The organism is Devosia sp. SL43 (assembly GCF_021729885.1).
Lineage (GTDB): Bacteria > Pseudomonadota > Alphaproteobacteria > Rhizobiales > Devosiaceae > Devosia.
The window spans coordinates 738410-853752 of the sequence record NZ_CP063401.1; the positions used below are offsets into that span (position 1 = coordinate 738410).

Below are 115343 nucleotides of genomic sequence, written 5' to 3' on the forward strand. Positions count from 1 at the left end.
GAACCCGGTGTGACATTCACGACCGACCGCTTAGGTAGGCGCTGTTTAGAGCCGACTCCCCCATACGTCAAGGATTCTTTCGTGAAAAATCCGCGAGGGAGCCATGCAGGGGCTTGCAATGGTTTTGCGCCGGTGAATGGGAAATCCACAAGTCATTCCCTGCCCTGCTCCACCATCTGCGACACGTTACGGCTTCTCGTCCGCAACGGATTGTGTAGGATCATCTCGTTCGACTGAATCTGGCGGGGGGATGTCCGGCAGATACCAGGATCGGACAAGGGAGAAAGCCATGAAGCTTACAACGATGATTGCTGGCGGCGCCCTTGCGCTCGCCCTGACCGTATCCGCCCAGGCTCAGACGATCACCGGCGCCGACACCGACGAAATCCTCAACGCCGCTCGCGGCTACGGCTCGGCCTCGCTGACCGAGCAGAGCAATGGCGATCCGCAGATTACCGGCAAGATCAACGGCATCACCTATCAGGTCTATTTCCGTAACTGCACCAATGGCAGCGACTGCGAAGACCTCAATTTCTATCTCGGCTTCCTGGACCTCAAGCCGACCCTGGAAGTGATCAACGACTGGAATCTCAATAAGCGCTTCAGCCGCGCCTATCTCGATGGCGACCAGGATGCCTGCGTCGAGATGGATCTTGATCTGGTCAAGGGTGTCAGCTCTGAGTATCTCGATTCCCAGTTCGGCCTCTGGGCCATGGTGGTCGAGCAGTATTCCGAGCATGTCGGCTACAACTGATCGATTGAAAGATCGCTGATATCGAGGGGCCCTTCTGGGCCCCTTTTCTTGATACCGAGTGTTACAGCGCATCAACCTCGGCATCGGCTTTTCCCGAGTTGAAAGCCGCCTTTCCTTGGTTGTGTGTGTAGATCAACCGCCAAAAAGTATCCTCGTAGTTCGCATCAATCGAGAGCTCGATCTCCGCAACGTCAGACTCGAAAATGGAATACCAGAACGTCTCATCCTTGCTGAGCGCGTACGCAAACTTCTCCGCGTCCATGAAATAGTTATCTGTCGACGTCACCTCGTACGTGTCTGTGAGCGAGTAGGATTTCGACAAAGACGCTGAGAGTTGCTCGTACCTTGCCTTAGCCTGCGAACCGTATCGGTCATTCTCAAATTCGCTGCTCAACGCCGCCACACGCCAAAGCGTATTGTCATAGCCAAACGACAGCACAACTGCCTCAATATCTGAGAGGGCCTTTGGTAGATTGGTGGCAATATATGATTGACCGAAAGACTCCAGGTCCATGGGGACAAGAGTGGCGCCCAACGCCACCACATCCTCGCTGCTTGCGAGCCAAGTCAACCCAAATGGACCCGCATCTTCCTGCGCGATGGCTACTGATGAACTTAGCGTAAGGAGGGTGACCGTTAGCCTAAGCAGCAAGCTCACAGTGCATCCTCCTCGTGAGTTACGACCGTTTGCCCGATAGGAACACTTGTCTGCGAGCTAGTCTTCCAATCAAAAACGAATCCGTGGCGCTCTGCCATAATGGCAAGGTTGGCCTGTGATATTGACAGCTCAGATGTAGCAACATTGACCAGTGCTAGGGTCTGAACAAGGCCGCCAGAATACAGGTCCGCCTCTGCCTGATACCGATCTCGATCCGACTTTGCCGCTGCTAGGTCTGCCTCAAGGGCTAGGATAGATGTCTCGTTCGGCTCATGAGCAGTACCATCAATCGTATAATTCAAGTCTACTCGCCGCAGCAGGCTCATGCGCTTTTGCTCGAGCATCGAAACGGTGGTTTGGAGTATCCCCAGGCGAGCATCAAAGATGCTCTCGATGGCGCCGCCGGAAAATCTGCCGCGCTCAATCTCTACTGCCTCTATCTCTGACCTTACCAGCGCGATGTCAGCGTCAAGAATGGCGGTAGAAGGACTCTCGTTCGCAAAATCCAATACAAAAATGACTGTAGCGACAACCAACGCACACGACACAGCCACTGACAAAATCAGTTTCAAAAGAACCTCCCCCAACACTTGGACTTTAGGGGTGGGGCAGGAAGGCGACAATAGCGGAAGTCACGCAGAGAATTCCGCTACGCGGACAAAAAAGAAAGGGGCCTGAAGGCCCCTTCCCCAATCTCTGATGTAACTCGAACTTACTCGGCGGCAGGTGCGGCGATCTGCACGGTCGACGCCTGGCGGCGGCGTTCGTCCAGGATCAGGTCGTCGCGCTTGGACGCGATCAGCTTGGCCGAGGAGATGCCGGCACCGGTACCGGCAGGGATCAGGCGACCGACGATGACGTTTTCCTTGAGGCCTTCGAGCAGATCGGCCTTGCCGGAAATTGCCGCCTCGGTAAGGACGCGGGTGGTTTCCTGGAACGAGGCTGCCGAGATGAACGAACGGGTCTGCAGCGACGCCTTGGTGATGCCGAGCAGCACCGGGTTGGCCGTTGCTGGCTTCTTGCCATCGGCGACCAGAGCGTCATTGAGCTCGTCGAAGTCCAGCTTGTCGAGCTGCTCGTCCTTGAGCATCCCGGTATCACCTGGATCCACGATCTCGACCTTCTGCAGCATCTGGCGAACGATCACCTCGATATGCTTGTCGTTGATCAGCACGCCCTGCAGACGATAGACCTCCTGGATTTCATTGACGAGGTAACGAGCAAGCTCTTCCACGCCCTTGATGGCCAGAATGTCGTGCGGCGCAGGGTTGCCGTCGAGGATGTACTCACCCTTTTCAATGGCATCGCCTTCCTGAAGGTGGAACGGCTTGCCCTTGGGGATCAGATACTCGACCGGCTCGCCACCATCCTCATGCGGCTCGATGATGACGCGACGCTTGTTCTTGTAGTCGCGACCGAACCGGATCGTGCCATCGATCTCGGCGATGATGGCGTGATCCTTGGGACGACGGGCTTCGAACAATTCAGCCACGCGCGGCAGACCGCCCGTGATGTCCTTGGTCTTGGCGCTTTCCAGCGGAATACGCGCCAGCACGTCACCGGGCGAGACCTTCTGGCCCGGCTCGACGTTGAGAACCGCATCGACCGACAGCAGGTAGCGGGCTTCGCCACCACGATCTACCTTCAGGACTGCACCGCCACGCGCGATGGCCAGAGCCGGCTTGAGGCCCTCACCACGCTGGTTGGTGCGCCAGTCGATGACGACGCGCTTGGTGAAGCCCGTTGCCTCGTCGGTGTTTTCCGCCACGGAAGCACCATCGACCAGATCCTCGAACACCACCTCGCCCTCGACTTCGGCGAGGATCGGACGGGTGTAGGGGTCCCATTCAGCCAGACGCTGGCCGCGGCGAACCGCATCGCCTTCCTTGATCAGCAGCTTGGAACCGTACGTCACCTTGTGAGTGGCGCGTTCCTTGCCATCTGCGTCGAGAACTGCGAGCGAGACGTTACGAGCCATGACGACCAGCTTGCCACCCTCGACCTTGACGACGTTCGGATTGCGGATGGCGATCTTGCCCTCTGCACCGGACTCGAGGAACGAGGAGTCAACCACCTGAGCCGTGCCACCGATATGGAACGTGCGCATGGTGAGCTGGGTACCGGGTTCACCGATCGACTGCGCGGCGATGACGCCCACAGCTTCACCCATGTTCACGGGGGTACCGCGAGCAAGGTCACGACCATAGCAGGCCGCGCAGGTGCCCTGGCGCATATCGCAGGTCAGCGGGGAGCGGATACGGATCGACTGGATCCGGGCTTCCTCGATGACGTCGACATGCTTTTCTTCCAGCAGCGTGCCCTTGGCAGCGATCAGGTCGCCGCTGAGCGGATGGAAGATGTCGTCCGCAGCCGTACGGCCCAGAACGCGCTGGCCGATGGAGGCCACGATCTGGCCGGCATCGACGATCGGTTCCATGGTCAGGCCACGCTCGGTGCCGCAATCGACCGACACGATGATCGCGTCCTGCGCCACGTCGACGAGACGACGCGTCAGGTAACCCGAGTTCGCGGTCTTCAGCGCCGTATCCGCGAGACCCTTACGGGCACCGTGGGTGGAGTTGAAGTACTCGAGAACGTTCAGGCCTTCCTTGAAGTTGGCCGTGATCGGGGTCTCGATGATCGAGCCGTCCGGACGAGCCATCAGGCCGCGCATGCCGGCAAGCTGCTTCATCTGGGCCGGTGAACCACGGGCGCCCGAGTGAGACATCATATAGACGGAGTTGATCGGCTTCTGACGGCCGGTCTCCTTATCGATCTGTACCTTGCGGATCGCGTCCATCATCTCTTCGGCGACCTTGTCACCGCACTTGGCCCAGGCGTCGACCACCTTGTTGTACTTTTCGCCCTGAGTGATCAGGCCGTCATTGTACTGCTGCTCGAACTCTTCGACCTGCTTACGGGCGGCTTCCACAATCGTGTACTTGGAAGCCGGGATAACCATGTCGTCCTTGCCGAACGAAATGCCGGCATCGCAGGCGTTCTTGAAGCCAAGCTGCATGACGCGGTCGCAGAAAATGACCGTCTCCTTCTGACCGCAGCCACGGTAAACCGTGTCGATCATCTTGGAGATCATCTTCTTGGTCATCAGCTGGTTGGCGGTCGCATAGGGCACAGCCGGATTCTTCGGCAGGATCTGACCGATCAGCATGCGACCAGGCGTGGTCTCAACGATCTCGGTGATTTCCTTGCCGTTCTCGTCCCAGGCGGTGACGCGGCCCTTGATCTTGGTGTGGAGCGTGACGACCTTGTTGTCGAGCGCGTGTTCCAGTTCCGCATAGGAACCGAACGCCATGCCCTCGCCTGGCTCCTTCTCGTTCATCAACGAGAGATAGTAGAGCCCCAGCACAATGTCCTGGCTCGGCACGATGATCGGCTGGCCGTTCGCAGGGTGCAGGATGTTGTTGGTCGACATCATCAGCACGCGTGCTTCCAGCTGCGCTTCGAGCGACAGCGGGACGTGCACGGCCATCTGGTCACCGTCGAAGTCGGCGTTGAAGGCCGAGCAGACGAGCGGATGCAGACGGATTGCCTTGCCTTCGATCAGGATGGGCTCGAACGCCTGGATGCCAAGACGGTGCAGCGTCGGAGCACGGTTCAGTAGAACCGGATGCTCGCGGATCACTTCGTCCAGGATATCCCAAACCTCGGGCTTTTCCTTCTCGACCAGCTTCTTGGCCTGCTTGACGGTCGAAGAGAAACCCTTCGCTTCAAGACGGCTGTAGATGAACGGCTTGAACAGCTCGAGCGCCATCTTCTTGGGCAGGCCGCACTGATGCAGCTTGAGGTTCGGACCCACGGTGATGACCGAACGGCCCGAATAGTCGACGCGCTTGCCGAGCAGATTCTGGCGGAAGCGGCCCTGCTTGCCCTTGAGCATGTCGGACAGCGACTTCAACGGACGCTTGTTGGCACCGGTGATGGTACGACCGCGACGGCCGTTGTCGAACAGCGCGTCCACAGCTTCCTGCAGCATGCGCTTTTCGTTGCGGATGATGATGTCAGGAGCACGGAGCTCGATCAGGCGCTTCAGGCGATTGTTGCGGTTGATCACGCGACGGTAGAGGTCGTTGAGATCGGACGTGGCAAAGCGGCCACCATCCAGCGGCACCAGCGGACGAAGCTCGGGCGGAATGACCGGAATGACGGTCATGATCATCCATTCGGGCTTGTTGCCCGACACGATGAACTGCTCGACGATCTTCAAGCGCTTGGCGAGCTTCTTGGGCTTAAGTTCCGTCGTGGACTCAGCAATTTCCACGCGCAGGTCGGCCGCGATCTTCTCGAGATCGAGCGCGAGCAGGATGTCGCGGATGGCCTCGGCGCCGATCTTGGCGGTGAAGCTGTCGGCACCATACTCGTCCTGGGCGTCGAGATACTGCTCTTCGCTCAGCAGTTCGTGCGTGGTGAACGGGGTCAGGCCCGCGTCGAGCACCACGTAGTTTTCGAAGTACAGGATGCGCTCGATGTCCTTGAGCGTCATATCGAGCAGCAGCGCGATACGGGACGGCAGGGACTTCAGGAACCAGATATGGGCAACCGGCGCAGCCAGCTCGATATGGCCCATGCGCTCGCGACGAACGCGGCTCAGGGTGACTTCCACACCGCACTTTTCGCAGATGACGCCCTTGAACTTCATGCGCTTGTACTTGCCGCACAGGCACTCATAGTCCTTCACGGGGCCAAAGATGCGCGCGCAGAACAGGCCGTCACGTTCGGGCTTGAACGTACGATAGTTGATGGTTTCGGGCTTCTTGATCTCGCCGTAGGACCAGGAAAGGATTTTTTCCGGGCTCGCGATGGAGATCTTCATCTGGTCGAAGGTCTGCACCGGAACAGCCGGGTTGAACGGGTCCATGACGTGGGAATGATGATTCATCAATTCTCTCCTCTTTCCATCCGGAGGGGCCACTGGGCCCGCTCCGTCAGGAAGTGAATGGGGGTAGGAAGTGCCGGATTATTCCGCCGCTTCCTGAGGAGGTGCGAGCTCCGCTTCGGCCTTGGACGAACCGTCCTCGAGGTCCCGCATGTCGAGTTCGACATTGAGACCGAGCGAACGGATTTCCTTGACCAGAACGTTGAAGCTCTCTGGGATGCCCGGCTCGAACGTATCGTCGCCGCGCACGATGGACTCGTAGACCTTGGTACGGCCAGCCACGTCGTCCGACTTGATGGTAAGCATTTCCTGGAGCGTATAAGCAGCGCCATAGGCTTCCAGAGCCCACACTTCCATCTCGCCGAAGCGCTGACCGCCGAACTGGGCCTTGCCGCCCAGCGGCTGCTGGGTGACCAGCGAGTACGGGCCGATCGAGCGGGCGTGGATCTTGTTGTCCACAAGGTGGTCGAGCTTGAGCATATAGATATACCCAACCGTCACCTGACGATCGAACTGCTCGCCCGAACGGCCGTCATAGACGGTCGACTGGCCAGAAGCCTTGAGGCCCGCGCGTTCCAGCATGACGACAATGTCGGCTTCCTTGGCGCCGTCGAACACCGGGGTCGCGATCGACACGCCCTTGGACAGGTGTTCGCCGAGGCGGACAAGGCCGTCATCGTCGAGATCGGTAACCGACTCGTCACCAGCAAACAGCTCGCCAATTTCCTTGCGGAGCGGCTTGAGGTTGCCATCGCGCTGGTAGATGCGGACCATCTCGTCGATCTTCTTGCCCATGCCGGCGCAAGCCCAGCCCAGGTGAGTCTCGAGAATCTGGCCCACATTCATGCGGGACGGCACGCCCAGCGGGTTCAGCACGATGTCGACCGACGTACCGTCTTCCAGGTACGGCATGTCTTCCACGGGAACGATGCGCGAAACCACGCCCTTGTTACCGTGACGGCCGGCCATCTTGTCGCCCGGCTGGATCTTGCGCTTGGTAGCGATGAAGACCTTGACCATCTTCATCACGCCCGGCGGAAGTTCGTCACCGCGCTGCAGCTTGTCCACCTTGTCGATGAAGCGCTGCTCGAGCAGACGACGGCTCTCTTCATACTGAGCATGAAGCGCTTCCATCTCGGTCATGACCTTGTCGTCATCGACCGCGAACTGCCACCACTTCGAACGGGGCTGAGCCTCGAACATCTGGTCGTTGAGCTTGGTGCCCACGACATAGCCCTTCGGGCCAGCCGTAGCGGCCTTGCCGAACAGCATCTCTTTGAGACGCGCATAGACGTTACGGTCGAGGATCGACTGTTCGTCATCACGGTCCTTGGCCAGACGCTCGATTTCCTCGCGCTCGATAGCCATGGCGCGCTCGTCCTTGTCGATGCCGTGGCGATTGAACACGCGCACTTCAACGACAGTACCAGCATCGCCCGGCGGCACGCGCAGGGAGGTGTCACGAACGTCAGAGGCCTTCTCGCCGAAGATGGCGCGGAGGAGCTTTTCTTCCGGCGTCATCGGCGATTCACCCTTAGGGGTGATCTTGCCGACTAGGATATCGCCCGGTGCGACTTCGGCACCGATATGAACGATACCGGCTTCGTCGAGGTTCTTCAGCGCTTCTTCCGAAACGTTCGGAATGTCGCGGGTGATTTCCTCAGGACCAAGCTTGGTGTCGCGGGCCATCACTTCATATTCCTCGATATGGATCGAGGTGAAGACGTCGTTCATGGCGATCTTTTCAGACAGCAGGATCGAGTCTTCGAAGTTGTAGCCATTCCAGGGCATGAACGCGACGAGCACGTTGCGGCCCAGAGCCAGGTCACCCAGCTCGGTCGACGGACCGTCGGCGATGATGTCGCCCTGGTTGACGTGATCGCCAACCACAACCAGCGGACGCTGGTTGATGCAGGTCGACTGGTTCGACCGCTGGAACTTCATCAGGTTGTAGATGTCCACGCCCGAACGCGACGCATCCGTTTCTTCCGTTGCGCGGATAACGATACGGGTGGCGTCCACCTGGTCGACGATGCCCTTGCGCTTGGCCACGATAGCGGCGCCCGAGTCACGAGCCACAACAGCTTCCATGCCGGTACCGACAAACGGCGCATGAGCGCGCAGCAGCGGCACAGCCTGACGCTGCATGTTCGAGCCCATCAGAGCACGGTTGGCGTCGTCGTTCTCAAGGAACGGGATCAGCGAAGCGGCAACCGACACCATCTGCTTGGGCGAAACGTCCATCAGATCGACGTTTTCCTTGGGCGTCAGGCCGTTGTCGCCGGCATGGCGAGCCACAACCAGGTCGTGCATCAGCGTGCCGTCCTTGTTGAACTCCACGTTGGCCTGGGCGACGTAGTGCTTGGCCTCTTCCATGGCGGAGAGGTAGACCACATCGGTGGTCAGCACGCCGTCCACGATCTTGCGGTACGGGGTCTCGATGAAACCGTACTTGTTGACACGAGCAAAGGTCGACAGCGAGTTGATCAGACCGATATTCGGGCCTTCCGGCGTCTCGATCGGGCAGATACGGCCGTAGTGCGTAGGATGCACGTCGCGGACTTCGAAGCCCGCACGCTCGCGCGTAAGACCACCCGGCCCAAGCGCAGACAGACGACGCTTGTGGGTGATTTCCGAGAGCGGATTGGTCTGATCCATGAACTGGCTGAGCTGCGACGAGCCGAAGAATTCGCGCACAGCGGCAGCAGCCGGCTTGGCGTTGATCAGGTCCTGCGGCATCACGGTGTCGATTTCGACCGACGACATACGCTCCTTGATGGCGCGTTCCATGCGGAGCAGGCCAAGGCGATAGGAGTTTTCCATCAGTTCGCCGACGGAGCGAACACGACGGTTGCCGAGGTTGTCGATGTCGTCGATTTCGCCACGGCCATCGCGGAGGTCGACGAGGGTGCGGACGACCTCGACGATGTCTTCCTTGCGCAGGGTGCGCATGGTGTCCGGCGCATCGAGCTCGAGGCGCATGTTCATCTTGACGCGACCGACCGCAGACAGGTCATAGCGCTCGCTGTCGAAGAACAGCGACTGGAACATGGCTTCGGCGGTATCGACGGTCGGCGGCTCGCCGGGGCGCATGACGCGGTAGATGTCGAACAGCGCGTCTTCACGCGACTCGTTCTTGTCCACAGCCAGCGTGTTGCGGATATAGCCACCGATCGAGATGTGATCGATGTCGAGGATCGGCAGTTCGTCGAAGCCCAGATCCATCATCTTGGTCAGGGTCTTTTCGTCGAGCTCGTCGCCTGCCTCCATATAGACCTCGCCGGTCTTGAGGTTGATCAGGTCCTCGGCGACATACATGCCATAGAGGTCTTCATTGACCGCCAGCAGGTGCGTCAGGCCGTCTTCGGCCAGCTTCTTGGCCTGGCGAGCCGACAGCTTCTTGCCGGCTTCATGCACGACCTTGCCGGTCTTGGCATCGATCAGGTCATGGCTCGGCTTGGCATTCTTCATCTTCTCGGCGTCGTACGGCTTCTGCCAGCCGGTCGCCGTCTTCTCAAAGGTGAGGGTGTTGTAATAGGTCGCGAGGATCTCTTCGGTATCCATGCCGAGGGCCTTGAGCAGGCTCGTGACCGGGATCTTGCGGCGACGGTCGATACGGGCGAACACCACGTCCTTGGCATCGAACTCGATATCGAGCCACGAGCCGCGGTACGGAATGATACGGCCGGCAAACAGCAGCTTGCCCGACGAATGGGTCTTGCCCTTGTCGTGATCGAAGAACACGCCCGGCGAACGATGCATCTGCGAAACGATGACGCGCTCGGTGCCGTTGACGATAAAGGTGCCGTTCGACGTCATGAAGGGCATGTCGCCCATATAGACGTCCTGCTCCTTGATGTCCTTGACGGAGCGGGCGCCGGTTTCTTCGTCCACTTCGAACACGATCAGGCGAAGCGTCACCTTGAGCGGGGCAGCGAACGTGATGTCGCGCGCACGGCACTCTTCGATGTCATACTTGGGCTGCTCGAACTCGTACTTCACGAATTCGAGAGAAGCAGTGTTGGAAAAGTCGGTGATCGGGAAAACCGAACGGAAGACGGACTGAAGCCCTTCATCGGGACGGCCACCCTTGGGCTCGTCAACGAGGAGGAACTGATCATAGGAGGCCTTCTGGACCTCGATCAGGTTGGGCATCTCCGTGACTTCGCGAATGGAACCGAAGGACTTGCGTACCTTGCGGCGGCCGTTGAACGTGGTAGCCATGAAAGCTCCTGTTTCTTTGCGATTTGTCTCGGAGGCAGATATCCAAAAATCCGACTATCAGCCGTCGGGTCTCGGGATATTTGCCCTTTTATAGGCAGTAACAACTCAGGCTCGGCGATGCCTGTGAACCTCCCAGAACCAAGGGAAGGCGGGCCAGAAAACGTCAAACACCCCATGGTCAAACAACCATAGGGCTCAGGAACGTCAGCGTGCCTCAGACATCGAAATCGTCATATATTCCGCAAATTGCCGCCATGGACCCATCCAATCGGTCCGGCGAATCGTCTCGTGAAAACGAAACAGCGAAATGGCACATAAAGCGCCATTTCGCAAAGTTCAAGACCTAAGTCGAAATTACTTGAGTTCGACCTTGGCGCCGGCAGCTTCCAGCTTTGCCTTGATGTCAGCGGATTCGGCCTTGTTGGCACCTTCCTTGACAGCCTTGGGAGCAGCTTCGACCAGTGCCTTGGCTTCGCCGAGGCCCAGACCGGTGATGGCGCGGACTTCCTTGATGACGTTGATCTTGTTTTCGCCGAACGAAACAAGGATCACGTCAAATTCGGTCTTTTCTTCAGCCGGAGCAGCAGCAGCGGCAGCAGGGCCGGCAGCAGCAACAGGAGCAGCGGCGGAAACGCCCCACTTCTCTTCCAGCATCTTCGACAGTTCGGAAGCTTCCAGAACGGTCAGGGCAGACAGGTCGTCTACGATCTTGGCGAGATCAGCCATTTGATAAATCTCTCTCTTAAGGTGTTCAGTTCAAACCGGCTCCAAATGGAGCCATGGGGTTACGCTGCTTCGTTGCTCTTTTCCGCGTGAGCGGCCAACACGCGCGCAATACCACCGGCCGGCGCCACGATGACCGACGCGATACGGGTCGCGGGCTGCTTGAGCATCCCGGCGAGCGTTGCGCGCAGTTCGTTGAGCGAAGGCATGGTCGCCAGCGCCTTGACGTTATTTGCGTCAAGAGCGGTCTTGCCCATGGCGCCACCAAGAACGACGTACTTCGCGTTCTTGTCGGCGAATTTCTGCGCGATCTTGGGCGCAGTCATGGGGTCGGCCGCATAAGCGATGACGATCGGCCCGGTAAACAGGGCCGAAATGTCCGCGTGATCGGTTTCTTTAAGAGCAAGCTTGGCAAGACGGTTCTTTGCGATCTTCACGAAGCCACCGGCACCCTTCACCTCACGGCGAAGCGATTCCAGATTGGCGACGGTCAGACCGGCATTCTGCGCGAGGACGATCGATCCAGCGCCCGAGAGGGCTGACTGAAGCGATGCGACAAGCTCACGCTTTTCCGCTCTTTCCACTGCTAGTCTCCACATTGAGCCCGACAATAGTCAGTCGGGCCATTGCCAATTGCTGCCCCCTACTCTCCGGAGAAAGGAGAGGAGCAACGGTTACATGCCTGTCAACCGTGCTGCCCGAGGGCAACTGGCCTGGTTCGAACCGCGATCACCCTGCCCTTTCGGACAGGAAAATTTCGGTCTTCACCCCATCTATGCTGGCGTCGGTGGACATTAAGCTGAACCAGATCGATCAGCACCGGCAGTCTCGGACAGGACTTTACCCTCCTTGCGGAAGGCAATCCGGGCGGCTTGCGGCCGCCCGAAATTCTTAGAAAGCCGAAGCCGGCTCCACGTGCACGCCCGGGCCCATGGTCGAAGACACGGCAACGCGCTTCACGTAGGTGCCCTTGGCGCCAGCAGGCTTGGACTTCTGCACGGCGTCGGTGAACGCCTTGATGTTCTGCAGCAGGGCTTCTTCCGAGAAGGAAACCTTGCCAACACCAGCATGCAGGATACCGGCCTTCTCGACGCGGTACTCCACGGCGCCGCCCTTGGCAGCCTTGACGGCACCAGCAACGTCGGGGGTAACCGTACCGACCTTGGGGTTCGGCATCAGGTTGCGCGGGCCCAGGATCTTACCGAGACGGCCGACCAGCGGCATCATGTCCGGGGTGGCAATGCAGCGATCAAAATCAATCTTGCCAGCCTGGATCTGTTCCATCAGGTCTTCGGCGCCAACGATATCAGCACCGGCCTTGCGGGCCTCATCAGCCTTGGCATCCTTGGCGAACACCGCAACGCGCACGGTCTTGCCAGTGCCGTTGGGCAGGTTCACCACGCCACGGACCATCTGGTCGGCGTGACGCGGATCGACGCCAAGATTGATGGCGATTTCGATGGTTTCGTCGAACTTGGCCGAGGCGCGCGACTTCACCATCTTGATGGCTTCATCGAGCTTGTACAGCTTGTTGCGGTCGATGCCCTCGCGGGCCTTGGTGATCTTCTTACCGACGTGTGCCATTCAATCAGCCCTCGACCTGAATGCCCATGGAACGGGCAGAGCCGGCGATCATCGACACAGCAGCGTCGATATTGTCGGCGTTGAGATCCTTCATCTTCTTCTGCGCGATATCGCGCAGCTGGGCGACCGTGATGGTGCCAGCCGATTCCTTGCCCGGCAGCTTGCTGCCCGACTTGAGGTTGACGGCCTTCTTGATGAAGTAGGTGACCGGCGGCTGCTTCATCTCGAAGGTGAAGCTCTTGTCGGCATAGGCGGTGATCACGACTGGAATGGGCGAACCCTTTTCCATTTCCTGCGTGGCGGCATTGAACGCCTTGCAGAATTCCATGATGTTCAGACCGCGCTGACCCAGTGCTGGGCCGATCGGCGGGGATGGGGTAGCGGAACCGGCCGCCACCTGCAGCTTTACGTAGCCAACGATCTTCTTTGCCAATTTCGTCTCCTATCAATGGCCACTATCGGCCGGTTAGGCGCCAACTAGTTAAAGCTGGCTAGACACCGTGGTCTGAGGTGTAGCTGGCGCTGGCAGTGCACCATCCTCTTCCACAGTCCTTCACTCGGCCGAGACCGAATGTTTTGGTCAGACCTTTTCGACCTGACCGTATTCGAGCTCCACCGGAGTGGGACGCCCGAAAATCGACACTTCCACCTTGAGGCGGGCGCGTTCCTCGTCGACCTCTTCCACCACGCCATTGAAGCTGGCGAAGGGACCGTCCGACACGCGCACATTCTCGCCCACTTCGAACGAGACGGAAGGCTTGGGATGCTCCACGCCTTCCTGCACCTGCTGCAGGATAGCCATGGCTTCCTTTTCCGAGATCGGCATCGGCTTGTTGTCCGAACCGAGGAAACCAGTGACCTTGGGCGTATTCTTGATCAGGTGGAATGCCTCATCGGTCATATCCATCTTGACCAGGACATAGCCCGGGAAAAACTTGCGCTCAGCGTCGACCTTGCGGCCGCGACGGATCTCGACGACCTTTTCGGTCGGCACGATCACGTCTTCAAACAGATGCTCGAGCTTCTTCTGCGCAACCTTCTGGCGAATGTCTTCCGCCACCTTGCGCTCGAAGTTCGAATACGCCTGAACGATATACCAGCGTTTGGCCATGCCGCGTCGCCGCTCCTAATAATCCAGTTCCAGACCGCTTAAGCGCGGATCGACAACATCAACCCGACCAGCCAAGAGATGATCTGGTCCGCCGCCAGAAAGAACAGGCTTGCTGCAACCACCAGCACGAGAACCATGATCGTTGAGATCAGGACTTCGTTCCGGCTTGGCCAGGTAACCTTGGAAACCTCCTGCCGCACTTGCTGCAGGAATGTGATCGGGTTGGTACGGGCCATCAGCGAATCTACTCTTTTGGTGCAAAACCAAAGGCCGCGCAGGAATCCCGCACGGCTGGAATTGGGGTATCTAGAGAAACTCCCGATCAATTGCAACAGCACCTCCAAAATTTGTCGGAGACCCGTTTCGATCACATCTTCGTCTGCGCGTTAACGAAGAGTGCAGAAGACAGTGAATCCCGCTTGATTCGTACTGGACGATGGCATTTGATCCAATTGCGACCAAAAGGTGGCATGGGGAGGCCATTGGCCGTGGGTGGAACGTCATTCGAAGTGAAGGCCTGCGAGGTGCGGTACTACGGTCCGCACGCAACGATCGCGGGGCGCGTCACCGGCATCGTCCGCGTTCACATCGAAGAACGCTTCATGGGTAACCTCACCAAATATCACCTCGACCTCAAGGTGAAGGCCGATGTTGGTCACGTGGCCTCGGCCGAGGTGCGCACCGCCCTGCTCGCGCATGCGGCGCACCAGCTCAACAAGCTCAAGGCGCGTCACCTGGAAAAGCTGCCGGTCGCGGCCGAGTAGCCCCAGGCAAACTTAACCATCGTCAGACCGACTGAATTTGCTAGTCTCTTCCCGTTCTGGGAGGATCACGTGCACGTTCTGGTCACTGGCGCCGCAGGCAATCTTGGTAGCAAGCTCATTTCCCATCTGCAGGACGCCGACTGGTGCTCGGGCATAACCGGCATCGATCCCAAACCGATGGAGAGTGCCGGCAAGCTGCGGGCCATAGTTGGCGACTTGCGCGACCCCACGGACAAGCGATGGACCGCTGTGGTGGGTGAGGCCGACGCCATCGTTCACTTCGCCGCGCAGAACCCCTGGCCCGATTCCAGTTGGCCGGAGGCCGCCCAGAGCATCGACATGACCCTGAACCTGCTCAATCGGGTGGGCGACCGGCCTTGTCGGTTCGTCTTCGCATCGTCCAACCACGTCATGGGCGGTTACAAGGACGTGCCGCTGCCGGCAGGCGAGTTACTCACCGCTGACACCCCGCCTATGCCCGGCACCAGAATGTTCGATGGCAGGCAATATATTACCCCCCAAGCCTATGGCGGCTCCAAACTGATTGGCGAGCGCGCTGTTATGGCCAAAGCCACCGCCAGCAACGGCCAGTTCACCGGCGTCAATATTCGCATTGGCTGGGTGCAGCGCGGCGAAAACCGCCCAGAGACCATCAACGCGAATGGCGGCGGCACCAATCACGGACCGGGCCAGCCGGATGCAGAAGAAGTCGAACGCGCAATGACCTGGTTCCGCGGCATGTGGTTGTCCAACCGCGACTTCGCCCATCTGTTGCAACGGGCACTGCGCGCACCAGCCGACAACTGGCCGAAGCGGGCGATCCTGGTTTCCGGCGTCAGCAACAACAGCGGCACGGCCTGGAGCCACGCAGCAGGGCGCGACTACCTCGACTACCAGCCGATCGACGACGTCACCAAATGATCTTGGAATGCCTGGCAGGGGCTGGGGGACTCGAACCCACGACCCTCGGTTTTGGATGCCTGGCAGGGGCTGGGGGACTCGAACCCACGACCCTCGGTTTTGGAGACCGATGCTCTACCAACTGAGCTAAACCCCTTCAGGCGAGGCCGTGTCTAAAGGCAAAGCCACGGTTTCGCAAGACCCTTCAGCCACTAGCTCCACAGATGGGGCAGCAGCGGGATCGCCATCAACAGATTGCCCACGAGACCGGCGAGAAAGCACAAGGATCGCCAGGGGCTGAACCCGCGCATGTAGCAATAGACGTGGCAAGCCCGGGCCAGAAAGTAGATGGCCGCGCCCGCCAGTGAAAGCCAGCCTTGCTCGCCCAGCACAATGGACAGGATCGCTAGAGTCAGGAAGATCGGCAGCGTTTCCTGCAGGTTCGCCAGGGCACGGCGCGAACGGGCCAGTTCACGGGTCGGCTCGGGCAGGTCGTCGCGCGGCCCCATCTGCGCCTGGGTGCCGACCTGTTCAGTCAGGTAGCGGCCAGGCAATCCGACCTGAATGAGCAGCAGCAGCAAAACAAGAAGTATGATCAGGAGCACGGTGAACGATCCAAAATGAGCGGTGGCGAAGCGCTACCACATTCACAACGCATCGACAGCTCGAATGGATCGCAAGGGTGCGTCGGCATTTACAAATCATCGGCACCGGCCAATAAATGGCGGGCGAGTATGAGAAGCCTCGGCGGACGCCGAACCAACATCGGGGACGGTGCAGTCCCGGAAGGAATATGATGCGTTTCTTGCTGGCCCTGGCCATCCTGCTTGTCGTCCCGACTGCGGCTTTTGCTCATACCGGTGTCGGCCATTCGGCCGGATTTTTCCACGGTTTCGCGCACCCAATCGGCGGCATTGACCACGTTCTGGCGATGGTTGCCGTCGGCGTCTTTGCCTTTGTGCTGGGTGGAAGGGCGCTGTTGCTCGTGCCCCTGAGCTTTGTTGGCATGATGGTCATCGGCTTTGCCCTCGGCATCGCTCAGTTCGAGGTCCCTTTTGTCGAACTCGGTATCGCGCTCTCGAGCGTTGTCATCGGTGCCGCCGCCGCCCTTGGCCGGCCGATGCCGACGGCAGCCGCGATGGGCCTCGTGGGCGTCTTCGCCATCTTTCACGGCCATGCCCATGGCGCTGAAATGCCGGAAGATGCCGGCGGGCTAACTTATGCGCTCGGCTTCATCGCGGCCACCACCCTGCTCCACCTCGCCGGCATCGGCGCAGCACTGGGTGTTTCGCGGATCGTTGGGCGCTACGGCAAGATAGCCGCGCAAGTCGCCGGCGGCGGCTTTGCGCTGGGCGGTGTAGGTATCCTCGCCGGCTGGCTCTAGCCGCTAGAAACAGCGTATTGCCGCTGTACCGCAGCGGCTGACAGATTGATCCAATCTGGGGTTGCAGGCCGAACGCTGCCGGGCTAATGCCTGTGCAGTCGGTCATCGACCGGGCGGGTATAGCTCAGTGGTAGAGCAGCAGCCTTCCAAGCTGAATATGCGGGTTCGATTCCCGCTACCCGCTCCAAAGACTTCCCTTCCCGACAGCAGAGCTTGGAGACGACAATGCAGGTCGGCATCAATCTGCTGTGCCTCAGCGGCTTCATCGAGGCGGACCATCTGCCGATCATCCGCCACCTGAAGGACCTCGGCTACGATGGGGTCGAGATCCCGGTGCTACGCGGTGCTCCGGAACATTACGGCTGGCTGGGTCGCGAACTCGATGCCATCGGCCTGCGGCGCACTTCGACCTCGGTGATTCCATCCAGTCACGCCAATCCGGTCAGCGACGATCCCGACATTCGGGCCGCCGGCCGAAAACATCTCGATTGGGCGCTGGATTGTGCGCTGGCACTGGGCTCGGAAAGCCTGGGCGGTCCGATCCACGCACCGATCGGTCATTTCACTGGGACCGGTCCGACAGCGGACGAGTTGCGCTATGGCGCCGAAGCGCATCACGCCCTGGCGGAACGGGCCAGCGCCAGTGGCGTCTGTCTGAGCATCGAGCCGCTCAACCGCTTCGAAACCTATTTTCTCAACACCATGGCACAGGCACGGGCCTATCTGGACCTGGTGGATCATCCGGCGTGTCGCATTATGTATGATACGTTCCACGCCCATATCGAGGAACAGAGCCAGCCCCGCGCTATAGCGACACTTGGTCCATCTATGGGTGTGCTGCACGTCTCGGAGAACGATCGTGGTATTCCCGGCCGCGGCCAGATCGACTTCGACGCTGTGTTCAGCGCCGTGCGGACAACCGGCTACGACGGCTGGGTGACGCTGGAGGCCTTCGGCGCCGGTTTGCCGGAACTGGCGGCAGCCACCCGTGTCTGGCGACCGCTCTTCCCCGATTTTGAAACACTCTTCGCCGAATCCATCGCCTTTATCCGAGCCAAGTGGGCCGCAGCCAATCCCTGACGGATCGGCGGCGGCATCGGCAAGCAGTTGGCACAACAACCACTTTTGCTAACCTGCCGGGTTTTTTACAGGGCTTTGCCTATGGGGTGTTGACACTCCTGTCACAGACCACCATAAACCGCCCGAACGCGGCGCCCCGGCGCTTCGTGTCCTACCCAAGCGACGTTGTAGTGGAGGGGTGGGAGAGTGGTTAAATCCATCAGACTGTAAATCTGACCGCTTAGCGTACACTGGTTCGAATCCAGTCCCCTCCACCAACGGCCCTTCGGGCACACCCCACATACCAGTGATTGCGGGCTTTTCTCAAAAGCCACGCTACACAGATTTGGCCCCTCGGTCGGGACGATGTGGGCATGCCCCCGCGCCTATCGCGCTTCAGGCTGCGCTGCCCAGAGCCGGCGCGTCAAAGCGCACGCCGGCATAGCGGTCGCGCTTCCAGACTACGGTGCAGGGCTCGATGGAATGACCATAAAGCAGGGTCACCGTGTCCGTGAGTGCCGAGCTGTCAGCCAGCTCCAGCATAGCGCCGCTGCTGGAAAGGTTGATGATGGTCGTCGCAAGCCGCAGCAGCCCGCCACTACCGGCGACGGCCGTGGCATTTAGCTTCGATGTATGACGCCGATGACGGCGTTTTTCCACAAACTGGCTCATGCGTTCAATCTGCCAGACGAATGCATCCGGGCGGTAAAACGCATGTCGACAATTTTAACGAATACCGAGCCTCACGCGCCCTGCCCCCTCGGCCGCTTGCCGCTTTCGTACAAAGGCGCTACGGCTCGCGCATGAGCTTCAACAAATTCCCACCCAAGCCGAAATACGATCCCGATGCCGGGCCGGTCTATCTTTATGGCCTGCACACGGTGCGTGCCGCGCTGGACAACAAGAACCGCATCAAGAAGGTGCTGCTGGCCACGCCGAACGCGCTGATGCGGCTGAAGGAAACCGGCGAGATCGGCAAGGTTCCGGTCAAGGAGATCACACCCAAGGAGCTGGACAAGCTGCTGGGCGATGACGCCGTTCACCAGGGCGCAGCGCTCGAAGTCGATCCAGTAAGCCGGTTTGGACTAGACGATATCAAGCCACTCAGGCTGGTGGTGGTGCTTGACCAGATCACCGATCCGCACAATGTCGGCGCCATCCTGCGCACAGCCTGCGCCTTCGGTGCCGATGCGGTCATCACAACCGCCCGCCACTCGCCGCGCGAGACCGGCGTAATGGCCAAATCGGCCTCCGGCGCACTCGACCTGGTGCCGATGATCGAGGTCCGAAACCTGGGCGATGCGCTGCAGAAGCTCAAGGATCGCGGCATGTTGGTGCTGGGCTTTGACTCCGAATCAGAACATCAGCTCAAGCCGCGCACAGACGATCAACCCCTCGCCATCGTTATGGGCGCCGAGGGCAAGGGCCTGCGCCAGCGCACCCGCGAACTGTGCGACGAGATGGTCAAGCTCGACATGCCGGGTCCGATCAAGTCGCTGAACGTGTCCAATGCCGCCGCCATCGCCCTGTTCGCGGCCACTGCCGGACGGACCGCATGAGCCAGTTCGCGCCCTTCGCCATCGCACTGCGCCTGTCGGGTGTAACCCTCGACCAATATGCCCTCGATGCTGGCCTTAAGCAGCTCTGCAGCCGCTATGAGCCGGAGGATGCCGAGGGCAGCTTCTATGCGCAGGTCGATGTGCCAGTGGCCAACCCCGTGCGGACGCTGCTGGAGCTGGCGGAGCGATCGGGCCCGGCCATCGCGGCGATGCTGGACGACCGCCGCATCGGCAAGGCCGTGCTGGATCTCGCCTTCGACTACCCGGAACACGGCGAAGCCATGTCCGCTCGCCTGCCCGCCCATGTCGCAGCGGCGATTGCAGCCCACGGCATAGACATCGAGATCTCGGTTTATCTCACTGATGTCGAGGACGACGAAGAGTAGCGCCGCGCATTCCTATTCGACCAGGCGATAGCCGACACCCGGCTCGCTCAGCAGGTGCGTAGGAGCCTTGGGATCGCGCTCGAGCTTCCCCCGGAGTTGCCCAACCACCACGCGCAGATATTGCACATCGTCCTGATGCGCCGCACCCCAGATGGCGGTCAGAGCGTGGCGGTGCGTAACGACGCGGTCGGCATTTGCCGCCAACAGGCAAAACAGGTCGAACTCCTTGGGCGTCAGGTGAACTTCCTCGCCACCAACCGTGATCCGCCGATGCTCGATATCGAGCTCGATACTGCCAAAGGCCCGCTTGCCTGCTGTGACCGGCGCTGAATCAGCCTGCCGCAATGCCACGCGGATGCGGGCCAGCAACTCGCCGATACCGAATGGCTTTTCGACATAGTCATTTGCACCCAGGTCGAGCGCGGCGATCTTCTCAACCTCCTGGTCGCGGGCCGACAGAACGATGATCGGCACGGCTGAGAAGGCGCGGACCGTCTCGATCACATCCTTGCCGTCGCCATCAGGCAGACCAAGGTCGAGCACAATGAGTGCCGGTGCGCGGGTCGCAGCAAGCCGCTTCGCCTCGGCCACGGTGGAGGCCGTCTCGACGTCAAAGCCGGCGGCGGTAAGCGCAGGCCGGAGAAAGCGCTGGATCTGTGGCTCGTCGTCGACGACCAGAATACGCGGCTGCATCAGTCCCCCTTGCCGGCCAGTGGCAGGCGCAGGGTGAACCGTGTACCGCGCTTGCGCATAGCGGGGCTGACCGCCTTGATCGAACCGCCCATTGCCGTCATCAGGCCCCGGGCAATCGACAGGCCCAGACCCGTGCCGGCCGGGCGACCATCGCCCTTGGCGCGGCGATAGAACTTGTCGAAGATGCGCTCGATATCGGCCTCCGGAATGCCCCTGCCCTGATCGGTCACCGAAATGCTCATGATGCCGTCATCCTCGCGGGCATAGACCGCCACTGGCTGCCCCACTCCGCCATATTTGCTGGCATTGTCCAGCAAATTGAACAACACCTGCTCAAGCAGTGCGGCGTCACCCAGCGCCCGCGGCAAATCCTGAGCGACGCTTACCTCGATGACCAGATCAGGATGCACCTTGCGGGCTCGAGCAGCGCTGGCATCGATGATCGTGGCAACATCGATCGGATCGCGCCGTGCCTTCATCATGCCCGCTTCGATGCGTGTCATGTCGAACAGGTTGGCCACAAACCGGTTCAGCCGACCGGATTCCTCTTCGATGGACAGCAGCAGGTCGTCCCGGCTTTCCGCCGGCATCTTTTCGCCCAGTTGCCGCAGCGTGGTCACCGCGCCGGTGATCGAGGCTAGTGGCGTGCGCAGGTCATGCGACAACGACGACAGCAAGGCTGCCTGGACCTTCTCGCCTTCGCGCGCCACCGAGGCCAGGGCACTCTCGCGACTAAGCCGGGCGCGATCGAGCGCGATGGCCGCCTGGTCGAGCAACGCTGTCCAGGTGCGGTCGTCATCCGGTGGCAGCGGGGCGTCCCCCGGCCCCATGACCAGCCCAGCCACGCCAAGCAGCCGCTGGGCCGAGACCACTGGACGGAACAGGTAGCGCACCTGCGGCAGCGTACCGGTCAGGAAGCCCGCGGGCTCCCTCTTCTCGAACGCCCAGCGGGCCGCGGTCAGTTCGGTGCTATCAAGCGACTGATCCGGCGGCCAGACGGCGGCAAGATCGAGCTCGCCCGCGTCGTCGGGCACCAGCACCACGGCCGGGCGGCCCAAGCTGGCATGGAGGTGGCTGGCAATGGCGTCAAGCACGCTGTCCTGGCCATGGGCACCGGAGAGCTTGCGCGAAAAGTCGAGTAGGGACTGGCTCTGCCGCGCCTGGCTGCGAGCGAGTTCGACCTGTTCGCGCAGTCGCGCCGCGAGCTGGCCTGCTGCCAATGCCACGGCGATAAAAATGACCAGCGACAGCACCTCCTGTGGCTGCGCCACGGTCAGTTCGCCGGTCGGTTCGATGAAGAAGAAGTTGTAGGCGAGAAAGGACAGGATCGCAGCCAGCAGAGCCGAGAAGCGCCCGGCAATGACGGCGGAAAGCAATACCGCCGCCAGATAGAGCATGGACAGGTTCTGCAACGCGATCAACGCATTGATGCCCAGGCCGAACAGCGTCGTGGCTCCAACCGAGACCAGCGGCAGGCCCAGCGTCAATACCCATTCGGGCAAGGTGACGCGTTTGCGCGGTGACCGCGCTGCCGCCGCCGAACCACCAGGAACGACATGGACCCCAATATCACCCGCCTGCTGCAGGATGGCGTCGGGCAGCGAGCGGCGGAACCAGTGCGTACCGGCCGGACGACCAATGACGATCTGGGTGATGTGCTCGCGCCGGGCGATGCGCTGGATGGCCTCGACAAAATCGCCCGCCGCTTCGCGGCGCGTTTCAGCGCCCAGCCGCTCCGCCAGACGCAGCGTTTCTTCCAACCGTTCAGCCTCTGCAGGCTCTGGCAACGGAGCGCCGGGGCGCGTCAGCGACACGACCAGCCAGCGAGCATTGAGCCCCGAGGCCAAGCGGCTGGCGACGCGCACCACCCTTTCCGACATCTGGTCGGGCCCGACGCAGACCAGCAAGCGCTCGCCGGTGGCCCAGGGGCCCTCCACGGCGCTCTGGCGCAGGAAATCGACCATCTGGTCATCGACCCGGTCGGCGGCGCGGCGCAAGGCCAGCTCACGCAGCGCGGTCAGCGTGGCGGGCTTGAAGAAGCCGTCCAGCGCCCGCTGCGCGTTGTCAGGCATGTAGACCTTTCCGGCATGCAGCCGGGCGATCAGTTCGGCGGGCGGAATATCGACGAGGATCACCTCGTCGGCGGTCTTGAGCACGATATCGGGCACCGTCTCGCGCACCGGGATGCCGGCAATGCGGGCGATCAGGTCTGACAGGCTTTCCAGATGCTGGATGTTGAGCGCAGTCCAGACGTCGATTCCGGCGCCGACCAATTCGGCGATGTCCTGATAGCGCTTGGGATGGCGTGAGCCCGGCGCGTTGGTATGGGCCAGTTCATCCACGATCAGCAGAGCAGGACGGCGCGCCAGAGCGGCATCGAGGTCGAATTCGCCATAAGGCCCGCCATTGTTCTGGCGCGGCAGCTCCTCAATGTCTTCGGCAAGTCGCGCCGTATCGCTGCGACCGTGAGTTTCAACCAAACCGATAACAACGTCAACGCCATTGGCCTTGAGGCCCCTTGCCCGCTCCAGCATGGCATAGGTCTTCCCTACACCGGGTGCAGCGCCCAGAAACACTGTCAGCTTGCCGCGATTTTCCTTCGAGGCAAGCTGCAGCAGGGCGGTTGGGTCCGGCCTCTGTGTTTCGGTCTGGCGGGCCATATCAGTTCCCGTTAGGCGCAGCCTCGTCCAGCGCCACGTTGAGGCGCAGCACGTTGACGCGCGGTTCGCCGAATATACCCAAGGCGGGGCCTTCCGTCACACTTGCCAGCACACCTTCAACAACCGAGGGATCGACAGCCCGAGCCGTAGCAACGCGCGCCACCTGACTGGCCGCATATTGCGGGCTGATATGAGGATCGAGACCTGAGGCAGAAGTGGTCACTCCGTCAGCCGGCACCACTCCACCGCCCAACGCTTCGACCGAGGCGGAGGCGCGCTCAATCAGCCTTGCGTCGGTCGGGCCGTAGTTGGACCCGCTTGAAGCCGCAGCGTTGTAGGGGTCTGGCCCAGTAGCTGATGGACGCGGCCAGAAATAGCCCGGCTGGGCGAAGTTCTGCCCGATCAGGTCGGATCCGATGGTGACGCCGTCGCGTTCGATTCGGCTGCCATTGGCCTGCCCCGGAAATGCCGCTTGCGCAGCACCCGTAATGGCAAGCGGATAGGCCAGGCCGGTCACGGCCGAGAGCAGCACGGTGAGAACGATGGCGGGACGAATTTGGTCGAGCATGGTTGCGACCTCCTAGATGATACCGAGAGCCGTCACCGCCAGATCCACCAGCTTGATGCCGATGAAGGGGGCGATGAGTCCGCCCAGGCCGTAAACGAGCAGGTTGCGGGACAGCAGCGCGGCGGCGCCGACCGGGCGATATTTCACGCCGCGCAGGGCCAGCGGGATCAGCGCCACGATGATCAGGGCGTTGAAGATCACCGCCGACAGGATCGCCGATTGCGGCGAATGGAGCCCCATGATGTTGAGCGCGCCAAGCTCCGGATAGGTGACGAGGAACAATGCCGGGATGATGGCAAAATACTTGGCCACGTCATTGGCGATCGAGAAGGTGGTGAGGGCACCGCGAGTCATCAGGATCTGCTTGCCGATCTCGACGATCTCGATGAGCTTGGTTGGGCTGGAATCCAGGTCGACCATGTTGCCGGCCTCGCGCGCCGCCTGCGTGCCCGACTGCATGGCGACGCCGACATCGGCCTGGGCCAAGGCGGGGGCGTCATTGGTGCCGTCGCCACACATGGCGATCAGGCGGCCGCCGGTTTGTTCCTTGCGGATATAGTCGAGCTTCTGCTCCGGTGTAGCCTCGGCCAGGAAGTCATCGACTCCGGCTTCCGAGGCAATGGCGGCCGCCGTGATGGGGTTGTCGCCTGTGACCATCACCGTGCGGATACCCATGGCGCGGAGGGCCGCGAAGCGCTCCTTGATGCCGGGCTTGACCACATCCTTGAGATGAACCACGCCCAACAGGCGCTCGCCTTCGGCCACGGCCAGCGGCGTACCGCCCGAGCGGGCAATGGCATCGACGGCCTTGTTGAATTCCGGACCTGCCTGCGCCTTGTCGAGGCCAACGAATTTCAGCACCGCATCCACGGCACCCTTGCGGATGCGACGGCCGTCGAGGTCGATGCCCGAAATGCGGGTTTGGGCCGAAAAAGCGATGGTCGTGGCGCCCTTGCCGGCAAGGTTGGGCTCGGTCAGCCCGAAATCCGCCTTGGCCAACGCCACGATGGAGCGGCCCTCGGCGGTTTCGTCGCTGAGGCTGGCCAGTAGCACTGCCTCAGCCAGATTTTTCTCGCTGACCTCGGCCACAGGCAGGAATTCGGAGGCCATGCGGTTGCCGAAGGTGATGGTGCCGGTCTTGTCGAGCAGCAGCGTATCGACGTCGCCGGCCGCTTCCACGGCACGGCCCGAGGTGGCGATGACGTTGAACCGGATCAGCCGGTCCATGCCGGCAATGCCGATGGCCGACAGCAACCCGCCGATCGTGGTGGGGATCAACGTCACCAACAAAGCCGCCAGCACGGCGACGGACAGGTCAGTACCGGAATAGGCGGCGAGGCCATAGAGGGTGACAACGGCGATCAGGAACACCAGCGTCAGGCCGCTCAGCAGGATCGACAGGGCGATCTCGTTAGGCGTCTTCTGCCGCTTGGCGCCTTCGATCAGCGCAATCATGCGATCGACGAAGGTCTCGCCGGGCTTGGTGGTGATGCGCACTTTGAGCCAGTCGGAGATGACCTGCGTGCCACCGGTCACGGCTGAGCGATCGCCACCGGCCTCGCGGATAACCGGCGCGGACTCGCCGGTAATGGCGCTCTCGTTGACAGAAGCAACGCCTTCAATGACTTCGCCATCGCCGGGCATGAGGTCGTTGACCTCGACGAGGACAATATCGCCAACCTTGAGCGTGGTGGCAGAGATGACTTCGCAGGCGTGGTTATCCTTCTGGTCGGGAAACAGCAGCTTCTTGGCAAACAGGTCCGACTTGCCCCGCTTGAGGCTTTCAGCCTGCGCCTTGCCGCGTCCTTCGGCGACGGATTCGGCAAAGGTGGCGAAGAGCACGGTGAACCAGAGCCAGAGCGCGATCTGCCCGGAGAAAGCCGCGTCGATGCCACCCGTCAGGTCCTGCACGAAGATCACAGTGACGAGCACGGCGACGATCTCGGTGACGAAGATCACCGGATTTCGCACCAGCTGACGGGGATCAAGCTTGATGAAGGCGTCGCGCAGGGCCGGCACGAGAATGGCCGGGTCCAGCATGGAGATGGATTTTGTGGTGGACATGGGATGTTCCTAAAAGCTCTGGCCGGCAAGCATGACGAAGTGCTCGACGATGGGTCCGAGAGCCAGGGCGGGGAAGAATTGCAGCCCGCCCAGGATGAGGATGATGCCGATCAGCAGGCCGACAAACAGCGGCCGGTCGGTCGGGAAGGTGCCCGAGGACGCGGCGATGCGGGGCTTCTTCGCCAGCGCCCCGGCAATGGCCAGAACCGGCACGAGATAAGCAAACCGCCCCAGCAGCATAGCGATGCCCAGCGTGGTATTGTACCAGGGCGTATTGGCGGTGAGGCCGCCAAAGGCCGAGCCGTTGTTCCCTGCCGCCGAGGTATAGGCGTAGAGGATTTCGCTGAGGCCATGGGGGCCGGGCGTGAGGATCGAGCTGGTGCCGAATTCGGCCACGGCCGAGACCGCAGTGAAGCCCAGGATGGTCAGCGGCAGGATGAGGATGGCCAGCATGGCCAGCTTCATCTCGCGCGCCTCGATCTTCTTGCCGAGGAATTCGGGCGTCCGCCCGACCATCAGCCCCGCCACGAAAACGGCGAGAATGGCGAAGACGACAAGGCCATAGAGTCCCGACCCAACACCACCCGGCAGCACTTCGCCCAGCTGGATCAGGAACATCGGCACCAGACCACCCAGGGGGGTCAGCGAGGAATGCATGGCATTGACGCCGCCATCCGACAGACCAGTAGTCACCGCCGAATAGAGCGCACTCATCGCCTGGCCGAAGCGGACCTCCTTGCCCTCCATGTTGCCCATGGAAGGATCGACGCCGACTGCGGTCAGCAGTGGATTGCCAAAGGTCTCGGCCCAGTAGATTGCCCCGGTGCCGATGACCAGCATGATGACCGTGACCGAAATCAGCGCCCAGCCCTGCCGGCGGCTGCCCACCATCTGGCCAAAGGCATAGACCAGTGCGGCCGATACCGAGAGCATGGCGATGATATTGAGATAGTTGCTGAAGGCCGTCGGGTTCTCGAACGGATGGGCAGCGTTGACGTTGAAGAAGCCCCCGCCATTGGTCCCGAGCTGCTTGATCGCTTCCTGGCTCGCGACCGGTCCGGTGGCGATGGTCTGCTGCACGCCTTCAAGGGTGGTGGCGACAAAGCTGGCATCCAGACTTTGCGGCAGGCCCATGGCAACAAAGACCAGCGCAACGACGATGGCCAGCGGCAGCAGCACGTAGAGCGTAGCGCGCGTCAGGTCGACCCAGAAATTGCCGAGCTCATTGACGCCCGAGCGCATGAATGCACGGGTCAGGGCAATGGCGACAGCGATGCCGGTTGCCGCCGACACAAAGTTCTGCACCGTCAGGCCAAGCATCTGGCTGAGATGGCTCATGGTGGTCTCGCCGCCATAACTCTGCCAGTTGGTGTTGGTGACGAAGCTCGCCGCCGTGTTGAAGGCCAGATCGGGCGAGAGCGCCGGAAAGCCCTGCGGATTGAGCGGCAACACATTCTGCAAGCGCAGGATGGCATAGAGCCCGATGAAGCCCACGATGCTGAAGATCAGGACACTCAGCGTATAGCCGAGCCATGTCTGCTCCTTGTCAGGCCGAACACCGGCGAGCGCGTAAAATCCGCGCTCGACGGGGCCGAGCACGGGCGAAAGAAAATTGCGTTTGCCGGTAAAGACGCTGGCCATGTAGAGGCCCAGCGGCTTGACCAGCACCAGGACCGCAACCAGCACGAAGCCGATCTGCAGCCAGCCTGATAGAGACATGATGGCTCCGATGTCAGAAGCGCTCGGGCGCCAACAGCGTCACCACGAGGTAGACGGCCAGCGCGAGCGCGATGATGAAGGAAATGATGAGCATGGCCGGGCTCACAACCGGTTGAGCCCGGCGGCATAGGCCGCCAGGGCGAGCAACGTGCCGGCGCCAAGGGCGATGAAAGCGAAATCAAGCATGACGTGCCTCGTGATATGAGGCTCATGCAGTGGACCTGACCGCCGTCAGATTGCCATATGGAAAGCTGAGGGTCGGCATAAGGATTTCGTAAGGGCGTTCGATTCAGGCCCGAATTTCCGCTTGGTTGAATTTTTCACGGCACCGGACTATACGTCGCCACCATGGAAACCATAGCCAGCGCCCAGCAAGCCGTGACGTCACTGTCGCGCCTCCCGATGCATGCCGCTCGACCAGCAGCGCCGTTCCTGCCCATGAGCCGCACCGAGATGGATGCGCTCGGCTGGGACGAATGCGACATCGTGCTGGTAACAGGCGACGCATACGTCGATCATCCCAGCTTCGGCATGGCGATTATCGGCCGGCTGCTCGAATCCCAGGGCTTCCGGGTCGGCATCATCTCGCAGCCCGACTGGCAATCGGCCGAGCCTTTCAAGGCACTTGGCAAGCCCAGGCTGTTCTTCGGCGTGACCGGCGGCAACCTCGATTCCATGGTCAACCGCTATACGTCCGATCGCAAACTGCGCCACGACGACGCCTATACGGCGGGCGGCGAGGGCGGCAAGCGGCCGGACCGCTGCACCATCGTCTACACCCAGCGCTGCCGCGAGGCCTACAAGGACGTGCCGATCGTGCTGGGCGGCATCGAGGCGTCGCTGCGCCGCATCGCCCATTATGACTACTGGTCCGACAAGGTGCGCCGCTCGATCCTGGCCGATGCCAAGGCCGATCTGCTGGTCTATGGCAATGCCGAGCGTGCGGTCGTAGAGGTGGCCAGGCGCATGGCTGACGGCGAAGGCGTGCGCGAGCTCGACGATGTCAGAGGCGTCGCGCTGTTCCGCCGCGTGCCCGAGCATTACACCGAGCTGCATGCCGACGATCTCGACTCCGACGACGAGGGCGCGACCCGCACCCGCGGCGACACCGTGATCCGGCTGCCGGCCTTCGAAGCTGTCGAGAACGACAAGGAGGCCTATGCCCGCGCCTCGCGTGTGCTCCACCGTGAGGCCAATCCCGGCAATGCCCGGCCGCTGGTCCAGCGCCACGGCGACCGCGATCTCTGGCTCAATCCGCCGCCCATTCCGCTGACTTCGGACGAGATGGATGCGGTTTACGACCTGCCCTATGCCCGAGCCCCCCACCCCTCCTACGGCGATGAAAAGATCCCCGCGTGGGACATGATCAAGTTTTCGGTCACCATCATGCGCGGTTGCTTCGGCGGCTGCACCTTCTGCTCGATCACCGAGCATGAAGGCCGCATCATCCAGAATCGCTCCGAGGCATCGATCCTGCGCGAAATCGAGCAGATCCAGGACAAGACGCCAGGCTTTACCGGCGTGATCTCCGATATCGGCGGCCCGACGGCCAACATGTACCGGATGGCTTGCAAGGATCCCAAGATCGAGGCGGCCTGCCGCCTGCCGTCCTGCGTGTTCCCCAATATCTGCCCCAACCTCAACACATCACACGACGATCTCATCCGCCTCTATCGCAAGGTGCGCGAGACCAAGGGCGTCAAGAAGGTGATGGTTGCCTCCGGGGTGCGCTACGACCTCGCGGTGACCAGCCCGGAATATGTCAAGGAACTGGTGACCCACCACGTCGGCGGCTATCTCAAGATCGCCCCCGAGCACACCGAGCGCGGCCCGCTCGACAAGATGATGAAGCCCGGCATCGGCACCTATGACAAGTTCAAGGAGATGTTCGACGCTGCGGCGGCCGAGGCCGGCAAGAAATACTACCTGATCCCGTATTTCATCGCGGCGCATCCGGGCACGACCGACGAGGACATGATGAACCTCGCGCTGTGGCTCAAGAAGAACCGCTATCGCGCTGATCAGGTGCAGACCTTCCTGCCTTCGCCCATGGCCACCGCGACCGCCATGTACCACACCGGCGTCAACACGCTCAAAGGCGTCAAGCGTGGCGGCAGCGACGAAGTCGGTACCGTGCGCGGCACCAAGCAGCGCCGGCTGCACAAGGCCTTCCTGCGCTACCATGATCCGGACAATTGGCCGCTGCTGCGCGATGCGCTCAAGGAAATGGGCCGCGCCGACCTGATCGGCCCGCGTCCCGACCAACTGGTGCCGAACTACCAGCCGCCGGGTACGGGCAAGGCCGCCGGCGTCAAGCGCCCGGTTCGCCCCAATAGCCGGGCGCTGAAATTTACCACCAAGGGCGTGCCGCTGTTCAAGAAGTAAGGTTCTTCTTTCGGTGGTCAGCGATGGTGCAGTCGACACCCTCCCCCTCTGTGGGGAGGGATCAAGGGAGGGGGTTGACCCCAATATCGGGGCGCTCTCACCCCCTCCATCCTCCCACATCAAGGGGAGGTGCCGTCCGGTGCGGTGGCGAGATCGTGCCAGACACGCGAGCCCCCTATTCCGGCAAAGTCTCCCGCACCATGACCGCCGCGAAGAACCCGTCCGTATCGTGCTGTGCGGGCGTCAACGACAGGTAATACGGATCGGCCGAAGGCAGGCCGGGCGCGGCCTCGCGCAGCGGCAGGACCTTGAAGTCGGGATGAGCGGCCAGGAAAGCAGCCACCTGCTCCTCATTCTCCTCGGATAGAAGCGAACACGTGGCGTAGACGAACCGTCCACCAGGCCGCACCAGCCGCGCTGCGCTCGCCAGAATCTTTGCCTGCAGTGCCACCAGATGCCCCACGCCCTGCTCATCCTCGGGACGCCAGCGGGCATCGGGATTGCGCCGCCAGGTGCCGGTGCCACTGCAGGGCGCATCCACCAGCACGCGATCAAAACCGCCCTTGTGGCGTTTCACCCATTTATCCGTTTCGCTGGCCAGCAGCTTGGTCTGGATATTGTGCAACCCCGCCCGCCGGAACCGCTCGGCCCCGCGCTTCAAACGGCCCTCAAGCACGTCACAGGCAATCACATGGCCCTTGTTGGCCATCTGCGCGGCAATGGCCAGCGTCTTGCCACCGGCGCCGGCGCAAAAGTCGACCACCCGGTCGCCCGGCCGCGCATCGACCAGCATGGCGACAAGCTGCGAGCCTTCATCCTGAATCTCGACCTCGCCTTCCTTCAACATCGGCAGTTTGGCCAGCGAGAGCCGTTCGTTGAGGCGGATGCCATGCGGCGCCATGCGTGATGCCTCCGGCTTGAGGCCAAGAGCCCGCAGATCACTGAGCATCGCCTCGCGCGTCGACTTGATCGGGTTGACGCGCAAGTCGAGCGGAGCGGGTGTCTGCATGGCCGCCATCTCCTGCTCGAACGCCTCCTGGAAACGGCGCCGCAGAGGATCCATCGCCCATGAAGGGCATTCGAAGCGCACGGCGTCTGGCATGGAGGCATCGTCGATCGCGCAGCCCTGCAGCTTTGTCAGCAACGCCCGCTCACTCTCCTTCAGCACCGCTGGGCAGAACTTTTCCCCGTTGAACAGGCGTTGCACCTGCTCCGTCGTCTTGCCCTCGCCCAGCACAAGCCAGGCCAGCAGGCGATTGCGGGGTACGTCCTGACGATTGTACTGTGCCAGCCACCAGCCCAGGCGGGCATGGTGCCGGAGCAGCGCATAGAGCAGTTCGAAAATGTGCCCGCGATCCGCGTCGCCGATATGGCGCCGGTACCGAAACCAGGCAGAGACGACAGCGTCCGCCGGGCGCGGGGTGGTGTCGACCTCATGCATCAGGTCGAGCGTAGCTTGCAGACGGGCAGCATGGGTCACGGGACGAAGGTCAGGCTGAGAAAAACGCCGCAACATAGCGAAAGTGCTGCGACTGGCCAATGCGAAAAGAGCAAGGCACAACAGCGCCTTGCTCTCCAAATCATGCCTCTCGAACGGGCGACAGGCGCCCTGCTCTATCTCAGCTTCGCGGCTTGAGATTTTCCGGGTCGTAGAGCGGCTTGTAGCCGACGCTGGCGACCTCAGCCGGATAAGTTTCGCCGAAATATTCCAGCGTCACCTGCCGTCCAACCTGGCAATGGCTCCACGGCAGATAGGCCAGAGCGATGTTCTTACCGATGGTCGGGCCATACGCCACCGAGGTGGTAAACGACCGGCGGCCCAGTTCATCCACCAGCGTCTCACCCGTCGCCGGGTCCATTACCGGCATGATGCCGACCGGGAAGCGCGCCACGCCCTTGCTGTCGACGTTGTCGTTCATGACTAGCGTGCAGAGCATGGCCGGCTGGTGCTCGCGCTCGCGATACTCAACATGCTTGGCCTTGCCGCAGAAGTCGGCCTCCTTGACCTTCGGACGGGCCAGGTCGGCTTCGAGCAGGTTGTATTCGGTCAGCAGGTCCGCATTCTGCAAGCGCAGGCTCTTCTCCATGCGGCGGGTATTGGCGTAGGTCTCGACGCCCACGGCAATGACGCCGGTGGAACGCAACGCATCCCACACCGCCAGGCCGTCTTCGTAGGCCATGTGCAGCTCCCAGCCCTGCTCGCCAACATAGGAAATGCGGAACGCAGTCACCGACTTGTCGGCAATGGTGAGCGGCCTGATGGCAGCAAACGGGAAGTTTTCTGCCAGCAGCACCGATGGATCTTCCACCAGCTTGCTGAGGTTTTCGCGCGCGTTCGGGCCCCAGATGCCGATGGTGATGTTCTTCTCGGTCACGTCGGTGATGGTGACGTCGAGCCCGCGATCCTGCGCCGTGCGGCGCATATACTGCAGGTCGCGCGGCCCGGCATCGGCGCCGTTGACCATGCGAATACGGTCGGCCATGCGGATGACGGTGAAGTCGGCTCGCACCATGCCCTGGTCGTCGAGAAAGTGGGTGTAGATGCCCTTTCCGATATTGGCATCGCCGCCGATCTTGGCCGCGCAGAGCCACTCCATCAGCTCGACATGGTCGGGCCCCTCGATGTCGCAGATGTAGAAATGCGACAGGTTGATGATGCCGCAATTCTCGGTCATTTCGAGATGCTCGGCATTGGACACGCGCCAGAAATGGCGGTTGTCCCATTCGTTCTCACGCACCGGCACGCGGTCCCCGAACTTTTCGAGCAGGTGCTCGTTGGCGGCGTAGCCGTGGGCGCGCTCCCAGCCGCCCAGTTCCATGAAGTAGCCGCCAAGCTCCTTCTCGCGCTCGTGGAAGGGCGAGCGGCGGATGCCGCGGCCGCCAGCGAAGGGCTCGCGCGGGTGGACCGGCGGATTGTAAATCTTCCGCGCGGTCTCGGTGCAACGCTCTTCGATGAACTGCTCGGTCAGCTGGAAAGGCGCAAAGCGAGCATAGTCGATCTTGTTGTGATCGATCGAGGTGCGCCCATCGGTCATCCAGTCGGCAATGAGCTTGCCCATGCCCGGACCATCCTTGACCCAGATGCCGACGGCATACCACAGGCCGCGCACCTTCTGGCTCTCGCCCATCGACGGGCCGCCATCGGTGGTGGTTTGCAGCAAGCCGTTGAATGAGTGACCTTCATTGTAGCCAAGCTCAGCCAGGATCGGCGTCAGCTCCATGGCGCGTTCGAGGGGTTCCATGACCTGTTCGAGATCGAGGTCACGCTGAGATGGGGACAGGCGCGCCTGTTCCTTTTCCAGCAGCTCGCGCGGATGCACGAGGCGCGGATTGTGCTCCTCGTAATAGCCCCATTCGATCTGGCCACCTTCGGCGGTCTTCGGATCGCCCGTGTCGCGCAGATAAGCCGAGTTGCCCTGATCGCGCAGCAGCGGATAGCCGATCTCCTTGCCGGTATCGGCAAAGCCGTCATACGGACCGAAAAACGTCAGCGGATGGTCGACCGGCATGACCGGCAAGTCCTCTCCCGCCATCTCAGCGATGAGGCGCCCCCAAAGGCCGGCGCAGACCACGACGTGGTCAGCCATGATGGTCCCGCGATCGGTGACGACGCCCTTAATGCGGCCGTCTTCGATCACCAGCGACTTGGCGGAGGTATTGGCGAAGGCCTGCAGCTTGCCGGCGGTGACCGCCTGGTCGACCAGCTTGCCGGCGACGGTCTGCGACCGCGGAATGACGAGGCCGGCATCGGGATCCCAAAGACCGCCCTGGATCATGCTCTCCTCGACCAGTGGCATCTTCGCCTTGATCTCGGCCGGGTCCATCAGCCGCGCGCGCGTACCGAAAGCCTTGCCGGACGAAACCTTGCGCTTGATCTCGTCCATGCGGGCGTCATCGCCGACACGGGCAACTTCTATGCCGCCGACGCGGGCGTAGTGGCCCATCTTGTCGAAGAAATCGATGGAATAGAGCGTGGTCCAGCAGCTCAGGAAGTCATGGCTGGTAGTGTAGCAAAAGTCCGACGCATGGGCGGTGGAGCCGATATCGGTGGGGATGCCCGACTTGTCGATACCGACGATATCGTCCCAGCCGCGCTCGACCAGATGGTGGGCGATCGACGCGCCCACGATCCCGCCCAATCCGACGATGACGACCCGCGCCTTTTCGGGAAACGCTGCCATTCTCTATGTACTCCGTATGGGTGGGCGCGATGGACGCAGGATCACTGCGTGAAGACGACAGTCCGATGATGGTTCAGCATGACGCGGCCTTCCAGATGAAACTTCACCGCACGGGCCAAAACACGCGATTCGATATCGCGGCCGGCGGCGACGAAATCCTCGGTCGTCATGGCGTGGCTGACACGCTCGGTTTCCTGCTCGATGATCGGACCCTCATCGAGGTCGGCGGTCACATAGTGGCCCGTCGCGCCGATCAGCTTCACGCCGCGCTCATGCGCCTGGTGATAGGGCTTCGCGCCCTTGAAGCTGGGCAGGAACGAGTGGTGGATATTGATGATCATGCCGAACAGGCGGTTCGACAGGTTGTCGGACAGAACCTGCATATAGCGGGCCAGCACCACCAGTTCCGACCCGGTTTCCCGGACCAGTTCGATGAGTTGCTCTTCGCGCTCGGTCTTATTGTCCTTGTTCACCGGCCAGTAGTAGTAGGGAATACCCTCATGCTCGGCCGTCCCGCGCGAGTCCTCGTGGTTGGATACGACGGCGGCAACCTCGGCATTCAGCCAGCCGACCTTGATCTGGTACAGGATGTGCAACAGGCCATGGTCGAATTTGGAGACCATGATGATGATCTTGGGCCGGCGCGACAGGTCCTCGATCTTGAGCTTCATGTCGAAGCGATCGACCGACGGCTTCAGTGCCAATTCCAGCACATCCCGGGTGATCGCCGCCGGCACCGCGAAGGCGATGCGAAGGAACAGCTGATTGGTCGGGCGGTCGCAGAACTGGTTGGATTCCAGAATATTGGCGCCGCGCGCCGCCAGCGCGGTGGTGATCGCGGCCACAATGCCGGGTTGGTCGAGGCAGCTCAATTTCAGAATGAACTTGGTCTCGGTCATCGTGCTTCCGTTCGGGTTTGGGCTTAGAGCTGGCGCTCGAGTTCCGGGATCAGTTCGAAAAGGTCACCGACCAGGCCATAATCAGCGACCTGGAAGATCGGCGCGTCCTCATCCTTGTTGATGGCGACGATGATCTTGGCTTCCTTCATGCCAGCCAGATGCTGGATGGCACCCGAAATCCCGATGGCGATGTAGAGATCCGGCGCGACGATCTTGCCGGTCTGGCCGACCTGCCAGTCGTTGGGCGCATAGCCCGCATCCACCGCCGCACGAGACGCGCCCACGGCCGCACCGAGCTTGTCGGCCAGCGGCAGGATGATCTCGCGGAACTTCTCCAGCGAACCCAGCGCACGACCGCCCGAGATCACGACACGTGCCGAACCCAGCTCAGGCCGCTCGTTCTTCGCCATACGGTTTTCAAGGAACACCGACAGTCCACGATCCGCCGTAGCGGTGATCGCCTCTACCGACGCCCCTGCCCCTGCAGCAGCTGGCGCGAAGCCAGCGGTACGGACGGTGATGACCTTCTTGGCGTCAGTCGACTGCACCGTCTGGATCGCATTGCCGGCATAGATGGGTCGCTTGAACGTATCGGCCGAAACGACCTCGACGATCTCGGAAATCTGCATCACGTCGAGCAGAGCCGCGACGCGCGGAAACACATTCTTGCCCGTCGTCGTCGCAGCAGCAACGAACACGTCATAGCCCGAAGCGATCGACACGATGAGATCAGCAAGAGGTTCAGCAAGCTGGTTCGCCAGCGCATCGCTTTCGGCGAGCAGCACCTTGCGCACCCCCGCCAGCCCGGCAGCGGCATTGGCAGCGCCCTGCGCGCCCTTGCCGGCAACCAGAATGTCCACGTCGCCACCAATCTTGGCAGCCGCCGTCAGCGCCCGCGCCGTCAGTTCGGAGAGCGTCGCATTGTCGTGTTCGGCGAGAAGAAGAATTGCCATGTGTATGTCCTCGCTCAGATAACGCGGGCTTCGTTGCGCAGCTTGTCGACCAGTTCGGCGACGGTGGCGACCTTGATGCCGGCCTTGCGCGTCCCCGGCTCCTCGGTCCTCAGCACCTTAAGGCGCGGCTCGACCGACACGCCGTAATCGGCAGCAGTCTTCTCCTCGAGCGGCTTCTTCTTGGCCTTCATGATATTGGGCAGCGAGGCGTAACGCGGCTCATTGAGACGCAGATCTGCCGTCACGATGGTGGGCAGCGTGACTTCGATGGACTGCAGGCCGCCATCAACTTCACGCAGCACCACGGCCTTGTCGTCGCCCAGTTCGATCTTGGAGGCGAAGGTCGCCTGCGACCAGCCCAGCAAAGCCGACAGCATCTGCCCGGTCTGGTTGGAATCGTCGTCAATGGCCTGCTTGCCCAGGATAACCAGGCGTGGCGCTTCGGCCTCGACCACACCCTTGAGAAGTTTAGCGACGGTCAGCGGCTCGACCACACCATCCACATTGATCAGGATGCCGCGATCGGCGCCCATGGCCAAAGCCGTGCGCAACGTGTCCTGCGCCTGCGCCGGGCCGATCGATACGACGACGATCTCGGTGACCTTCCCGGCTTCCTTGAGCCGGATGGCCTCCTCGACGGCGATTTCGTCGAAGGGGTTCATCGACATCTTCACATTGGCGAGGTCGACACCCGAGCCATCAGCCTTGACGCGGATCTTCACGTTGAAGTCGACCACGCGCTTTACCGGCACCAGAACTTTCATTTGGTCATTCCCTCGATCATGGACGGAGCATTGCGACACTATCGCCGCTCTGCACAGAACGTTTGCGTCAAATCGGGATTAGCCATACGACATTGATCATGGGATTTTCGGCAAGAGGGCGCGATGGAAGCCAGGGGCGGCAGCAGGACAAATGCGTCATCACGGGCGTACAAGTCGCGCCCCGATGGACTGAGGCTTTCAGTCGGCTTCATCCTGGCCAAGCGCTTCACCCTCTGCGCCTTCGCCAACTTCGTTGATGTCCTGCGCCTCGCCGCCGACGAAGGCGACCGCAGCCGGCCGATCATGTGCGGCTGGACGGTGCTGTCAGACACGATGAATGCCGTTCCCTCCAGCAGCGGCATCACCGTCCAACCCAACGAACGCCTCGGCGATCCGACCAAGTTCGACTACATCGTCGTCATCGGGGGCGTCATGGACGACATGTCCGGCCTTGGCCCCGAATACACCGCCTACTTGGAAAGGGCAGCCGCGGCCGGCGTTCCGCTGGTCGGCGTCTGTACCGGCGGCTTCCTGCTGCACAAGGCAGGCCTGATGAACGGCTATCGCTGCTGCGTCAGCTGGTTCCACCATGCCGACTTTCTCGAGCAGTTCGACGGCCTCGACCCCGTCTCCGACCAGATCTTCATTGATGACGGTGACCGGCTGACCTGCTCTGGCGGCGCCAGCTCGGCCCATCTGGCCGCCTACCTGGTCGAGAAGCATGTTGGCCGCGCCCAAGCCAGCAAGAGCCTCCACATCATGATCATCGATGACGCGATGCGTCCCGAAAAGCCGCAGCCCGGCGTGTCGATGGACATCTCGACGCGCGACCCGATGGTGATGCGGGCGCTGCTGCTGATGCAGCAGAACATCGACAATCCACTGTCGGTCTCGGAGCTGGCGCGCCGCATGGGCCACAGCAAACGTCAGCTCGAGCGCCATTTCAGAACCGCTCTGGGCGCATCCCCGCAAGCAGCGTTCCTGCAGATCAGGTTGACCTTCGCCCGCCATCTGCTTGAAACCACCGACAAATCGGTAGCGGCGGTGGCGGTGGAATGCGGCTTCTGCGACTCATCCCATCTGAGCCGGATGTTCCGGCAACGCTTCGAATACACGCCGCACGAAATCCGCAAACGGGCGTCCATGGCCGGCAGCCTCGCTGAAGCGGCCTGACTGTCGCATTTGTTGGGTTGGCGAGGGCGCAGCCAAAGAGCGTTGCCGCAGGTTTTGGCGTTCTTGTGCGATCCGTTTGACGCAAACGTACTGTGCATCCGCGCACAATGTCGCAATGATACCTCAACGCTATTCGTTCGAGGTAGGCGATGACCCGCTTTTCGTTTCCGTCACTGCTCGGCAATGCCCTGACGGGTCACAAGAACTGGAAGCCGCAATGGCCCGACGCCCAGCCCAAGGCTGAATATGATGTCATCATCGTCGGCGCCGGTGGGCACGGCCTTGGCGCAGCCTACTACCTGGCCAAGGAACACGGCATCACCAACGTCGCCGTCATCGACAAGGGCTGGCTGGGCGGCGGCAATACCGGTCGCAACACCACCATCATCCGATCCAACTACCTCTATGACGAAAGCGCGATGCTCTATGAGCATTCGATGAAGCTGTGGGAGGGCCTGACCCAGGAGCTCAACTACAACGTCATGTTCTCGCAGCGCGGCGTGATGATGCTGGCGCACAACGTGCACGACGTGCAGAGCTTCAAGCGTCACGTGCATTCCAACCGCCTCAACGGCATCGACAACGAATGGATGACAGCTGAGCAGGCCAAGGAATTCTGCCCGCCGCTCGATATCTCGCCCAATGCCCGCTACCCAGTTATGGGAGCGGCTCTGCAGCGCCGCGGCGGCGTGGCCCGCCATGACGCCGTCGCATGGGGTTATGCGCGTGGGGCGGCTGCGCGTGGCGTCGACATCATCCAGAATTGCCCGGTTACCGCGATCCGTCGCGATGCGTCGGGCAAAGTCATCGGCGTCGAGACGGCTCGCGGCTTCATCAAGGCCAAGAAGGTCGCGGTGTCAGCCGCCGGCAATACCTCCGTGGTCATGGACTCAGCCGGCGTCCGCCTGCCGCTTGAAAGCTATCCGCTGCAGGCTCTGGTCTCCGAGCCGGTAAAGCCGATCTTCCCCTGCGTGGTCATGTCCAACACGGTGCACGCTTATATTTCGCAGTCCGACAAGGGCGAGCTGGTGATCGGTTCGGGCACGGACCAGTATGTGTCCTACAGCCAGCGCGGCGGCCTGCCGCTGATCGAGCATACCGTCGCAGCCATCTGCGAAATCTTCCCGATCTTCACGCGCATGCGCATGCTGCGCAAATGGGGCGGCATCGTCGACGTGACCCCCGATCGCTCGCCGATCCTCGGCAAGACTCCGGTCCCGGGTCTCTACGTCAATTGCGGCTGGGGCACGGGCGGCTTCAAGGCCACACCGGGTTCGGCAAACGTGTTCGCCCATACCATCGCGCGCGATGAACCGCACCCGATCAACGCACCATTCACGCTGGAGCGGTTCACCACCGGCCGGCTCATCGACGAAGCTGCCGCCGCAGCCGTCGCGCACTAGGAGGCGAACCATGCTTCTCATCCGCTGCCCCTACTGCAACGCCGAGCGCCCCGAACTCGAATTCACCTATGGCGGCCAGGCCCATATTGCCCGTCCGCAGGACCCGTCGACCTTCACCGACGAGCAATGGCGCGACCACTTGTTCATCAGGTCCAATCCGCGCGGTATTCATGCCGAACGCTGGCGCCATATCCATGGCTGCGGTCGCTTCTTCAACGCCGTCCGCGACACCGTCACCGACAAGTTCGTCGTGACCTACAAGGCCGGCCAGCCGCGCCCCGACCAGAGCGAAGCCGAAGGTACAAGCCCATGAGCCAGTTCCGTATTCCCGGCGCCGGGCGCGTCAACCACAGCAAGCCGGTGCAGTTCACCTTCAACGGCAAGACCATAGCGGGCTTCGAGGGCGACACCGTCGCGTCTGCCCTGCTCGCCAGCGGCCAGCATCTGGTCGGACGCTCGTTCAAGTATCACCGCCCGCGCGGCATCCTCTCCGCTGGCTCGGAAGAGCCCAACGCGCTGCTCGGCATCGATCACGGTCCGGCCCGCGTCGAGCCGAATACCCGCGCGACGGTGATCGAGGTATCGCAGGGCCTCAAGACCATCAGCCAGAACCATTGGCCATCGCTGGAGCGCGACGTCGGCGCCATCAACGACGTGCTCTACATGCTGTTCTCGGCCGGCTTCTACTACAAGACCTTCATGTGGCCGAAGTCGTTCTGGAACAAGGTCTACGAGCCGATCATCCGCAGCACGGCGGGCCTGGGCAAGTCGCCCGTCGAGCCCGATCCGGATACCTATTCCAGCCGCTTTGCCCATTGCGACGTGCTGGTCGTCGGCTCTGGCCCGGCGGGCCTCGCCGCCGCCCTCGCGGCCGGTCGCAGTGGCGCCAAGGTGATGCTTGCCGACGAGCAGGCCGAACTGGGCGGCTCGTTGCTGTCCGAAACCGATGCCGGCATCGACGGCAAGACCGGCTGGGCGTGGCTCAAGGCCAGCGTCGACGAACTGGCCGGCATGGCCAATGTCACCCTCCTGCCCCGCACCACCGCAATCGGCTATTACCACCAGAATTTCGTCGGCCTCTGCCAGCGCATCACAGATCACCTCGCTTCCGCGCCTGAGGGCACGCCGCGCGAGCGCATGTGGAAGGTCCGCGCTAAGCAGGTCGTGCTCGCCCAGGGTTCGATCGAAAAGCCGCTGGTGTTCGACGGCAACGATCGCCCCGGCGTCATGCTGGCCAGTGCCGCCCGCACCTATCTCAACCGCTATGGCGTCAAGGTTGGCAACAAACCGGTGGTCGTGACCTCCCATGACAGCGCCTGGCTGGCCGCCTTTGATCTGGCGCGTGCTGGCGTCAAGGTCGGCGCCATCATCGACATCCGCAAGGATGTTCCTGCGGAACTCAAGGCAACCGCGTCGTCCCTCGGCATCGAAGTGCTGACCGGCTGGACCGTCACCGGCACCAAGGGCCGGCTGCGTGTCTCCTCGGTGCGGGCCAAGCCCATCGACGGCAGTTCGAGCCAGGCGCGCGAGTTTGCCTGCGATGCCCTGCTGATGAGCGGTGGCTGGAACCCCAGCCTGCATCTGTTCTCCCACACGCAGGGCAAGCTCGAATGGCGCGAGGACGGTCAGGTCTTCCTGCCTTCCAAGCATGTCGAGCACAGCCGCTGCGCCGGCGCCGGCAATGGAGACTTCGGCCTAGCCAAGGCGCTGTCCGAAGGCACCGCAGCGGGTCTTGCCGCAGCAGCCGATGCCGGCTTCACCGGGACCGCGGCGACCTACGCCGTCACCGACGAAATCGCCCTCACCGGCACGTCCAGCCGCGAATTGCCGACCGACAAGAACACCTCCACCGCCAAGGCCTTCGTCGATTTCCAGAACGACGTGACCGCCAAGGATATCCGGCTGGCCGTGCGCGAAGGCTTCCGCTCCATCGAGCATGTCAAGCGCTACACCACCAACGGCATGGCGACCGACCAGGGCAAGACGTCCAATATCAACGGCCTCACCATTGCCGCCGATGCCGTGCAAAAGCCTGCCCCGCAGGTTGGTCTCACCACCTTCCGCCCACCCTATACGCCAACCACCTTCGGCGCCTTCGCCGGCTACAACCGTGGCCGCCTGTTCGACGTGACGCGCAAGACGTCCATCGATAGCTGGGCCGAAGAGCATGGTGCAGCGTTCGAGCCGGTCGCGCTCTGGCGCCGCGCCTGGTACTTCCCCAAGCAGGGCGAAGACATGCATGCCGCGGTCGCCCGCGAATGCAAGGCGACCCGCGACTCGCTTGGCATTTTCGACGCGTCCACCCTGGGCAAGATCGAGATCGTTGGCCCCGACGCCGCCGAATTTCTCAATCGCATGTACACCAACCCCTGGAGCAAGCTGCAGCCCGGTCGCACCCGCTATGGCGTGCTGCTCGGCGAAGACGGCTTCATCCGCGATGACGGTGTGATCGGTCGCCTGACGACGGACCGCTTCCACGTGACCACCACCACTGGCGGCGCGGCGCGCGTGCTCAACATGATGGAGGATTACCTCCAGACCGAGTTCCCTGAACTCAAGGTCTGGCTGACCTCCACCACCGAGCAGTGGTCGGTGATCGCCATCAACGGCCCCAATGCCCGCAACCTGCTGGCGCCGCTGATCGAAGGCATCGACCTCTCGGAAGAAGCCTTCCCGCATATGTCGATTGCCGAGGGCAAAATCGCCGGTGTACCGACCCGCCTGTTCCGCATGAGCTTTACCGGCGAGCGCGGCTACGAGGTCAACGTGCCGTCCCGCTACGGCCACGCCATTTGGGAAAAGCTCATTGAAGCCGGCCAGCAATACGGGATCACGCCCTACGGCACCGAGACGATGCACGTGTTGCGCGCGGAAAAGGGCTACATCATTGTCGGCCAGGACACCGACGGCACGCTGACGCCCGATGATGCCGGCCTTGGCTGGGCCATCGGCAAGGCCAAGCCAGATTTCGTCGGCAAGCGCTCGCTCAGCCGCCCCGACATGCTCAAGACCGATCGCAAGCAGCTCGTCGGCCTGCTGACCGAGGACCCAAAGACGGTACTGGAGGAAGGCGCGCAGATCGTGCTCGATCCCAACCAGTCAGTGCCCATGAAGATGGTCGGCCACGTTACCTCGTCCTACTGGAGCGTTGCCCTCAACCGGTCGATCGCCCTGGCGGTGGTCGAAGGCGGCAATGGTCGCATGGGTGAGACGGTACACATCCCGATGCCCTCAGGCACGCTACGCGCCAAGGTCACCGGCACGGTGTTCCTGGACCCTGAAAACAAGCGCTTGAGCGCGTAAGGAGCACCGAAATGATGCAAGAACATCATCCTCTGGTTGGTCGCCAACTGGCCGCCGGGACCGCTCCGGTTACCATCCGCCCGGTCGAAAACGTTGCGCGCTTCAACCTGCGCATTGACCCCGCCAACCTTGCCGCCGCCTCTGCCGTATGGGGCGCCGCCCTGCCCGCAACGATCGGTGGGCTGGTCGCGTCCGGCGGGCGCCTGGCCGCCTGCATCGGTCCGGACGAATGGTTCCTGATCGCACCCCCAGGCGAGCGGGACGCCATCGAAGCCGCCTTTGCCGGCCTCTATGCCACGACCATCCACAGCCTCGTCGATATCGGCCACCGCGAAGTCGGCATTGCCGTGGAAGGGCCCGCCGCTGCCGATGCACTGCAGTCGAGCATCGCGTTCGAGGTGGGTGCAATGGCCGTCGGCGAAGCTCGGCGCACGATTATCGACCGGGTGCAGATCATCCTCTTGCGCGAAGCCGAAGACCGCTTCCGTATCGAGGTCTGGCACTCTTTCTCCGATCACGTCTGGCACCTGCTGGCCGGCATCTGTCGCGAATACGAATTGGGCGTCTGACGCCCCAATGAAAACCAGCCTGGAGGAGGTTGGCTCACCGTCCGAGTCCAAAACGGACCGGACATCAACGATAATGACGAGGAGGCGCAGATGAGTAGCAATCGCGGCGTGGTCTATATCGGCCCCGGTAAAGTCGAAGTGCAGGATATCGAGGATGCCAAGCTGGCCGCGCCAGATGGACGCCGTATCGACCACGGCGTCATCCTCAAGGTAATCTCGACCAATATCTGTGGCTCCGACCAGCACATGGTGCGCGGCCGCACCACGGCGGCCCCGGGTCTTGTGCTGGGCCACGAAATCACTGGGCAGGTGATCGAAAAGGGCCGCGACGTCGAAATGCTCGAGGTGGGCGACATCGTCTCGGTTCCGTTCAACGTCGCCTGCGGCCGGTGCCGGTGCTGCAAGTCGCAGGACACCGGCGTCTGCCTCACGGTCAATCCGTCGCGCGCCGGCGGCGCCTACGGCTATGTCGACATGGGCGGCTGGATCGGCGGCCAGGCTCGCTATGTCACCGTGCCCTATGCCGACTTCAACCTGCTGAAATTCCCCGATCGCGATCGGGCCATGAGCAAGATTCGCGACCTCACCATGCTGTCCGACATTCTGCCGACCGGCTTCCACGGAGCGGTCAAGGCCGGCGTCGGTGTTGGCTCGACCGTATATGTGGCGGGTGCGGGCCCGGTGGGTCTGGCCGCTGCCGCCTCGGCACAGATCCTGGGCGCTGCCGTCGTCATGATCGGCGACTTCAACAAGGATCGCCTGGCCCACGCCAGCAAGATGGGTTTTGCGGCCATCGACCTGTCCAAGCATGATCGCCTGGGCGAGATGATCGCCGAAGTCACCGGGTCGGATGAAGTCGACGCCGCCATCGACGCGGTTGGCTTCGAGGCCCGCGGCCATTCGGGCGGCGAGCAGCCGGCCATCGTGCTGAACCAGATGATGGAAATTACCCGCCCTGCCGGCTCCATCGGCATTCCTGGCCTTTACGTCACGGCAGATCCGGGCGCCGTCGACAGCGTCGCCAAGCAAGGCAGCCTGTCGATCCGCTTCGGTCTGGGCTGGGCCAAGGCCCAGTCCTTCCACACCGGCCAGACCCCGGTCATCAAATACAATCGCCAGTTGATGCAGGCCATCCTGCATGACCGCCTGCCCATCGCCGACATCGTCAATGCCCGCATCATCTCGCTCGATGCCGCGGCGCAGGGTTACGAAACCTTCGACCAGGGCGCGGCCGTAAAGTTCGTTCTCGATCCACATGGCGAACTCGCCGCGTGACACAAATCGCTGCCCTGGCATTGACCGGGGCAGCTCCATACCACCACGGTGACCCATGACTGACGCACGTGCTGCCATCGATACCCTTTTCGCCGAGCTGGCGATCACGCCCATCTCGATCGAGCATCCGCCGGTTCACACAGTCGAGGAGGCACTGCCCTTCTGGAGCGCGCTTGAGGGCGTCCACACAAAGAACTTGCTGCTCAAAGGTGCCAAGGGCGGGCTCTGGCTGGTCTGCGTGCCGACCGATCGTCGTCTCGACCTCAAGTCCCTGGCGGCCCATGTCGGCGCCAAGAAATTCTCGTTTGCCAGCGGCGAAACGCTCTTGGAAGCGCTCGGCGTCGTGCAGGGCTCGGTGAGCCCCCTGGCGCTGATCAACGACAAGGCCAACGCCGTGCAACTGGTTCTGGCCAAGGACATGATGGCCAAACCACGCATTACGGTTCACCCGCTGACCAACACGGCCACGGTGTCGCTCACCAGCGACGAACTCCTGAGGGTTGTCGCGGCCACCGGCCACCGCGCCGACATCGTCGATTTCGATGCGATAGCGGCCGCCTGAGTTCCGTCGAATGCCGGGTTCGCTTTCGCCGCAGAACTTGGTAACAGCATGATGTCTGCCTGAGCGGAGAGAAGAGTGAATGGTTGAGCTGGCGGATCTGCCCGAACGCGAAAGCATGGAGTTCGACGTCGTCATCGTGGGAGCCGGCCCGGCCGGCCTCTCGGCGGCTATCCGCCTCAAACAGCTCAATCCGGACCTGTCGGTTGTCGTCCTGGAAAAGGGTGCCGAGGTTGGCGCCCATATCCTCTCCGGCGCGGTCGTGGACCCTGCAGGCATCGATAGCCTCTTGCCCGGCTGGCGCGACGAGGCCGACCATCCATTCACCGTACCAGTGACGGACGATCAGTTCCTGGTGCTGGGCAAAACCGGCGCGCTGCGCATTCCGAACTTCCTCATGCCGCCGCTGATGAGCAATCACGGCAACTACATCGTCTCGCTGGGCAATGTCTGCCGCTGGCTGGGCCAGAAGGCCGAGGCCTTGGGCGTCGACATCTATCCCGGTTTCGCCGCCGCCGAGGTGCTCTACAACGAGCAGGGCGCGGTAATCGGCGTGGCGACCGGCGACATGGGCATCGAGAAGAACGGTGAGCCTGGCTCCAATTACACACGCGGTATGGCGCTGCTGGGCAAGTACACGCTGATCGCGGAAGGCGTCCGTGGTTCGCTCGCCAAACAGCTGATCGGCCGCTTCAACCTCGACAAGGACCGCGAGCCGGCCAAGTTTGGCATCGGGCTCAAGGAGCTTTGGGAAGTCGCCCCCGAGAACCACAAGAAGGGCCTCGTGCAGCACTCTTTCGGCTGGCCGCTCGACATGAAGACCGGCGGCGGCTCATTCCTCTATCACCTCGACGACAACACCGTCGCGGTGGGCTTCGTGCTGCATCTCAACTACAAGAACCCCTACCTCGCCCCCTTCGAGGAATTCCAGCGCTTCAAGACGCATCCCTCGATCGCCAAGACGTTCAAGGGCGCAAAGCGCTTGTCCTACGGCGCTCGCGCGATAACTGAGGGCGGCTACCAGTCCGTGCCCAAGCTCTCCTTCCCCGGCGGCGCGCTGCTTGGCTGCTCGGCCGGCCTCGTCAACGTGCCGCGCATCAAGGGCAGCCACAATGCCGTCCATTCCGGGATGCTGGCAGCCGAGAAGGTCGCGGCCGCTCTCGCGGAGGGCCGCGCCAATGATGAAGTCGCCGACATCGAAGACAGCTGGCGCGACGGTCCGATCGGCAAGGATCTCCGGCAGGTTCGCAACGTCAAGCCGCTCTGGTCGCGCTTCGGCACGTTGCTGGGCGTTGGCCTTGGCGGGTTCGACATGTGGATGAACCAGCTGTTCGGCTTTTCGCTGTTCGGCACCCTCAAGCACGGCAAATCCGACGCGCAATCGCTGGAGCCCGCCGCCAAGCATAGCAAGATCGACTATCCCAAGCCCGATGGCGTGCTGACTTTCGACAGGCTGTCGTCCGTGTTCCTGTCCAACACCAATCACGACGAGAACCAGCCCGGCCACCTGCAACTGAAGGATCCCGCACTGCAGCGCAGTTCGGAACTGTCTGTGTTCGACGGTCCCTCCACCCGCTATTGCCCGGCTGGCGTCTACGAATGGACCGAACGGGACGGTGTAGCGACCTACGTGATCAACGCGCAGAACTGCGTCCACTGCAAGACTTGCGACATCAAGGATCCCAACCAGAATATCAACTGGGTACCGCCCCAAGGCGGCGAGGGCCCCGTCTACCAGAACATGTAGCCAGCGGGCCGTCAGATCCTTACAGCGTCCCGCGCAAATCCGGCAAATCGGCCGTGATCACGTCACGACCGAACACGCCACTGTCCTTGGGTACGAGACGCACGACCGTGTACCCGCGCTGCTCGAGTTCAGCCAAGAACATCGGCAACATTTCGACGGTCCGCTGGTGGATGTCATGGAAGAGGATGACGCCGCTGCCGCGAGCATCGAGGCGAGCCAGCGTGCGCTGGGCGACGGCCTCAGGCGTGTCCTTGTAGTAGTCCTTGCTGTCGATATCGACATCCAGGATCACGACGCTGCCCTGCATCAGGTTGGTGCGGAGGAACCCGGTCTGCGACAGATAGGGGAAGCGGAAGAAGGGCGATGGCGTCTGCCCTGCCCCCGACAGCGCCTGCGCCACCGCATGTTCGCCCCTGGCTATCTCGTCGAGCGCCCCCTGACGGTCCAGTGTGCCCAGATCCACATGATCGAACGTATGGCTGCCCACGGTGTGCCCGCTCAGCGCCACCTGCTGCGCCAGCCGCGGATGCGCCTGCGCCGCCGACCCCAGCATCAGAAACGTCGCCTTGACGCCGAAGTCGTCGAGTGTCGCGAGAATTTCGTTGGTCTTGCCCGGGCGCGGGCCGTCGTCGAAGGTCAGTACCACCTCGCCGGGACGCAGGATGATGTCGGCAGTAGAGCCCACGGCCAGGGTTCGTCCGCCGAGATGGGCCGACGAGAAAATGCGCTCGGGCATGGGCTGCTGGCTGATCGGCGCAGAAGCCGGAAGAATTGAGTTGGTAATGAACGGCGCGGTCGCCTGCACCGGCTGGCTCACGATGCTGTGCTGGCTGGGCGGCTTGGCGCAACCACCCAGGGCTGCGCCGACAATCACAAGCGAAACAAGAAAACGCGGAAGCGACACAGCTTGAACTCAGCGCACGATTACAACTGCGCCCAGTTTTTGCGATTATGGTTAATATTCCCCTCGCGAAAGCTTAAGAACTACTTACCCGCCAGCGACTTAGCCTTGCGGCCCAGTGTGTCGAGGGCACTCAGAAAGGCCGAGCGATCGGCCGGACGGAAGCCCGGATTGTAGCCCTTGATCTCGCCGGTCTCCCGCAGATGTTGCTTAAGATCACGCATCGCCAGCGCCATGCCGATGGAGGCCGGCGTGAACGGCTTGCCGGTGAAACCGAGCACATGACAGCCTCTGTCGATGGCGCGGCTGGCCAGGGGAATGTCGGCTGTCAGCACGATATCGTTGGCCTGCGCCTGCTCGACGATCCAGTCATCAGCCGCGTCGGCGCCCTGCGCTACAACAATGATCCGAACCATCGGATCACGCGAGGGGCGCACCCCGCCATTGCTGACAAACGTGACGACGAGACCCAGCCGCTCGGCAACGCGCATGGCCTCGTCCTTGACGGGGCATGCATCGGCATCGACGAAAATGGTTGGATCAGGCATGGGCGATGACGTCCTTCACGAAGGCCAGCCGCTCGGCGACGGGCAGTTTGGGCAGTTCGACGATGCGATAGCCGAGTTCGATATAGCCGTCACGCAGCGAAGCATAAACACGTTGGGCATGTTCCCAGCCCTCGACCCGTTCGCTGTCGGTTACAAATATTTCCCGCCATGGCGGCGCCATGAACACCAGCGGATTGTAGCGGTACATCTCTGCGGCCCGCCGGAAATGCTCGTTGTTCGCCACATCCCAGTCCCGGCAGTAGCATACCAGTTCGGGAATGCCACGATCGCACAGCGCCGGGGCGCCGCCGCCCAATGCGAGAAACGTCTGCACATCCCGATCCAACATTAGTTCGGCGAACAGCGCTCGGTTGCCGAAGTGATGCGCCGGGCCATCAATAACTGTCTGCGCCTGGATGATCGCCCGTGCCGCCTCCCTGCCAACACGCATACCGGCTGCGGCAGCAGCGTCCAACAGAGTTGTCTTGCCGGCACCCGGGCTGCCGCTGACGATGAAGAGATTGTCGAAATTATGCGTCATGGCTCGTCGTCCTCTTGCGTGAGCGGTCAATGGAGACAGGAATGCTGGGAAAGGTGATCGACAAAGCGAGCTGGGCTGATACCTCAGTGGGATCAGACAGCTGGCGCGGGGAGTTCGTGGGAGGCACTCATGGCGCGGGCATCAGCGTGATCTTCGTCCGCACCGAGAAAATCGGGGATTGACCACGTCTGCACAAACACCCCTACCCCGAAACCTTCATCATCCGCAACGGGCGCGCACGGTTCACGGTTGGCGACGAGACCGTCGAGGCGGTGGCAGGGCAAATCGTGGTCTGCCCCGCCAATGTACCGCACAAGTTCGAGAATCTGGGTCCGGAGCTATTGGAGCAGATCGATATTCACGAGGCACGTGCGTTCGAGACTGAGTGGCTAGAGTAATTGGCTCCTACTCACCTCTCCCTCCGGGGAGGTGAGTACGTCAGAAAACCACCACGCTTCGGATGCTTTCGCCCGAATGCATCATGTCGAAGCCCTTGTTGATGTCCTCCAGTCGCAGCGTGTGCGTGATCATCGGGTCGATCTCGATCTTGCCGTCGAGATACCAGTCGACGATCTTTGGCACATCGGTGCGGCCCTTGGCGCCGCCGAAGGCCGTGCCCATCCAGGTGCGACCGGTAACTAGTTGGAACGGCCGAGTGGAGATTTCCTTGCCCGCACCGGCCACGCCGATAACCACCGATTTGCCCCAGCCACGATGGCTGCATTCGAGCGCCTGGCGCATCACCGTGGTATTCCCTGTGCAATCAAAGGTGTAGTCGGCGCCGCCGATGAGATCGCCGCGCCGCTTGGTAAGGTTGACCAGGTATGGCACCACGTCACCCTCGATTTCCTTTGGATTGACGAAGTGGGTCATGCCGAAGCGCTCGCCCCAGGCTTTCTTGTCATTGTTGATGTCGACACCGATGATCATGTCGGCTCCGGCCAAGCGCAGGCCCTGGATGACATTGAGCCCGATGCCGCCGAGCCCGAAGACCACAGCGGTGGCGCCGATCTCGACCTTGGCAGTGTTGATAACCGCACCAATGCCTGTCGTGACGCCGCAGCCGACATAGCAAACCTTGTCGAAGGCCGCGGAGGCATCGATCTTGGCGACAGCGATCTCGGGCAGCACGGTGAAATTCGAGAAGGTCGAGCAGCCCATGTAGTGAAACACCGGCTTGCCTTCGAACGAAAAGCGCGAGGTGCCATCTGGCATCAGCCCCTGCCCCTGGGTGGCGCGGATGGCGGTGCAGAGATTGGTCTTGCCCGAGCGGCAGGAATAGCATTCGCGGCATTCGGGCGTGTAGAGCGGGATGACGTGATCGCCAACCTTGAGGCTGGTGACGCCGGGCCCGACATCGACCACGACGCCCGCGCCTTCATGACCGAGAATGGCTGGAAACAGGCCTTCCGGATCGGCACCCGACAGGGTGAAATCGTCGGTATGGCAGATGCCGGTGGCCTTAATCTCGATCAGTACCTCACCAGCCTTGGGACCATCGAGATCGACCTCGACGATTTCGAGCGGCTTGCCGGATTGGAAGGCAACGGCGGCGCGGGTTTTCATCGGGGATTCTCCTTGGCTTTGCTGGCCAAGGTTTGGCACGAAGCCAGACCAGCGACAACCGTCAGACGTTGCCGACAGCCACTGCCACGTTGACCGTCGCAGCGACGATCAACGTGTTGAAGAAATACGAGAATGTCGAGTGCAGCAGCACGATCTTTCGCATCTTGTTGGACGTTACCCGGATGTCTGAAACCGCAAATGCGACGCCGACCACGTAAGCGAAATAGAGGAAGGCGACGCCATCCGGACTGTCCCCCTCAGGGAAATCCAACCCGCCAACCGGCCCGCTGCCCTTGCCGGCGGGATTGGCCGATGGAGACTCGTAGTATTCGTAGGCGTAGTGCATCGCCGCAAGGGTATGGATGACAAACCAGCCCAGCAGCACCGACGCCACGCTGAGGATGACCTCATAGAGCAGCGGTCCATCCTTGCCGTTAAGCGCCATGAACAGCGTCACGCAGGAGGTTCCGACAACCCCCAGGACCACCACAAAAATCAGCGGCGTCGGTGAATCTGTCGTATCGGCGCGCTGCCTCAGGAACTGCGGCGTCAAAAGCGGCAAGGTGATGGACATCAACCCGAGATAGACCAGGAACATAGCGATGGCGCCGAACGGCACTGCGAAGGCCGGTAGCACCAGCAGCGTGACGAGGAAAACGATCACGCCCACACCGATGCCGATATAGAGCGCTCCGTGGCGCGGCAGGTTGAGCGAGGTGAACTTGTGCCCCAGCCGGTGCCGACGAGTGTGCCGGTCCACCCCCGCTGTCGATTTCTTGATCGTCTGTTTGCGTTGCGTCGCCATTAATATCCCCCGCGCGCTCCATTGGCGCACGGCAAAGCACACAACGCAATCAGCCTGCAATGGCTCCCGGACCGGCAGTCGCACCTGATGGCACCTTGCCCAGAATGATCATGCCAAGCACTTCATCCTTGGTGACATCTTCGGTGCGCGCGCTGCCGACAACCTGACCATTCTTCATCACCACCACCCGGTCCGCCAGGTCGAAGACGTCGTGGATGTCGTGGCTGATGAGGAAGATGCCGATCCCATCCGACTTGAGCTGCTTGATCAGATCGCCGACCTGGGCCGTCTCCTGCGGCCCGAGCGCCGCCGTCGGTTCGTCCATGATCAGGATGCGGGCATTGAACAGGATGGCACGTGCGATGGCGACCGACTGGCGCTGGCCGCCAGACAGGGCTTTCACTGGTTCCTTGAAGCGACGGAAGTTCGGATTGAGCCGCCCCATCACCTCACGCGCCTTGGACTCCATCGCCGCATCGTCCAGCGTGCCGATCGGCGTGATGATTTCGCGACCGAGGAACAGATTGGCGGCGGCGTCGACATTGTCGGCGACAGCGAGCTGCTGGTAGATCGTTTCGATGCCATAGCCCTTGGCGTCGCGCGGATTGTTGATGTTCGCATCCTGCCCGTTGATGCGAATCTGCCCCGCATCGCGCTTGTAGGCGCCAGACAGTATCTTGATCAGCGTCGACTTGCCGGCGCCATTGTGTCCAAGCAGGCCCACGACTTCGCCCGGAAACAGGTCGATCGAAGCTCGGTCGACGGCGCGAATACCGCCAAAGGAGATCGAGATGTCGTTCATCTCGACGAGAGGCGTTCTGGTGTCCAGCATGACAAGGACTCCCTAGTGTTTGTTGCGGCGGTAGAGCGTGTCGAGCCACACCGCGAAAACGAGGACGATACCAACCACAATGGACTGGAGCGGACTGTCGAGCCCCATCAGCACCATGCCGGACTGCAGCGACTGCATCACCAGAGCCCCAAGCAACGCCCCGGCGATAGTGCCTACGCCGCCGGCCAACGACGTACCGCCGATCACCGCCGCAGCGATGACGTAGAGCTCGTCCAGGGTTCCGAGCGCGTTGGTGGCCGCGTTGAGGCGGGCCGACGAGATGGCTGCTGCAATGGCGCAGAGGCCGCCCATCAGCATGAAAATCTTGACCGTGACCCAGCGGGTATTGATGCCCGCCAGTTCCGCCGCCTCAGGGTTGCCGCCCATGGCGAACACATAGCGGCCAAAGCGGGTACGGGTGGCGACAAAGGTCATTGCGACGCCGACGCCCAGGGCAATGAGCACTGGAATGGCTATGCCATGGGCGATGAAGAGGCCGCCTTCGGGAACTGCGATGCCATTGGCCTCGGCATATTTCTCGGCGATGCGCACTGGCCAGGGGTAGGAATTGGCGACCCACACCGCGCCGATGGTGAGGCCGCAGCCGATGATGGCCAGCGATGCTTCCGCCCAGATGGGACGCAGCGGAAAACTGAAGCGCAGACGCTGGCGGCGACCGAAATAGAGGCCGACGAGGATGGCAGCGCAGGCGATAACGCCAACGACCCAGCTCCAGAGCGCCCCCACGGCGCCAGAGGGACCGCCGCCCATAAGCTGAAAGGTGGGATCCATTGGCGCGACAGTCCGGCCCATGGTGACCCACCAGGCGGCACCGCGCCAGACGAGATAGCCACCCAGCGTTACGATGAAGGCCGGCACGCGGAGGTAAGCAATGATCGTGCCTTGCAGGGCACCGATACCGACGCCGACAACAAGGCCCGCGAACAGCGACAGCACCCAGATCAGCGGATTGCCGAGCCCCAGGCCAAGCTGCGTCGGCAGTATATCCGTCTGCATCACGCCCATCACCATGCCGACTAGGCCCAGGATCGAGCCAACCGACAGATCGATATTGCGGGTGACGATGATCAGGACCATGCCCGTGACCATCACGGCGACAGAGGCCGTCTGCACCGACAGGTTCCACAAGTTGCGCGGCGTCAGGAACAGCCCACCTGAAAAAACATGAAAGCCGATCCAGATGATGGCCAGCGCGCCGACCATGCCGAGCAGGCGCGTATCGAGCTCAGTCGCGATCAGGAACCGTTGCAGCGGGTTCTGCGCATATTGGCTTGGATGGACGTTGGTCGGAATGGCGTGCTGATCTGCCACGTTTAGTTCTCCCCCACTGGGCTGCGCCGAATTCCGGCGGCGCGGTCCTGTCGCGACAGTGCCGCAGCGCGAACGCCGCGGCACTGTCTTGATGTCAGACTATTACGTCTGCGCCTCAGTTACACGCGGCGACCGAACCGGCGGCGACGCCGGCGCAGACCACGTCCTTGGTCACCCAACCGGCGTCGATGACGACGTTGAGGTTGTCCTTGGTGACAGCAACAGGCGCGATAAAGAATGCATTCATGGCAACGCCCTTCGGCCCGCCATTGAACGGCACCACGCCGGTAACGGCGTCGAGTGCGGTGCCGCCGGCCAGCTCGAGGGCCACTTCAGCGGCCTTCTTGCCCAGTTCGCGAGCGTCCTTCCAGACCGACACCGTCTGGGTGCCGAGCGCGATGCGGTTGAGGGCGGCATGGTCGCCGTCCTGACCGGAAACTGGCACCGAACCGGCCAGACCCTGTGCAGCCAGAGCGGCAATCGCGCCACCGGCAGTGCCGTCGTTCGACGCGACAACGGCGTCGACTTCGTTGTTATTGGCGGTCAGGAACTGTTCCATGTTCGCCTGGGCGACTTCCGGGTTCCAGTTGTCGGTATAGGCTTCACCGACATTCTTGATGGCGCCTGCATCGATACCGGCCTGCAGCACTTCCATCTGGCCGGCAAATAGGAAATCGGCGTTGGGATCGGCCGAGTTGCCCTTGATAAACACGAAGTTGCCTTCTGGCTGGACGGCAGCGACGCCGGCAGCCTGGAGACGACCCACTTCCTTGTTGTCGAACGTCAGGTAGAACGCATCCGGATTTTCGATCAGGCGGTCATAGCCAACCACCGGAATGCCTTCAGCGACGGCAGCGGCCACAGCTGGGCCGACAGCTTCGCTGTCCTGGGCCAGCACGATGATGGCGTCGGCACCTTGCGCAATCAGGCTTTCGATGTCCGTCAGCTGCTTGGACGCGGACGACTGGGCGTCTGCCGAGATATAGGTGGCGCCGGCTGCGTCGAGCACGGCCTTGATTGCCGCCTCGTCGGTCTTCCAGCGCTCTTCCTGGAAATTGTTCCAGCTGACGCCAACGGTAAAGGCGTCCTGCGCATGGGCGATACCGGCCGTGCCGGTGATGACAGTCGTGCAAAGCAAGACTGCTAGAAACTTGTTCATGTCTGTCCTCCCGTGTGGGCCAGTCCTCCTGCCCACGTATGTGCCGGTGGCTTTACCCCAGCGGGCACCCTCCACCGGCGCCCTGAGCATTATTTTCACTGCTCGAAAAAAGATGTGACATACGTACGGCAAATGAGTCAACTTCAATTTCGCGACCCGAAATAAATACCGATTGCGATATCGGGTGAGTGATGATGTGTTGCGTTTCGGAGTGAGGAGTAAACTGCTTGGCGCGGAACGTCAGCGATAGCGACAGCGTCCGGCGACAGAACCGGGGCCTGGTGCTTGGCGCCTTGCGCATGCAGGGCCCGCTCTCGCGCACGGCCCTGGCTGCCGCCACCGGCCTTAGCCACGCCAGCATCACCGCCATCACCCACGACCTCGTCGCCCAACGCATCATTGCGGAACTCGAAGCGGTCGAAAAGCCCGATGCACGCATGCGCGGGCGACCGGCCACCCTCGTTGGGTTCAATCGCGGAATCGGCGCGGCAGCCTTGTTCGAGATCGATGTGAACCGTTGCCGCCTGTCGCTGGTCGACTATGGCGGTGTGCTGGTCGACCGCATCGAAAATCCCATCACGCCCAACACCTTTGCCGATACACCACCCGCGGTTTTTCTCGCCGAACGACTACGGCATTTGCGGACGCGCAACGTGGCCGAGAGCGCAGGACTGCGCCGCGTCGCCATCTCCGTTCAGGGTATTCTCGACCGCGACGGCTTCGGCCTAAAATGGTCCCCCATCGCCCACCTGGCCGGCCGGCAATTCGGGCGCGAGCTGGCAGAGGCGTTCGACATTCCAGTGACCCTGCACAAGCGCGGCCGCTTGCTGGCGGAAGGCGCGCGCTGGCTGGACCCCACCCTGCGCGATGCCAGCGTGGCCACGGTTTTCGTTGGCTCGACCGTCGCCATGGGCATGACGTTTCGCGGGCAGATCATGGGGCGCGGCGACGAAGGCGCCACCGAATTCGGGCACATGAACCACGTGCCCAATGGCGCACTCTGCCGCTGCGGCATGCGCGGCTGCATCGAGGCATACGCCGCCGACTACGCCGTGCTGCGTACCGCCTATTCCGTGCCCGAAACGACCACCCCTGCCCCGGCCGTACCGGCCCATGAGTATGAGGGTCTGATTGCCCGAGCCGAGGCCGGCGAACGGAGCGCTACGCATGCCTTCAATCAGGCCGGACGCGCCATCGGCTACGGCCTAAGTCGGATGATGGCGGTGTTTGACCCATCCCACATCCTGATCGTTGGTCCTGGCGCCCGGGCCTTCGGCGCCATGCAGGTCGAAATCCGCGCCGCACTGGCCAGCGCCTTGGTCTGCCGCATCAACGGCATGCCCGAAATCGTCGCCCATCGCGACGAGAAGGAGCCTATCTTTCAGGGCTTGTTGATGAAGACACTCAACGACATCGACCAAGGCGATTTCGCCGGACTGGCCTAAGCGTCGATATCGCTGCCCAGTTGGCTGGCACTGGCGCCGCGTTTGCTGCGGGTCAGCATCAGCATCGCAGCGTGCGGGCTCGTGGTCAGGTAGCGAAGCATCAGGCGCCGAGGATCGCGGCCCATGCGGTAGACCCACTCGAGTCCGCTGTCCTGCATCCATTGCGGCGCCCGCTGAGCCGACGCAGAGAGAAAATTGAACAATCCCCCACAGGTCTTGATTAGCCCGACATTGGGCATGGCATGGGCGAATCGCATGTAGAATTCCTGCTCCCTCGGCACACCGAGGCCCAGCCACAGGATATCTGGCCGCAAGCGATCAATTTCGCGCACCAGCCGGATTGTCTGGGCGTGGTTGCTGTAGCCGTGATACTGGCCAACGATCCGCAGATGCGGGTAAGCCTGCCGAACGTTCTGCACAGCTCTGGCATTCTCAGCCACCGAACCGCCAAGAAAGTACATGCTGACCGGCCGCCAGCGGGCCGCCTCGGCGATGTCGTGGAACAGATCGGTTGTTGCCACCCGCTCAGGCAACGCCACGCCGGCAAGCCGCCCACTGGCCAGCACCATCGGCTGGCCGTCACAGCTGATCACGTCGGCAAACAGCATCGCCTCGTACAAACTGCGCTTGCGCGCCGCTTCGGACAACACCTGACCGTTGACGCTGGTGCCGATCCACGGTCGATCGCGCCGGCGGTACTCCGTCGCCAGGGCAATCAGCAACGCAGCGGTCTCAGGCCGATCCAGCCTTGCCGCTGGCAGCGCCCCGACCTCGATTGTCTCAAACCGCGGATAGTTGCGAGGCGGCAGCACCGAACGCGTTGGGCGGACCGTCTTGCGGGGGCGCGTGGGCGCTGTAACTCGCCTCATCTTGAGACCCCCGCACAGCAACGAACACACCCAAACACATCGCTCATCACTTCAAACACCCGACACCTGAACTACCCGACCGATGTAGCCGATTTGTCGTCGTACAAGAATGGAAGGCGTCTGTTTACGTTACCTCTGCTGGATAATACCTACGCAAATACAAATACATAGCATCTATCGGGTGACCTCGTTATGCAGCGCATCCACACCCTGCACCAGGAGACGGATATCGAGGCCACAGGCCACGAAGAGATAGCCCCAGTCGAGGTAGCGCCGCGCATCGGCGGCAGTCAGTGCCAGAATGCCCGGCGCCCTGCCCTGCGCCAGAATGGTCTTGACGGCGGCCTGGATTGCCGCCTGCACTTCCGGATGTCCCGGCTGACCGAGATATCCCATCGACGCGGCTAGGTCGGATGGCCCGATGAACACGCCATCGAGGTCCGGCGTCGCCGCTATGGCATCGAGTTGCGCCAAGGCCTCCGCAGTTTCGACCTGCACAAGGGTGCAGACATCGTCGCCGGCGCGGGTCAGATAACCCGTACGACGGCCATAGCCGCCCGCTCGTGTCGCTACCGCGACGCCGCGAACGCCATCAGGTGGGTAGCGCGTGCTGGCGACCGCCGCGGCCGCCTCTGCAGGGTTCTGCACGAACGGCAACAGCACGGTCTGAGCTCCCATATCAAGGACGCGCTTGACCATCACCATGTCGTTCCACGGTGGCCGTACTGCGGCATGCGCCTTGCCGCTGGCGCAAGCCTGCAGCAGCGGATAGAGCCCGGCTAGGTCGACGGGGGAATGCTCTGCATCGAACAATATCCAGTCGAAGGCCGACTGGCCTAGAATTTCTGCAACCATGGGACTGACCAGGCTGCTCCATATACCCAATTGAGATTTGCCCGCCTTGAGTGCGGCCTTGAAGGCGTTATGTGCCAGTTCCATCAAATCCTCCACTTGGCAAACCTTAGCAGCGTCGCCCTGGACCAGCGAGCGCCGATGTTAAACCGCTCTGGTGACGAAAGATTCACCTCTTGTCGAAGCATGGCCTTAAGCTGTTGCGGCTAGAGTACTCGTGTCGTCCAACAGGAATTCGACCAAATGCTCGCCGTATCGTCCGCCATAGTCCTGGTTCTTGTCCTGACCGTTCGGCACGACCTGCGTCGGCATCGCACGAAGATGGTTCGCTCCCGCATTCTCGGCGCCCGGCGCTAGCGCTCCTGCAAACGATAGCCGCAGCTTTTAGATCGCTGACCATCTTTAAGCAAATACTCGCGAATTTCTGTTGAACTCCCATGGCCGCAGCGCGTTTCGCTGCCGTCAAATTGTTGCGAGTTTCCCCATGTCCAAGCTGATCGTCCCCGTCATTCTCGCTGGCGGGCAAGGCACCCGGCTGTGGCCAATGTCGCGGGCTGCCCGCCCCAAGCAATTCCTTCCGCTCACCGGAGCGACAAGCCTGTTCCAGCAGACCTTGCAACGGGTCGCCGATCCCAGCGTCTATGCCCCTGCAATCGTCATCACCAACTCGGAATACCGCTTCATCGTTGCCGAACAAAGCATTGAAGCCGGTATCGCCGTAGCCGGCGTGCTGCTTGAGCCAATTGCTCGCAACACGGCCGTCGCCATCGCCGCTGCGGCTGCCTTTGCCAGCGACAAGTTTGGTCCCGACGCGATCCTCCACATATTGCCGTCCGACCACCAGGTGACGGTCGATGCAGGATATCGCAACGCCATAAGCGAAGCCGCCGCTTCTGCGGAGGCTGGTCGGCTTGTCACCTTCGGCATCATGCCCACCCACGCTGAAACCGGCTTCGGCTACGTCAAGGCCAATGCCACTGTCGGTGGAGGGGTCGTCCCGGTGGAGCGCTTTGTCGAAAAGCCCGACGTGGCACGCGCCGAGCAGATGCTGGCCGAAGGTGGCTACTTCTGGAACAGCGGCATGTTCATGATTGGCGCTGGCGCTTTCCTGCACGAATGCGCCGCCCTCGCGCCGGACACGCTGGCGGCCGCCCGCGCTTCGGTCGCCGCAGCCAAGGTCGACCTCGATTTCATCCGCCTCGACGAGGCGGCCTTTGCCACGGCCCCAAACATCTCGGTGGATTATGCCATCTTTGAAAAGACCGACGCCGCCTCGGTCGTGGCCGTCGACTTCGCCTGGTCCGACCTGGGCAGCTGGGATGCCGTATGGAAGAACGGCACCCACGATGATGCGCACAACGTGGTCCAGGGCCCGGTGACTCTCGACGGCGTCAGCCAGTCGCTGGTGGTCAGCGATCATGCCCATATCGTCGTCAGCGGCCTGGACGACGTCGCCGTCATCGCCACCAATGATGCTGTCTTCGTGGGGAGGCTCAGCCAGGCTCAGAGAATCGGCGCCGTGGTCAAGACATTGCGCGCCGACCCGGTCACCACTGGCCTTACCGAAATCCACAAAACGGCGTACCGCCCATGGGGTGGCTACTCATCGATCCTCGCCGGCGAGCGCTTTCAGGTCAAAAAACTGTTCGTCAAACCCGGCAAGAAGTTGAGCCTGCAAAAGCACCACCATCGAGCCGAGCACTGGGTCGTCGTCCGCGGCACCGCCGAGGTGACGGTCGATGGCACAGTCACGGTTCTCAGCGAGAACCAGTCCATCTACCTGCCGCTTGGCTGCGTCCACCGCCTGGCCAATCCCGGCAAGATCGAGCTGGAACTGATCGAGGTTCAGACCGGTTCCTATCTTGGCGAAGACGACATCATCCGCATTTCCGACGAATTCGGACGCGCATGAGGTCTTCGCGGCAGGCGTATTGCAGCGCCCGCCCTTCAATGCTAGATGGCCGCAGTCGCCGGTATAGCTCAGTTGGTAGAGCACCTGATTTGTAATCAGGGGGTCACGGGTTCGAACCCTGTTGCCGGCACCAGAACTTGAAGGGCTTGGCGGTTTCCTGCCAAGCCCTTTGCTTTTGCGTTTAGCGGACCAGATAGTCGTACAGCTGGTCTGCCAATTCCGGTGGTTCGCGTTCGCCGCCCTTGAGCACGATGTCGGCGTGCTCGGGCACTTCGAACGGGCTGCTGATGCCGGTGAAGTTCTTCAGTTCACCGGCGCGCGCCTTGGCATAGAGACCCTTGGGGTCGCGCTTCTCGGCCACTTCGAGCGGCGTATCGACATAGACCTCGACGAACTCAACATCGCCGGCAATCTCGCGGGCCGTGCGTCGCTCGTTGCGGAACGGCGAGATGAAGGACACCAGGACGACCAGGCCCGCATCGGCCATCAGTCGCGCTACTTCGGCCACGCGGCGGACGTTTTCGATGCGGTCGGTCTCGGTGAAGCCCAGATCCTTGTTGAGGCCATGGCGGACATTGTCGCCATCGAGAATATAGCAATGCTTACCCTCGGCCGTCAGCCGCTTCTCCAGCAGGTTGGCGATAGTGGACTTGCCCGAACCCGAGAGGCCGGTGAACCAGACGATCCGCGGCGTCTGCCCCTTCATCTGGCTGCGTACATCACGGTTCACGTCGAAGGTCTGGTAGGTCAGGTTCTGGCCGCGCCGCAGCCCGAAATCGATCGTGCCGGCGCCTAGCGTCTTGTTGCTGATTCGATCGATCAGGATGAAGCCACCGGTGAGGCCATTCTCGACATACGAATCGAACGCGATCGGCTTGTCCGTCGAAATCGTCACCGTGCCGACTTCGTTGAGCTCCAGCATGCGTGCCGGGCTCTGTTCGAGTGTGTTGACGTTGGTCTTGAACTTCAGATTGGTGATCGAGGCCGGAATGACCTGCGAACCAACCTTGAGCAGATAGGAGCGCCCCGGCTGCGCCGGATCTTCCGCCATCCAGACCACACGGGCCTGAAACTGGTTGGAATATTCGGGCGTCTCCCCGGCATGGCTCAGCACGTCGCCACGCGAAATGTCGACCTCACGATCAAGCGTCAGCGTCACCGCCTCCCCGGCAATTGCCGCCTGCTTGTCGCCATCCAGGGTGACGATACGCGCCACCACGGCCGGCTTGCGCGATGCGGCCACCAGCACTTCATCGCCTACCTTGACGGTACCCGACGCCACGGTGCCGGAGAATCCGCGGAAATCGAGGTTCGGACGGTTCACCCACTGCACCGGGAAGCGCATCTTCTGCCCGGTGCGGTCTTCCGAAATGTCGATCTGTTCCAGATACGGCACCAGCGGCAGGCCGTCGTACCAGGGCGTACGGTCGCTGCTCGCAACGATATTGTCGCCGCGCAAAGCCGAGACCGGAACGGCCGTCAGCGTCTTGAAGCCCAGTGTCTTGGCAAAGTCGGTATATTCGGCGACGATCTTGTCGAAGACCTCCTGGCTATAGTCCACCAGGTCGATCTTGTTGACCACCAGAACCACATGCTTCACCCCAATCAGCGACAGGATGAAGCTATGGCGACGGCTCTGCGTTAGCACGCCCTTGCGGGCATCGATCAGCAACAGCGCCAGGTCGGCATTGGACGCGCCGGTCGCCATGTTGCGGGTATACTGCTCGTGGCCGGGCGTATCGGCGACGATGAACTTGCGCTTGTCGGTCGAAAAGAACCGATAGGCCACGTCGATGGTGATGCCTTGCTCGCGCTCGGCCACCAGGCCATCCACCAGCAGCGAGAAGTCGATGCCCTCGTCGCCAACCATGCGGTTGTGGCTTTCCTTCTTCAGGCTCGCCAACTGGTCATCGAGAATGAGCTGGCTGTCATAGAGCAGTCGTCCGATCAGTGTCGACTTTCCGTCATCAACACTGCCGCAGGTCAAGAAACGCAGGAGCGACTTGTTGGTCTGCTGCTGGAGCCACAGGCCGATATCGGTATCGGGGGTAAGGGGCATGGCCACGGACATCAGAAATAACCTTCCTGCTTCTTCTTTTCCATCGACCCGACGGAGTCGCTGTCGATGAGGCGGCCCTCGCGCTCCGAGGTGCGGCTGGCCTGCATTTCCATGATGATCTCCGGCAGCGTCGCCGCCGTGGATTCGATCGCCCCGGTCAGCGGGTAGCAACCCAGGGTCCGGAAGCGCACCATCATATCCTTGGGCGTCTCGCCTGGGTTGAGCGGCATGCGGTCGTCATCGACCATGATGAGCGTACCGGAGCGCTCGACGACCGGGCGCTTCTTGGCAAAATACAGCGACGGCAGCTCGATATTTTCGGCGTAGATGTAGGTCCACACGTCGAGCTCGGTCCAGTTGGAGATCGGGAACACCCGCATGCTTTCGCCGGGATTGAGCCTGGTGTTGAACACCCGCCAGAGTTCGGGACGCTGGTTCTTCGGATCCCAGGCATGCTGCGCATTGCGGTGCGAAAAGATGCGCTCCTTGGCGCGCGACTTTTCCTCGTCGCGCCGTGCCCCGCCGATAGCCGCGTCGTAGCGGCCGGCATCCAGTGCTTGCCGTAGCGCCTGTGTCTTCATGATGTCGGTATAGCGCGACGAGCCATGGTCGAACGGATTGATATTATTGGCCAATCCCTCGGGATTGGTATGGCTGATAAGGTCGAAGCCGAACTGATCCGCCATCCGGTCGCGGAAGGCGATCATTTCCTTGAACTTCCAGGTCGTATTGACGTGGAGCAGCGGGAACGGAATGCGCGACGGATAGAAGGCCTTGCGCGCCAGATGTAACAGAACGCTCGAATCCTTGCCGATCGAATACATCATGACCGGACGTTCGAAGCTCGCCGCGACCTCGCGCAGGATTTCAATGCTCTCCGATTCGAGCGCCCGCAGGTGGGTCATCCGCTCATTCATGTCGTCAACTCCAGAAACAGGCCGGTCAGGCCAAGGCGGGATCGCCAAACGCCACGAAATGTGGATTGGCAAAATCGGTGTCATGCGCCTGGTTGCGCTTTCCATAACACAACAGGTCGCCAAGCAGTGTTTCCACCCGGCCTCCTGCGGCGCGCAGAATGGCATCGCCCGCGGCGGTATCCCATTCCATGGTTCGGCCCAGGCGTGGATAGAGGTCGGCCTCACCTGACGCAACGAGGCAGAATTTGAGCGATGAGCCTGCAGCTATGAAGCGCGAGACCTGAAAGCGTTGCAGCCAGCCATCGACATCGCTGCCGCCATGTGAGCGGCTGCCGACGACATCCAGTCCTGTCCCTGCGCTACCGCGCACGCGGATCGGCTGGCTGTCGCTGATGGCCCGGCCAAGAACTCGCCCATGGAAAGCGCCGCTCTCACGGGCGCCCCACCAGATGCGCCCAAGCGCTGGCGCATAGACCACGCCCAATACCGGCGCTCCGTCTTCGATCAGCCCGATATTGACTGTAAACTCGCCATTGCGGGTGATGAATTCCTTGCTGCCGTCCAGCGGGTCAACCAGGAAAAAACTCTTGTCCGTCGCTGGAATCTGCCCCGCAGAAGCGGCCTCTTCGGCGACAATGGCAACATCAGGGGCCAGGCGCCCAAGCGCCTCAACGATGATGGCTTCCGCGGCCTCGTCAGCCTCGGTCACGGGCGAGCTGTCGTCCTTAACGCGAACCGCAAAATCCGTGTCGTAGATGCGGAGAATTTCAGCGCCGGCAGCAATGGCCACGGCGAGGAGTTCTTCAATCACCATCGACTTTTCGATCTCTTTCCGCGGCAGCCAGCCAGCCCAAATAATAGCCCTCCGCAATTGGCTTTCCGCCCGTCACAAGTCAAGCGCCACGCCAGAAAGCGCTGCCACATTCAAGGTCGTTCGGAGAAATCTATGCCCCGACTGTAGGAACACCTCCGGCGGGAAAGCGGTCACACACCACTTCCCCTGATGAACTCGCGCCGCAACGTCGTGACGATGATCCGCAGGTCGAGCCACAGGGAGAAGTTCTGGATATAGGCAATATCATGGTCGATGCGCATCTGGGCGAGCGCCGGGTCGGACACGTCGCCACGATAGCCATTGGCCTGCGCCCAACCGGTAATGCCGGGCAGCATGGTGAGCCGATCATCGTAGTAAGGCACGAAATCGCGGTACACGCCGCCTGCAGCCAACATGCCCGGGACATGCGGACGCGGCCCAACCATTGACATGTGCCCGAGCAGCACATTGGCCAGTTGCGGCAGTTCGTCGATGCTGGTCCGGCGCAAGAAAGCCCCTAGCCTCGTTACCCGTTTGTCGCTGGCAACGGTGAAGTTTAGGCCGCTCGCATCGCACTCGCCGGCCCGCATTGAGCGGAACTTGTAGGTCGGAAACAGCCGACCATTCAGCCCTTCCCGCATTTGCCGAAAGAACACCGGTCCGGGCGATTCCAGGACAACTGCCAATGCGACAAGTGCAAAGAGAGGAGAGAGCGTCAGCAGCCCCAGCGCTGCGATGCCGATATCCCCAGATCGCTTCACGACCAAGCGGACCGATCGAGCTACCGTTCTCTGCACGCTTTGCGGTCGTATTCCAGAAAAGCGCAACGGCAGGCCGGACCTGTCGATGGCAAAAGAGACGGGCCCTTCGAGATCAGAAGAGCTTCTGACAAAAGATTCTTCGCCAACGCGCCCTTCGTCAAACAATTTTCTATTAGTAACAACCCTATTTGTATTAATACTCATGCAAAAACGCCAGTTTTTCAATATTCAACAGCGCCGCGTACAAATAGTACGCAAAAATTTACTGTTGATAAATAGCGATATTTTGCATTTATTGGGCCGGGCAGGCACCCTAAAGTCTCGGCCACAAACCCACCGTTACGCAACCTCCCTGCACTCCCGCCGTCGCGTTGAGGCTGCGGCTTTGATGGCGCCCGCCTGCGACCCATGCTAGGCAGTCGCGTCATTTCCGGAGACGACCTTGTCCAGCCAACCCGCTGACCGCATCTGTTTTGTCACCAACGGCACCCCGGAAGCGGACACCGCGGCGGCGCGCCTCAAGGCTCGCTACGGCGACTACACGCTGGAAACTGCCGATGTGGTGGTTGCGCTGGGTGGCGACGGCCTCATGCTCCAAACCTTGCACCGCGCCATGAAAACCGGAATCCCGGTCTATGGCATGAACTTTGGCTCGGTCGGCTTTCTGATGAACGTCTTCTCAGAGGACGATCTGGATACCCGCCTGCGGGCAGTACAGCGCACCCGCATCTACCCGCTCTCGATGGAAGTGGTCGATACCTCCGGCAATGTGCAAACCGCGCTGGCGTTGAATGAGGTCTCGCTGTTCCGCACGACCTACCAGGCGGCCAAGTTGCAGATCGTGGTGGATGGCGAGACGCGGCTGGAGGAACTGATCTGCGACGGCGCCCTGCTCTCGACACCCGCCGGATCGACGGCCTACAATCTCTCCGCACACGGGCCGATCATCCCCATCGAGGCCCCGCTGCTCGCCCTCACGCCGATTTCCCCGTTCCGCCCGCGTCGCTGGCGCGGGGCCATTCTTTCCAACCGAGCGGTGGTCAAGTTCATCACTCGGGAGGCCGCAAAGCGGCCGGTGAGCGCGGTCGCCGACAATGTCGAGTTCCAGAATGTGCTGGAAGTGACCGTACGCGAGGATCGCTCGCGCGGCGTGACGCTGCTCTTCGATCCCGGCACGAGCCTCGAAGAGCGCGTGTTGACCGAACAGTTTCGCTACTAGGCGGCCGGTAGCGCCAGCCGCTCAGGCTCACCGTCATAGGGCAGCGCCATGGGCGACACCGCCTCAAGGGCAAAGGCCGCCATCACGCCCCGGGCTGCTTTGCGGGCCAGCAGAATGTTTTGCTCGCTGAGATAGGCGAAAGCCTCCTCAAGCTCATCCGGAATGACGCCGTCATGTTCGGCGATCAGTTCCTCTGTCAGCGCCGTCACCACATAGTGGCGGGCCGCAGCGTCATCGGCGAGATCGCTGGCACGCGCGTGCATCACCAGGCGCGCCAGCAGATTGCGCACGCCATCACCCAGGCCGCACCGGGTCAGCAAGGCATTGAGAGCCGACCGGCTGCCGCTTTCGAGCAGCGCGAATACCTTGGCGCGGGGCGCCTGGGCAAGTTCGGCAAGGCAGTCGGCGAAAAACATCACATGCCCCGTGACCACTGCGTGCAGCAGCACACGGGTATTGATCCGGTCTGTCAGTACGAGGTCGGACACATAGTCCGGGCTGAATCGGCTGGCTTCGCGCTCACCGATGGCCGACAGCGCCGTATCAGCACTATCCCGCAGGATGCGGCCCAACCGATCGGCAGGCAGCGCACCCTTGACGATGCGCGCTTCACGCAAGGCCTCGGTCACCTTCTGCACCAGCAGTAGCCTCGCCGCAGCGGGCAGATCGCGGCGCCCCAGCAGAGCCCCGCGCATATCCGGATCGCCACCATGTGACTGAGCTAAACCAGCTAGCAGGGCATCGCCCAGAGCCACGTCATGGCGCCGAACCAGACGCAGCGTCAATTGCCTGTCCTGCCGCGCCACCAATGCCGCTGCGAGACGTGGGCTAAGCGTCGTGCGCTGCGCGACCGACAACAGCATGGCGATATCGAGAGTCTTTACTAGGCCGATCAGGTCCGCATCGATCAAGACCGGCGAATATTGCAGCACGGCCCGCGCGATAACCGCGCTGTCATGCAGCAGCGCCAGCATGATCGGGCGGGGTGCAGCGGTGGAGTGCAACAGGCCATAGGCCAAAGCCGCACGCACCTTCACCGAGGGATCGTCGAGAAAACCGATCAGCGCCGCATAGAGCGCCGCCTGTTCATCAGCAGGTCCGACGTGTTTGAGATAGGCGAGAGCCGAGAGATGAGCAGCGCTGCCACGTTCCTCGCTGTCGAGCGATTGGGAAAGTGACACGAACTCCTGATACGCAACCATACTGCCCTCCGCACACCGGCGAAGATCACCCTAAGCAGGAAGATTTAAGGAACGGTTCACCATAAATCGATGATCGGCGCAGATCGTTACTGCGCGTAAAGCTGGGTAAAAAACGCCCCGCCATCGCCGCCATTGGTAATGTCAGGCAGAAGCGGCTCGGGCTCGGTCTTGAAGAGGCCGGTGAACGACATATTCTCCGGCGAGAAGCGCGACGGGACCACAGGTGCCACCGCGATCGGCGCTACGGCTTCCCCCGCAATTTGCTGGGCCGCGAAGGTGGCATTGGTATCGCCTGCCTCGTGCTTTGACACCAACACGCGATAGACTTCCCTGATGGTGCGGGCGTGGCCGTCCGAATAGAAGATCGCCCGGTTTGCCGACGCCTGTTTGGGAAACAGGTCTGCCGCCACCTGGTCGGGATTGGCGAGCCCCGCGGTGAACATCCGTTCGGCCCCCTGCGCCCCCAGGAAATGCGCAATGTAAAGCTCGCCTGCACTCGGCATTCGGCCGAAGCGGGCCTGGAGATAGTCACCGTTGGACTTTGTAAAAGCGGCTGCCAGGTCGGATGCAACCTGTGGATCCTCGCGCAGCTTGAGGATTTGCGCCTTCACCGTTGGATCGGCGATGTAGTAATCGCCCTCCGAGTTCCGCTGGATCTGCTGGGCATACTGCTCGTAGCCGAGCCGCGGCCCCTCTTGCTTCATCACCTGTAGCCAGGTGCTTTCGAGAAACTGGAACAGCCCGGTCGCCGAGGATGTCTGGGCTTTGGCTGCCGGATTGAGGCTGCTTTCGCGGATGGCGGTCTGCAGCAGATAGTCGAAATCGACGCCGTTGCGGTCACCCGCAGCGGTCAGCACATAGGCCAAGCTTTGTGGTACATTGATAGGCGTGACGCCCATGGGTGGGCTCGATCCCCGGCTTTACGTTTTGTTAGCATAAGACTGCATATAGTTAACAGAAGGTTAACCGTTCGGGGCCCAAGTGCTGACGATATCGGACAGTGCCGGACGCGGCCGATCCTCGACCGCAACGGTGGGCGTACCGATATGCACGAAGCCGACAAAACGCTCGCCGCCGCGTGCACCCAGCATTGTTGCGGCAGCCTGGTCGAACGCATACCAACGCGTCACCCACGATGCGGCAAAGCCGAGGGCATGGGCGGCGTGAACGAGGTTGAAGGCAACATTGCCGGCCGATAGCAGCTGTTCAAATTCTGGCACCTTGGGGTGCGGCTGCGGCGACGAGATCACGCCGATGGTCAGCGGCGAGGGCAGGAAGCGCTGGCGCTCGATCTCGAGGCTGGCCTCGTCGAGCCCAGGCGTGTTGCGCGCCGCGATCTCGGCCAAAGCCGCGCCGGCCTTGGCGCGATTGTCGCCGTCGATAACCACCAGCCGCCACGGCGTGATCTTGCCGTGGTCGGGCACCCGCGTTCCGATGGTGAGGATCTGCTCGAGTTCCGCCGCATTCGGCCCGGGCTCCTTAAGGAAGGCTATGCCCACGGAGCGGCGGGTCAACAGGTAATCGCGCAAGGCGGGATTGGCGGGCATAGCGAGTCTCCGTTTGGTGCCAGAGCAATAGCCATATTGCCGTCCCCACGCCAGAACCGACGCGATGCCGCGACAAAATCTGTCGCTCACGAGATTGCGCTGTTTTCATCGCGCTGGCTCTGTGACACAGCTTCTCCCAAATGGCCGGCTAAGCTGGCAATCGATTCAACGGCGTAGCAGCGGACCATAGGGGACCAGATGCGTTTGCGACAGAAACTGGCCCTGCTGATTGTTCTGGCTTTTGCCGGTCTGGCGGCGCCATCGGCCGTGACGCCGGTATCCGCGCAGGAAGCTACGGCGGAAATGCCGCCCATGCCACGCCCCCGCCCTGATCCGGCAATGCTCCCGCCAAGCACCACACCGCCAGTCGCCGGCACCGACACGCCAGCTACCGACGCCATCAATTCCGTAACCTCGGCGCCACAGCCCGTGTCGCTCACGGCGCGTATCACGCCGGAAGGCGCTCCGATCCCCGACGGCCTGGTCTGGCGTATCTTCGACACGACGCCCGATGCCAGCGGCGAGCTTGCACTGGTGGCCAAATCCGACGAAGGCGCAGCCAAGATCGAATTGCCGCCTGGTGAGTATGTCGTGCATGTCGCCTATGGCCGCGCCCAGATCAGCGAGACCATGTCGGTCGTACCCGGTGCCAACGAGAAAAGCTTCGTGCTCGAAGCAGGCGCCCTGCGGCTCAATTCGGCGGTGACCGGTGACGTGCCGATCCCACCATCACTGCTGAGGTTTGATATTTTCACCGGCGGTGACGAAGCCAACCGCACCATGATCGCCGAGGGCCTGCTGGCCAACGACATCATCACGCTCAACGCCGGCACTTACCACATCATCTCGCATTTCGGTGACATCAACGCCGTTGTCCGCGCCGATCTGCGCGTCGAACCCGGCCAGCTGACCGATGCGACCCTCTATCATCACGCCGCGCAGGTATCGTTCAAGCTGGTGTCCGAAGAAGGCGGCGAGGCGATTGCCGACGTTGAATGGACGGTCAAGACCTCGGACGGCGCCACCGTCTTTACCAATCTGGGTGCCTTCCCCTCGACTGTTCTGGCTGAGGGCGACTATCTCGTGCTGGCCAAGCAGGGCGAGCAGGTGTTCAACCGCGAGTTCCAGGTGCAGGCCGGTTCGCCGCGCGAAATCGAAGTGCTGACCAGCGTCTATTAGTTGGAGAGCTTGGTCCAAACCTTGCTTCTCTCAGGCAGCACGATGCGGAAGCTGCCAGCCCAGCTGGCATATGTCCCGCTAACCACCCCGTTGGCAGTCGACGCACCATAGCTCGCCTGGCCCGGCAGGATTTCCACCGTTACCACGCCGGTCTCACCCGGCCGGAGCACGCCAGCATGCACCGCTGCGACGGCCAGTTTTGAATCGTCAGTATAGGGACCATCGCCCCAGAGCGAACCTGTGGTGGAACCGGTGACTTCGAATTTGAGGATCGTGCCGTGCTGGCCCCGATACCCCGATAGGTCACCTGGATCGGGCAGTGCTACGTCGCCAAGCAGCTCGACCCCTGTCAGCTTGTAGGCAACATCCCAGGCGCCATAGGACAGGCTGGTTACCCCATGCCGTTCGCTTCCGGCATATGCCGGCAGGCCGTCGACGATCTCCACTGTCACGATGCCGCTCTGCCCGGGCTCGAGCAAGCCGGCATGGACGGCGGCAACGGCCAACACAGAGTCACTGGTATAGGTGCCATCACCCCAGATGCCACCGCGGGTCGCTCCGACAACCTCGAAACGATGCGTCGTACCAATAGCGGTGGCAAAACTGAACAGGCTGCCTGGATCGGGTGCAGGTGCCGCAATCACCGACGCAGCTGTCGCCGGCGACCCGAGTTTTGCGGAACTCTGCGCCAGGGCGCCCTGCCCCAAAACCAGCGTAACGGCAACGGCCGACAAAAGCTTGGCTAATGGAGCTGACGACACGACATGGCCCGCCGGTTGTTGGACTGTTGGCGCTATATTGCGCGGGCCATGGCGGCTGGCAAGCGAAGTGATGCATGCCGCCGCCGTTTGCCTATTGAAGGTAACGGTCCGATAGCCCAGATTGCGCCCGAACCGATAGCGGGAGAAACCAGAATGCAGACCAGCACGACGTCCCGGCGCCGCCTTGGAGCGCTTGCCGCAGCCTGCCTATTGAGCGTGGCCTTGCCAACGACAGCCGCCTGGGCCCAGAAGTCCAAGACCAAGGCCGAGCCCTCAGTCGAAGCACCGGCGGAAACGCCCGCCGTAGCCACCGCCGCCGAATTTTCCGTCGCTATCCCAACGATCGATGCAGTGGACTCCAACGTCGACGATGAAACGCTGCGCGAAATTTTCGCCGGAAATGTCATCGACAATGCCGAAGACCTTGCCGGCTTGACCGCCACCAGCATCACCATTCCCGAAATCACCATCAACGCCACCAATACAGTCGACGGGGAAACCACGACGGTCGGCTTCGTCATGAGCGACCTGGTATTTGCCGATGTGGCCGATGGCGTAGCCGGCTCTGTCAGCGTCGCCTCGGCAACGTTCGATGTTGGTGAAGCCGGTAGCGGGTCCTACGACGCCTTCACCATGAGCGACTTTAATATCGGAGCATTGCTCGGCGTTCTTGGCCTGGTCGATAATGTCGAACCGGGCGAATTCCAGACCATCTACAGCGATTTCACCATGGAAGGCGGTTCGCTGTCCTATCCGCAGATCGATTGCACTCTCAATCCCGCGACTGCTGGCGAATTCAAGGCAAGGCCGTTCAACTACTCGGTCCCTGAGATGATGCAACTGGTTAGCACGCTGTCGGAAACTGAGACGCCTTCGCCCGAGACGCTTGGCGCCCTGCTCCGGATGTATGCTGACGTACTGACCGCCTTCGAAATGTCGGAAGTGAAGTATTCTGGCGTCGACTGCAGCGGCACGGACGACGAGGGCCGCCCCCTAACCATCGCGGTTGGCAGCTTTACGATGGGCCCCTGGACTCCCGGCGTTTACCCCGCCTTCTCGGTTGAGGGTGTCGAAATCGCCGTCGAGGGCGACGGCGCGGTCAGCCTGGGCAGTGCCACATTCAAGGAAATGGACCTGTCGGGCCCCATCGCAGCCATTGAGGCCGCACCGGAAGCCCTCGACGAAGCCTGGTTTGTAGCGAATGCCCGGTCACTCATTCCGGCCTTCGCCGGCTTCTCCTTTGACGGCCTCGATATCGACGTTCCAGATCCCGAGACCGAAGGCGGTCGCATCACGGCCAGCATCGGCGCGTTCGATCTTTCCCTGGCTGAGTATGTCAACGGCATTCCCAGCGACATCCTGACCACGGGTAGCAACATCGTTGTCGATCTACCCGAGGATTCCGACGACGAGCAGGTCCAGCAACTGCTGGCTTTGGGCATCACCAGTGTCGATGCTGGCTTCACTGTCGATGCATCTTGGAACGAGGCCGAGAACACCATCTCAGTGGACGAAGTCTCGGTCACCGGCGCCGATCTCGCCACGGTCCTCCTCAGCGGCACCATCGCCAACGCGACCGAAGCGCTGTTCGCTACCGACCAGAACGAGATGATGGCCGCGGCAATGGGCATCGCCATCGCCAACCTCAAGGTCGACGTGACCGATGCGGGTCTGTCCGACATCATCCTGGCGCGCGTTGCCGCCGATCAGGGCGGCACAGCGGAACAGATGCGTCCGGTCTTCGCCGGCCTCGCCGAAGGGACAATCGTCGGCATGCTTGCCGGTGCAGCCGAAGCCCAGAAGGTTGGTGGCGCCGTCAGCAGCTTCGTCAGCGGCCAGGCCAAGCAGCTCATCATCGAGCTGACCGCAAAAGAAGCACCCGGCCTCGGGCTAATGGACTTCATGGCGGCAGAGAGCGATCCGACGGTGCTGATCGGCAAGGTCACGATCGACGCGACAGCCAAGTAAGACACAAGGGGCCGCTTTCGAGCGGCCCCGATCGTTTCAGCGGACCTGTTTGGCAGCCGCAGCCATCGCCCAGTTCAGCAGGCTCTGAGCGACTTCAGGCGAACTACCCTCGACATAGCAGCGCAGTTCGGGCGCATTGCCCGAGGCACGGAAATGCACCATGTCGCCCGATTGCGTACGGAATTGCAGCCCATCTATGGTCGACAAGCCGGCAATGCCGTGCGGCGCAAAGAATGCCTCGGCAAACTCGCGATCCGCCTCCAGTCGCTTGAGAAAATCCCCGCTGCGCTCGCCGGGCACATCCTGAAGCCGATCGGCGATGGCATGCTGCAGTGGCAGTTCCGCAACGATCTCATCAACCCGCCTGCACTGCCGCGCCGCTAACCCCAGCGCGCAAAGCAACGGCAGCACCGCATCGCGCGTTGGAAGTGGCGTCAGCGGCTGCCCATCGACGGCGATGCCGTCGCCGACGAAGGTGCCGCCATTGGCTTCGAAACCCACCACGCCATCATGGTGCTGCTCCATCGCCGCCACGACGAAGGGCGAACCGACTTTGGTGCGGATCACATTGGCAAAGAAGCAGGTGCGTTCGATCGCCGAATTGGAGGTGACGGGTGTCACCACGGTCCGGGCGCCGAGGAACCGTGCCGCCAGCAGGCCCAGCACGTCGCCGCGCACGAAGGCGCCATCGCCGTCCATCAACAGCGGCCGATCACCATCGCCATCGGCGGAGACGATCGCGTCCAGCTTTTCGCTGGCGATCCACCCCTGGAGCGGCGCAAACACCGCATCGCCAAATGCTTCGGTATCGACAGCCACAAAAGTGTCGGTACGACCGAGGCTCACCGTCGCGGCCCCCGCCAGCCTGAGGATACGCGTGAGAAGGTCGCGCGCCACGGTGGAATGCTCGAACACACCGATGCGCATGCCCGCAAGGGTGCCCGAAGGCAGCAGGGTGGCAAACCGGTCAACGTAGCGCTCCACGGCGGCGGAGGCCTCGTCGCTCAGCGGACGAGAACTGTCGGGAACTGCTTCATCGGTCAGCGCCGCCAGTATCCCGGCCTCATCGGCTTTGCTGATTTCGCCCGATGGAACATAGAATTTGAGCCCATTCCGGTCCGATGGAATATGGCTGCCGGTGATCATGATCGCCCCGCATCCGGCGGCCATGGCATGGTAGGCCAAAGCTGGCGTCGGAATCGTCCCGCAGTCGACGGCCTCGAGCCCGAACTCGACGATCGCAGCCGCGCAATCCTTGGCTATGGCGGGGCTAGACTGACGAAAATCCCGCCCCAGGAACAGCTTGCCCCCACCCAGTTGGCCGAGCCCCTGCATATGCCGCAGAAACGCCGCGGTGTAGCGCCGCGCCGCCTGCCCTTCGAGCTCCACGGCAAGCCCGCGCAGGCCACTGGTTCCGAATTTGAGACTGGACTGAGACACCGCTATCTCTCTGGTTGTGCTACGTTCTGCCGGTCATAGGCTGTGGTATTGGCGATACCAAGCCACAAAACGTGCAATGCCGGTATCAATTGGCGTATGGGGTAGATCGCCCACGATGCGGCGCAGCAGCCCAACATCGGCCGCGGTCTCTCGGGGATCGCCTGCTTGCAGCGGCAGGAACCGGCTATCGGCCTTTCGCCCCAGCGCCGCCTCAATCGCCGCAACAAAGTCCATTAGCGGCTCTGGGTGCCCGCCCGCCAGGTTGACGCAACGATAGGGCGCAACCGGCGATAGAGAGTCGCCCTCGACACGCTCACCGACGACCGGCCCCTTGGGAATGATGCGCATCACCGCCTCAATGAGGTCGTCGATATAGGTGAAGTCTCGCCGCATCTCACCACCGCCATAGATGTCGATCGGCCGCCCCTCAAGGATCGCCGCCACGAACTTGAACAGCGCCATATCCGGCCGCCCCCAAGGTCCATAGACGGTGAAAAAGCGCAGGCAGGTCGTGGGCATATCGAACAGATGCGCATAGGCATGCGCCATCGCCTCCCCACCCTTCTTGGTCGCCGCATAGAGCGAGATAGGCGTATGCGCCGCATCCAGCTCCGAGAACGGCACCTTAATATTGCCGCCATAGACCGAACTGGACGACGCGAACAGCAGATGCGCCGGCTTGCTGGCGCGCGCGGCCTCCAGCAGGTTGCCGGTGCCCACTAGATTGGCCCCGACATAGCTTTGAGGCTGCTCTATGCTGAACCGCACTCCCGCCTGGGCAGCAAGATGCACGACGACCTCGGCATCGGCGCCTTGCAGCGACGCGGCGAGCAGGTCGGCATCCTCCAGCCAGCCTTCGATACTGGTGAAGCCGGCATATCGCGCCAACTCGGCCAGCCGCCCGCGCTTCAGGGCAACATCGTAATAGTCGGTGACGGCATCAAAGCCTATGACCGTGTGCCCCTCATCGAGCAGACGCCGGGCCAGATGATAGCCAATGAACCCGGCCGTCCCGGTAACGAAAACCCGCATTTATGTTCCCTGCACCGGTCGACCAACGACCACATCGCTTCGACACGTAGCCAAGTCAATGCTGCAAGAGATGGCCATCACTCTACGTCCGGCTTGACGCTGCGATGACGTTTCACCACGCCGCGAATAGCCTTGCCGTCAAGGCGCCGGCGCTTGGAAGCCAGCGTCGGCCTGGTGGCAACACGCGGCTTGGGCACATGCGAGCCGGCCACCAGCAGGCCTACAAGGCGCTCCAGTGCGTCGGCCCGGTTCATCGGCTGGTCGCGGTGTCCATTGGCGATGATGACGATCACGCCATCCTTGGTCAGCCGCTTGCCGGCCAGCACCGCCACGCGCCGCTTCATCGCTTCGGGAATGTTAGGAGAATTGGCCAGGTCAAAGCGCAGCTGCACCGCGCTCGACACCTTGTTGACATTCTGCCCACCGGCGCCGGTACCACGAACGAAACTCTCCTCGATCTCGGATGGATCGATGGAAATGGAGCGGGTGATGACAATGGGATCAGCCATCCCCGCTCCTTACTAGTTCCGGTACCGACCCGCGAAGATGATTTCGCCCTCGTGGATCGTGAGCCCCTTGACGGTTGCCCGATACTTGCCAGGCAGGCCCTCTGCCTCGATCACCCAGCCCTTCTTCAGCATACCGGCGAAGACCTTTTCGCCGATATCCTTGAAGTCGCCTGGTCCCAACGCATTCTCTTCGCCGAGATGCGTCAGGGCCTTGATCTCGCGATTGGACGGGCGCTGCGGCATTAGGATGCCTTCGCTGCCTTAAGATCGGGTGCGGTGGCTTCAGCCATGAGTGCGACCAGAGCATCCATGAACGGCTCCACCTTCTGGCCCTCGCTACCGAGGCGGCGCACCGAAACGGTACCCTCCTCGGCTTCGCGACGGCCCACCACGAACATCAGCGGGGTCTTGCCCACCGAATGCTCGCGCACCTTGTAGTTGATCTTCTCGTTGCGCATGTCGAGATCGGCGCGAATGCCCGCCGCCCGCAACTGGCTCACCAGCTTCTGGGCGTATTCATCCGCCTCCGACACGATGGTCGCGACGACGACCTGGGTCGGGGCCAGCCACATCGGCATCTTGCCGGCATAGCTCTCGATCATCATGCCGATGAAGCGCTCGAGCGAACCCAGGATCGCGCGATGCAGCATCACCACATACTGGCGCGAGCCATCCTCGGCGACATAAGTCGCGTCCAGACGTTCCGGCAGCACGTAGTCGAGCTGCAGCGTCCCCACCTGCCAGGAACGCCCGATGGCGTCCTTGAGGTGGAATTCGAGCTTGGGCGCATAGAACGCGCCTTCGCCCTCGGCGATCTCGAAGTCATAGCCGGTCGCGCGCAGGGCATCGCCCAGCGCCTTCTCGGCCGCATCCCAGCGCTCGATGGTGCCACCGAACTTCTCCGGCCGCGTCGCCAGCTTGATGACGACATTGTCGAAGCCCATGTGCCCATAGACCGAATAGAGCAGGTGCACGAAATGCTCGGTCTCGCTCTGGATCTGGTCCTCGCGGCAGAAGATATGCGCGTCGTCCTGCGTCATCTGGCGAACGCGCATCAGCCCATGCAGGGCACCATGCGCTTCGTTGCGATGACAGCAGCCGAATTCTGCCATTCGCAGAGGCAGATCACGGTAGCTCTTGATGCCCTGGTTGAATATCTGGATATGGGCCGGGCAGTTCATCGGCTTGAGCGCCATCAGGTCGCTCTTGCCCGACAACACCGGACCTTCCTCTTCCGTCCCCGGCACTTCGTCAGGCACCACGAACATGTTTTCGCGGTACTTGCCCCAGTGGCCGGAAGCCTCCCAGAACTTCGAACTCATCAGTTGCGGCGTCTTGACCTCGACATAGCCCGACGTGCTCAGGCGGCGGCGGATATAGGCCTCCATCTGATTGTAGAGCACATAGCCCTTGGGATGCCAGAACACCGACCCCTGCGCTTCCGGCTGGAAGTGGTAGAGATCCATCTCCTGCCCGATCTTGCGATGGTCGCGCTTTTCGGCCTCCTCCATCATGTGGAGATAGGCTTCCAACTCTTCCTTGGTCGCAAAGGCCGTGCCGTAGATGCGGCTCAGCACCGGATTGTTGCTGTCGCCCCGCCAATAGGCGCCCGCCACCTTGGTCAGCTTGAAGGCCATGCCGACATCCTTGACGGTCCGCATATGCGGGCCGCGGCAGAGGTCGATCCACTGGCCTTGCTTGTACATCTTGAGCGACTGGTCAGCCGGAATGGCGTCGACGAGCTCCACCTTGAAGGCCTCTCCCTTGGTGCGGAAGAAGTCCTTAGCCTGGTCGCGGGTCCAGATTTCCTTGCTGAAGGCTGCACCGCGATCGACGATCTCTGCCATCTTCTTCTCGATGGCCGGAAAGTCTTCCTCGCTGAACGGCTCGTCACGCTTGAAGTCGTAGTAGAAGCCGTTCTCGATGACAGGACCGATCGTCACCTGCGTACCGGGCCACAGCTCTTGAACCGCTTCGGCAAGCACGTGCGCGGCATCGTGGCGGATCAGTTCCAGCACGTCCTTGGACCCGCTGTCACGCGTCACGAACTCTATCTTGCCGTCTGCTTCGAGCGAGTCGGACAGGTCCGACAGCACGCCGTTCCAGCGCATGGCAACGGTCTTCTTGGCCAGGCTCTTGGAGATGCCTTCGACCACGGTGGTCCCGGTGGTGCCACGCGCATAGTCGCGAGCTGCACCGTCGGGGAACGTCACCTTGATCGTCATTTTAGGTCTCCAGAAATGGATGATATGCAGCGGAAATCACTACAAGGGCGCCTGTCTAGCACGATTGGCTATTATTTCCAGCGCCCATAAGACCATGGCAGGTACCAACGCGCGGCCGCTGGAATGGCCTCCGGCACCGGGTCGTAGCCATGTGTTCCGCCCGGCCTGCACCTGACATAGCGGGCCAGCCCCATCCAGCCGCCCGGCCAGAAGCCGAATTTCCAGATGGCATCGCTCGTATATTCCGAGCAGGTCGGCAGGTGCCTGCAGGTCCGGCCGGTAAAGGCCGACAAAGTGTATCGGTAGACCGTGATCAGGAAAACCGCGGCAAACTTGAACGGCAGGTCCACCACCTGCCAGACGATGGCAATGAATCGATCCATCAGCCGGCAGCCGCAACCGCTTGGTTCGACTCGATCTTTTCCAGCGCATCCGCAACCGCATCGAACACCAACAGCGTCGATACATGCCGGGCGCGATACTCGCGCACCGGTTCTAGGTAGCGCAAGTCGCCCCACTTGCCCGAAGGCGGCGCGCCATTCTCCTTGAGCATGGCATGCATCTGCTCGCGCACCTGCCGAAACTCGGCGACCGGCGTCCCGACGATTTCCCGCGCGACGACCGCGGCCGAGGTCTGCCCTAGTGCACAGGCCGAAATCTCGTGCCCATAGTCGGCGATCACGCCGTCCCGAACGGTAAGGTCGACCTCGATCACCGAACCGCAAACCCGGCTCACCTTGCGCGAACTGGCGTCGGCTTCGACCAAGCGGCCGGGCTGTTGGGCATTTCCCGCAAGGTCGAGGATTTTTTGGGAATAGAGATCGCTCAGTTCCATGGACCGCACAATTCTGTTTCTTGTGACCGTCGTCACAGGCTCCTATATAGGGCGTCCCAGTCGGACTGTCAGGGTTGTGTCGCAATCTGTGGTCCACAAACGTCATGGTCTCGTAGAATGACCAGACGCAAGGAGCCGACCTAGATGGACGCTTTCACAAAGCCGATCGGCGCCACCGCCACCTCGACCACCCATTTCCCCCGTCCGACCCGCGAAGAAGCCGAAGCGGCAGTCCGCACCCTCATTGCCTGGGCCGGTGATGATCCGACTCGCGAAGGCCTGCTTGAAACACCCGGCCGCGTCGCTCGCGCCTATGGCGAGTTCTTCGCCGGTTACGAGCAGGACGCCAAGCAAACGCTGGCCAAGACCTTCAAGGAAGTCGGCGGCTACGATGACATCGTGCTGGTCAAGGACATCCCGTTCAATTCCCACTGCGAGCACCACATGGTGCCGTTCATCGGCAAAGCCCATATCGCCTACCTGCCGCATGACGGCGTCGTCGGCCTCTCCAAGCTGGCCCGCCTCGTGGAGGTCTTCGCCCGCCGCCTGCAGACGCAGGAAAACCTGACGGCGCAAATCATCGACGCCATCAACGAGCATCTTGGTCCGCGTGGCGCGGCGGTCATGCTTGAGGCCGAGCACATGTGCATGTCCATGCGTGGCGTTCACGCCCACGGCGCATCGACAATCACCCATCGCTTTACGGGCGTCTTCGCCGAAGACCGTATCGAGCAGGATCGCTTCTTTGCCATGCTTCGCAGGTGATTTGCGCAGCAGATGAAAGGCTCCAGTGGAGCCTTTCAAACCAAGAAGGCCATGAGAGCTACGCTCGAATGGCCCGGCGCTGAAACGCAATCGCGATCAAGCAGAGACTGCGCTAGGCTCCTAGGCAAGGCCCGTCACAGCCCGAGCGATTCATGCAGTTCATCGAACGCGCCGTCTGGTTCATAGAAAACCGCTTCGCCGAGGACATCACCCTCGACGACATCGCCGATGTCGGCGGTGTCTCGCGTTTCCACCTGTCGCGCAGCTTCGCCACGCTGACTGGCCATTCCGTGATGGGCTACGTCCGCGCTCGCCGCCTGACCACAGCGGCGGAGAGGTTGGTCGGCGGTGCCCCCGACATTCTCGCTGTCGCACTCGATGCGGGCTACGGTTCCCACGAAGCCTTCACGCGCGCTTTCCGCGACCAGTTCAACCAAACTCCGGAACAGGTGCGGGCACAGGGCGTTGCCGATCCCAGTCGGCTGGTCGAACCCCTGCGCATCGATGAAACCCTGCTGGTCGAACTGCCCGAACCGCGGATCGAGGATTGTCGCCCGATGCGTATAGCCGGGCTGGCGGAGCGCTATACCTTCATGACCAATCACAGCATCCCGTCGTTGTGGCAAAGGTTCGCACCGCATGTCGGCTACATGCCCGGCCAGATCGGGGCTTTCACCTATGGCGTCGTGGCCGATTTCGAGGAGGATTGCTCCTTCGGCTACCTGGCCGGTGTCGAGGTCTCGCCAAATGCGGACCTCGATGAAGGCATGGGCTACATCGACATCCCGGCCCAGCGCTACGCCATCTTCGCCCATGCCGGACACATCTCCACCATGCGCCGCACCGCCTATTCCATCTGGGCGCAGTACTTCCCCGGCAGCCTGCATGTTCCAACCGGCGGACCGAGTTTCGAGCGCTATGGGGCGGAGCATGACGCCGAAACCGGCCATGGGCTCGTCGAGGTCTGGATACCGATCCGGCTGGATTAGCCGGCCACCCGGCGGTATGTAGGGGCATGACCCAGCTCTTTGCCGATCCCGCCGCCCTGACCCACGATCAGTTGGAAGAAGGCACGGCCTTTGCGCCGCGTTTCGATGCCGCGGGCCTCGTCACAGTCGTCACCGTCGAGGCCGGCAGCAACGACGTGCTGATGGTCGCCCATATGAACGCCCAGGCGCTGGCGCTGACCCTGGAGACCGGCAACGCCCACTACTGGTCGCGCTCGCGCGGCAAGATCTGGAAAAAGGGCGAGACCTCAGGCGAACTGCAGGAGGTCGTCGAGCTCCGCACCGATTGCGACCAGGATGCGATGGTGCTGGTAGTCAACCAGACCGGGCGCGGCGCCGGCTGCCATACTGGCCGCAAATCCTGCTTCTATCGCCGGGCTACGCTGGACGGTGGCAAGGCAGTGCTCGCCGATACCGGCCTGCCGATCCTGTTCGATCCCAAGGCTGTTTACGGCGCCTAGCTCTTCCGCTCGAATAGTCCCACCATCAGGATGCCCGCGGCAAAGCCTCCCAGATGCGCCTGCCACGCTACCCCGACCTGCTGCCCCGTGAGCAGCGGCAGCAGTGGTACCGCGGCGTTGAGTGCAACCCAGATGATGGTAAACATCCGCGCCCGGCTGTCGCGCCACAGGTCGCCAAAGCTGGCAAGCTTTCGCCCCACGACAATGCGCTGCCCGGTCTCGGGATGCTGCGCCACGATGACCGGCTGGAAGATGAAGCGGATCGCCGCCCCGGTCAGTCCGGCGACACCGCCGGATGCGCCAATCAGGTAAGCCCCTGAATTGATTGAGGTTGCGGCGAACAATGCTGCGCCTGCCGCCGCCGAGATGAAGAATATGGCCAGCATCGGCCCTGCCCCGTAGCGCCGCGCCACCGGCGTCGCGAAGATGGCGAACCAGGCGCAGTTGATCAGCAGGTGATCCCACCCGCCATGCAGCAATGCGTGGCTGAAAGGCTGCCAGATCAAGGGGATGGCGATGGATGGGTCATCGGAAAAATAGAGGATCCGCGCAGGCTGGAAGGCGAACCAGAACATCAGCTGCAGCAGACCCTCCTGGTTAAGCACCAGGGTTGACGCAAGGTGAATGGCCACCAGGACGCCGATAACGGCCGTCACCGAACCCGGCAGCAAAAACACCGGCTCACGCCCAGCATGCTGGAGGTCTTGCGGCGGACGATCTTGTTCACTCATCACTTCACTCCGACTCGCGAGGTACCCCGCGCCCTTCCGTCTTCTTTTCCACATTGGGACAGCGGCGTTAACCTTAACTATTCTTTAAGAGCGCTTTTGCCGCTCCGTTTTGCCAATGTTGGGTGGCGGCGGAGGCGTTCCTAGGGGGGAGCGCCGACCGTGGGTTGGCGGGTCGAGTACACTATGCAAAAAACGAGCACCAGAACGCTCTATGACTACTGGAATTCCATTCGCGGGTCGCGCAGCGCACCCGAGCGGAAGGATATCGATCCGACGCGCATTCGCGAGGCCCTGGCCAATACCTTTATTCTGGAACTCGACGAGAGCGAGAAATTCTCGTTCCGCCTTGCCGGCTCCCATCTATGCACGAGCTATTGCCGCGAGCTCAAGGGGCGCTCCTTCTCGGCGCTCTGGCATGAGCGCGATGGCGATGCGATGGAAACGCTGATCCGCGCCGTTACCGAGGATCACGCCGTGGCTCTGGTCACGTTCCAGGGCACCACCGCCCTCCACACCAAGGTCAGCTTCGAGACCATCCTGATGCCGCTGCGGCACAATGGATCGACCCATACTCGCCTGCTCGGCGCCATGACGGCGCTGGACGAGCCCTACTGGCTCGGCGTTCAGCCGATCATGGAACAGCGCATCACCGGCCTGCGCCTGATCTGGCCGGACGACGTTGCGCTCGATGACGGCGCTCGCGATGTGGCGACCAAAGTCGTCAACGACGTGGCCTTTGGCGCACAAACCGCGCCGCTGGCCATGCCCGCCGTCGTCTACGGTCGCACCGCTCGCCGCTATGCCCATCTCGCCGTTATCGACGGCGGCAGGCAGTAAGCGAAACGACAAGAAATAGCCTGCAATTTGCGCGGCCTGTGCTGCGCAAAACCCCCTATTCCCTCACCATGCGTTAACCAAGACACGCTAGCTTGCTGTGGAAACACAATAGCTTCAGCGGTGCGGCGAATGCTCAGAGACGAACTTCCCTCACCGCAGTTTATCGCCCCTGTCCGCACCCGCGCCGACAGCAACAAGTTCCAGCGCGTCAAGGTTTCCGTGCTCGGCCGCTATATGCTGGCCGATCGCCGAGAATTCCCCTGCCAGGTGCTTGAAATGTCCCCCGGCGATGCCGTGGTCATTGCGCCAGTTGCCGGCGTAGTGGGCGAAAAGGTCATCGCCTACATCGATCACATCGGCCGTATCGAAGGCACCATCCTCAACCAGATGGATGGCGGCTTCCTGATGGATATCGCCGCCTCCCCGCGCAAGCGTGACAAGATGGCGGCCCAGCTCACCTGGCTGGCCAACAAGGATATCCTCAATCTGCCCGAGGATCGTCGCCACGAACGCGTGGTGCCCGATATCAGGCACTCGACCGTCGTCCTCGACGATGGCCGCCGCTACAACTGCAAGATCATCGATATCTCGCTGTCGGGCGCCGCCATCGAACTCGATGTCCGCCCGGCCATGGGCACGCCCGTCACTCTGGGCCGCATGCGCGCCCGCGTGGTGCGCCACTTCCAGAACGGCGTTGCCGTCGAGTTCGCCTCCGCCCAGGAAATGCTGACCGTGGTTCAGCAGAACCTGCGCATGAACTGACGGGCTGTACGCCCGCAAGCCCCTGACCTGCATGGTTAATCAGCCCCGAATCCAATCGATAAAACACGCATAAAAACTGCGTGGTAGTTTTTCTATCGGGGCAATTGGCCCTCTCTAACGTGGTCTCCATCAGGGAGATCACACAATGTACTTCAACAAAAAGACACTGGGAGCGACACTGTTTGGCGCCGTCATGGCGCTGGCCGCCACGATCACTCCGGGCCTGGCGCTCGATACCACCAACGTCGCCTTCGTCCAGACCGCTTCGGGCACCACGAGCATTCCGGTCGGACATGCCGAATTCTGCCAGCAACGCCCCAGCGAGTGCGGCGCCAACAGCCAGGTTGTTCCGGCGGTCGATCTGACCCAGGGCCTGTGGCAGCAGCTGCTGACCGTCAATGCCAACGTCAACGGCACTGTCGTTCCCGTTACCGACGATCAGCTCTACAACGTCGCCGAATTCTGGACCTATCCGAACGGCTACGGCGATTGCGAAGACTACGCGCTGGCCAAGCGCCGTGACCTGATCAATGCCGGCTGGCCCGCCAGCACGCTGCTGATGGCCGTCGTCAAGCAGGCCAATGGCGAGGGTCATGCCGTACTGATGGTCCGCACCGACCGCGGCGACCTTGTACTCGACAACCAGGTCGGCTCGATCGACCTGTGGAACACCACGCCCTACAAGTTCATCAAGCGCCAGTCGCAGGCCGACTCCGGCAAGTGGGTCGACATGATCGACAGCCGCGAGATCGTCGTGGCAACCGCCGCAGTCAACTGATCGGTTTCCGGACCCCGCCCAAAGCCTATCCCTGATAGGGGTCTGATGAATGAGGCCAGCTTCGGTGACGAAGCTGGCCTCATTGTTTGGCGCCTGGGATGCCGGGTGACGACCGGCAGGGAGCCTAGTAAATAGCGGCGACGTAAGCGCCCGCGATCATGAGTCCGGTGACGAAGGCCCAGCTGAAGCCGACGATCGCCGATACCAGTGCCGAGGTCATCGAGATGGTGCCATCTTCTTCATGCCGCCAGCCCATCTGCAGCATGATGTAGGGCCCGCAGATAAAACTGATCGCCAGGTTGCCCATGGCGCCCAGAAAGCTCTGGCCGTCATAGCGCAGCATCGCCTGCTGCTTGGACAGCCACTGGTAGAGATGGGTGCCCGCACCTGCGATGCACAGTCCGACCCCGATGCAAAATGCCGCCGCCAGCAATTCCTTGGTCATGCCGATCCGTCCCCGCTCGGCCGACAAAAAATGTCGACCTACACTCTTAACCCTTCATTAAGCATATTGGTCGCCCAATCACCTGTCACCTCCCCTCCGCGAATCTGGTTAACGCTGGCGATGAGCATCCAATCTGCCCCCGGCGAAGGCCGTCAAAGCGGCCCTGCGCTGGCCTACAACTTGGCCGGCATTGCGGTGCTGGTGCTGTTGCTGGCCGTCGGCGCCGCCTACCTGATCGATGAAATGAGCCGTGCCGCGCGCACGCCGGTGCCGGCGATCGAGGATGGTGACCCGATCGCCCAGACCATTTCAGGCCACGAGCTGACCATTCCAACGGCCTGGTTCCGCTATGGCGAGCAGATCCGCAACGGCTTCACTAACCAGATCGACCTGAGGGTGATGTTTGCGCCCGAGGGCAGCGACATCGCCATTCCGGTCGATGTAACGTTGCTGCCGCGTAGCCGCGCCCGCACCAGCAGCAGCCTGCTCGATGGCGTCTACCTGCATCAGTTTGTCAATGAAACACTGGACGGCGTACCGGGCCTGGTCGGCAAGCCCATGTTGGCAAGCAATGGCTATTCGGGTGAGAGCGTCTGGTATGACGCCATTTCACCCAATCCGTTCGTGGCAAAATGTCTGGAGGCCGTTGAGGCCGACGGCACGTCGCAATGCGTGCGCACGGTCTACTTGCCGAGCGGCATTGCCGCTATCTACGCTTTCGACGCCACGGTTCTGCAATCGTGGCGCCAGTTCGATACCGAGATGGAGCGTTGGCTCACATCCATCGGCGCCTGGTAGTTTCCTGCCACGCCCTCGTGGTTCGAGGCGCTGAAGAAGCGCACCTCACCATGAGGGCTGTTGTTAGTTCGGAGTATAAGTAGGCCTCATGGTGAGGTGTGAGCTCTTCGCGAGCCTCGGACCACGAGGGCGTGACGCAGATCAGACCACGTCGTCGAGGTCGATATCCAGGATCGACATGTTGAAGATGTAGGACTTGTCCCCGTCTTCGTCGTCGGCATGGATCAGCCCGATCGATTCATCGCCAATGAACACTTCGACGGAATCGTTGAGCTTGTGGCGCGGACGCACGTCGATGTTCTTGTTGTTGAATTTCAACTGCAGGAACTTCTGCAGCTTGATGATCTCGGGATGGTTCACTGTCCATATCCTGCTTGTTGGCGTTGAGGCGGCAATCTAGTCGCCCTTGCAACGCATACAACCCCCGTCCGGAGGCATTTTACCGGTAACAAATCTTGCGCGGCCCTTTCAGGCCTAGCTGTTGAGATCGTGGACCAGCACCATCTGATCCATGACCAGCGCCGGCTGGGCACAGCCAGCCTCGCCGATCACCTTGGCCGGAACACCTGCCACGGTCACCCGAGGCGGCACTTCCTTGAGCACCACCGAGCCGGCGCCAATCCGCGAGCAGTCGCCGATCTTGATATTGCCCAATACCTTGGCCCCTGCCCCGATCAGCACGCCATTGCCGATCTTGGGATGGCGATCCTGATCGGACTTGCCGGTGCCGCCCAGCGTTACATTCTGCAGCATCGAGACATTGTCGCCGACGGTGGCCGTCTCGCCGATGACGAGGCCCGTGCCGTGGTCAAGCATAATACCCTTGCCGATCGGCACGGCCGGATTGATATCGACCTGGAACACCTGGCTGGCACGGCTCTGCAGGTAGAGCGCGAAATCGCGACGACCGGCCTTGAACATGGCATTGGCGAAGCGATGCGTCTGGATGGCCTGATAGCCCTTGAAGAACAGCAGCGGTTCCACGGCCCGGTGGCAGGCAGGATCGCGCTCCAGCGTCGCCGCGAGGTCGACGCGGGCATTCTGGCCAACATCCGGTGCATCCACCAAGGTCTCAGCGAAAGCCTGGCGGATCAGGTCGGCGGAAACATCGTCATGATGCAGCCGGGCAGCGATACGATGCGCCAGCGCCTGCTCGAACGTGTCGTGGTTGAGAATCGCCGAGATAACCATATTGGCCAGCGAAGCCTCAGCGGCCACGATCTGCCGGGCCCCGGCACGCACAGCCTCCCAGACTGGATCGATCGCTTGGATGTTGGCTGACTTCTTGGCGCTGGCCGTCATGGCGCGTCTCCGCTTCATCGTGGGCTACCGATATAAGCCATCTCATGCTCCAAGACAAAGCCCTGGCGTGCACATTGGTTCACGATTGGCTGTTTGCTGCGAACGTCCTGCCAAGGAAGGCGAGCGCCGCAGACTTGAATGCCCTGTCGCCCGTGGCCCGCATATGGTCGCGCTTGGGAATGACGAAAGCCTCGCCCTGCGGCAGCATCTCGGCCAATGGCTCTGGCGGCCCGGCCATCGCGTCGGCCTCGCCCACGGCCACCAGTACCGGCACTGCGATCCGTCGAACATCTGCCCTTGCCATTGGCTGCCGTGAGGTTTCCATGCAGGCCGCCAGCGCCTCACGATCAGCCCCGGTATGCTCAGCAAAGATGCGGAACTGTCGCGCGGTCGGATGCGTCAGGCCATCCAGCGACGGCGCCCGCAGCCCGGAGATGATGTCATTGCCGTCACTGAGGCCATTGATCAGGTTCATCCCCATGCCGCCAAATATCACGCAGGCAACCCGCTCTTCGCTCTCGAACGCCATGAAGGCCGCGATGCGGGCGCCCATCGAATATCCCAGCACGGCAGCCCGATCGATGTTGAGATGGTCGAGCAGCGCGACCGCATCCCGTGCCATGTCATGCGGATGATAGCGCTCTGGATCGTAGGGCTTGTCCGATTCCCCGTGGCCGCGATTGTCCAGCGTGATGGCGCGATAGCCTGCGCCCACCAGCGTCTCGACCCAGCCCGTGTCGATCCAGTTGACCTTGCCGCTCGAGGCGAAGCCGTGAATGCACAGCACCGGCGGGCCATCGCCGGCCGATTCATAGGCAAGGGTCAGTCCGTCGGATTCGAATGTGGGCATGGGCTACTTCCACCGGGGCATTCCCGCGAAAGCGGGAACCTCTGTTTGCCGGACCATCCAGAAACGGAGATTCCCGCTTTCGCGGGAATGACCCGGTAGATCAATAGGCGATCGTGTGTTTGAGTAGCCTTCCCTTGCCACCAGCCATCCATTATGGTCCGGCCAAACCTGACCACCACCCGGATTCCCTCAGATGGCACACGGCACGACGCCCCATTTCCACAATACCGAAGGCCTGCGCCAGATCGAGGTCGGGTCCAAGGAATTCCAGTGCGTCGGCGCCCTGCCCCCGTTCGACCATCCGCATGTCTATCTCGACATGGGCAAGGACAGCGAAATCGTCTGCCCCTATTGCTCGACGCATTTCGTGTTCAATTCGCGCCTGGCTGCCGGCACGGCCAGCCCGCTCTCCGCCATCTATCACGCAGACGCAGCCTAAGAACCGACCACCATGTCGGTCAGCGGCCAGATCTTCTACGTCGCCGGTGCCGGCGTCAGCGGCCTGACGCTGGCCTTGGCGCTGGCCCGTTCTGGCGCCACCGTGATCGTGCTGGAGCGCAATTCGGTCATCTCAGAATTCGGCGCCGGCCTCCAGATCAGCCCCAATGCCCGGCGCGTGCTCGATCGCCTAGGCCTCGACGAGGCCATCGCGGCCCGCAGCCTCGAGCCTGAAGGCATTGACATCTATCCTTTTGGCCGCCGGTCACCGCTGGTGACGCTTACCCTCGGCCAGACCATGCGCGACCGCTTCGGCGCCCCCTATGCCGTGATGCATAGGGCCGACCTGGTCGACGCGCTCTACAAGGCCACGAGGCGCTTCGCCAATATCGACATCCTCTTCGGCGTCCGCTCCTGGGATGCGGTGTCCCATGCCAACGGCGTCACCATTTCCATCGACGAAGCCGATGGCCAGACCCGCACCAGCCGCGCCCGCGCGCTTGTAGGGGCCGACGGCGTCCATTCCCAGACGCGTAGGACGCTGCTCGACGGTCCGCAGGCGCAATACCAGAAGCGGGTCGCCTGGCGCACCTTGCTGCCGTTCGATTCAGTCGCCGGCGAGCTCGCCCTCGACCGCGTCTCGGTGCTGTTCGCCTCAGGCTGCCACATCGTATGCTATCCCCTGCCGCACCGCCGCCAGGTCAACATCGCCCTGTTCGCCAAGGCCGCGCGGCACACCGAAACCGGCACAGCCCCGACCTTGCCCAGCGCGCTGGCGGAGAGCCGACGCATCGGTACCATCCTGGCCGCTGCCGGCCAGACCTGGACGCCCTGGCCGCTCTTCACCGTGGACGCTCCCAGTTGGCACAAGGGCAATATCGGCCTCGTCGGCGATGCCGCCCATGCCATGGTGCCGTTCCAGGCGCAGGGCGCCGCCATGGGCATCGAGGATGCCGCCGTTCTGGCGCCGCTGCTGGTCAACGAATCCAGTCCGGAAACCGCCTTCGCCAGGTTCGAGGCGATCCGCCGCGCCCGCGTCACCCACGTTGCCCAGACCGCGCTGAGTAATGGCCGCGCATTCCACATGGCGTGGCCGTTTTCCGCCGCCCGCGACCTGGTCATTTCAGCGCAGGGAAGCGAAGGCCACCTCAAGCGATTGGAATGGCTCTATGGTCACGATACCAGCCAGCCCACACCCTGAATCAGGCCGCGAACCAACCACCGCAAGCACCTCTGGCGACTCGCTTATTCCGGCCCCAACGCACATTGCACGGAACCCAGGGCGCCCCTTCGGCCTTGCACAGGTGGGGCCGCCTGTGTCAACTGCGCGACACGTCCAGCAGGCTTCGGATTCCAGAGGTTAGCGCCCAAGTATGCAAGCAGCGACTCGCTCCCGCCTGACCCTCACCTGCATCCTGGTGACGATCCTGCTCGATATGATCGGTGTCGGCATCATCGTGCCGGTGCTGCCCGAACTGCTGGAAGATTTGACCGGCGGCAGCAGCGTCGCCAATGCGGCGGTTATCGGCGGCTACCTGGTGTTTGCCTACGCCTTCATGCAGTTCGTTTTCTCGCCAGTGCTTGGCAACCTCTCTGATCGCTATGGCCGCCGTCCCGTGCTGCTGGCGTCCCTGCTCGGATTGACCTTCGATTATCTCATGATGTCGATCGCCCCGGTCGTCTGGTACCTCTTCATCGGCCGCATCATTGCCGGCATCGCCGGGGCCGCCCTGGCGACGGCCACGGCCTATATGGCCGATATCACCCCGCCGCATAAGCGCACCCACCGCTTCGGCCTGATCGGCGCCGCCTTCGGCCTCGGCTTCATCATCGGTCCGGTGATCGGCGGCGAACTGGGCGAGCTAGGCCCACGCGTCCCGTTCTACGCCGCAGCCGGCCTGGCCTTCGCCAACTTCCTCTTCGGCCTGCTGGTGCTACCCGAGAGCCTGCCCAAGGCCTCGCGCCGCAAGTTCGACATCCGCCGCGCCAACCCGCTCGGCGCCGTGGTGTCCCTCAGGGCCTATCCGTCCGTCGTGTGGCTGCTGGCCGTGCTGTTCTTCTTCCAACTCTCGGCCCAGGCCCTTCCTACTGTCTTCAGTTATTTCACGGTGGAAGTCTTCCATTTCACCTCCTCGACCATCGGCCGCAGCCTGGGTGCATTCGGGCTGGGCTTTGCCATCAGCCAGGCCGTCGTCGCGGGCCCCCTGTCCAAGGGCATCGGCGAACCCGCTGTGGCCATGATCGGCCTCCTGGCAGCGGTAGCGGCCTTCGCGGCGCTGGGCTTTTCCGAAGACGTCTACATGCTGTACCTGGCCATCATGGTCGGCGCCGTCAGCGGCCTGGCGCCGCCGGCGATCAACGGCGTGCTGTCCCGCCAGGTGCCGGATAACAGCCAGGGCGAATTGCAGGGCGCGGTGAACGCGGCGAGCTCGCTCGCCACCATCATCGGTCCGCTGGCCGCGACCCAGATCTTCTCCTACTACACCCACAGCCCCGGCTCGCCGGGCTATTTTCCCGGCGCACCGTTCATCGCGGCCAGCGCCAGTGTCGTGGTCGCCCTGGTACTCTTTGCCTTTGCTTCTTGGCGCTTCGAGCTTGGCAGGCGCCCGAGCGTGGCCGACCACCCGCATGCCCCAGAAATGGCGCCACCCGGACAGGTGCGCGTGCCACCCCTCGAAAACGACGAAGACAGCGATGCCAATCCGCCCCGCAACTGAAGCCGACTGGCCCCACCTCTGGGCTATCATCGAACCGATCATGCGTGATGGCGAAACCTTCGCCTTGCCCCGCGATGGCGACGAAGCGGTCGCCCGCGCCTATTTCGCCTCCCCCGAAAAGGTCAACTTCGTCGCAGAAGAGGATGGTGTCATACTTGGCGCGAGCTATGTCCGCGCCAACCAGCAGGGCGGCGGCAGCCACATCGCCAATTGCGGCTACATGACCGCACCGGCAGCCCGGGGCCGCGGCATCGCCCGCGCCCTCTGTGCCCATTCCATCGACTACTGTCGGGACCAGGGCTTCAAGGGTATCCAGTTCAACTTTGTCGTCTCGACCAACGAACCGGCGGTCCACCTCTGGAAGAGCCTGGGGTTCGACATCCTTACCCGCCTGCCCAAGGCGTTCCACCACCCGGTGCTAGGCTACGTGGATGGCCTGGTGATGTACCGCGCGCTTTAGAAGCGGACGGTCAGTGAGCCCTTGATGCTCTGGTCGAACTGCGCGGCGCCGATGACGCTGTTATAGCTGGCACCCAGCCGGAACTGCTCCGAGAACTCGACCTCCAGCCCGGCATCCAGCACCACGGCACTGCCGCTGATCGACGGACCGGCTATCGAGAAGCCTGCCCCGCCGGCCAAGGCATTCTGCACCTGCGGCGCTGAACCAAACCCCTGCCGCCAACCGGCTGCCGCCGTGACCGTCACCAAGGTCGTTTCGCCGACGATAAACTTGGCCGCGGCCCGCAGTCCAAGGGTCGTGAATGCCGCAACATTGCTGCTGGCCGGCGCACTGAGCGCCGCCGTTCCGCCTTGTTCGGCATAGCCAGGGCTCTGCGACCCTACCACCGCAACATTGGCGAACGGCTCCAGCATGGTGCTGCCGAAATCGGCCGTGTAGGCCAGTTCCGCGAAAGCCTGGGCGACCGAAGTTCCATAGTTGGCGGTCAAATTCTGGATGCCGCCGCCCGTCACGGCCGTTCGCGTGCTGCTGATGTCGTTCCACGCATAGGCCATACCGCCGCGGAAGGCCACATCGCCCCAAGCCGTACCGCCATAGAGGCCTGCCTGGTAGCTCTTGCTGTCGGCGCTAGAGGCCAGATCGGGCACCGAAATGTTGGTCGCACCATAGCCGAGCAGCATTCCGACACGCCAATCGCCCAACACGCTGTCGGCGCCGGCCAACATACCACCTGTTCGAGTCTGCATCTCGGACGCATTGCCATCGCTGGCCACCCGCCCCCAATGGCCAAAGGCTTCCGACCAGATCTGCGTCAGTGCCGGCTCCCAGGTCAGCGTTTCGACGCCACCGGCATAGCCAAGCACTGGCGCTGACGACGAACCGTCCAAACTTGCGCGGAGATGCGCTAGCACTGCCTCTCGCAACAGCCAGCTGTCATGCAGCAGCGCCGATTGCACGGAGCCGTGGATTTCCCCGGACAATGCGGCGAGCATCGCCCGCGCCGCGTCATCGGTTGGGACATTAAGCAGGCTCACCACCAGGGGGTTTCCCAGGTCCAGGCTTTCGAGGCCCGTGCCTGTGGCAATCTGGTTGAGCGTCCGCCCAGGGGCACCCAGCGCTTGCGACAGTACCACCTGCAGATAGGCATTGTTGGCGTCATAGCTGTCGAGCAAATACAGATAGGCCGTGCTCGGGCCCACCTGAGAAAACTCACCGGTCAGCCCACCGCCGGCCGACAGAACGGCGAACGTCTGACCCAGAACGTAGTCCGGCAGCAGGTTGACCAGCAGCGTCGCGTCCGTGACATCCGCAGCGCCATCAACGACGATTTTGTCCGCCCCGGCGCCACCGAAATTGATCGCCTGCACTGCACCCGGTCCGAAGACCAGGTTGCCGTCCATCTCCAGCGTGTCACCAACGCCACCATCGGCCAGCAACACCGTCCCGCCACCGGAAAAGCTCTCGAGATCGAGTAATCGCGTCGTTTCCGCAATAGCGGCCAGTCGCGCGGTCCGTAGAGTGGCACCTGCCTGGTTGACCACGCTGTCGCTGCCCTGCCCGAATGTGCTCGTATCATCCACATCCCATAGGCCGGCATTGTTCAGGACGTCGCCGAAGTCGCTCAACTCGACGCGACCGCTCAGACGATTGTTGTTGGTAATCGTGGTTGCGCCGCTCAGCAACGCATCGACGGCCAAGCCGGCCACCCCAAGCGTACTGCGCACTTCGCCGTCGATGGTCAGCACGAAGGCGGCGTCGCTGATGGTATCGGCAATGATAGCGTTCTGGGCCTCGACCAGGCCGTTCACTGTGACACGGGACGTTCCCGCGCTGTCGTTGCGGACCAGTATGGCCATCTCGTAGCCGGTCACGGAATTGACATCGACCAGCACTTCATTGGTGTTGAAGTCGTTGCCCGCCCACACGGCAAGGCCGGGGCCGGTCGCGCTCGTTACCAGCCCCGTCGTCGTCACCCTGGTGCCGCCCAGCCCAAAATTGACGGCCGAGATACCCGCGAAATCGCCGCTCGCGTTGGCGACGTCCAGCGCCAGGCCACCGGTATTGTTGTCGTCAAAGACCTCTGCCGAAATGCCCACGTCGTCGGTCCCCGTGGCCGTTCCGGCCACGCTGATCCTCGTTTCGCCAAGGCCGAAATTGGCGACATTGATACCCGTGCCAGCCGTTACCGATTGTGCGTTGACCGTAACGCCGCCAATGTTGTCGGGCGCCACCAACGCCACAATGCCGGCATCACCCGCATGCACTGCGCCGGTCGCCACGATCTCCAGCGCGCCAGCGCCGACATTGACGGCATAAATGCCGATAATGCCTGCATTCACCGTGCCGGTCGTCACCGCGACGTTGCCCGTAGAGGCAAAATTGCCATTGCCCACCAGCAAACCGACGGCCTCGCCATTCACCGGGCCCGACAACGCGACCGAGGTAGCACCAATACCGCTATTGATGACAGTTGCCGCGCCCATGAACCCGCCGCCGCCAGTAATGGCGCCGTTGCTGGTCACGGATATCTCGCCCGCTCCAGCGCCAAGATTTTCGACATAGAGACCCGCGTCATCCGACACCAGCGCCGACGCATTGTCGTCAAAATAGCTGAGCGAGCCATTTCCCCCGATGGCCAGGGCCGGCATACCTATGCTCGTATCGACACCAAATCCTGGTGTGGTCGTCACCACGGCGTCGTCCATGACGATGAACTGCGGCAGCGTCGTCGCCCCGCTGCACACGAAACTCGTGCCACCTGCCGGCAGGCAGTCGGCTCTTACCCCAGAAACGCCCACCATAACCAGCAGCACAGCAAGGCCGGCCACCCGCGCAGGATTGCGCGGCCCGAACAGGTCAGGCGACCGAGCTGTAATAGACGCTGTCACAGGAATGACGCTCCCTATGCGGAACTTTTCCGCAATTCAACGGACCTCAAGGCCTCTTGCGCGCGACGTTATCGGCAAGTCCATCAAAATACCAGCGCCCCAAAACAGCACCGCCGGCAGTCATGCCGGCGGTGCAAGTCTTGATCTGGCGATGGATTTACTTGCCGAGCGTGCTCGGCCAGGTGCCATGAAGGTCGCTGCCGCGGCCGACGATCTCGAAGCCATGGGCGCCGAAGAAGTCGCGCTGGCCCTGGGTCAGGTTGGCCGTTCCCAAGGCCTGGCGATAGCTGTCGAAATAGCTCAGCGCGGCTGACAGGCAGATCATCGGGAATTCGCCGACGGCAGCGGCCGCCACCACCTTCCGCAGCGACGGGTGGCTATCCTTCATCAGGGCGACGAAGTCAGGCACCACCAGCAGGTTGGCATTGCCGCCCTTGGCATAGGCGGCCGACATCTGGTCGAGGAAGCGCGAGCGGATGATGCAGCCGGCACGCCAGATCTTGGCGATCGTTGCTAGCGGCAGCGCCCAGCCATTCTCTTCCGATGCCTTGGCAATGACAGCAAAACCCTGCGCATAGGACACGATCTTGCCGGCCAGGAGTGCCTTTTCAAGATCGGCCAGCGTCACGTCGGTCTTGCCGCGGTTCGGCTTGCCATAGATGGCTTCGGCCGCCACGCGCTCTTCCTTGCGTGACGAAATCGAGCGGGCCGCGACGGCGCCTTCGATGGCCGTTGCCGGCACACCCATCTGCTGGGCGGCAATGGCCGACCAAACGCCGGTGCCCTTCTGGCCCGCCTTGTCGAGGATCAACTCCACCAGCGGCTTGCCGGTCTGGTCATCGACTGCGGCCAGCACGTGGCCGGTGATCTCGATCAGATAGGAGTTGAGCGGACCCTTGTTCCATTCTTTGAACACGTCAGCCGCCTGGCCTGGCGTCATGCCCAGGCCGTCGCGCATCACGCCATAGACTTCGGCAATCATCTGCATGTCGCCATATTCGATGCCGTTGTGGATGGTCTTGACGAAGTGGCCAGCGCCGCCCTCGCCCAGATAGGCGCAGCAGCTTTCGCCGTTGAACTGCGCTGCAATGGCGGTCAGCACCGCCTCGGCATTGTGCCACTGCTCCTTGGAGCCGCCGACCATGATCGAGGGGCCATGGCGCGCGCCTTCTTCACCGCCGGAAACGCCGACACCGAGGTAGCCGATGCCCTTGGGCCTGAGATAATCGAAACGGCGCTGGGTATCGGTGAACAGCGAATTGCCACACTCGATGATGGCGTCGCCCTGGTCCAGATGCGGCAGCAGCTGCTCGATCATTTCGTCGACCGGCTTGCCGGCCTTGACCATGATGATGATCGACCGCGGCGCCTTGATCGCCTGGATGAACTCAGTCAGATCCGCCTTGGGGATTACCTTGCGGTCGAGACCCTGCTCCTTGGCGGTGACGACGAATTCGTCGATCCTGGAAGCCGTGCGGTTGTGAACAGCGATGGTGTACCCCTTTTCGGCGATGTTGAGGGCGAGGTTGCTACCCATCACCGCCAGGCCAATCAGGCCGATATCCGCTGTCGACATACAATCAGTCCTTCCGAGGATTTTTCCGTCTATCCATGCGCGCAGTGCATGCCGCGCGGCGGCGACATGACCACAAACCCGGCCTTGACGGAAGCCGGATTCGCGCAAAAATCGGGCAATTTCACCCCCTTGTATGGCAGATTATCTTGCTAGTCCCATGACACATCCATAGGCTCGCGCCAGTTTCCGGAGACCCTGCCAATGCCATCCCCATTCGACCTGTCCGGCAAGCGCGCCTTGGTCACCGGCTCCAGTCGCGGCCTGGGTTATGCCATGGCGCAGGCTCTTGCCGAAGCCGGCGCTTCTGTGGTGCTCAATGCACGCGACAGTGTCGCTCTGGGTGCGGCGGCGCAGGACCTGGCGGCATCAGGTGCGTCGGTCAAAGCGGTCGCATTCGACGTCACCAGCCGCGACAGCATCAACGATGCGGTGAGCTATATCGAGGATGAAATCGGCCCCATCGACATCCTCGTCAACAATGCCGGCATGCAATTTCGCTCGAGCCTGGAAGCGTTCCCGCCCGAAAAGTTCGACCAGATCATCGCCACCAACCTGACCTCGGTGTTCAATGTCAGCCAGCCCGTGGCCCGCTACATGATCGCCCGCGGCGCCGGCAAGATCGTCAATATCTGCTCGCTGATGTCCGGCCTCGCCCGTCCCTCGATCGCGCCCTATGCGGCAACCAAGGCGGCGGTTGCCAACATCACCCGCGGCATGGCCGTGGATTGGGCCAAGCACGGCCTGAACATCAACGGCATTGCGCCCGGCTACTTCGCCACCGAGCTCAACGAGGCGCTGCTGAAGGACGAGAAGTTCAACGCCTGGGTCGAAACCCGTACGCCCATGGGCCGTTGGGGGCAGCCGCACGAACTGGGTGGCGCAGTGGTCTTCCTCTGCTCGGAGGCCGCCCGCTTCGTCAACGGCCACATCCTCTATGTCGATGGCGCCTTCACGGCGACGGTGTGATCATGCCCCTCACCCCTGCCCGCATCATCATCGCCATGGGTGTCAGTTCATCCGGCAAATCAACGGTCGGCCAATCCATCGCCCGGCGCCTGCATGTCCCGTTTCTTGACGGCGATGGTTATCACCCCGAAGCCAATGTCGAAAAAATGCGCGCCGGAATCCCGTTGACCGACGAGGATCGCTGGCCCTGGCTCGAACGGTTGGCGGGCGCGCTGCACGAAGCCGCCGACAAGAAGGATGCCGCCGTGGGCGCCTGCTCGGCCCTGCGCCGCGTCTATCGCGATTTCCTGGTCGAGAAGGCGGGAGAACCCATTCTCTTCGTCTACCTCGACGGCTCCAGGGAGGTCATCGCCGAGCGCATGGCCCGGCGGAAGCACGAATACATGCCCACCAGCCTGCTCGACAGCCAGTTCGCCACGCTGGAAGTGCCCGACCCGGCAAGCGAGAACGTTCTGGTCGTACCCGTCACCGACAGCGTCGAGAAGATCACCCAGTCGGTAACCAAGTCACTCGATCACCTCAAGACGTTCAAGCGCTGGCAATAGGCCTGGCGAGCCAGGCCTGTCCGCGCGGCGACAGCCGGTAGCCTACATCGAGGCTCTCGGTCAGCCCCAGCGCCTTCAGCCGCCGCACATTGCTCTTGAACTTGGCCTTCTCGAGACCCAGCTCCTCGGCCAGTGCCTGCGCGGGTCGACCCGAGCCGTCGCCAATCAGCTCCAGCGTCCTGCGGACCCATGGTGTCCCGCCATCCATTCGGCTCAGCGTTTCGCCCAACTCCGCCGCCTCCGCATCAGAAAGAGCGGCATTCTCGCGCAAGGCCGTGCGCGGGTCTTCGCCCAGATAGCGCAGGCGGATGCGGTAGAGGGTGCCCTTGCGGTCGCCCAGCATCGTGTCGAGATCGGCACGGTCGGCGAAGCCGGCGCGCGCCAGGTCCTCAGGCGCAACCGCATTGAGCGCGATGACGTCGACGGCATCGATCGCTAACACACCCGCCGCCGTGGTAAGCGTCCCGCCCGTCTTGACCGTCGGCTTTATCCAGCGCCGAAACGCGGTATCCACCCGGCCGGATGCGATGGCCTCGAAATCGTCTGCGTTGATCAGCATGGCTATCTTCCCGTTTGAGCGGCCAATACCGGCTTGGCAGCAAATCGTCCCTGCCCATAGGCCACGAGCACAGCCGCGGCAACCACGACCAGCGCGCCAGCGACCGACCAGACATCGAGCGCCACGCCCAGCAACGCGATGTCGAACAGGAAAGCCCAGATGATGCCGGTGTATTCGAAGGCCGCCAGCGTTGACACCGGCGCGCGCGCCACTGCCTCCATCATCAGGACATGGCCGATGCCGCCGAGCAACCCGGCACCCACCAGCAGCGTAAGCGTCCAGCTATCAAGGGTTACCCAGCCAAGCGTGATGGTCGCCAGCCCGAACAGTGTCGAGATGATTGCGAACGACAGGGCGATGCTGGCCGGCGGATCGGTGCGCGTCAAATCCTTGACCTGCACTCGCGACAGCGCATTGGTTGCCGCCATGGCAATGCCCGCAGCCACGCCGATCAATGTGCCCGACCGGACCTCGCTGCCCAGCAGCGCCGGATAAAGCATCAGCAAAATGCCGGCGAACCCGAGCGCCACACCAGCAAACACGGTCGCTGTCGGCCGTTCGCGTAGGAATATCATCGCCGCGAAGATTGCCAGGATTGGCGCCAGGTACATCAGCGCTGTCGCCAGACCCACCGAGAGATATCCGAGCACGGTAAAGTTCAGCGCCATCACCACGCAGCCGAGCAGGCCGCGGATCAGGTGCTTGTGCGGATATTTCGTCCGCAGTGACGGTCCAAGCTGCCCGCGAGCGGCCATGTAGATCACGATTGGAAGCAGCGCCACCAGACTGCGCCAGAACACCAGCTGCCCCACAGGCGCCACCTTGGCCGCCTCGTGAATGGCAGCCGACATGGCCGACATCACGATAAGGCCCAGCGTGGACAGCAACAGCGCGAGCGGGATGTTGGGCTTGGTCATGCCGCAGCCATAAAGCATTGGACGGGCTGGTCAAATACCAAGATTTGCCGCCCTGCCTTATGAGGCTCAAGCGGGAATGCCATCGGCCCGCGACAGGCTGGCATTGTAGTAGCGGTCGTCGTCGGTCACTTCCCGGCCCACCCAATCGGGCAGCTCGACATGCTGGGCGACGCTGTCAAGCTCGACCTCGGCTATGACGAGGCCGGCATGGCGTCCTTCGAACACGTCAATTTCCCAGCTCAGCCCGCCAAAGCGGACCAGGTGCCGGCGCTTTTCCAGCACGTGGGGCTCGGCCATGGCCAGCAGTTCAAGGGCGTCGGGCAACGGAATGTCATACTCATATTCCGGTCGCGCCATGCCGCGCACCGATCCCTTGAGGGTCAAGCGCGCCGCCGCATCGTCCCAGGTCCGCACCCGAACTGTCGCCTTGGCATTGGACGACAAATAGCCCTGCCGCAGCAGCGAGCTCGACTCGGCCAAGCCCTGCCAGCCGTCAGACACCACCAGGAATTTGCGCTCGATTTCGGTCGCCATGCTCAAAATCCAAACGTCATCTGGCCCGCCGGTGCGCCTACCGCTACACCCTCCAGCGCCAGCATGCGTACCTTTGAACCAGCCCCGCCCGGCGCCGAAAAGCCGCCCGCCTTGCGATCGCTGGCGAGCACGCGATGGCACGGAATGATCAGCGGTATGGGATTAGCCCCCATCGCCTGCCCCACGGCACGCGACAGCGTCACATCGCCGAGGGCCCGGGCCAATTCGCCATAGGTGGTGGTCTGGCCCCAGCCATAGTCGAGCAACAGATCATAGGCCTGACGGTGAAATTCGGGCACGCCCTGCAGATCGAGCCTGACATCGCGGAACTCCACTACATTGCCGTCGGCATAGTCCTCGATCAGGTTGATGACCACTTCGACGTCACGCGTCGGCTCGCCCGGCATGGCGCCATCCCGGTTGATCCGATCGCGCAGGTCGGCCGCGTCGAGCCCCGGCAATTGCACGCGGGCAATACCGTGATCGGTCCAGCCAATGCCGAACGCGCCCAGTGCCGTATCGAAGACAACAGTTTCCATATCCAATCCTAGCGCCGCTGGCATGGCTCCTACCAGCGGCCAACGCTTTGACTGAACAACAAAAGGCCGCCCTTCGGGGCGGCCTCGGCATTGGATAACGCGGACAAACTACTTCTTGAGCGCGTCGCGGGTTGCGTCCTTGGCGTCGCCGACCTTCTGCTGGACCTTGCCAACAACCTTGTCGGCCTTGCCTTCGGCCTGCAGCTTCTCGTTACCGGTCAGGCCGCCAACAGCGTCCTTGACTGCGCCCTTGATCTGCTTGCCGACGCCATCAACTTGATCTTTGTGCATAAAAGCCTCCTGTGTTTTGTTGGGTGGACAACGGCCCATCGGCGCGGAGGTTGCGTTAAATCAGATGGCTTAGCTTCACGGCTATGCGAGTGCCCTAGCGACAGAACTTGTTCCAGCTCCGGCACGCTGCTAGACCGCGCCCATGCCCGGTCCCATGCCCACCCTCATCAACTATTTCCCGCCACTCGAGCCCTACCTCAACGTCCTGCATGTCGACGACGACATCCTCGTGCTCGACAAGCAGAGCGGCCTGCTGAGCGTACCCGGCAAGGATCCGTCCTTGTGGGACTGCATCGAGCACCGTGCGCGCCAGCAGTGGCCGACCGCTGGCATGTGCCACCGCCTCGACAAGGACACGTCGGGTGTCCTCGTCATGGCGCTCAACAAGCGCGCCCATGGTCGCATCGGCAGCCAGTTCGAGCATCGCAAGACCACCAAGGCCTATATCGCCCGCGTCGCCGGCATCATCGAGGCCGATAGCGGCCTGGTCGACCTGCCCCTCGCCACCGATTGGGACAACAAGCCCCGCCAGCGCGTCGACCACGAAAACGGCCGCCCGTCGCAGACCGAATGGACGGTCATCGAACGCGAAGCCAATGCCACCCGCGTTCGCCTCCATCCGCTCACCGGCCGCACCCATCAGCTCAGGGTCCACATGAAGGCCATCGGCCATGTGATTCTGGGCGATGTGTTTTATGGCGATGCCGACACCCTCGCCGCCGCCGATCGCCTGCAGCTGCATGCTGCTGAATTGGGCTTCACCCACCCGACATCAGGCGAGTTCATGACCTTCGTGGCGCCGACGCCGTTTTGAGTTCTGGCCACGCCCTCGTGGTTCGAGGCTCGTGAAGAACTCGCACCTCACCATGAGGGCTACTGTTACACCGAACCAGAAGTAGCCCTTGTATTAGCGCTTTGTGCTCTGATGGTGTCATCCTTATGGGATGCCGCGACCTGGCTGGCGATCCAGATCGCGACTCATGGTGAGGCGGGAGCGCAGCGACCCTCGAACCACGGGGGCGTGGCAGCGAACTAGCCCTCCGGTGGAAAGCCGACCTCGATGCGCTGGAACAGGTGCCCCGGCTTCATCGTGTCGAGCCACTTGCGGAAATCCGCCACATCCTTGAACCCTGCCCGCTTCGCCTCGACTTCGCTGACGTCAGCCGGGTCCATATCGGCAATCGCGCCGATCTGCATCACACCCAGCTTGGTCTTGAGCGTACCGCCCGGCTTGACGCTGGGCCGGCTCCAGCGGCGGAACACCAGGTCGACCTTGCCGGCCTTGATCGCTTCGAGCAGTTCGAGCTTGAGCAGCATCAGTCCAGCACCCCGGTCGCCGTCATTTCGATGAGCAGGCCATCGGCCAGCAATTCCTTGACCACGACCGTGGCCCGCACCGGATAGGGTTGCGCGGTGAAGAACTCGCGATAGACCGCGTTCATCCCGGCCGCATCGGCGCGGTCGACGAGGTAGATATTGACCATCACCAGGTTGGCCAGCGTCCCGCCGGCCGCCTTGATGGCGATGTCGAGATTCTGGAGGCACCGCCGCGCCTGCGCCGCGATGCCGCCGCCGACGATCTCGCCGGTCACAGGATCCTCGGCAATCGCCACCAGCCAGACCTGCTTGCCGGCCTTCACCGCGTCATTGATGGGCGCCGACGATGGCGCAATCCCGGTCTCGATCCGCTCGATCATTTGAGTCTCCAGCGGAGAATCGTGCCCCGCATTGTCATGTCAGCCACCTTGTGACAAACACGGCGCACCGAGCCAAGCGGGCGTGGTGAAACTGGTAGACACAAGGGACTTAAAATCCCTCGGCAATGCCGTGCGGGTTCGATTCCCGCCGCCCGCACCAAGCTTTATAGTGGCAAGCCAAGTTCGAACGGAAATGGTGTAGGCTCCCAAAGGTGCTCGACCTTGTGCAGCCGGACGGCCGCCGCCTCCCATCTATGCAGTTGCGTTGCGATCGCTCGCGCATCGCCCTCGCTCAAAAGTGCGCAAATCGTCCCATAGCCCTGCTGGTACTCCAACTGCCTGCCGAGAAGGTATGCGTCAAGCCGAGCGGGCCGGCTATCGGGAGAGCGGTGCCTGGTCAGATCGGCCCGATGCCGCTCCACCCCACCATCGATGCGTGCCAACGCCTGTCTGAAACAGATCAAAGCCTCTGCGAATGCGCCTCTTGCCAGCAGAGGCATGGCAAACGCCATCGGGCGCGGCGTAAACATCGGAAGAGCTTTCCAACCTAACGCCGGCAGATCCTCAATGGTCACGATGCTCAACATCTCTGACGTGAGTAGTTCCATCTCCTCGATCAGTCGGACCTGAGTTTGCGGGTCTGCTAGGTACCCGAACCCACGAACCAGCCTGGCACCGGCCCCAGTTCGATGATCTGGTGGCGGAGCGAACATGGTCTGCACGTTCCAACTTGCCAGAACATGTGCCTTGGCCGATGTGCGATCCAGAAAGAAACTGCGCATGAGGTGATTGACCGGTTTCATCACTAAGCGCCGCCCGACTAGTGCAAACTCGGGATGGCGCTTTAGGAAGGGTTCGACCAATTCCGCAACTTGTGCCGCGGTGCTCATTCTGACCAGACAGGACGATTTTGGCGCATTTCAAGGATTACCACAGGGACACCTGGGAAACGGTTGTTCCAAACTCTGATTATCTTCATGATTTGCGCCGTCGTCAGGCCAGCCCTACCTGTCTTGTAGTCATAGACGCACCCCATTACTGAGCTCACCAATTCTAGAACGTCAAGTCTGGTAGATCCCGCAGTTCCATAGGTCACGCCAGTGTCTTCAGGGTCATCGACCTCCTGCAGGTCAAGCGAAACTTCTGCGAACATGTTCCCATAGAAAACCGGGTTAGCGAGTTTAGCTGCTTCCAAGCGACGCTTTGCGGTCATGTGGATGTTCGTCCCTAACACGAACGGCCTCATGGTCGGCGCCAGCGGCGCCCATTCCGCGGCTGCCAGATCGATGAAGCCCTGAACCTCGGCAGCATGAGGGCAGAACTGGCTTACTTGCTCCTTCGTCAGGATTTCTGTGACTAGCACCGGCGCCGCACCGGCTTCACTTTGCCAAATCCGGTAAACCAGCACCGGGACGTCGGTAGGCGCCGCCCCAAAACCTGCTGGCTCCTGCGTTAACGCGTTGAACAGCAGGCGTGCAGCGTTGTAGGCCGCGAGCATTGGATGCGTCGTCAACTGCGTTGGCAAAGTGGCCAGCATTTCGGGGGATTAGGCTGAGCCACCAATGGCGGCGGTGGTGGGAAAAGCAGTCGCCCCAATTGGGCAACCAACAATGGCGCGTCGTTCGGCGACGCGACAGACAGGTGCTGGGCTTCAGGCCCTCGTTCAATGCGAACAATGGTGCCGTCCGATAGGTTCACCAGGCGTTCGACGCTCGTTCCCGAGAACGTCGAATCGATCACCGTCCCGTCATTCAGCACTACGTTCGACGCTGCCAGACTGCCATCCGGTCGCGTCGTCGTATCAATGCTCGCCCAGAGCACGGCAGGGTCCGTGTTTACATGCCGTTCCGACACCATCGCCTGCAAAGCGTCCGGCACCGCCGGATCGCCATAATACGGCTCCGGCCAGCACCTGCAGTTCGGCTCCCTCCCCGGATGACCATGCTCTGGCGGATCGTTCCAGGCGAAAATCTGGCCGTTGCGGGCGGCATGCCCATCGCGCACCCGGTTGTCACCCGCGGTGCGCCACACGTAATGCGTCGTTGGCCGTCCGACAGGTTTGGCCGACGTCGGCGTATCCGGCGACACGTCCGGACTAAGCGCCTTGGCCTCGCGAACAGCTTCCGCGATATGTTCGTACACATCCGGCACGCGCCCGCGCCGCATGTAGCCCTCAAAGGCGCCACGACGCACGGCGCCCAGCAGACGCAGCCGCTTCTCTTCAAGGTCTCTTGGTAGCCGTCCCATACCCGCTCCAGATCAAAATCCAGAGTCAGGCTCTCACGGCCCGGTCACGCGGGGATAAGCTGGACTAGTTCAGTCCGTCCCGCCCGAAATCGGCGCGACATAGGCCACATCCAGATCCCACGGGAAGAAAATCCAGGTGTCCTGGCTGACTTCGGTGATGAAGGTATCCACCATCTCGCGGCCCTTGGGCTTGGCATAGACCGTGGCAAAGTGCGCGCCGGGCAGCATTTCGCGGACCACGCGCGCGGTGGAGCCGGTATCGACGAGATCGTCGACGATCAGCACCTTGGCGCCGTTCCTGGCGAGATCGAGCACCGGCTGGCTGATGGGCTTGAGCACCTGGATGCCGCCCTTGTTCTGGTGGTCGTAGCTCTTGACCGCCACAGTCTCGACCGTGCGGATATTGAGCTCGCGCGCCACGATGGCCGCCGGCACGAGGCCGCCTCGGGCGATGGCGACGACGGCGTCGAACGTGCCCAACCCGGCCAGGCGCCAGGCCAAAGCGCGGCTGTCGCGGTGGAACTGGTCCCAGGTCACCGGGAACGACTTCTGGTTGGGATTGCTCAAAATGGGCTCCTTCGCTGGCGCTGCCCCGCGCCGCGGTAAATTGGGAAGGCACGTGCTTAGCAAACCCGCGCGGCGGAGCCAATGTCTGCGGAGGTTTGGGCGGCGGATTTCTTCCGGTGGCCGGGAACCCCTCGCGCTTGACCTAGTAGGCTTCGTCGTCGGGCATTTCGAGATTGGCCTTGCGGTGGGCTTCCCTGACCATGTCGCGCACCTTGCCGGCGGCTTCCTCAAGGCGATCGGGGTCGGAGGAGCGCAGAACCAGTTCGGTCATGACCCGGTCGTGGCCCATCTGCGGATAGGAGCCCATCTTCACATCAGGATATTGCGCCTGCAATTCGCCGAGCGGGCCGCCGATGGTCCCCTCGCCCACGGCCGCCTTGATGCCCACGGACAGCACCTTCTTGCCGCCCTTGAGCGTGGGCAGGATGGCTTCGAGCATGGCGCGCATGATGATGGGCACGCCGGCCATCACATGCACATTGCCGATGCGGAAACCGGGCGCGGCGCTGACCGAATTGACGATCAGGTCGGCGCCTTCGGGAATGCGGGCCATGCGCAGGCGCGCTTCGTTGACCTCGGTGCCGGTCTGCTTCCAGCGCGATTCGAGCATTTCGCGGGCCTGGGCGTTGATCGGCAGGGCCACGCCGAAGGCCTTGGCGATGGCGTCGGCGGTGATGTCGTCATGCGTCGGGCCGATGCCGCCGGTGGTGAAAACATAGGTGTAGCGGGCGCGCAGGGCGTTGACGGCATCGACGATGTCATCGGTTTCGTCGCTGACGACGCGCACTTCCTTGAGGTCGATGCCAAGATCGGTGCAGAAATCGGCGGTGGCGCCGATATTGACGTCCTTGGTGCGGCCGGAAAGGATTTCGTCGCCGATCACGAGGAGGGCGGCGGTTACGCTATCTGCGGACATCGGGATTTTTCCTGAGGGCTTGCTGTGTGCCAGACATGCTCTCGCAGAATACTGCCGTCAAGCAAGCGTGTTGGCCTTTTCATCAGGCTTCACTGCGACTATTTTCGCTGCAATATCTGGAGTTACCGATGATCACCTTTGTCGAAGCGCCCGCCAAGGCCCGCCGCACCGCCGGCGTCATTCCGCTGCATGGCGCGGAAGGCTTCGAGGGCATGCGCAAGGCCGGCGCACTGACCGCAAAAGCGCTCGATATTCTCACCGAATATGTCGAGCCGGGCGTGCCCACGGCCACGCTCGACAAGGTGGCCTATGAATTCGCCCGCGATAATGGCGCCGTCCCGGCGACCATTTTCTACAAGGGCTACCGCCACTCCCTCTGCACCTCGATCAACCATGTCGTCTGCCACGGCATTCCCGATGAGCGCCCGCTGCGTGACGGCGATATCGTCAATATCGACCTGACGCTGGTGGTCGATGGCTGGCACGGCGATTCGAGCCGCATGTATCCGGTGGGCGAAATTTCGCGCAAGGCTGAGCGGCTGATCGAAGTCACCTACGAAGGCCTCGCCGCCGGCATTGCCGCGGCAAAGCCAGGCAACACCACCGGCGATATCGGCGCTGCCATCCAGGCCATCGCCGAGGGCGAGCGCATGAGCGTGGTGCGCGATTTCGTCGGCCATGGCCTGGGCAAGCTGTTCCACGACGAGCCCAATATCCTGCACTTCGGCACGCCCGGCACCGGCGTTCCGCTCAAGCCGGGCATGATCTTCACCATCGAGCCGATGATCAATCTGGGTCGTCCGCATGTGAAAATCCTCTCCGACGGCTGGACCGCCGTGACCCGCGACCGCACGCTGTCAGCGCAGTGCGAGCATTCCATCGGCATCACCGAGACCGGCTGCGAGATCTTCACGCTGTCGCCCGGCGGCCTGTTCAACCCGATGGCGCCCGAGGCGGCTTGATGAGCGATCGGCCCGACGAACTCGCCGAGGCCGCCTTTCCCGCGCCCGAGGCCGACGATCACGCCGGCCACCGCCAGCGCGTCCGCGAGCGTTTCCTGCGGATCGGCGGCGATGCGCTGGAGGACTACGAACTGCTGGAGCTGGCGCTGCAGTTGGTCATCCCCCGTCGCGACACCAAGGCTTTGGCCAAAACCCTGCTGCGCGAATTCGGCAGCTTCTCCGGCGTGTTCAATGCCAGCGAGGCCCGCCTGGGCAAGATCAAGGGGCTGGGCGAGACGACCATAGCCCATATCAAAGTGATCCAGGCCGTCGCCGCCCGCTTCGGCCGCGATCGGATCGATGCAGAGCAGCCGATCCTGGCGTCGTGGTCGCAGTTGATCGATTATTGCCGCAGCCAGATGGCCTTCGAATCGATCGAGCAGTTCCGCATTCTCTTCCTCGACAAGAAGAACCGGCTCATCGCCGACGAAGTGCAGCAGACCGGCACGGTCGATCATACCCCGGTCTATCCGCGCGAGGTGATCAAGCGCTCGCTCGAGCTATCGGCTACCGCGCTGATCCTGGTGCACAACCACCCCAAAATGCCTATTTCGATCACGCAAGATCACGCTGTATCACACTGATTCAGCTGTATTTTTTAACTTGTCGTAATCCCGGTTAGCGTGGCAGATTCGGGGTGGTTTTCGGGGGATCAAAACCCCTACAGACCCCAGTTGCCGACTCCATTTTCAGTGGTGCACCCACCTCTCGACCGTCGGCTAAGCCAACTCTCAACCTAGGGGAGAAACGAGCTATGCCGAGCATCGCCGATGGAGAGATCCGCGCCGCGCTTAAGCGGACCGAACAAAGCGGCAAACAGGAAACGCTGGTTGATGGCGATGGGCACGGCACCGGCCGTCTCATCCTTGCTCTGAAACCGATGCCGACCCGAGTGACCGCCGACTGGATGGCGCAGCAATGGCGTGACGGGAAGCGCTTTAAGAAGAAGATCGGTTCCTACCCCTCGATGTCTCTGGCGGCCGCGCGAGAGATATTCGAGCGCGACTTCGCCAAGGTCATCCAGAAGGGCCGAAGCATCAAGATTGCGACCGACGCCCGCGCCGGAACTGTCGAGGACCTTTTCGGGGGCTATGTGGCTGCCCTCAAGGCCGCGGGAAAGCCCTCCTGGAAGGAGACAGAAAAGGGTCTCAACAAGATCGCCAACACCCTCGGCCGCCATCGCCTTGCCCGCGAAATCGACCCCGAGGAGATTGTTGAGTTGATCCGGCCGATTTATGAGCGCGGTGCCCGCTCCATGGCAGACCACGTCAGAAGTTATGTCCACGCCGCCTATAGCTGGGGCATGAAGTCCGAACACGACTATCGGAACTCATCACCTCGCCGGTTCCGTATTCCGTTCAATCCCGCAGCCGCGATCCCGACTGAGCCGAAGGTGCGGGGCACGCGATGGCTCGACGAAGCCGAATTCTCCCGTCTCTATTGGTGGCTCGATTGCCCCGACGTTCCGGTACACCCCTCCTACCCTCGTGCCATTCAGCTCATCATGCTAACCGGTCAGCGCGTCGACGAGATTGCCCGCCTGCATGTGGATCAATGGGATGCTGCCGAAAAGATAATTGACTGGTCGAAGACGAAGAACGACCAGCCGCACGCTGTACCGGTCCCGTCACTGGCAGCAGAACTCATCGAATCCATCATCCCGAACGAATACGGCTGGTATTTTCCATCGGCAAATGACCCTTCAAGGTCAGTCAGCCACGGCTCGCTCTACAGCTTTGTCTGGCGGCAACGGGACCGCGGTGTCATCCCCTTCGCCACCAATCGCGACCTGCGACGCACGTTCAAAACCCTTGCCGGCAAAGCCGGCCTCTCCAAGGAAATCCGCGATCGGCTCCAGAACCATGCGCTGCAGGATGTCAGCTCGAAGAGCTACGATCGCTGGAACTACATTCCCGAGAAACGCGCTGCGATGAAGAAATGGGACACGTATCTAAGAAAGTTGCTGGCTCGGAAGACGTTCAAGCAGGCTGCCGGACCCGATATCGGCGCGTTGCTGAATACCGTACAGCCCCACCCTGCCGACCGGTTTGCCGGTCCGTTTTGTCCGCCTTCGGCCTTCCCGGCTGCACGTCCCAAATGGAGCGTAGGGTAGTCGCTAGGAGCGACAGAACGCCTGGCCCCGGTCGCTTAAGTTTCTTTTAAGTCGACTCGGCCAATTGCGTGCGCGCCCGAAATCTTGGACGCAATATGCCGATGCCTAAAGCCGCCCTGACCCCGAGAATGATCTCCGATTTCTGCAGCCTTCGCCTGACGAAAGTCCTCGAGGAAAGCGAACGGTTCGCGGTGTGCAGGTACCTCACCGATCTCCTAGAGTTACTCGCCTTCCCGCCATATCGCGGCCGATGGATCGACTGGGCGCAGGTGGCCATCGCCGCCGGGGTCGAGAAAGAAAGGCTCCAGATTGCCCGTCATCACCTCCAGCCGGTCTTTGACGCCGTATCGCGTGCAATTGCCATGCAGGACGTCGGTCCGCCTCTTCGGACACCACGGGAGAATATCTTAAGGGCAGAGACCTCCAAAGCGCGATCGGGACGGCGCGCCCTGCCCCCAGCCGCCGCAGACAAGCCGGCGCAACGGAAGCGGGGCCCGAAGCCGAAGGTCATTGTTGAATTCCCAGAGCCGCTGTGGACCGAATGGGAGGAGCCGGAGACCCTCTCCGAGGCCCTGATCCTGCACATGCAGCGCCACGGCGACACGGTCCGGCATCTGTTCCTAGCATTGGACGCAAACGGCAACGCCAGCGACCAACGAACCCTGATGAAGTGGTGCACCGGCCAATTGATGCCGCGCACGGTTCAGAGCCTGGCCGTCCTGGCAAAGATCGAACGCCGCTATAGACTGCCCGTGGGCTACTTCAAATCAAAGATACCGAACCGAGGGCGGGCGACATACGGCCATGGTCTCGAGGGAGTTTCCGCACATGAGCGGCGGCGCCTGGCGTGGCATCTGCCCGACGACTTCCTCAGCCTATCGAAAGGGGAGCAAGAAGAAATCCTGAACTGGGTGCGCCGCGTCATCATCACCGGATCGACGGATTACCGCCGCTACCAGGCCGAAGCCATGAAGCAGAAATATGCCGTGCGATTTACCGCCTTTCTCGGGCGTAAGCGCAAGGCGGTCATCGCCAACGACAATCTGGATATCAACCTCGACGACCTGGATGCCGAACTGGAGTCTACGGTGGTAGATGCGCCGGCGGCGCTGGATCGGGAAATGAACGAGCTCCTGCGCTTCAAGACGGCGACCCTGACCGCGTTCGGTTTCCAACGTAACGGCGTCTGGAACGAGGAGACGGCGTCGCAGAAGGTCGAGCACCTAAGCCTCATGTTTGGTTCGTTAGCCTCCGATCCCCGAAGCACGGTCAAGGGCTGCGGCGTCCCGTTGGATTGCTTGTGCTTCGGCATGTTGGTGTTCCCAGCCGTATGGGACTGGTACCTGCAATGGCGCGAGCGCAGGCGGGGATTCTACACCAAATGGGAAGTCGACATGCTCAGCGTTGTCCTGGGCTTGACTCGAGCCGACACGGGATGGATACGGCAGACGCCGGCTCTGGCCGATCGCATCAAACCTATCCCGGGCTTGATTTCCAACGATGATATCGACGCTGCACGCTCGGACTGGAACGCGGCATGCGAGAGCTTCCACAAGCATGCCCGGCACCGGATCAAGGAAATCCAGCGCGTCGCGCGCATCCACCGCGACCCCTTCGAGACAATTCTGCCGGTGCTCGAGTCCGATAGCCCGGTAGGAGAATACCGAAAGATCACCGAGGAGATCGTGCGCCTGATGCCGGACGAGCGTCGCTTTCCGCGCGCTACCGCTGAGGCCGTCAGGTCGTTTCTGCTGCTTCGCCTCGGCATGCACCTCGGGCTGCGTCAGAGGAACCTGCGCGAGCTCCTGGTATGCCCGCGTGGACGGATGCCGACATCGGAGCGTCACCTCGAGGACAAAAAGCGCGGCGAGCTGCGGTGGAGCGATCGCGAGCAAGGTTGGGAAGTATTGATACCCGCTGTCGCCTTCAAGAACTCGACCTCCTCCTTCTTCGGGTCGAAGCCTTTCCGGCTGGTGCTGTCTGACCTGGCCGGGCTCTACGACATGATAGAGGCGTACCTCGACCGGCACCGGGCCCGCCTGCTCGGCGAGGCCGTTGATCCCGGCACGTTCTTCGTGAAGTCGGTCAAGCGGACGAGCGCCGATGCGTCCTATAACCAGAACACGTTCTACGAAGCCTGGCGCTTGACTATCCAGCGCTATGGCATCTTCAATCCCTACACTCGGCGCGGCGCTATTCGGGGCTTGCTGCCGCATGGCCCGCACAATGTTCGCGATGTACTGGCGACCCACATCCTAAAGCAGACCGGTTCATATGAGCAGGCCAGCTACGCAATCCAAGACACGCCCGACATGGTCGCCAAGCACTACGGGCGCTTCTTGCCTCAGGATAAAGCTGCAATCGCGGCGAGAATCCTTAATCGGGTTTGGGAAGCGGCATGACGAGAGGCATCTGAAGAGAGCCGATGGTCGGCTACGCGCCCATTCCCGCCGTTCGGGCAGGCATTTCGATTTCCCAAAAGCGGTCGGTGTGGTTACCGTCTCGCCCGCGTCAAAAAAGGGGTGGAAAGGCGACTGTCCGCTTTCAGCTGTCAGGGCAGGAAAGCGGACGTTGCGTACCCCCACAATCCTGTCGTTGTGCCGAACCCGGCCAGCAGCCAAATGAGAGGAACTGACTGGTCAGGGTCGGTGGAAAACACCATGTCCAATATGTTCGGCCTAATTTTCGGACGACCAGGCGAAGTTCAGATAGCCCGCGCGGGTATCATAGCAGATGCTGCCATACATGCGCAGGTAACTGTCGCGACGCGTGATGTCGTTCCAGACCTGGGCCGGATCGGCGAGGTCGGCCTGGTACTGGGCGATATTGTCGGGGGTCAGCAGGGAGGGCAGCACGTCCATGGCCTGGGGCACCGATTTGCCGGAGAGCCAGTCGGCGGCGTACCGGCCCAACGCATAGCCGAAGATGGGCGAGGCGAGGCTGACCGTCGCTTTATAGGGGCTGTCGGGTGATTGGAGGGCCGCGACGGCGTCGGGCTCGCCATCGATGCCGCCGAGGAACTGGTCGGGGCGGACCTTGCCGGTTTCCACGAGTGCACGCAGCGCGCCGAGCACGACCGTATCGGCGCCCAGCACTACATCGACATCGGGCTGAGCAAGCAGGATCGTCTTCATGGTGGCGTAGCCACCTTCCTCGCTGACCGGAGTTGGCGAAATATCGGCCACAATGGTGACGCCGGGCAGATTGCCCAGCACGTCACGCATGGCCCGGAATCTTGGCGCGAGGAATTGCAGGCTGTCATGGGTCAGGAGCACCACCTTGGCCTGCCCGCCGAGCTCTTCTTCGACATAGCGCGCCGCTGCCTCTGCGAGCGTTTTGCCGGTGAGGTATTGCGGGGCATTGAGGATGGTCACGGCCGGGGGCGGCACTACCGCGCCAACGTAAGTACCCTGGGCGATGATTGCCTGTAGGCTCGGCGTGAGCGAGCGCGGATCAATGGGGGCCACGACGACGGCGCCGACGGCGTCGGCGCGCAAAGCTTCCACTTGCTCGATCATCAGGGCGGCATCATCGTTGGCGAGGACGTTGCTATAGGCAAGGCCGCTATCGGCGGCGGCACGGGAAAGACCGAAACCGACGCCTTCCATGAATTCGCGGCGATTGTCCTGCACGAAGGCAAGGGAATGCTGGAGGCCGGGCGGCGTGCTGCACAGCGTCTCGAGGGGAACGAACGGTGCAAGGGAGAACGGTTCGGTGATGCCAGGCGGCACATCGTCCTGCGCATGGGCGGCGGGCGCAAGCAGCCACGCTAGCGTGGTTAGCCCGGCGGCAATTTGCCTCGTCGTCATCCACACAGCAGACCATCCCTCAGTTGATCGACTGATAGCGGCGGATGGGGCTTATGCCAATTCAATTCATGCCGCGGCGAGCGGAAAGGCCAGTCGAGCAGAAAGGCCGGGGCTGCGATCAATATATTCGATATTGCCCCGCATCGAGGCCGCCATGGCCTTGACGATCCGGCTGCCCAGGCCCGTGCCCTTCGCCGAGCCGTCGCCGCGACCCACGCCGTCGTCTTCGACGGAGAGCAGCACGTTGCCTTCTTGCAGCCGACTCAGGGTCACCCGCACTTCCCCCGCCTGATCGGGATAGGCATATTTGGCGGCGTTCATGACCCATTCGGCGGCGATCACACCAAGATTGATGCTGGCATCAGTGCGCAGGGAGATCGGCTCCAGCCGGTAGCTGAGGGAGATGCGGCTATCGGCGCCGATAGTCGACTGGAACTGGTCGAGCACGCTGCGCAAATAGTCGTCCAGTGCCACCTCGGCCACATCTCCGGAGCTATAGAGCCGCTGGTGGACCAACGAGATAGCGCGGATACGCGACTGTGTTTCCGCCAGCACCGCCTTGGTGGCGGCGTCACCGATGGCGTTGGCCTGAAGGCCGACTAGCGAGGAGACCATAGCAAGGCTGTTAGCGACGCGGTGATTGACCTCGTGCACCAGCATTTCCGCCCTGTCCTTTGCGGCGCGCATTTCCTCGGTGCTCTTGGCTAGGTCAGCGGTGCGGCTGGCGACCTTGGTTTCAAGCTGAGTGTTGGCAGCAGTCAACGAGTCTCGGGCGCGAGCCAACTCGCCGGCATAACGCATGATGGTGATGAGCGCTGCGGCGGCCGAGGCGATGGCGACCAGGGCGCCGACGACCGAGACTAAGCGCTGCCATATCGTATTGTCGGTCTGCTCGGCCACCAGGCTGGCGAGGCGATTGTCGGCTGCAAGGCTCAAGCCGGTAATGTAGACGTTGGCCTCGTCCATCAGGGCCTTGCCACGGTTGGTGAGAACCAGGTCGAGGGCGGCATCGGTGTTCCGGGCCCGCGTCAGGCTAATGGTCTCGTCCATTTCGGCGAATTTGTCGGCAAGGATCTGCGACAGCCGTTCGGCGGCGGGGCCCATGTCAGGATAGGGCCTAAGCCGGGACGGCAGCGCCTCGACGCCGCGCAGGGCCGAAGCCTTGGCGAGATCGTAGGGAGCGAGATAAACCTCGTTCACTGTGAAAAGGTAGCCGCGCTGGCTGGATTCGGCGCGCTGCATCAGGGCACCCAGCTCGACCGCGGCAGTCTTGAGGTCGCGGGCCGCCAGGATTTCACCGGCAATTTCGCCCGAACGTTCCCCCAGCCAGAATGCAACGCCGACGATTGCCGCGAGCGCCAACAGGCCAACGGTGATGAACAGTATCTGCGATCGGACAAAGGCGCGCGCGGTTATAGGCATTTCACCGACCTTCATGCCAGATTACATTGGCCGGTGCCAAGGCAATCAGCGCCAAGCTACGATGTGGTCGATCCAGTTTCCGAAAGTTTGAGGAAGCGCCCACGCTCGCCGTTTCAAGAAGGCGAAAAATACCTGCCTATAAGGTCCGACTATACGGAACCGCACACCAAGATGGGTCGCAGGGTGTAAGGCAGTTTTGGGTGCCCCATTCCGGCTGTTCGACAGTCGTCGCAATTTCCCCAAGCGGACATCAGGTCGACCCAGCCAACGACCACTGATCGAGGCGGAGAAGCGCCAAATTGGTTTCCCGGTCTTCTTTAGGATTTGCCAGAGATCAGCTGCTTTACGCGACGCGCAAAGACCTCCATCTGGAACGGCTTGGTCAACACGTGCATGCCCGGGTCGAGATGTCCGTGGTTTAGAACGGCATTCTCGGCATAGCCGGTAATGAAGAGGACCTTCAGTTCTCGACGCGCTACACGTGCTGCATCTGCCAGTTGGCGACCGTTAATGCGGCCGGGGAGACCAACGTCGGTGACCAGCAGGTCAATGGACTGGTCGGAATTCAGAACCTTCAGCGCAGTTGCCCCTTCGCCTGCCTCGATGACATGATAGCCCAACTCTTCGAGTGCCTCGCCAGCGATCATTCTGACCAGCGGTTCGTCATCGACCAGTAGCACCGTTTCACCGGATTCGGCTCTCGAGGCTTCCCCGGCGGTCGTGTCAACGCCGTCTGCCACCACATCGCCCTCGTGACGTGGTAGGTAGATGCAGACCGTCGTCCCGCTCCCGAGTTCCGAGTAGATGCGAACGGCGCCGCCCGATTGTCCCGCAAAGCCGTAGACCATCGAAAGACCGAGGCCCGTACCTTGCCCGATCGGCTTGGTCGTGAAGAAAGGGTCGAAGGCCCTCTCGATCACTTCCGCCGACATCCCGATGCCGGTATCGCTGACGGACAGCGATATGTACTGCCCAGGCGCCATTGCATGCTGCACTGCCGTCCGCTCGTCCATCCATGTGTTGGACGTTTCGATGGTCAGCTTGCCCCCGTCGGGCATGGCATCGCGAGCATTTATGCAAAGATTGAGGAGAGCGCTCTCCAACTGCCCGGCATCGACGAATGTCGTCCACAGAGCGGCAGCACTCGCTGTATCGACGTGAATTTCCGGTCCAACACTGCGGTTGATCAGATCCAACATGCCGTTGACTAGGCTATTGACGTTGGTGGGCTTAGGCTCAAGCGTCTGCCGTCGCGAGAATGCGAGTAGCCTCTGAGTCAGTCCTGCCGCGCGCTTGGCCGCTCCAGCCGCTCCGGTTAGGTAGCGATCGATGTCGGATACACGACCTTGTGCCAGCCGTGTCGACATCATTTCGAGGCTGCCGCTTATGCCCGCGACGATGTTGTTGAAGTCATGCGCCAGACCGCCGGTGAGTTGCCCGACAGCCTCCATCTTCTGCGACTGGCGCAGTGCCTCTTGCGCCACGGCGAGTTCGCCTTCGCGCGCCTTCACGTCGCTAAGGTCTCGTCCCACCGCGATGAAGTTCTGACCGTCCGCCTCTGGAACGACCGTCCACTCGATCCACTTCCACTCCCCGTCGCTCGTGGAAATTCTGTTCTGAAAGCGCGTGGCCTGACCGGTTTCGCCCATCGTAGCGAGCGCGGTCAAAGTGGGCTCCATGTCCTCTTTGTGCATGAATGTGGCATAGGGTCGGCTGAGCAGTTCCGCTTCCTGCCAACCCAGTACGCGGGTCCAGCCAGGGCTCACGGCAGACATGGTGCCCTGGAGGTTGGCGCGGGCGAACATGTCCTGCGAAAGTGTCCAGACCTGATTGCGCTCAGCCGTTCGCTCGATGACACTGGCCTCGAGCGTCGCGTTCAGCTCCCGCAGTTGCTCTTCGGCCACCTTGCGTGCGGTGATGTCGTTGAAAAGAACCGCAACGCGGTTCGCTCCCAGGTTACCGGCGGAGAAGGCATGGACCTCGTACCAGCGGCCGTCACCGAGCACACCTGCAAAGTTCTCGAACCGGATCGCTTCGCCGGTCTGCGCGACACTGCCGTAAAGATCGAACCAGTGACGTTCCAGCCCAGGCGCGGCTTCACTCACCCACTTGCCTGCAGCATCCTCCAGGGCGGTCTGGCGAGCGAACGCTGGATTGATTTCTTCCAGCCGATAGTCGATGGCACGGTTGTCGGCGTCGAACTTCAATTCGATGATGCAGAAGCCGACATCAATGGCGTCGAACAGCGTACGGTATCGGC

110 protein-coding genes and 5 tRNA genes (1 of these 115 cut by a window edge) are annotated in these 115343 nt (G+C 62.1%); 44 read left to right on the forward strand and 71 right to left on the reverse strand.

Annotation, left to right across the window (positions count from 1 at the left end; all coding sequences use genetic code 11):
* Window positions 1–289 precede the first annotated feature (289 nt).
* Window positions 290–754, forward strand: a complete 465-nt coding sequence (locus IM737_RS03685; protein ID WP_236898429.1) for a YbjN domain-containing protein — start codon at window positions 290–292, stop codon at window positions 752–754.
* A 61-nt stretch (window positions 755–815) separates the two neighbouring features.
* Here the strand turns inward: IM737_RS03685 and IM737_RS03690 are convergent, their stop codons facing one another.
* The 10 genes from IM737_RS03690 to secE form a co-directional block, all read right to left on the reverse strand.
* Window positions 816–1412, reverse strand: coding sequence for a hypothetical protein (locus IM737_RS03690; protein WP_236898430.1), 597 nt, complete (start codon window positions 1410–1412; stop codon window positions 816–818).
* Window positions 1409–1984 (reverse strand): hypothetical protein, encoded by a 576-nt coding sequence (locus IM737_RS03695; protein ID WP_236898431.1) that lies wholly within the window; start codon window positions 1982–1984, stop codon window positions 1409–1411. Before IM737_RS03695 ends, IM737_RS03690 begins: the two co-directional genes overlap by 4 nt.
* Window positions 1985–2124: 140 nt before the next feature.
* Window positions 2125–6309 (reverse strand): DNA-directed RNA polymerase subunit beta', encoded by a 4185-nt coding sequence (gene rpoC, locus IM737_RS03700; protein ID WP_236898432.1) that lies wholly within the window; start codon window positions 6307–6309, stop codon window positions 2125–2127.
* A gap of 78 nt (window positions 6310–6387) precedes the next feature.
* Window positions 6388–10530 carry a DNA-directed RNA polymerase subunit beta gene (gene rpoB / locus IM737_RS03705; protein ID WP_236898433.1) on the reverse strand — a complete coding sequence of 1381 codons (4143 nt, stop codon included), beginning with the start codon at window positions 10528–10530 and terminating at the stop codon, window positions 6388–6390.
* A gap of 354 nt (window positions 10531–10884) precedes the next feature.
* On the reverse strand, window positions 10885–11256 hold the full coding sequence (rplL, locus tag IM737_RS03710) for a 50S ribosomal protein L7/L12 (RefSeq protein WP_236898434.1): 372 nt from the start codon (window positions 11254–11256) through the stop codon (window positions 10885–10887).
* Between the two features lie 59 nt (window positions 11257–11315).
* Window positions 11316–11837: a 50S ribosomal protein L10 gene (rplJ, locus tag IM737_RS03715; protein ID WP_236898435.1), complete on the reverse strand. Its 522-nt coding sequence runs from the start codon at window positions 11835–11837 to the stop codon at window positions 11316–11318.
* Window positions 11838–12144: 307 nt separating this feature from the next.
* Entirely contained in the window at window positions 12145–12837 is a 693-nt protein-coding gene (rplA, locus tag IM737_RS03720; RefSeq protein WP_236898437.1) for a 50S ribosomal protein L1, read from the reverse strand.
* A 4-nt stretch (window positions 12838–12841) separates the two neighbouring features.
* Window positions 12842–13270 (reverse strand): 50S ribosomal protein L11, encoded by a 429-nt coding sequence (gene rplK / locus IM737_RS03725; RefSeq protein WP_236898439.1) that lies wholly within the window; start codon window positions 13268–13270, stop codon window positions 12842–12844.
* 147 nt (window positions 13271–13417) lie between these two features.
* Window positions 13418–13948, reverse strand: coding sequence for a transcription termination/antitermination protein NusG (gene nusG, locus IM737_RS03730; protein ID WP_108459080.1), 531 nt, complete (start codon window positions 13946–13948; stop codon window positions 13418–13420).
* Between the two features lie 38 nt (window positions 13949–13986).
* Window positions 13987–14187, reverse strand: a complete 201-nt coding sequence (secE, locus tag IM737_RS03735) for a preprotein translocase subunit SecE (RefSeq protein WP_236899852.1) — start codon at window positions 14185–14187, stop codon at window positions 13987–13989.
* Window positions 14188–14436: 249 nt separating this feature from the next.
* Here secE and IM737_RS03740 point away from each other — a divergent pair, with 249 nt between their 5' ends.
* Window positions 14437–14712: a hypothetical protein gene (locus IM737_RS03740; RefSeq protein WP_236898441.1), complete on the forward strand. Its 276-nt coding sequence runs from the start codon at window positions 14437–14439 to the stop codon at window positions 14710–14712.
* Between the two features lie 69 nt (window positions 14713–14781).
* The gene (locus tag IM737_RS03745; RefSeq protein ID WP_236898443.1) at window positions 14782–15633 is read left to right on the forward strand and encodes an NAD-dependent epimerase/dehydratase family protein; all 852 of its coding nucleotides are present in this window, start codon (window positions 14782–14784) and stop codon (window positions 15631–15633) included.
* Between the two features lie 60 nt (window positions 15634–15693).
* Here the strand turns inward: IM737_RS03745 and IM737_RS03750 are convergent.
* Window positions 15694–15769, reverse strand: a tRNA-Trp gene (locus IM737_RS03750).
* Window positions 15770–15824: 55 nt separating this feature from the next.
* Window positions 15825–16217 (reverse strand): MAPEG family protein, encoded by a 393-nt coding sequence (locus tag IM737_RS03755; protein WP_236898444.1) that lies wholly within the window; start codon window positions 16215–16217, stop codon window positions 15825–15827.
* A 188-nt stretch (window positions 16218–16405) separates the two neighbouring features.
* On the opposite strand from IM737_RS03755, the gene IM737_RS03760 reads away from it, so the two are divergent.
* From IM737_RS03760 to IM737_RS03775, 4 genes are all read left to right on the forward strand, one after another.
* Window positions 16406–16996, forward strand: a complete 591-nt coding sequence (locus tag IM737_RS03760; RefSeq protein ID WP_442874169.1) for a HupE/UreJ family protein — start codon at window positions 16406–16408, stop codon at window positions 16994–16996.
* Window positions 16997–17109: 113 nt separating this feature from the next.
* Window positions 17110–17183, forward strand: a tRNA-Gly gene (locus tag IM737_RS03765).
* 38 nt (window positions 17184–17221) lie between these two features.
* Window positions 17222–18076: a sugar phosphate isomerase/epimerase family protein gene (locus tag IM737_RS03770; RefSeq protein WP_236898445.1), complete on the forward strand. Its 855-nt coding sequence runs from the start codon at window positions 17222–17224 to the stop codon at window positions 18074–18076.
* Between the two features lie 172 nt (window positions 18077–18248).
* Window positions 18249–18333 (forward strand) — tRNA-Tyr (locus tag IM737_RS03775).
* A gap of 118 nt (window positions 18334–18451) precedes the next feature.
* On the opposite strand, the gene IM737_RS03780 is transcribed toward IM737_RS03775, so the two are convergent.
* A complete protein-coding gene (locus tag IM737_RS03780; protein WP_236898446.1) occupies window positions 18452–18727 on the reverse strand; it encodes a PilZ domain-containing protein in 276 nt (91 codons plus the stop codon).
* Window positions 18728–18858: 131 nt separating this feature from the next.
* On the opposite strand from IM737_RS03780, the gene rlmB reads away from it, so the two are divergent.
* Window positions 18859–19614: a 23S rRNA (guanosine(2251)-2'-O)-methyltransferase RlmB gene (gene rlmB / locus IM737_RS03785; protein WP_236898447.1), complete on the forward strand. Its 756-nt coding sequence runs from the start codon at window positions 18859–18861 to the stop codon at window positions 19612–19614.
* Window positions 19611–20000, forward strand: coding sequence for a hypothetical protein (locus tag IM737_RS03790; RefSeq protein WP_236898448.1), 390 nt, complete (start codon window positions 19611–19613; stop codon window positions 19998–20000). The genes rlmB and IM737_RS03790 overlap by 4 nt, the downstream gene beginning before the upstream one ends.
* A gap of 12 nt (window positions 20001–20012) precedes the next feature.
* Here IM737_RS03790 and IM737_RS03795 read toward each other — a convergent pair whose 3' ends face one another.
* Genes IM737_RS03795 through kdpF form a run of 6 tightly spaced genes read right to left on the reverse strand, consistent with a single transcriptional unit; the run spans window position 20013 to window position 27810 of the window.
* Complete coding sequence (locus tag IM737_RS03795) at window positions 20013–20696, reverse strand: response regulator (RefSeq protein ID WP_236899854.1); 684 nt, start codon at window positions 20694–20696, stop codon at window positions 20013–20015.
* Entirely contained in the window at window positions 20693–23353 is a 2661-nt protein-coding gene (locus IM737_RS03800; protein WP_236898449.1) for an ATP-binding protein, read from the reverse strand. Before IM737_RS03800 ends, IM737_RS03795 begins: the two co-directional genes overlap by 4 nt.
* A 1-nt stretch (window position 23354) precedes the next feature.
* Complete coding sequence (kdpC, locus tag IM737_RS03805) at window positions 23355–23921, reverse strand: potassium-transporting ATPase subunit KdpC (protein WP_236898450.1); 567 nt, start codon at window positions 23919–23921, stop codon at window positions 23355–23357.
* A gap of 12 nt (window positions 23922–23933) precedes the next feature.
* Entirely contained in the window at window positions 23934–25985 is a 2052-nt protein-coding gene (kdpB, locus tag IM737_RS03810) for a potassium-transporting ATPase subunit KdpB (RefSeq protein ID WP_236898452.1), read from the reverse strand.
* Between the two features lie 9 nt (window positions 25986–25994).
* Window positions 25995–27704 (reverse strand): potassium-transporting ATPase subunit KdpA, encoded by a 1710-nt coding sequence (kdpA, locus tag IM737_RS03815; protein WP_236898453.1) that lies wholly within the window; start codon window positions 27702–27704, stop codon window positions 25995–25997.
* A gap of 13 nt (window positions 27705–27717) precedes the next feature.
* Complete coding sequence (kdpF, locus tag IM737_RS03820; protein ID WP_236898454.1) at window positions 27718–27810, reverse strand: K(+)-transporting ATPase subunit F; 93 nt, start codon at window positions 27808–27810, stop codon at window positions 27718–27720.
* A 296-nt stretch (window positions 27811–28106) separates the two neighbouring features.
* Between kdpF and IM737_RS03825 the strand changes: the two genes are divergently transcribed.
* Window positions 28107–30089, forward strand: a complete 1983-nt coding sequence (locus IM737_RS03825) for a YgiQ family radical SAM protein (RefSeq protein ID WP_442874188.1) — start codon at window positions 28107–28109, stop codon at window positions 30087–30089.
* A gap of 175 nt (window positions 30090–30264) precedes the next feature.
* On the opposite strand, the gene IM737_RS03830 is transcribed toward IM737_RS03825, so the two are convergent.
* The 5 genes from IM737_RS03830 to IM737_RS03850 form a co-directional block, all read right to left on the reverse strand.
* On the reverse strand, window positions 30265–31569 hold the full coding sequence (locus tag IM737_RS03830) for an RsmB/NOP family class I SAM-dependent RNA methyltransferase (RefSeq protein ID WP_236898456.1): 1305 nt from the start codon (window positions 31567–31569) through the stop codon (window positions 30265–30267).
* Window positions 31570–31708: 139 nt separating this feature from the next.
* A complete protein-coding gene (locus tag IM737_RS03835; protein WP_236898457.1) occupies window positions 31709–34270 on the reverse strand; it encodes a GcvT family protein in 2562 nt (853 codons plus the stop codon).
* Window positions 34271–34311: 41 nt separating this feature from the next.
* On the reverse strand, window positions 34312–35169 hold the full coding sequence (gene purU, locus IM737_RS03840; RefSeq protein WP_236898458.1) for a formyltetrahydrofolate deformylase: 858 nt from the start codon (window positions 35167–35169) through the stop codon (window positions 34312–34314).
* 23 nt (window positions 35170–35192) lie between these two features.
* Entirely contained in the window at window positions 35193–36122 is a 930-nt protein-coding gene (locus tag IM737_RS03845; protein ID WP_236898460.1) for an electron transfer flavoprotein subunit alpha/FixB family protein, read from the reverse strand.
* A gap of 14 nt (window positions 36123–36136) precedes the next feature.
* Complete coding sequence (locus IM737_RS03850; protein WP_236898462.1) at window positions 36137–36886, reverse strand: electron transfer flavoprotein subunit beta/FixA family protein; 750 nt, start codon at window positions 36884–36886, stop codon at window positions 36137–36139.
* Window positions 36887–37009: 123 nt separating this feature from the next.
* On the opposite strand from IM737_RS03850, the gene IM737_RS03855 reads away from it, so the two are divergent.
* The 8 genes from IM737_RS03855 (at window position 37010) to IM737_RS03890 (ending at window position 46915) form a co-directional block, all read left to right on the forward strand.
* On the forward strand, window positions 37010–38059 hold the full coding sequence (locus IM737_RS03855; RefSeq protein WP_236898464.1) for a GlxA family transcriptional regulator: 1050 nt from the start codon (window positions 37010–37012) through the stop codon (window positions 38057–38059).
* Between the two features lie 149 nt (window positions 38060–38208).
* A complete protein-coding gene (locus IM737_RS03860) occupies window positions 38209–39462 on the forward strand; it encodes a sarcosine oxidase subunit beta family protein (RefSeq protein ID WP_236898466.1) in 1254 nt (417 codons plus the stop codon).
* A gap of 10 nt (window positions 39463–39472) precedes the next feature.
* Entirely contained in the window at window positions 39473–39775 is a 303-nt protein-coding gene (locus IM737_RS03865) for a sarcosine oxidase subunit delta (protein WP_236898468.1), read from the forward strand.
* Window positions 39772–42765, forward strand: a complete 2994-nt coding sequence (locus IM737_RS03870; RefSeq protein ID WP_236898469.1) for a sarcosine oxidase subunit alpha — start codon at window positions 39772–39774, stop codon at window positions 42763–42765. Before IM737_RS03865 ends, IM737_RS03870 begins: the two co-directional genes overlap by 4 nt.
* An 11-nt stretch (window positions 42766–42776) precedes the next feature.
* Window positions 42777–43334 carry a sarcosine oxidase subunit gamma gene (locus tag IM737_RS03875; RefSeq protein WP_236898472.1) on the forward strand — a complete coding sequence of 186 codons (558 nt, stop codon included), beginning with the start codon at window positions 42777–42779 and terminating at the stop codon, window positions 43332–43334.
* A gap of 90 nt (window positions 43335–43424) precedes the next feature.
* Window positions 43425–44609, forward strand: a complete 1185-nt coding sequence (fdhA, locus tag IM737_RS03880; protein ID WP_236898474.1) for a formaldehyde dehydrogenase, glutathione-independent — start codon at window positions 43425–43427, stop codon at window positions 44607–44609.
* Window positions 44610–44664: 55 nt separating this feature from the next.
* Window positions 44665–45171, forward strand: a complete 507-nt coding sequence (locus tag IM737_RS03885; RefSeq protein WP_236898476.1) for a prolyl-tRNA synthetase associated domain-containing protein — start codon at window positions 44665–44667, stop codon at window positions 45169–45171.
* 79 nt (window positions 45172–45250) lie between these two features.
* The gene (locus IM737_RS03890; protein ID WP_236898478.1) at window positions 45251–46915 is read left to right on the forward strand and encodes an electron transfer flavoprotein-ubiquinone oxidoreductase; all 1665 of its coding nucleotides are present in this window, start codon (window positions 45251–45253) and stop codon (window positions 46913–46915) included.
* 19 nt (window positions 46916–46934) lie between these two features.
* Here IM737_RS03890 and IM737_RS03895 read toward each other — a convergent pair whose 3' ends face one another.
* The 3 genes from IM737_RS03895 to IM737_RS03905 form a co-directional block, all read right to left on the reverse strand.
* The gene (locus IM737_RS03895) at window positions 46935–47819 is read right to left on the reverse strand and encodes a polysaccharide deacetylase family protein (protein WP_236898480.1); all 885 of its coding nucleotides are present in this window, start codon (window positions 47817–47819) and stop codon (window positions 46935–46937) included.
* Window positions 47820–47899: 80 nt separating this feature from the next.
* Entirely contained in the window at window positions 47900–48364 is a 465-nt protein-coding gene (locus IM737_RS03900) for a YaiI/YqxD family protein (RefSeq protein ID WP_236898482.1), read from the reverse strand.
* The gene (locus tag IM737_RS03905) at window positions 48357–48905 is read right to left on the reverse strand and encodes an AAA family ATPase (protein WP_236898483.1); all 549 of its coding nucleotides are present in this window, start codon (window positions 48903–48905) and stop codon (window positions 48357–48359) included. Before IM737_RS03905 ends, IM737_RS03900 begins: the two co-directional genes overlap by 8 nt.
* Window positions 48906–49126: 221 nt before the next feature.
* On the opposite strand from IM737_RS03905, the gene IM737_RS21050 reads away from it, so the two are divergent.
* Entirely contained in the window at window positions 49127–49303 is a 177-nt protein-coding gene (locus IM737_RS21050) for a cupin domain-containing protein (RefSeq protein ID WP_442874189.1), read from the forward strand.
* 40 nt (window positions 49304–49343) lie between these two features.
* Here the strand turns inward: IM737_RS21050 and IM737_RS03915 are convergent, their stop codons facing one another.
* The 5 genes from IM737_RS03915 to xylF form a co-directional block, all read right to left on the reverse strand.
* Entirely contained in the window at window positions 49344–50471 is a 1128-nt protein-coding gene (locus IM737_RS03915; protein ID WP_236898484.1) for an S-(hydroxymethyl)glutathione dehydrogenase/class III alcohol dehydrogenase, read from the reverse strand.
* A 61-nt stretch (window positions 50472–50532) separates the two neighbouring features.
* Window positions 50533–51276, reverse strand: a complete 744-nt coding sequence (locus IM737_RS03920) for a DUF1345 domain-containing protein (RefSeq protein ID WP_236898485.1) — start codon at window positions 51274–51276, stop codon at window positions 50533–50535.
* Between the two features lie 49 nt (window positions 51277–51325).
* Entirely contained in the window at window positions 51326–52108 is a 783-nt protein-coding gene (locus tag IM737_RS03925) for an ATP-binding cassette domain-containing protein (protein WP_236898486.1), read from the reverse strand.
* A gap of 12 nt (window positions 52109–52120) precedes the next feature.
* Window positions 52121–53440 (reverse strand): sugar ABC transporter permease, encoded by a 1320-nt coding sequence (locus IM737_RS03930; protein ID WP_442874170.1) that lies wholly within the window; start codon window positions 53438–53440, stop codon window positions 52121–52123.
* A 115-nt stretch (window positions 53441–53555) separates the two neighbouring features.
* Window positions 53556–54599, reverse strand: coding sequence for a D-xylose ABC transporter substrate-binding protein (xylF, locus tag IM737_RS03935; RefSeq protein ID WP_236898487.1), 1044 nt, complete (start codon window positions 54597–54599; stop codon window positions 53556–53558).
* Window positions 54600–54826: 227 nt separating this feature from the next.
* Here xylF and IM737_RS03940 point away from each other — a divergent pair, with 227 nt between their 5' ends.
* Window positions 54827–56044: an ROK family transcriptional regulator gene (locus IM737_RS03940; RefSeq protein ID WP_236898488.1), complete on the forward strand. Its 1218-nt coding sequence runs from the start codon at window positions 54827–54829 to the stop codon at window positions 56042–56044.
* On the opposite strand, the gene IM737_RS03945 is transcribed toward IM737_RS03940, so the two are convergent.
* Both IM737_RS03945 and IM737_RS03950 read right to left on the reverse strand, forming a co-directional pair.
* Window positions 56041–56913, reverse strand: a complete 873-nt coding sequence (locus IM737_RS03945) for a WecB/TagA/CpsF family glycosyltransferase (protein WP_236898490.1) — start codon at window positions 56911–56913, stop codon at window positions 56041–56043. The two genes, IM737_RS03940 and IM737_RS03945, sit on opposite strands and share 4 nt — an antisense overlap.
* 174 nt (window positions 56914–57087) lie before the next feature.
* Window positions 57088–57852 (reverse strand): HpcH/HpaI aldolase family protein, encoded by a 765-nt coding sequence (locus tag IM737_RS03950; protein ID WP_236898491.1) that lies wholly within the window; start codon window positions 57850–57852, stop codon window positions 57088–57090.
* A 397-nt stretch (window positions 57853–58249) separates the two neighbouring features.
* Between IM737_RS03950 and IM737_RS03955 the strand changes: the two genes are divergently transcribed.
* The gene (locus IM737_RS03955; RefSeq protein ID WP_236898492.1) at window positions 58250–59677 is read left to right on the forward strand and encodes a mannose-1-phosphate guanylyltransferase/mannose-6-phosphate isomerase; all 1428 of its coding nucleotides are present in this window, start codon (window positions 58250–58252) and stop codon (window positions 59675–59677) included.
* Between the two features lie 57 nt (window positions 59678–59734).
* Window positions 59735–59810 (forward strand) — tRNA-Thr (locus tag IM737_RS03960).
* 48 nt (window positions 59811–59858) lie between these two features.
* Here the strand turns inward: IM737_RS03960 and cysN are convergent.
* From cysN to IM737_RS03980, 4 genes are all read right to left on the reverse strand, one after another.
* Window positions 59859–61748, reverse strand: a complete 1890-nt coding sequence (gene cysN / locus IM737_RS03965; protein ID WP_272906543.1) for a sulfate adenylyltransferase subunit CysN — start codon at window positions 61746–61748, stop codon at window positions 59859–59861.
* Window positions 61748–62653: a sulfate adenylyltransferase subunit CysD gene (gene cysD, locus IM737_RS03970; protein WP_236898493.1), complete on the reverse strand. Its 906-nt coding sequence runs from the start codon at window positions 62651–62653 to the stop codon at window positions 61748–61750. Before cysD ends, cysN begins: the two co-directional genes overlap by 1 nt.
* Window positions 62654–62678: 25 nt before the next feature.
* Window positions 62679–63467 carry a 3'(2'),5'-bisphosphate nucleotidase CysQ gene (gene cysQ, locus IM737_RS03975; RefSeq protein WP_236898494.1) on the reverse strand — a complete coding sequence of 263 codons (789 nt, stop codon included), beginning with the start codon at window positions 63465–63467 and terminating at the stop codon, window positions 62679–62681.
* Window positions 63468–63637: 170 nt separating this feature from the next.
* A complete protein-coding gene (locus tag IM737_RS03980; RefSeq protein ID WP_236898495.1) occupies window positions 63638–64432 on the reverse strand; it encodes a sugar transferase in 795 nt (264 codons plus the stop codon).
* 238 nt (window positions 64433–64670) lie between these two features.
* Between IM737_RS03980 and IM737_RS03985 the strand changes: the two genes are divergently transcribed.
* On the forward strand, window positions 64671–65447 hold the full coding sequence (locus tag IM737_RS03985; RefSeq protein ID WP_236898496.1) for an NAD kinase: 777 nt from the start codon (window positions 64671–64673) through the stop codon (window positions 65445–65447).
* Here the strand turns inward: IM737_RS03985 and IM737_RS03990 are convergent.
* The 3 genes from IM737_RS03990 to IM737_RS04000 form a co-directional block, all read right to left on the reverse strand.
* Complete coding sequence (locus tag IM737_RS03990; RefSeq protein WP_236898498.1) at window positions 65444–66649, reverse strand: DUF2336 domain-containing protein; 1206 nt, start codon at window positions 66647–66649, stop codon at window positions 65444–65446. The two genes, IM737_RS03985 and IM737_RS03990, sit on opposite strands and share 4 nt — an antisense overlap.
* Before the next feature lie 86 nt (window positions 66650–66735).
* Window positions 66736–67548, reverse strand: a complete 813-nt coding sequence (locus IM737_RS03995; RefSeq protein WP_236898500.1) for a transglycosylase SLT domain-containing protein — start codon at window positions 67546–67548, stop codon at window positions 66736–66738.
* Window positions 67549–67611: 63 nt separating this feature from the next.
* On the reverse strand, window positions 67612–68196 hold the full coding sequence (locus tag IM737_RS04000) for a nitroreductase family protein (protein ID WP_236898502.1): 585 nt from the start codon (window positions 68194–68196) through the stop codon (window positions 67612–67614).
* Between the two features lie 198 nt (window positions 68197–68394).
* Between IM737_RS04000 and IM737_RS04005 the strand changes: the two genes are divergently transcribed.
* Window positions 68395–69375 carry a hypothetical protein gene (locus IM737_RS04005; protein ID WP_236898504.1) on the forward strand — a complete coding sequence of 327 codons (981 nt, stop codon included), beginning with the start codon at window positions 68395–68397 and terminating at the stop codon, window positions 69373–69375.
* On the opposite strand, the gene IM737_RS04010 is transcribed toward IM737_RS04005, so the two are convergent.
* Window positions 69372–70136, reverse strand: coding sequence for an LCCL domain-containing protein (locus IM737_RS04010; protein ID WP_236898506.1), 765 nt, complete (start codon window positions 70134–70136; stop codon window positions 69372–69374). The genes IM737_RS04005 and IM737_RS04010 overlap by 4 nt on opposite strands.
* 153 nt (window positions 70137–70289) lie before the next feature.
* Here IM737_RS04010 and IM737_RS04015 point away from each other — a divergent pair, with 153 nt between their 5' ends.
* Window positions 70290–72104, forward strand: a complete 1815-nt coding sequence (locus IM737_RS04015; RefSeq protein WP_236898508.1) for a hypothetical protein — start codon at window positions 70290–70292, stop codon at window positions 72102–72104.
* Window positions 72105–72140: 36 nt separating this feature from the next.
* Here the strand turns inward: IM737_RS04015 and IM737_RS04020 are convergent, their stop codons facing one another.
* The 7 genes from IM737_RS04020 to IM737_RS04050 all read right to left on the reverse strand — a co-directional run bounded on the left by IM737_RS04020 (window position 72141) and on the right by IM737_RS04050 (window position 78145).
* A complete protein-coding gene (locus tag IM737_RS04020) occupies window positions 72141–73544 on the reverse strand; it encodes a phosphomannomutase (protein WP_236898510.1) in 1404 nt (467 codons plus the stop codon).
* 33 nt (window positions 73545–73577) lie between these two features.
* Window positions 73578–74576, reverse strand: a complete 999-nt coding sequence (locus tag IM737_RS04025; protein WP_236898512.1) for an NAD-dependent epimerase/dehydratase family protein — start codon at window positions 74574–74576, stop codon at window positions 73578–73580.
* 77 nt (window positions 74577–74653) lie between these two features.
* Window positions 74654–75085, reverse strand: a complete 432-nt coding sequence (gene arfB / locus IM737_RS04030; protein WP_236898514.1) for an alternative ribosome rescue aminoacyl-tRNA hydrolase ArfB — start codon at window positions 75083–75085, stop codon at window positions 74654–74656.
* A gap of 12 nt (window positions 75086–75097) precedes the next feature.
* Window positions 75098–75328: a hypothetical protein gene (locus tag IM737_RS04035; RefSeq protein WP_236898515.1), complete on the reverse strand. Its 231-nt coding sequence runs from the start codon at window positions 75326–75328 to the stop codon at window positions 75098–75100.
* Window positions 75328–77310: a threonine--tRNA ligase gene (thrS, locus tag IM737_RS04040; protein ID WP_236898517.1), complete on the reverse strand. Its 1983-nt coding sequence runs from the start codon at window positions 77308–77310 to the stop codon at window positions 75328–75330. Before thrS ends, IM737_RS04035 begins: the two co-directional genes overlap by 1 nt.
* Window positions 77311–77381: 71 nt before the next feature.
* Window positions 77382–77693 (reverse strand): membrane protein insertion efficiency factor YidD, encoded by a 312-nt coding sequence (yidD, locus tag IM737_RS04045; RefSeq protein WP_236898519.1) that lies wholly within the window; start codon window positions 77691–77693, stop codon window positions 77382–77384.
* Window positions 77693–78145, reverse strand: coding sequence for an iron-sulfur cluster assembly scaffold protein (locus IM737_RS04050; RefSeq protein ID WP_236898521.1), 453 nt, complete (start codon window positions 78143–78145; stop codon window positions 77693–77695). The genes yidD and IM737_RS04050 overlap by 1 nt, the downstream gene beginning before the upstream one ends.
* Window positions 78146–78289: 144 nt before the next feature.
* Here IM737_RS04050 and folE point away from each other — a divergent pair, with 144 nt between their 5' ends.
* The 3 genes from folE to hisI all read left to right on the forward strand — a co-directional run bounded on the left by folE (window position 78290) and on the right by hisI (window position 80378).
* Window positions 78290–78910: a GTP cyclohydrolase I FolE gene (gene folE, locus IM737_RS04055; protein ID WP_236898523.1), complete on the forward strand. Its 621-nt coding sequence runs from the start codon at window positions 78290–78292 to the stop codon at window positions 78908–78910.
* Window positions 78911–79062: 152 nt separating this feature from the next.
* The gene (locus IM737_RS04060; protein WP_236898525.1) at window positions 79063–79899 is read left to right on the forward strand and encodes an AraC family transcriptional regulator; all 837 of its coding nucleotides are present in this window, start codon (window positions 79063–79065) and stop codon (window positions 79897–79899) included.
* 26 nt (window positions 79900–79925) lie between these two features.
* Window positions 79926–80378, forward strand: a complete 453-nt coding sequence (gene hisI / locus IM737_RS04065; protein WP_236898526.1) for a phosphoribosyl-AMP cyclohydrolase — start codon at window positions 79926–79928, stop codon at window positions 80376–80378.
* Here the strand turns inward: hisI and IM737_RS04070 are convergent.
* Complete coding sequence (locus tag IM737_RS04070) at window positions 80375–81109, reverse strand: rhomboid family intramembrane serine protease (protein ID WP_236898529.1); 735 nt, start codon at window positions 81107–81109, stop codon at window positions 80375–80377. The two genes, hisI and IM737_RS04070, sit on opposite strands and share 4 nt — an antisense overlap.
* A 183-nt stretch (window positions 81110–81292) precedes the next feature.
* On the opposite strand from IM737_RS04070, the gene IM737_RS04075 reads away from it, so the two are divergent.
* The 3 genes from IM737_RS04075 (at window position 81293) to IM737_RS04085 (ending at window position 83486) form a co-directional block, all read left to right on the forward strand.
* Window positions 81293–81946, forward strand: coding sequence for a PAS domain-containing protein (locus IM737_RS04075; protein ID WP_236898531.1), 654 nt, complete (start codon window positions 81293–81295; stop codon window positions 81944–81946).
* Between the two features lie 129 nt (window positions 81947–82075).
* Complete coding sequence (locus tag IM737_RS04080) at window positions 82076–82708, forward strand: PilZ domain-containing protein (protein WP_236898533.1); 633 nt, start codon at window positions 82076–82078, stop codon at window positions 82706–82708.
* Window positions 82709–82853: 145 nt separating this feature from the next.
* Window positions 82854–83486 (forward strand): transglutaminase-like cysteine peptidase, encoded by a 633-nt coding sequence (locus IM737_RS04085; protein ID WP_236898535.1) that lies wholly within the window; start codon window positions 82854–82856, stop codon window positions 83484–83486.
* A 124-nt stretch (window positions 83487–83610) separates the two neighbouring features.
* Here the strand turns inward: IM737_RS04085 and IM737_RS04090 are convergent, their stop codons facing one another.
* Complete coding sequence (locus IM737_RS04090) at window positions 83611–83931, reverse strand: DUF6949 family protein (RefSeq protein WP_236898536.1); 321 nt, start codon at window positions 83929–83931, stop codon at window positions 83611–83613.
* A gap of 120 nt (window positions 83932–84051) precedes the next feature.
* Between IM737_RS04090 and IM737_RS04095 the strand changes: the two genes are divergently transcribed.
* Window positions 84052–84729: a hypothetical protein gene (locus IM737_RS04095; RefSeq protein ID WP_236898537.1), complete on the forward strand. Its 678-nt coding sequence runs from the start codon at window positions 84052–84054 to the stop codon at window positions 84727–84729.
* Between the two features lie 141 nt (window positions 84730–84870).
* Here the strand turns inward: IM737_RS04095 and IM737_RS04100 are convergent, their stop codons facing one another.
* From IM737_RS04100 to IM737_RS04110, 3 genes are all read right to left on the reverse strand, one after another.
* Window positions 84871–85089 (reverse strand): DUF3126 family protein, encoded by a 219-nt coding sequence (locus tag IM737_RS04100; protein ID WP_236898538.1) that lies wholly within the window; start codon window positions 85087–85089, stop codon window positions 84871–84873.
* Window positions 85090–85203: 114 nt separating this feature from the next.
* Window positions 85204–86031, reverse strand: coding sequence for a serine O-acetyltransferase (gene cysE, locus IM737_RS04105; protein ID WP_236898539.1), 828 nt, complete (start codon window positions 86029–86031; stop codon window positions 85204–85206).
* A 79-nt stretch (window positions 86032–86110) separates the two neighbouring features.
* A complete protein-coding gene (locus IM737_RS04110; RefSeq protein WP_236898540.1) occupies window positions 86111–86881 on the reverse strand; it encodes an alpha/beta fold hydrolase in 771 nt (256 codons plus the stop codon).
* 193 nt (window positions 86882–87074) lie between these two features.
* Here IM737_RS04110 and IM737_RS04115 point away from each other — a divergent pair, with 193 nt between their 5' ends.
* The 4 genes from IM737_RS04115 to IM737_RS04130 all read left to right on the forward strand — a co-directional run bounded on the left by IM737_RS04115 (window position 87075) and on the right by IM737_RS04130 (window position 90496).
* On the forward strand, window positions 87075–87320 hold the full coding sequence (locus IM737_RS04115) for a zinc-finger domain-containing protein (protein WP_236898541.1): 246 nt from the start codon (window positions 87075–87077) through the stop codon (window positions 87318–87320).
* Window positions 87321–87332: 12 nt separating this feature from the next.
* On the forward strand, window positions 87333–88520 hold the full coding sequence (locus IM737_RS04120; RefSeq protein ID WP_236898542.1) for an FAD-dependent monooxygenase: 1188 nt from the start codon (window positions 87333–87335) through the stop codon (window positions 88518–88520).
* A 172-nt stretch (window positions 88521–88692) separates the two neighbouring features.
* Window positions 88693–90036: a TCR/Tet family MFS transporter gene (locus IM737_RS04125; protein ID WP_236898544.1), complete on the forward strand. Its 1344-nt coding sequence runs from the start codon at window positions 88693–88695 to the stop codon at window positions 90034–90036.
* Complete coding sequence (locus tag IM737_RS04130) at window positions 90014–90496, forward strand: GNAT family N-acetyltransferase (RefSeq protein WP_236898546.1); 483 nt, start codon at window positions 90014–90016, stop codon at window positions 90494–90496. The genes IM737_RS04125 and IM737_RS04130 overlap by 23 nt, the downstream gene beginning before the upstream one ends.
* Here the strand turns inward: IM737_RS04130 and IM737_RS04135 are convergent.
* Window positions 90493–93384, reverse strand: coding sequence for an autotransporter outer membrane beta-barrel domain-containing protein (locus IM737_RS04135; RefSeq protein WP_236898548.1), 2892 nt, complete (start codon window positions 93382–93384; stop codon window positions 90493–90495). The two genes, IM737_RS04130 and IM737_RS04135, sit on opposite strands and share 4 nt — an antisense overlap.
* A gap of 157 nt (window positions 93385–93541) precedes the next feature.
* On the reverse strand, window positions 93542–94960 hold the full coding sequence (gene gndA, locus IM737_RS04140; protein ID WP_236898550.1) for an NADP-dependent phosphogluconate dehydrogenase: 1419 nt from the start codon (window positions 94958–94960) through the stop codon (window positions 93542–93544).
* Between the two features lie 201 nt (window positions 94961–95161).
* Between gndA and IM737_RS04145 the strand changes: the two genes are divergently transcribed.
* Window positions 95162–95926, forward strand: a complete 765-nt coding sequence (locus IM737_RS04145; protein WP_236898553.1) for an SDR family oxidoreductase — start codon at window positions 95162–95164, stop codon at window positions 95924–95926.
* A gap of 2 nt (window positions 95927–95928) precedes the next feature.
* The gene (locus IM737_RS04150) at window positions 95929–96471 is read left to right on the forward strand and encodes a gluconokinase (RefSeq protein WP_236898555.1); all 543 of its coding nucleotides are present in this window, start codon (window positions 95929–95931) and stop codon (window positions 96469–96471) included.
* On the opposite strand, the gene IM737_RS04155 is transcribed toward IM737_RS04150, so the two are convergent.
* The 5 genes from IM737_RS04155 to IM737_RS04175 form a co-directional block, all read right to left on the reverse strand.
* The gene (locus tag IM737_RS04155; protein ID WP_236898557.1) at window positions 96455–97030 is read right to left on the reverse strand and encodes a hypothetical protein; all 576 of its coding nucleotides are present in this window, start codon (window positions 97028–97030) and stop codon (window positions 96455–96457) included. The genes IM737_RS04150 and IM737_RS04155 overlap by 17 nt on opposite strands.
* A 2-nt stretch (window positions 97031–97032) precedes the next feature.
* Window positions 97033–97947 carry a DMT family transporter gene (locus tag IM737_RS04160; protein ID WP_236898559.1) on the reverse strand — a complete coding sequence of 305 codons (915 nt, stop codon included), beginning with the start codon at window positions 97945–97947 and terminating at the stop codon, window positions 97033–97035.
* Between the two features lie 66 nt (window positions 97948–98013).
* Window positions 98014–98481, reverse strand: a complete 468-nt coding sequence (locus IM737_RS04165) for a CYTH domain-containing protein (protein ID WP_236898561.1) — start codon at window positions 98479–98481, stop codon at window positions 98014–98016.
* Window positions 98482–98483: 2 nt separating this feature from the next.
* Window positions 98484–99020 carry a methylated-DNA--[protein]-cysteine S-methyltransferase gene (locus IM737_RS04170; RefSeq protein WP_236898563.1) on the reverse strand — a complete coding sequence of 179 codons (537 nt, stop codon included), beginning with the start codon at window positions 99018–99020 and terminating at the stop codon, window positions 98484–98486.
* Between the two features lie 108 nt (window positions 99021–99128).
* Entirely contained in the window at window positions 99129–99311 is a 183-nt protein-coding gene (locus IM737_RS04175; protein ID WP_236898565.1) for a CsbD family protein, read from the reverse strand.
* Between the two features lie 142 nt (window positions 99312–99453).
* On the opposite strand from IM737_RS04175, the gene IM737_RS04180 reads away from it, so the two are divergent.
* Window positions 99454–100125, forward strand: a complete 672-nt coding sequence (locus IM737_RS04180) for an RluA family pseudouridine synthase (RefSeq protein ID WP_236898567.1) — start codon at window positions 99454–99456, stop codon at window positions 100123–100125.
* A 218-nt stretch (window positions 100126–100343) separates the two neighbouring features.
* Here IM737_RS04180 and IM737_RS04185 read toward each other — a convergent pair whose 3' ends face one another.
* Window positions 100344–100628: a hypothetical protein gene (locus IM737_RS04185; protein WP_236898569.1), complete on the reverse strand. Its 285-nt coding sequence runs from the start codon at window positions 100626–100628 to the stop codon at window positions 100344–100346.
* Window positions 100628–101008, reverse strand: a complete 381-nt coding sequence (locus tag IM737_RS04190) for a RidA family protein (RefSeq protein WP_236898571.1) — start codon at window positions 101006–101008, stop codon at window positions 100628–100630. The genes IM737_RS04185 and IM737_RS04190 overlap by 1 nt, the downstream gene beginning before the upstream one ends.
* Before the next feature lie 76 nt (window positions 101009–101084).
* Here IM737_RS04190 and IM737_RS04195 point away from each other — a divergent pair.
* Window positions 101085–101168: transfer RNA gene (locus IM737_RS04195), tRNA-Leu, on the forward strand.
* Between the two features lie 4 nt (window positions 101169–101172).
* Here the strand turns inward: IM737_RS04195 and IM737_RS04200 are convergent.
* The 5 genes from IM737_RS04200 to IM737_RS04220 all read right to left on the reverse strand — a co-directional run bounded on the left by IM737_RS04200 (window position 101173) and on the right by IM737_RS04220 (window position 104738).
* Entirely contained in the window at window positions 101173–101811 is a 639-nt protein-coding gene (locus IM737_RS04200; protein WP_236898573.1) for a hypothetical protein, read from the reverse strand.
* Window positions 101812–101894: 83 nt separating this feature from the next.
* Window positions 101895–102506, reverse strand: coding sequence for a hypothetical protein (locus tag IM737_RS04205; protein ID WP_236898575.1), 612 nt, complete (start codon window positions 102504–102506; stop codon window positions 101895–101897).
* 11 nt (window positions 102507–102517) lie between these two features.
* Window positions 102518–103255 (reverse strand): phage minor head protein, encoded by a 738-nt coding sequence (locus tag IM737_RS04210; protein ID WP_236898577.1) that lies wholly within the window; start codon window positions 103253–103255, stop codon window positions 102518–102520.
* A 69-nt stretch (window positions 103256–103324) separates the two neighbouring features.
* On the reverse strand, window positions 103325–103822 hold the full coding sequence (gpt, locus tag IM737_RS04215; RefSeq protein ID WP_236898579.1) for a xanthine phosphoribosyltransferase: 498 nt from the start codon (window positions 103820–103822) through the stop codon (window positions 103325–103327).
* A gap of 142 nt (window positions 103823–103964) precedes the next feature.
* Window positions 103965–104738, reverse strand: coding sequence for a competence/damage-inducible protein A (locus IM737_RS04220; RefSeq protein ID WP_236898580.1), 774 nt, complete (start codon window positions 104736–104738; stop codon window positions 103965–103967).
* Window positions 104739–104866: 128 nt separating this feature from the next.
* Here IM737_RS04220 and map point away from each other — a divergent pair, with 128 nt between their 5' ends.
* The 4 genes from map to IM737_RS04240 all read left to right on the forward strand — a co-directional run bounded on the left by map (window position 104867) and on the right by IM737_RS04240 (window position 110254).
* Window positions 104867–105700, forward strand: coding sequence for a type I methionyl aminopeptidase (map, locus tag IM737_RS04225; protein WP_236898581.1), 834 nt, complete (start codon window positions 104867–104869; stop codon window positions 105698–105700).
* Complete coding sequence (locus IM737_RS04230) at window positions 105700–106323, forward strand: JAB domain-containing protein (protein WP_236898582.1); 624 nt, start codon at window positions 105700–105702, stop codon at window positions 106321–106323. Before map ends, IM737_RS04230 begins: the two co-directional genes overlap by 1 nt.
* 170 nt (window positions 106324–106493) lie before the next feature.
* Entirely contained in the window at window positions 106494–107852 is a 1359-nt protein-coding gene (locus IM737_RS04235) for a tyrosine-type recombinase/integrase (protein WP_236898583.1), read from the forward strand.
* Window positions 107853–107980: 128 nt separating this feature from the next.
* Window positions 107981–110254 carry a hypothetical protein gene (locus tag IM737_RS04240; protein WP_236898584.1) on the forward strand — a complete coding sequence of 758 codons (2274 nt, stop codon included), beginning with the start codon at window positions 107981–107983 and terminating at the stop codon, window positions 110252–110254.
* Between the two features lie 276 nt (window positions 110255–110530).
* Here the strand turns inward: IM737_RS04240 and IM737_RS04245 are convergent, their stop codons facing one another.
* From IM737_RS04245 to IM737_RS04255, 3 genes are all read right to left on the reverse strand, one after another.
* On the reverse strand, window positions 110531–111661 hold the full coding sequence (locus IM737_RS04245; protein WP_236898585.1) for a sugar ABC transporter substrate-binding protein: 1131 nt from the start codon (window positions 111659–111661) through the stop codon (window positions 110531–110533).
* 66 nt (window positions 111662–111727) lie between these two features.
* Complete coding sequence (locus IM737_RS04250; protein WP_236898586.1) at window positions 111728–113083, reverse strand: sensor histidine kinase; 1356 nt, start codon at window positions 113081–113083, stop codon at window positions 111728–111730.
* Window positions 113084–113400: 317 nt separating this feature from the next.
* Window positions 113401–115343 carry the 3' portion of a PAS domain-containing protein gene (locus IM737_RS04255; protein ID WP_236898588.1) on the reverse strand. Its footprint extends 886 nt past the window's final position, so the window shows 1943 of its 2829 coding nt (coding positions 887–2829); its start codon lies off the right edge, out of view — the gene reads right to left on this strand; it ends in the stop codon at window positions 113401–113403.

Coding starts and splice junctions, on each gene's coding strand:
- IM737_RS03905 (WP_236898483.1), bottom strand. CDS start 48,905: ATGACGCATAATTTCGACAATCTCTTCATCGTCAGCGGCAGCCCGGGT.
- IM737_RS03920 (WP_236898485.1), bottom strand. CDS start 51,276: ATGGCGACGCAACGCAAACAGACGATCAAGAAATCGACAGCGGGGGTG.
- IM737_RS04130 (WP_236898546.1), top strand. CDS start 90,014: ATGCCAATCCGCCCCGCAACTGAAGCCGACTGGCCCCACCTCTGGGCT.
- nusG (WP_108459080.1), bottom strand. CDS start 13,948: ATGGCCAAACGCTGGTATATCGTTCAGGCGTATTCGAACTTCGAGCGC.
- kdpA (WP_236898453.1), bottom strand. CDS start 27,704: ATGTCTCTATCAGGCTGGCTGCAGATCGGCTTCGTGCTGGTTGCGGTC.
- cysD (WP_236898493.1), bottom strand. CDS start 62,653: ATGAATGAGCGGATGACCCACCTGCGGGCGCTCGAATCGGAGAGCATT.
- cysN (WP_272906543.1), bottom strand. CDS start 61,748: ATGTCCGTGGCCATGCCCCTTACCCCCGATACCGATATCGGCCTGTGG.
- gndA (WP_236898550.1), bottom strand. CDS start 94,960: ATGTCGACAGCGGATATCGGCCTGATTGGCCTGGCGGTGATGGGTAGC.
- IM737_RS04080 (WP_236898533.1), top strand. CDS start 82,076: ATGCTCAGAGACGAACTTCCCTCACCGCAGTTTATCGCCCCTGTCCGC.
- IM737_RS04200 (WP_236898573.1), bottom strand. CDS start 101,811: ATGAAACCGGTCAATCACCTCATGCGCAGTTTCTTTCTGGATCGCACA.
- rpoC (WP_236898432.1), bottom strand. CDS start 6,309: ATGAATCATCATTCCCACGTCATGGACCCGTTCAACCCGGCTGTTCCG.
- IM737_RS03890 (WP_236898478.1), top strand. CDS start 45,251: ATGGTTGAGCTGGCGGATCTGCCCGAACGCGAAAGCATGGAGTTCGAC.
- IM737_RS04230 (WP_236898582.1), top strand. CDS start 105,700: ATGAGCGATCGGCCCGACGAACTCGCCGAGGCCGCCTTTCCCGCGCCC.
- IM737_RS04205 (WP_236898575.1), bottom strand. CDS start 102,506: ATGCTCGCGGCCTACAACGCTGCACGCCTGCTGTTCAACGCGTTAACG.
- IM737_RS04240 (WP_236898584.1), top strand. CDS start 107,981: ATGATCTCCGATTTCTGCAGCCTTCGCCTGACGAAAGTCCTCGAGGAA.
- IM737_RS03855 (WP_236898464.1), top strand. CDS start 37,010: ATGGAAGCCAGGGGCGGCAGCAGGACAAATGCGTCATCACGGGCGTAC.
- IM737_RS04015 (WP_236898508.1), top strand. CDS start 70,290: ATGCAGACCAGCACGACGTCCCGGCGCCGCCTTGGAGCGCTTGCCGCA.
- IM737_RS04235 (WP_236898583.1), top strand. CDS start 106,494: ATGCCGAGCATCGCCGATGGAGAGATCCGCGCCGCGCTTAAGCGGACC.
- IM737_RS03900 (WP_236898482.1), bottom strand. CDS start 48,364: ATGCCTGATCCAACCATTTTCGTCGATGCCGATGCATGCCCCGTCAAG.
- IM737_RS04085 (WP_236898535.1), top strand. CDS start 82,854: ATGTACTTCAACAAAAAGACACTGGGAGCGACACTGTTTGGCGCCGTC.
- IM737_RS04190 (WP_236898571.1), bottom strand. CDS start 101,008: ATGATCGAGCGGATCGAGACCGGGATTGCGCCATCGTCGGCGCCCATC.
- IM737_RS03885 (WP_236898476.1), top strand. CDS start 44,665: ATGACTGACGCACGTGCTGCCATCGATACCCTTTTCGCCGAGCTGGCG.
- IM737_RS03800 (WP_236898449.1), bottom strand. CDS start 23,353: ATGGCCCGCCAGACCGAAACACAGAGGCCGGACCCAACCGCCCTGCTG.
- IM737_RS03990 (WP_236898498.1), bottom strand. CDS start 66,649: ATGGTTGCGTATCAGGAGTTCGTGTCACTTTCCCAATCGCTCGACAGC.
- IM737_RS03760 (WP_442874169.1), top strand. CDS start 16,406: ATGATGCGTTTCTTGCTGGCCCTGGCCATCCTGCTTGTCGTCCCGACT.
- IM737_RS03835 (WP_236898457.1), bottom strand. CDS start 34,270: ATGGCAGCGTTTCCCGAAAAGGCGCGGGTCGTCATCGTCGGATTGGGC.
- purU (WP_236898458.1), bottom strand. CDS start 35,169: ATGACCGAGACCAAGTTCATTCTGAAATTGAGCTGCCTCGACCAACCC.
- IM737_RS03780 (WP_236898446.1), bottom strand. CDS start 18,727: ATGAGCCAGTTTGTGGAAAAACGCCGTCATCGGCGTCATACATCGAAG.
- kdpB (WP_236898452.1), bottom strand. CDS start 25,985: ATGTCCACCACAAAATCCATCTCCATGCTGGACCCGGCCATTCTCGTG.
- IM737_RS04170 (WP_236898563.1), bottom strand. CDS start 99,020: ATGGAAACTGTTGTCTTCGATACGGCACTGGGCGCGTTCGGCATTGGC.
- IM737_RS03860 (WP_236898466.1), top strand. CDS start 38,209: ATGACCCGCTTTTCGTTTCCGTCACTGCTCGGCAATGCCCTGACGGGT.
- IM737_RS04070 (WP_236898529.1), bottom strand. CDS start 81,109: ATGAGTGAACAAGATCGTCCGCCGCAAGACCTCCAGCATGCTGGGCGT.
- IM737_RS03915 (WP_236898484.1), bottom strand. CDS start 50,471: ATGAAAACCCGCGCCGCCGTTGCCTTCCAATCCGGCAAGCCGCTCGAA.
- arfB (WP_236898514.1), bottom strand. CDS start 75,085: ATGGCTGATCCCATTGTCATCACCCGCTCCATTTCCATCGATCCATCC.
- yidD (WP_236898519.1), bottom strand. CDS start 77,693: ATGGATCGATTCATTGCCATCGTCTGGCAGGTGGTGGACCTGCCGTTC.
- IM737_RS04175 (WP_236898565.1), bottom strand. CDS start 99,311: ATGCACAAAGATCAAGTTGATGGCGTCGGCAAGCAGATCAAGGGCGCA.
- IM737_RS03875 (WP_236898472.1), top strand. CDS start 42,777: ATGATGCAAGAACATCATCCTCTGGTTGGTCGCCAACTGGCCGCCGGG.
- IM737_RS04145 (WP_236898553.1), top strand. CDS start 95,162: ATGCCATCCCCATTCGACCTGTCCGGCAAGCGCGCCTTGGTCACCGGC.
- IM737_RS04075 (WP_236898531.1), top strand. CDS start 81,293: ATGCAAAAAACGAGCACCAGAACGCTCTATGACTACTGGAATTCCATT.
- IM737_RS03955 (WP_236898492.1), top strand. CDS start 58,250: ATGTCCAAGCTGATCGTCCCCGTCATTCTCGCTGGCGGGCAAGGCACC.
- IM737_RS04150 (WP_236898555.1), top strand. CDS start 95,929: ATGCCCCTCACCCCTGCCCGCATCATCATCGCCATGGGTGTCAGTTCA.
- IM737_RS04090 (WP_236898536.1), bottom strand. CDS start 83,931: ATGACCAAGGAATTGCTGGCGGCGGCATTTTGCATCGGGGTCGGACTG.
- IM737_RS03845 (WP_236898460.1), bottom strand. CDS start 36,122: ATGGCAATTCTTCTTCTCGCCGAACACGACAATGCGACGCTCTCCGAA.
- rplL (WP_236898434.1), bottom strand. CDS start 11,256: ATGGCTGATCTCGCCAAGATCGTAGACGACCTGTCTGCCCTGACCGTT.
- xylF (WP_236898487.1), bottom strand. CDS start 54,599: ATGAACAAGTTTCTAGCAGTCTTGCTTTGCACGACTGTCATCACCGGC.
- hisI (WP_236898526.1), top strand. CDS start 79,926: ATGACCCAGCTCTTTGCCGATCCCGCCGCCCTGACCCACGATCAGTTG.
- IM737_RS04185 (WP_236898569.1), bottom strand. CDS start 100,628: ATGCTGCTCAAGCTCGAACTGCTCGAAGCGATCAAGGCCGGCAAGGTC.
- map (WP_236898581.1), top strand. CDS start 104,867: ATGATCACCTTTGTCGAAGCGCCCGCCAAGGCCCGCCGCACCGCCGGC.
- IM737_RS04025 (WP_236898512.1), bottom strand. CDS start 74,576: ATGCGGGTTTTCGTTACCGGGACGGCCGGGTTCATTGGCTATCATCTG.
- IM737_RS03870 (WP_236898469.1), top strand. CDS start 39,772: ATGAGCCAGTTCCGTATTCCCGGCGCCGGGCGCGTCAACCACAGCAAG.
- IM737_RS03925 (WP_236898486.1), bottom strand. CDS start 52,108: ATGCTGGACACCAGAACGCCTCTCGTCGAGATGAACGACATCTCGATC.
- IM737_RS04125 (WP_236898544.1), top strand. CDS start 88,693: ATGCAAGCAGCGACTCGCTCCCGCCTGACCCTCACCTGCATCCTGGTG.
- IM737_RS03995 (WP_236898500.1), bottom strand. CDS start 67,548: ATGGGCGTCACGCCTATCAATGTACCACAAAGCTTGGCCTATGTGCTG.
- rpoB (WP_236898433.1), bottom strand. CDS start 10,530: ATGGCTACCACGTTCAACGGCCGCCGCAAGGTACGCAAGTCCTTCGGT.
- IM737_RS03850 (WP_236898462.1), bottom strand. CDS start 36,886: ATGAAAGTTCTGGTGCCGGTAAAGCGCGTGGTCGACTTCAACGTGAAG.
- IM737_RS03825 (WP_442874188.1), top strand. CDS start 28,107: ATGCATGCCGCTCGACCAGCAGCGCCGTTCCTGCCCATGAGCCGCACC.
- IM737_RS03950 (WP_236898491.1), bottom strand. CDS start 57,852: ATGGAACTGGCACATAACGCCTTCAAGGCCGCACTCAAGGCGGGCAAA.
- thrS (WP_236898517.1), bottom strand. CDS start 77,310: ATGACGATCAAGGTGACGTTCCCCGACGGTGCAGCTCGCGACTATGCG.
- fdhA (WP_236898474.1), top strand. CDS start 43,425: ATGAGTAGCAATCGCGGCGTGGTCTATATCGGCCCCGGTAAAGTCGAA.
- IM737_RS03685 (WP_236898429.1), top strand. CDS start 290: ATGAAGCTTACAACGATGATTGCTGGCGGCGCCCTTGCGCTCGCCCTG.
- IM737_RS04005 (WP_236898504.1), top strand. CDS start 68,395: ATGCGTTTGCGACAGAAACTGGCCCTGCTGATTGTTCTGGCTTTTGCC.
- IM737_RS03865 (WP_236898468.1), top strand. CDS start 39,473: ATGCTTCTCATCCGCTGCCCCTACTGCAACGCCGAGCGCCCCGAACTC.
- IM737_RS04050 (WP_236898521.1), bottom strand. CDS start 78,145: ATGGAACTGAGCGATCTCTATTCCCAAAAAATCCTCGACCTTGCGGGA.
- rplA (WP_236898437.1), bottom strand. CDS start 12,837: ATGGCACACGTCGGTAAGAAGATCACCAAGGCCCGCGAGGGCATCGAC.
- IM737_RS03945 (WP_236898490.1), bottom strand. CDS start 56,913: ATGAGGCGAGTTACAGCGCCCACGCGCCCCCGCAAGACGGTCCGCCCA.
- IM737_RS04220 (WP_236898580.1), bottom strand. CDS start 104,738: ATGTCCGCAGATAGCGTAACCGCCGCCCTCCTCGTGATCGGCGACGAA.
- IM737_RS04060 (WP_236898525.1), top strand. CDS start 79,063: ATGCAGTTCATCGAACGCGCCGTCTGGTTCATAGAAAACCGCTTCGCC.
- IM737_RS04165 (WP_236898561.1), bottom strand. CDS start 98,481: ATGGCGACCGAAATCGAGCGCAAATTCCTGGTGGTGTCTGACGGCTGG.
- IM737_RS04000 (WP_236898502.1), bottom strand. CDS start 68,196: ATGCCCGCCAATCCCGCCTTGCGCGATTACCTGTTGACCCGCCGCTCC.
- IM737_RS04160 (WP_236898559.1), bottom strand. CDS start 97,947: ATGACCAAGCCCAACATCCCGCTCGCGCTGTTGCTGTCCACGCTGGGC.
- cysE (WP_236898539.1), bottom strand. CDS start 86,031: ATGACGGCCAGCGCCAAGAAGTCAGCCAACATCCAAGCGATCGATCCA.
- IM737_RS04155 (WP_236898557.1), bottom strand. CDS start 97,030: ATGCTGATCAACGCAGACGATTTCGAGGCCATCGCATCCGGCCGGGTG.
- IM737_RS04245 (WP_236898585.1), bottom strand. CDS start 111,661: ATGACGACGAGGCAAATTGCCGCCGGGCTAACCACGCTAGCGTGGCTG.
- kdpC (WP_236898450.1), bottom strand. CDS start 23,921: ATGCTCGACCAAATTCGTCCCGCCATCGTTCTCACCGTGCTGCTCTCG.
- IM737_RS03980 (WP_236898495.1), bottom strand. CDS start 64,432: ATGAGTATTAATACAAATAGGGTTGTTACTAATAGAAAATTGTTTGAC.
- IM737_RS03770 (WP_236898445.1), top strand. CDS start 17,222: ATGCAGGTCGGCATCAATCTGCTGTGCCTCAGCGGCTTCATCGAGGCG.
- IM737_RS04250 (WP_236898586.1), bottom strand. CDS start 113,083: ATGCCTATAACCGCGCGCGCCTTTGTCCGATCGCAGATACTGTTCATC.
- IM737_RS04120 (WP_236898542.1), top strand. CDS start 87,333: ATGTCGGTCAGCGGCCAGATCTTCTACGTCGCCGGTGCCGGCGTCAGC.
- IM737_RS04095 (WP_236898537.1), top strand. CDS start 84,052: ATGAGCATCCAATCTGCCCCCGGCGAAGGCCGTCAAAGCGGCCCTGCG.
- IM737_RS04110 (WP_236898540.1), bottom strand. CDS start 86,881: ATGCCCACATTCGAATCCGACGGACTGACCCTTGCCTATGAATCGGCC.
- rlmB (WP_236898447.1), top strand. CDS start 18,859: ATGAGCTTCAACAAATTCCCACCCAAGCCGAAATACGATCCCGATGCC.
- IM737_RS04210 (WP_236898577.1), bottom strand. CDS start 103,255: ATGGGACGGCTACCAAGAGACCTTGAAGAGAAGCGGCTGCGTCTGCTG.
- IM737_RS03790 (WP_236898448.1), top strand. CDS start 19,611: ATGAGCCAGTTCGCGCCCTTCGCCATCGCACTGCGCCTGTCGGGTGTA.
- IM737_RS04035 (WP_236898515.1), bottom strand. CDS start 75,328: ATGCCGCAGCGCCCGTCCAATCGCGAGATCAAGGCCCTGACGCATCTC.
- folE (WP_236898523.1), top strand. CDS start 78,290: ATGGACGCTTTCACAAAGCCGATCGGCGCCACCGCCACCTCGACCACC.
- IM737_RS04115 (WP_236898541.1), top strand. CDS start 87,075: ATGGCACACGGCACGACGCCCCATTTCCACAATACCGAAGGCCTGCGC.
- cysQ (WP_236898494.1), bottom strand. CDS start 63,467: ATGGTGATTGAAGAACTCCTCGCCGTGGCCATTGCTGCCGGCGCTGAA.
- IM737_RS04180 (WP_236898567.1), top strand. CDS start 99,454: ATGCCCGGTCCCATGCCCACCCTCATCAACTATTTCCCGCCACTCGAG.